Raw genomic sequence first — 115343 nt, 5'->3', positions numbered from 1 at the left:
TGACAATGTGCACAGTAAACCGTACTGCGCTGACCTTGACGAATCTCTTTAAGGGGGGCTTGGCAGGTGACACAAGGCTGATCTGCTCGACCATAGACTTTTAGCTCTTGCTTAAAGTAGCCAGGCTTACCTTCACCACTGACAAAGTCTTTTAGGGTCGTGCCCCCTTGGGCGATGGCGGCCGCCAAAACCGCTTTGATGCACTCCACAAAGACGGCTAAGCGCGCTTTGCTGATATTGCCTGCGGCACGGGTTGGGCGAATGCCGGCCATAAACAGCGCTTCGTTGGCGTAAATATTGCCGACACCCACCACAATTTTACTGTCCATAATGAATTGCTTGATCGCTTGCTTACGACCTTTGGCTTTTTCATATAGGTAGTCCACATTAAAGCCATCGGTGAGTGGCTCAGGGCCTAGATGGGAAATCAGCTCATGCAACTGCCAATCCCCTTCTTGCCAGAGCATGGCACCGAAACGACGCGGGTCGGTGTAGCGCAATACCTTATCCACACCAGCAAAGTGGATGTCCACGTGGTCGTGGAACATTGGCGGTGTTTCGGGCGCCACAAAATATAAACTGCCGGACATACCTAAGTGGATAATCAAGGTGCCAGCGTCCGTTTGTACGCCGATGTATTTACCGCGGCGGGTCACATGCCGGATCACCTGACCAGGTAACTTATGCGCCACATCATCTGGAATCGGCCAACGCAGCTTAGGCTGGCGAATCTCTATGCGTTCAATGGTTTGATTTAAGATATGCGGCGCTATGCCATTTTTGGTGGTCTCGACCTCGGGTAATTCCGGCATACTTTCCTCAGATTCTCAGTGATTAGCGTCTTTAGGATACAAAAAAACCGGCACTAGGCCGGCTTTTTCGTTTACAAGAAAGCAAAAATTATTTGATTTTTGCTTCTTTGTACATCACGTGCTTACGAACAACTGGATCAAACTTTTTCATTTCCAGTTTGTCTGGAGTGTTACGTTTGTTCTTGTCAGTTGTGTAGAAGTGACCAGTACCTGCAGAAGATACCATGCGGATTAGATCGCGAGCGCCTTTAGAAGCCATGATTCAGATTCCTTATACTTTTTCGCCACGGGCACGCATTTCAGTAAGAACTGAATCGATGCCTTTTTTATCGATGATACGCATACCTTTAGAAGATACACGAAGACGAACGTAACGGCTTTCACTTTCTACCCAAAAACGGTGCCAGTGAAGGTTAGGAAGAAAGCGACGCTTAGTGTGACGCTTTGAGTGAGAAACGTTGTTACCTGTAATAGGACGCTTCCCAGTAACTTGACATACGCGAGACATAATTAAATACCTTATGCTATCCGAAGATTATTGGAAGTTTGCACTTCCTCAGGCGGAGCGTGGGTCACTCTGGAACACTTTGCAGTGAACGCGGGGGCCACAAAATCCCGTACCGAGGATATAGCGGCGCGAATTCTCCCACAGTCCCCTGTAAACAGCAAATGATTTGTTAAAAAATTGATCAATTATATCCTCACGCGAAGCTTTCCAGCATTCAATTTACTTGCGCCTGTCTCGTCTCGTCCCTCGACACCGACGCGTCTGCGTAAATCAAATATCTGGAAAACTTTTCATCAAGGAATTTAGACTAAACCTCGCTCTGCCAACGACAAGGGCCGACTATCCCCTACGATAAAATGATCCAGCAAGCGCACATCTATGAGATCTAACGCTTTGCGGATGCGTTCGGTGATATTGATATCCGCTTGGCTTGGCTCAGATACGCCCGAGGGATGATTGTGAGCCAAGATCACCGCTGCGGCATTATGAGTCAACGCGGCTTTGACCACTTCTCTTGGGTACACGGCGGCACTGTCGATGGTGCCCATAAAGAGTTCTTGGTAACGAATCAGTCGATGTTGCGAGTCTAAGAACAACACCGCGAAGATTTCCCGTTGCGAATGACGTAACTGGGTCGATAAATAGGTACGCACGGCTTCGGCGCTATTAAAGATGGTATCGCGGGTCAGTTGCTCCTGTAGATGCCGCTTGGACATTTCTAACACGGCTTGCAGTTGCGTGTATTTGGCATCGCCCAGCCCAAAACCTTGGCAAAACTCTTCCCGCGAAGCAGATAGCAAAGCTCGCAGGCCGCCAAATTGATGTAACACTCGGCGGGCTAATTCCACCGCACTGATGCCTTGGGTCCCGGTTCTTAGAAAAATCGCCAGTAACTCTGCATCACTTAAGGCATGAGCTCCTTGATGCATTAATTTTTCCCGTGGGCGTTCGGCCTCGGGCCACTGTTTTATGCTCATAATAGTCACCTCCTTGTGGTACTCTTTGCGCATTCTAGTCGCTAATATGCTGACACTTCCTGTGCTTCATCATGTTCAGCGTTGTCTGCCACTTTGAGATAAGAAACGAATGATGTCCAGTCTTGCGAACAAACAGATTCTCGTGGGGATTACCGGTGGTATCGCCGCTTATAAAACCATTGAATTGATCCGTCTGCTCACCAAAGCCGGGGCCGAGGTTCAAGTGGTATTAACAGAAGGCGCCAAAGCCTTTGTCACCGAGATGACTTTACAGGCGATTTCAGGACACCCGGTGCGCAGCACACTATTAGACCCTAGCGCAGAATTGGGCATGGGCCATATCGAGCTGGCGAAGTGGGCCGATCTAATCGTGGTCGCCCCCGCTTCGGCAGATTTTATGGCACGTTACAGCCAAGGCATGGCCAATGACTTGCTGACAACGCTTTGCTTAGCCACGGATGCCGAGGTACTGCTCGCGCCCGCAATGAATCAAGCTATGTGGCGCCATCCAGCAACACAAGCCAATGCCGAGTTGTTAGCGCAACGCGGTGTATTACTCCATGGTCCAGCCTCTGGCATTCAAGCCTGTGGCGATATGGGCCCTGGTCGCATGGAAGAGCCAGACAGCATTTTTGCCCGTATCCAACAAGCCCTAATGCCTGCGATACAAGACTTAGTGGGTCAGCATTGGGTCATTACCGCAGGTCCAACGATGGAAGCCATCGACCCAGTACGCTATATCAGCAATCATAGCTCTGGCAAAATGGGCTATGCCCTCGCCGCCGCCGCACAAGCACGCGGTGCGAAAGTCACCCTAGTGAGCGGCCCCACCAATTTGGATGCCCCACAAGGTGTGCAGCGTCTTGCCATTAAAAGCGCTGAAGACATGCTAGCCGCTTGCCGTGATGCCATGGCCACGCCTGCCGATGTGTTTATCGGTGCCGCCGCCGTGGCCGACTTTCGTATGAAAGACATCGCGGCACAGAAAATGAAGAAAACCGGCGACAGCGATGAAATGCAATTAACGCTGGTGAAAAACCCAGATGTGATTGCGACGCTGAGCCAAGAGAATGCCGCAAAATGTATGGTCGGCTTTGCCGCGGAAACCCAAGATGTAATTGCTTACGCGAAAAGTAAACTGCAGCGCAAAGGTTTAGACCTGATCATCGCCAACGATGTCTCGCGCACGGACATTGGTTTTAACAACGATGAAAACCAAGTCACTGTGCTATCCAAAGACCAACAATGGACTCCGCCAAAAGAGGCCAAAGCAGCCCTAGCCGTTGAGCTGGTCGAGCTGATTACTCAATACCAATCCACACAGTCATGAGTGAAACAATGAAACACCCTATTCAACTGAAAATCCTAAGCCCCAAAATCGGTAACGAACTGCCTTTGCCAGCGTACGCCACAGAAGGCTCTGCAGGCCTTGATCTACGTGCCTGTCTAGACGAAGCCATCGTGCTGGAGCCAGGCCAAACGACTTTGCTACCGACGGGTCTTGCGATTTACATCGAAGATCCTAATCTAGCGGCAACGATCCTGCCACGCTCAGGTTTGGGCCATAAACACGGCATCGTACTGGGTAATTTAGTGGGCTTGATCGATTCGGACTACCAAGGTGAGCTAATGGTCTCTTGCTGGAACCGTGGCCAAACGACCTTCACTATTGAACCAGGCGAGCGTGTGGCTCAGCTAGTACTACTGCCAGTGGTACAAGCTGAATTCAACATCGTTGAGGACTTCGCTGCCAGCGATCGTGGCGTCGGCGGCTTTGGCTCAACCGGCACCAAATAAAAGCGTTTTATAGCGAGATAGTTGAATCCATTTCAACTATCTCGCCCTTCTTTTTGAAGCAGTTCATGCATCCCCTGTTTGGTAAATAAAGATCGTTGCAAATGGTCAGTTTATCGTCAATTTTCATTATTTTTTTCTAGAGAGTCGCCGCGGTTCACGTTATTATTTTCTCCCATAAGTGGTCGCTTACACTCGCTGTAATGATTCTGCTACATACCTTAAGTAGAATTTCGCGAGCAAGACTTTGCGCCCGCTTCACTTTCTTCTTTGACCTTGTCAAAAGAGCTCTTTGAATAACAATAGGAGTGTTTCCATCGTGGCCTATACACGTGAATCAGCATTAGATGTTGCTCAGGTATTGAGTGAATCCCTACCCTACATCCAGCGTTTTGCTGGCAAGACGCTAGTGATCAAGTACGGCGGCAACGCTATGACAGACGAAGCGCTTCAAGCTGGGTTTGCGCGTGATATCGTGTTAATGAAAGCGATCGGCATCAACCCTATCGTGGTTCACGGCGGTGGCCCTCAAATCGGCGACATGCTGGCCAAACTAAGCATCGAATCGAAATTCATCAATGGTATGCGTGTCACGGACACAGCCACCATGGATGTCGTGGAAATGGTGCTAGGTGGCCAAGTCAACAAAGACATTGTCAACCTAATCAGCCGTGCCGGTGGCAAAGCGATTGGTCTAACCGGTAAAGACAGCGGTTTCATCAAAGCGAAGAAACTGTTTGTGAAACACCAAGCCGAAGGCATGAGTGCCCCTGAGCAAGTCGACATCGGTCATGTGGGTGAAGTGGCCAGCATTGATACAAGCGTTTTGAAAGTATTGGAAAACAGTGACCTGATCCCAGTGATTGCACCGATCGGTATCGATGACGAAGGCAATGCCTACAACATCAACGCCGACCTTGTCGCGGGTAAAGTAGCGGAAGCCGTGGGCGCGGAAAAACTGATGCTATTGACCAACATCTCTGGCGTGCAAGACAAGCAAGGCAAGGTGCTAACCGGCCTAAGCACGGCACAAGTGGATAACTTGATCGCTGACGGCACTATCTACGGTGGTATGCTGCCAAAAATCAGCTGTGCCCTTTCTGCAGTGAACTCAGGTGTGACCAGTGCACATATCATTGACGGTCGAGTGCCACACGCTACCCTGCTAGAAATCTTTACCGATACTGGCGTAGGTACTCTGATTACCAACCAGAACAAAGACGCTTAGCTCGCAAACAACACTAATGATTAAGCGATAGGCTGTATTGATATGACGACTAAAAAAAGCGATCGACGCACGGAAATATTACAAGCTCTTGCAGGCATGCTGGAAAGCAGCCCTGGAGCGCGTATCACTACTGCCGCCTTGGCGAAAGAAGTGGGCGTATCAGAGGCAGCTCTATACCGCCACTTTCCAAGCAAGGCGAAAATGTTTGAAGGGTTAATCGAGTTTATCGAGGAAACCCTGTTTACACGTATTAATCGTATCGTTCAGGACGAAAACGATATCAACCTGCGCTTGGAAATGATTCTGTTCTTAACCTTGAGTTTTGCAGAACAAAACCCCGGCATGTGTCGTTTGCTGACGGCAGATGCCTTAGCGGGTGAAACCGAACGCTTACGCGTGCGCATTGCGCAGCTGTTTGACCGCATTGAAACACAACTGCGTCAGATTATCCGAGAAGCGGAGCTGAAGCAGTCATTACGTCCAGTGATGGGGACAACGGCCTGCGCGAATTACCTATTGGCGTTACTAGAAGGGAAAATTCGCCAATATGTAAGAACCGAGTACAAAACTAAGCCATTACAAAATTGGCAGGAGCAATGGCAAGTCATCGCTCCAACATTAATGGTCGGCCACGCCTAAGCGCGGCCAGCCGTTAACTATACGCCGTATTGATCGCGGTAAGCTTTAACGGCTTCTAGATGCTGTGCAAACTCAGGTGAGTCCTGCTCAGAAAGGTAAGTCATGATGTCATTCAGTGACACAATGCTCACCACTGGCATGTTGAAGTCACGCTCAACTTCTTGAATCGCAGACAGTTCAGCACGACCACGCTCTTGGCGGTTAAGTGCAATCAAAACGCCTGCTGGGGTCGCACCCGCATGGTTGATGATGTCCATCACCTCGCGAATCGCTGTGCCCGCGGTGATCACGTCGTCGATGATCATGATGTTGCCTTCTAGAGGAGCCCCTACTAGCGTACCGCCTTCACCGTGATCTTTTGCTTCTTTGCGGTTAAACACGTACGGTGTATCAATATCATGGTGATCAAACAGAGCTACGGCTGTGGTCGTCGCCAATGGAATACCTTTGTAAGCAGGGCCAAAAAGAACGTCGAATGACACACCTGCTTCGACCAAGGCTGCAGCGTAAAAGCGGCCTAACTTAGCCAACGCTTGCCCAGTGCTAAATAGGCCTGCGTTGAAAAAATAAGGGCTCACACGACCCGATTTAAGTGTGAACTCGCCAAAACGCAAAACATTTTGCTCTATGGCGAACTCAATAAATTCTCTTTGGTAAGGTTTCATGCCGACTCCAGAAAGATGAAAAACTACAAACAAATTGCCTCTTGTCAGCAAAATATGCTTTCCTGACAAAGTATGGGCGCTAATATAACACACGGCTAGGAATTGTAGGGACCAGAAATGAAGGTCATCAGCCTTAATGTAAACGGTATAAAACAAGCTGCGGAACGTGGCTTCTTTGAGTGGATGGTGCGCCAAGACCCAGATGTAGTGTGTCTGCAAGATTTACAAGCAGATGAACGCAGCCTAAATGACAGCGTATTCTTCCCTCCAGAATTTAATGCCTACTTCTTTGATTCGATGGAAAACCCAGACGAAGCAGGGGTAGCCATTTATTGTAAAGCCATGCCGAAAGCCATTATGACAGGCATGGGCTTCCCAGAATGCGACTTCGAAGGCCGCTTTATTCAAGCCGACTTCGACAAGGTCAGCATCGGCTCCTTCTTAACGCCACACGGCTCCAACCATGAAGAAGCGCTACAGGAACATAAGTACCGCTTTATGGAAGGGTTTAAGAATCACTTGATTAAAACCCGCCGTAAACGTCGCGAGTTTATTTTCTGTGGCACCACCAATGTGGCACGTTCGCCGATCGATGTGAGCAGCTGGTTCGTCAATCAACGTAATTCTGGTTTCTTGCCAGAAGAGCGTAAGTGGATTAATGAAATCTTCAACGATCACGAATACATTGATGCTTTCCGTCAGGCCAACAAACAAGATAAGCAATATACTTGGTGGCCAGATTACGAGCGCGCTTGGAAACTGGACGAAGGCGGTCGTTTGGATTACCAAATAGCCACCCCGGGCCTAAAGCACATCATTCAAGGCGGCAGCGTTTATAAAGGTCAGCGTTTCTCTGATCACGCGCCTTTGATCATGGAATACGACTTGGATTAAGCCTCTAAGTCAGCGATAAAAAAAGCCCAGCGGCTCTGTAAGAGCGCTGGGCTTTTTCGTGTAGGGGATGAGAGCAGAGCTTAGGCTTGCTCTAGTGACGCCACATGAACGGTAAAGCGCAACTGATGCATCTCCCCCGCTTTAATTTTATAGGCATTCGACAGGGCATTAGCCGTCTCAATACAGACAAAGCGACGATAGTCCTCTTCCTCCATGTCGGCACGCAGCTTCGCCAATGCTTCACCTGGGTTCCATAATACTTTTGAGCGTGCCCCTTCGGACTCGATAATCAACTTACGGCCTAGGATCGGGTCATGCAATGCCACTTGTTCGGGCGCATCTAGGTAGACACGATCCAATTCCTCACAAGGGCTCACAACGCCTTTTTGCGTTTTCTCTTGGCCCTCATCAAACTTGTCGACGTAAGTTACCCCATCAAGGCCATGCACTTGAGCGGTCTGGTTATCGCCAATATGGAAGTAAGTGTGTAACGCCTCAGAAACGGACATGTCTTTGTCCGACAAATTGGCGGCAGAAAAATTAATACTGAAGCCTTCGCCTAAGCGGAACACTTGGCGCAGTTCAAACGCATGGGGCCACATTTCTTCGATTAATGGATGGTCTTCTGAAGCCAAACGAATCACGATTTTGGCATCACCATTCTTGAAACGTCCCACCTCGACCAATTGCCAACGGAAGTAGCGTGCCAAGCCATGGGCCGGTAAATCATCGTCCTCTGTGTTGGCGCCAAACCACGGCCAACACACGGGTACTCCGAAGTGGCGACGACCAAAGCGGGTTTGCGCCCCTTCGTTCTCTGATTGGAACAGGAGGTCAGCTTGTCCAGTTGGAACGAAGCTCACCAAATGCCCACCCCACAAGGCAATGCGGGCCGTGTAGCTAGGCTGATCGATGATAATTTCATCGCATTCTCTAAGGCTGCTCGGGCGAATTTCACCGCCCAATTCCTCAAGCTCGCGTATCAGCTGAGCGTCCATTTATGGCTCCAATTTTTCTCTTTGATTGGCTCATATTAGCCCTTCACGCCCCGATTACAATAGTTTGGCGTAATGCTGAACATTCAAATCACAAAATCCCAAATGAATACCAAAAATTACTTACTTATTGGCACGCTTTAGGCTATAACGCAAGCTTGTTACGGCTAGGATAAACGCGAGCAAAATCGCTCACTTGAACTATCCTTGTTCGATATCCTTTTGTTATTTCGTCTTATTGAGATCATCGCATTATGAGTGATTTTTTTGACCAAAAGTCAGTGATTGGTAACGCCGAATGGTGTGCCTTCCCATCCTTGAACATCCCTGCCATCAAAGCACGGGTGGATTCAGGGGCTAAGACATCTTCCTTACACGCCGTAAACATCCAATCGTTCCAGCGCGCTGGGCAACTGTGGGTCACATTTGAAGTACACCCTATCCAAGACAGCCGCAAAGTAGTGGTTTATTGTGAAGCTGAAGTCATTGATCAACGGGTTATCAAAAGCTCCAGCGGTGACCGCGAGAAACGCTACGTGATTCGCGTACCATTGCAACTGGGCGAGCGCACTTGGGACGTTGAACTTACCCTAACAGACCGTGACAGTATGGGATTCCGCATGCTGCTAGGTCGCGAAGCCATGAATGGCCGTTTGTTGGTGGACCCTCAAGTCAGCTGTATCTTCGGCGATCGCCCACAAGAAACCTTGGCCAAGCTTTATGAAACCCCAGAAATCCGTGAAGGTGGCTTACGCATCGGCGTCTTAGCCAGCAACCCTGATCTGTACAGTAACCGCCGCATCATTGAGGCGGGTGAAGCCATGGGCCACGAAATGCAGTTTTTGAACGTGCGCCACTGCTACATGAAATTGGATGCGACCACACCAGAGATCCACTACCGTGGTGGTCGTATTTTGAATGACTTAGACGCCGTGATTCCTCGCATTCGCCCGAGCATGACGTTCTATGCCTGCACCTTACTGCGTCAATTTGAATCACTCGGTATTTTCTGTTTAAACGATTCAACGGCAATCGCCCAATCCCGTGACAAACTGCGCTCGCTGCAATTGCTGCTGGAACATGGTTTAGCGATTCCGACCACTGGTTTTGCTAACTCACCACTGGATACCACAGACCTTATCAACATGGTCGGTGGCGCCCCCTTGATCGTGAAATTACTCGAAGGTACACAGGGTAAAGGCGTGGTGTTGGCGGAAACCAAAAAAGCCGCTGAGTCTGTTATCAACGCCTTTAAGAGCCTTAATGCCAATATCTTGGTACAAGAGTTTATTAAGGAAGCCAGCGGTAAAGACCTGCGTTGCTTCGTGATTGATGGCAAGGTGGTGGCGTCGATTCAGCGTGTCGCTGCACCAGGGGAATTCCGCGCTAACATTCACCAAGGCGGTCGTGCCGAGCTTGTCAAAGTGACCGCAGAAGAAAAGCGCATTGCCATTCGCGCCGCGAAAGCCATGAACCTTAAAGTCGCTGGTGTGGACTTAATCCGCTCGAACAATGGCCCGCTGCTATTAGAAGTAAACTCTTCTCCGGGTCTACAAGGGATCGAAACGGCAACAAACGAAGACATCGCCTCGATGATGATTGCCGCCGTGGAAAAGCGCCTGCTAGGTAAGCTGCGTCAGCCATCCTGATGACATCTAAGCCATTAAAAAAGGCGCTAACACTCTGAGCTGTTAGCGCCTTTTTTATGTGCTGTGAAGCATTTTAAATACAGTTATCAGTCCGCAATCACCGTTTGGTTACGGCCATTATGCTTAGCATGGTACAAGGCACCATCGGCGCTCTCAATCCATTGCTCGATACTGCTGTGCTGCTTGCCTAGTTCGCTACAGCCAAGACTCACGGTAATTTTGATGTCGCCTTTATTACTGTTAAACACTCGCTGCTCGACTTGCTGACGAATTTTCTCGCAGTAGACCTTGGCCCCTTCTTTAGTGGTGTTGAGCAGCAATACACTAAATTCTTCCCCACCATAGCGACCGACGAAATCTCCGCGACGTGAAGCAGACGAGAGAATCTTCGCCATTTCCTGCAATACAATATCGCCAACGGGATGGCCATAGGTATCGTTCACATTCTTAAAGTGGTCAATGTCTGCCATCACCAAGCAATGCGGTCCACTGTTGCCCACGGCAAACGAATCAAACGTGAGCTTAATGGCACGATCTAAACTGGCTCGGTTATTTAACTCAGTCAGTCCATCCGTCTTACTCATTTGATCCAGTTTACGGTTGGCGGCCGATAATGCAGCTTTGTTGACGGCCACATCGGTCAAGTCATACACCACCAAGCACAAGTGATCGACGCTACCATTGGCATTGTTAATCGGGCGAATCACAACATTCTGAAACATGGTATCTGAAATGCTGGTCACGGAGCGATAAGACTTAAACGGAAACAAGCTTGCACGCTGCTCCCAAGAAATATAAATCGGGGTACGTAATGCAAACGCATTATCGAGTTTATGCTGTAACCAAGACTGGTTGATGGTTGGGAAAATATCGAATAAGGAGCAATTGCGCGCGTTACTCGAGCTCACACCAGAGTGGTTCTCCATAAAACCATTCCACAGCTCAACTTCGTACTTTGTATTGACCACCACGAGGCCGACATCGATATGCTGCAACATATCAAACAGCCAATGCAGCTCAGTCATCTCTGTTTGTGGCATCATCTCAATCATCCTCGACCAAATACGACAAAAGATTTTCCAGAACAGGGAGGGAATCTTCGGTGAACAACAACATCAAATCACAACTGATTTGGTAATTATCAACTTCATAGACAATTTCAACCGCGAGGGTGCGCTTCCATTGTGCTCGCTTCACATTAATCAGATCCGCGACTTTAATGTGCTGACCCAGCACCACCGGATGGCTGTAGCTGAAATCAATGTTCAGCTGGTCACCTAACGCCTTAATAAACGGGCCAATCAACACCGATGAAATGTCCATTTGCAGCTCAACCTCTAAGCTGCGGTCAATGTCCTCAGTCACATTGAGCAGTTTGGCCATATCAGGAAAGCTAGAATCCGAGAAGATCAACAAGGCTTCCATGGCAATCCCAGCACCGACAAAGCCTTGCGTCACGGCAGAACAGCGTTCGTTATTCATCGAGCCATAAGTCAGCGCCATTTGCAGCTCACTGACTTCAAGGATATTCACTTTCGGCACCGGCAGTTTAACAAACACGTTGAGCATATCCGCCAACACACTGGCCGCTCGCCCCATGGCAATGTTTGACACTTCTTGCAGACACTGACTTAACGAAAAGTCATCGGCGGCACTGCTTTCGACGACCAAGTGTGTACTGCTCGAGTCATCTCCTAGCAAATCAAAATGAGTTAATGCCTGTAGCAGAATGTCTTCGTCGACTGGTTTTTTGAGGAAGTCGAGTGCCCCTAGCTCTTTGACCCGCTGTAATGCTTGGGCTTGGATGTCACCGGACACGACCAACACTTTCGGTGCATTGGGCACAGCACGTAACGCTGCCAAGGTTTGATAGCCATCCATGATCGGCATATTCAAGTCCAGAAATAGGACATCAACATGATTCAACAAGATGTGATCAAGTGCTTCCTGACCGTTTGTTGCGAATTCAACTTGTGCATCCCACGCCTTCGGCAACACACGAGATAATTGCTTCCGTGCGATGCCAGAGTCATCACAAATGAGAATTTTTTTACTCATGAAAATACGACCGCCTAGCCTATAAAAAAATGAGCCTTACAGCTCATTTTTTCTACAAATGATTCACAAGTGTATCGCTTTCATAACACGATTTATAGCCTAATAAGAGTGGCTCTTATACTAGGCAAAAGAAAGCAGTGCCTCAGCGACTAAACACTCATCGTAACGCTCAGGTTTATCCTTGATTAGCGGCGTTTTGACCACTGACACACCCCACTTCGCAAGGGTCGCCATATCAAGCTCACCATAATCATAGTCCTGATCTAGCAATACCCAATTCAGTACCGGAGTATGCAGGTTTACCGTGGGCGATCCAAGCAACTTCACCAGCATGTATTCAATTCGCGCCATCAGTGTCCAGCCTAATTGCTCTGGGTCAACGCCCAAATTGGGGAGGTAGATCTTAGGGTTCGGATTGAGTATCACCGCTTGGGCGACACCAGACACCAATAAGTTCGCCATCAAACTGGTAAAAAAACTGCCTGGTGGGTAACAAATCAAATCCGCTTGTTCGATGCTATGACGACGATCTTCTGGCAAATAAGCAGATACAGGTCGCTCTTCTTCTAACCCCTGATTGAGCCAGATTTCGGAGATTGGCTGCGCCAAGGGTGCATGCTCTTTGCCGGTGATAAGGTGTTGCCCTAGAATCACGTCGCCCGACTGTAAACGCACGCCTAAGTGATGAGTATCGTCAACGATGGTGGTGACCTGTCCCAGCGTTTTCACCAAGCGCGAGAACAAAAATACAATCGGATCAAGCAGCTGCTGATGACCTAAGTAGCCCCCCGCAATGATCAGGTTCCCGACACTGGCACCGCGCAAATCAAAGTCTTCGGGTAAGTGCTTACAAAGACGCACCAGTTGCGTTTTGATCAGCGCTTTCATGGGCGCCACCACTGGCTGCATTAACACATGCGAGCCGTCTGCAAGTTGCGCTAATTCCTGCGCCAACTGCGCTGGACTGGCGTCATCACAGAGACGATAGCGGAACAATTCAAATACATCGGGTTGCCCCAGCACGGTTTCATCAGCCAAGGCCATGATGCGACTGCGTAAATCCCCTACCGCCGGCATGTTAAACGCTTGCCGCAGTTTGGCGGAACTGCCACCTGAATCAAACGGCGTGACCATATGAATGGAATGGTGCGTATAACGTTTTAATTCCCGAGAGATCTTATTGAGCGCGGAGCCGCCACTAAAAAACAACACGGAAGGCGCAAGCTCAGGCAAACTTTGGTAGCGGTGAATTCGTACTGAGTCAGGAATAATGAGTCGACGCGTAACATTTGCCATATAAAACTATCTACTTAAATCATTTTTAAAGATTACAACAGGTCTTGCTCTGCCTTGGTGTCAGACCAAAGCATGACACAATTGCGCCCGCTACGCTTCGCTTTATAAAGACTTTTGTCAGCTTGATCAAACACTTGCAATACAGATTCAGTCGCTTGCGTTTGCATACTCACGCCACAACTGACACTCAAATAACGATGTGGCGAAGCAGGATGCGGCACATCTTGGCTAAAGATATCCTCAACAATGGTTTGCGCAATATCAAGTGCCGTTTTGACCTGAGTATCCGGTAAATACACCAACAGCTCTTCTCCACCATAACGGATGGCAGCCCCCTCACTTGGGGTATTACGCTGAATCACCGCGGCCACCATTTTCAACACATTGTCACCCTGTAAATGGCCAAGCTGATCGTTATATTCTTTGAAAAAGTCCACATCAAACAACAAGATGGCAAAGTGTGACAGCATTTCCTCGTGGCTTGCATTCATCACAGTGGTGTCGAACGTTTTGCGGTTCAGTAAGCCCGTCAATGGGTCTATCTGAGCCTCATTCTCGACCTCAGACAAGGTACGTTTGAATTCTTGCTGGGCTTGAATCTGCTCGGTCACATCAGCAAAGCTGATTAAATCGGCGTGTTGGTTTTGCCAAATGATGGTATCTCGGGTGATGTCGTACCAACTCTGACTCTCCACATCCCAAAATGCTCCCTCCTCTGTATTCGCCTGATTCTCAAGCACCGCTTTAATATGATTCACTACGTCATCAGGAAAGCTCTCCAAGCTGGTCAGAGCTCGATTGGCAAACAGCTGTTTAAGGGCATCACTGCAGTACTGCAGCTGACCATCAATCAACACTGCAATCTTCATATGTGAATGCTTAATAATCGTCTGCAATTGCTGACTCGTCGTCTCAATCTGGGCTTGCTGTGTGGTGATGGTATTCATATAGCTCTGCAACTTTTTTACCAAGCTACCCAGCTCATTCTGGGCATCGAAAAATGCCACGTCTTCATCCGTAATCGTACGCTTCTGCCCCACTAAACCTTTTAATGCCTGCAAACGCCTAAACAGTTGACGGTGTAAGTAGCCAAGCAAGGAAAGGGCAACCAGCAGCTGCACGGCGAAGGCTAACACTAGGCCATCGATAAAACTTTGTGCATTCTCGGATAACTGTTCCGCTTGCTGCGCCACGTTAGCTTCCATGTCCATATACACTCGGTGCCCGAAATCGACCACATTCCCTAATAGGATTTTATTTTGTGTACTCAATCCTACGACTTCAGAGCGGTGTTGTTCCCGTTGTGCGAGCAAGTCAAACACACCTTTAGGGGAACTCAATAAAGGAGATAACTGCGCGTGAATCATCGGTGCGATACGATTTAGCTGCGTTAGCTGCTCTTTAAGCGTAAACACTATTTGATTCTGCTCATATAAATGCTTGGCGCTCAGCAAATGGTTCAGCTCCAGTAAGAGCTCATCCAAAGTCTCCTCGACCGCGGCTTGGCGTGCCCCCTTATGCGTTTGCACCACTTGACGTAAGGCACGCGTTACCTGCTCCTGCAGCGCTGCTTCCACTTGATCGAGCATCGCTTTGGACATCGACATACTGGTCACACTGGGCTCAACTTTCGCGACGATTTCAGTCAGGCGAGTGATTTGCTCATTACGATCCGTAAGCTTCAGCAAACTGTTTTGCAGTTCACTGATTTCATCTCGCACCTGAGACATCAGAATACGGCTATAAGCGGGAGAGGTACTGTTGGCGACTTCGTTCGCCAGATTGGACAACCGAGTAATGCTAAGCTGGGCACCATTGAGCACTTGCAACGCAGGTAACTCACGGTCCGACTGTAGCTTGACAGACTCACTTAACTTTAGGAAATAGAAAAAGCAAAGACCACCGGTACATAGCATCAACAGCACCATAATCAATACGGCGGCGGTTATCCTGATACGGAGGCTTTTGCGTAAGTGACCGGTTACTTCTGCCATAATTTCAAGCCTTTACTGCGAGACTGTCAGATTCTCTATACGCCCTTCAAGAGCCGGCATAATGGTGTCAAATTGCTCCAAATAATCGGACACTATATTCCACATTAGGCGCTGACTGCTGACCTTATCGGACACCACATTGCTATCAGTGAAATCATAGCCGTCACCACCATCAAACATATAATCAGAAATGGCCAAGGTGTATGCAGAAGCCGTCAATGGCTGACCTGAAGCATCTGTTAGGGAGACGATACGGCTTCCTACGGGGCGATTGGCATCGTACTGGTAACGTAGACCAGAGACTTGTAAAAAGCGTCCATCATAGCCCTCCACATCTGACACACCATGCTCCAATACCTGCTTTAACTTTGTCGGACTAAGCTTAACGACATAAACTGTACCGCCGAAAGGTAATTCTCGCTGTATATCACGACGCGTCAGCACATAGCCTGTTTCGTATTCACGGTAGCCGCGAATACTGCCACCTATGATGGCCGCAAAGTCTGCTTGGGTATATTGGCGCACAGCATCGACCACGATGTTGCCCCAGCTCGACTCGGCGCTTCTTAAGGTCTCCCGTAGGGAGTCCATTGGCCCAGCTAAGGTCGCTAGTTGTTGACCTAATACCACATCAAGCTGACTGGTATAACGACTGATGACACTGTTCATCAGCGCATCCGGCTGTTCGTCGGCTGTGTGCACCACTTCTGCAGAGACGGACTCAGCACTCATCTCAAGCACCACCATCTCATCATCCACACCGCCCGAAGCGATCACCAACGGTGATTCAGAAAGTTGTTTATCAACAACATCTTGCGTCACAAAGACCACATCGATATCCACAAGACTGTCGACTGGCACCTTTTTGAGGTAATCACGCTCTGTCACTAGGATCACTTTATCAGCACCACTAATACGCGCTTGATTCACCCATCGATTGATCTGCTCAGCACTCTCATACACCGCAGCAGTATTAAATAAAAAGGTGGAATTGATGCTTTCTGACACTGTCATCAGCACTGCGACATTAAGGTCTCCCACCGGCAAGATCACATAAGGCAGCACGCCTTCAACATTACTCATGGTACGTCGATCATGCAGATTAGACAGCACCATAGGGAATTGGGCTTTTGAACTCAGCAAGGTGACTTGATCAATCCCTTCGTTAAACTCACGACGGTTGACCGCCAACACATCCACCCCCATGGCGTTCATAATTGAGATCATGTGCGCCCCCTTGTCATAGACCGACAAAGGATTCGGCGAGAGGCTATCACCGCCATGAATAAACAAGACCGGCTCTTGGCCCTGCTTTAGGCGCTTCACGAAGGCAGACATCTTCGCTAGGGAGTAGCCGTTTTCTTGCGCAAACAGCTCAGGCACATTAGAAGTAAACACAACCTTCGCAGCCAGTGCACTGTTGCTGATCAAGCAGATCAGCACCAAGAGCGAGAATATTCCTTTCATTGAACTCTATGCCTCGTCAACATGTTAGTAACCCCGTTAAAGCAGATTACCAAGGTTCTGTGGAGTACTGATGACAGCCCCAAGAAAATTTAACTATGCTTTTTCCCCAACCAGAGCTCAATCACTTCACCGAGGCGGTCTTTTGAGATCGGCTTGGCTACATGATCGTCCATCCCCGCATCGAAACAGAGTTGATCGTCTCCTTTCATAGCGTTGGCGCTTAAAGCAATCACCGGAACACCTTTCGGTGTGGCACTGCTAGGATCCAGCTCGCGAATGGCGCGTGTGGCTTCATAGCCATCCATCACCGGCATTTGGCAGTCCATGAAAATCAGGTTGTAAGTGGTCTCTTTCAGCATAGCCAACGCCACTTCACCGTTTTCCGCGACCTCAACCGTCAAACCAAACAGACCCAAGATGCCCTTCGCCACGATTTGGTTGGTTAAGTTATCTTCGACTAACAGTACCAATGCTTGCTGCTCAGGCGCTGACGACGGTTCTTCTAGGTTTACCGCATCAGACTCTTCTTCCTGTAGCAGAGCGTTTTCAATCGCAGCGTACAATGCTCGTCGATGCACAGGCTTGTACACTGAAGCAGCAAAACAGGACTCTGGCGGCTCCGACTGCTTATTTTGGCCCACCAGCTCAATCACCGGCCCTTGCAGCGAGGCCAATTTTTCTCGGGTAGACTCATTCAGCATCTGCTCATCTAACAAGATAATGTCTTGTGCCGAGGCATGCGCCATATGATCTAGAGTATCAAGATAGGTAACTTGGCAGTTCCAAGCGCTCAACAATGCTTTTACATAGGGCAAATCCGACTAAGTTTGGCTCACTAGATAAATAGTGCCGAGTGACTGCCATACTTCATGCTCAGGATTAACTGGTTTATCTTGTACCGTTAAATCCAGCTCAAACCAGAAGTTCGCCCCTTGCCCCAGTTGGCTTTCAACATTGATACGCCCCGCCATGGCATCCACTAACTCTTTACTAATCGCAAGACCTAGACCCGTACCGCCATAACGGCGTGTGGTCGAGGTGTCCGCTTGTTTAAAGCGCTGGAATAGACGTGCCTGTAGGTTATCAGAGATACCAATACCGGTATCAATAATAGCGATTCGATAAGTCGCCTGATCTTGCTCACGCTTGACCTGCTCAGCCACAAGACGCACCGATCCCCCGGTCCCAGTGAACTTAATCGCATTGCCTAACAAATTCAGTACAATTTGACGCACACGCAAGCGGTCAGCGTAGACCATGCATTCTGGCAATAAGCCGCTTGGTGCAATCAAATTAAGCCCTTTTTCTTCGGCTTTAATTCGCATCAAACTGGAAATATCTTCGAGCAGATCCTGCAGATCGAAATATTGTGGCTCCAGTTCCAGCTCACCGGCTTCAATCTTCGATAAATCCAAGATGTCGTTGACCAAATCCAACAAGGCATCACCGCTTTGATGAGCCAATTCCACAAGTTTCTGCTGTTCACTGCTTAACGACTTGCCTTGTAATAAAGACAAACTCCCCAGCATGCCATTTAAAGGAGTTCGGATCTCATGGCTCATGTTGGCTAGAAAACGGCTTTTGGCTTGGTTCGCGTCTTGCGCATCCAGCGTTGCCCGCTTCAGTTTCTCACCCGATTCACGCAACGCATTGTTGGCTTGGGACAGCTCTTTGGTGCGCACCGCCACCTGCCTTTCAATTTGCGCCGCATGACTAAACACCAAACTCAGCACCCAACCTAGTAAGCCGGCGACGAATAACCCGCCCACTAAAACAAAGTGCGTGCCCCAAGGCTGCTCAATAAACTTAGAATGGCTGACATGGACCAATTCCCAGCGATGCGCCCCCACCGGAATCATGGCACGATGCATGGCGGGGAACGTCCGCTCATTAAGCCCTTGAATTAAGTCTTCAACAGACAATGAAGCGTTCGCGCTTGAAGCTAAAATATAGGGCTGCTGACTGGCCTGGCGATCCACCAAATACACTTCAATATTGGCTAATTGGCTGCGTTCTAAAATACGCGCAGAGATATCATTGATTTCAAATAACGAAGTGGCCATCGCGTATAATTTTTGATTTTTATACGCGGGTAAAAACATTAGTACGGCTTTGGAATTTTGCACCAAGTTAATCGCCGACGTGGGAACCGCCGAGTTTAAACGGATTGCATTTTTAATGGCTAAACGACGTGACTCTTCAGAATAGACGTCAAACCCCAAAGCCTTAAGGTTTGGTTCAAGTGGATAAATCAAACCCACCGACACATATCGGTCACGGGCACTCACAGGCTCCATCTCACCAGCCGCATTTCTTTGCTGCACTTGAAATGGAAAACCATGCAAATCGGCCATCTCTGCTTCGTACTGAGAGAGTTCTAGGCCATCTAATACATGATTAATCGACAGCGCTTTGATGGCCCGATCCTGACTCATGATGCTTTCGCTAAAATCATGAAACTCCTGAGCACTGACAGAACCACTGCCACGTACATAGCCTGCCATGCTGTACAGAATGTCGACTGAGTTTTTAATGCGTTCACTTAATAGGGTAGAATTCAAATCAGCATTAGATTCAAAGGCTTGGCGCTGTTTGTTGAGCTCAAAGTAGGCGGTTGAAACCGACAGAATCGCAGTGGTCAGAAAGACAATAAAAAGGGCTAGAAACACCCGCGCAGGGTGATCGTAATAGACTGAAAATTGCTTGCGGAACAACACCGCTAGCCACGGCACGACGACAACTACGCCCACCGAATCCCCTAGCCACCAGCTTAGCCAAGTCAGCAATACCTGTTCGCGTTGAATAATATCGTGAGTGTACAGAATCATAGACCCTGTACTAGCACTCACCAAACAACCCAGTGGACCAGCGAGTACAATAAAACTGAGCACGTGGCGAATATTGTAAAACTCTAGCGTTTTGCCAATAAACAAGCGTACCAGCGCATAACTGAGGGTGGTTTGCAGAGCACTACCCGCAGCAATCAGCATAGGCACCAGAAAGCTGATCTCTCCAGAGTTACTATAGCCAATACTAATATTAACTAGCGTAGAGCCTAAAAACACACCCAATACAGGTGTGTAGCCAGCTAAGATACAGGCAGCGATCGCCACACCTGATGCCGGCCAAATGACGGTAGCGTACCCTGGAGGAATCGCAAAGACCTGCCCCAACCAACCAGCCAAGAAATAACTTAAAGCCGTTAAAAGAATCACTTTTAAGACACGCGCCATCTACGCTACTACCTTCCTTCAATCCTTATTTATTTGAGCGCTCATCACGATAAGCCCCAAAATCCTCAGCATGACCAGCTATCGCGGTGCAGTTAGAAATATAGCAAACCTAATAGTTTAAATATAAAAAAAGTTGAAACATTGTGTAAAAAGCCAACTCTATTTTCCTCCAATTCAAAATCAACCACTTAAACAGACAACAAGGTTGCCATCTCTGACGAATTGATTGAAATCAAAAACGTTCTCTTTTACATTGCTATACTCGCAAAGCTTACGAATAGCTGACAATTGCAGTTAGAAAACAAATGGATTTGTTTTGATGAAGACAAGACGTCTTCCGATTATGTGCTCGACACGATGTCATGCCGCAATCCCTCATCTCATCTTCCTTTCTTTCTACCTAATGAACGGCTTATTCAAGCTTGCTTCCCTCGAGGAAGAGGGTACTCCTTCACTAATGTCTTGGAAGATGACAATGAAAAAACCATTACTACTGCTCGCAACTACGGTCACTCTCACCGGTTGTGCTGGCATCATGCCAACTAAATCTGACCAGCAATTCTCCTCAGCTGTCCACTCTGGCGATTACACAACGGCGGCGCAATTTGCACTGGAAGAGTCTGGCTATGACCCTGAGACTCAAACCGTCTCCGATATCCTTTGGGCGATTGAAGCAGGCGCCATTCTAAACTATGCCGGTGACTATGAGCTTTCCAATCAAGTATTTGACGCCTCAGAAAAGTCCATGAAAGAAGTCGACCAAGAAAGCACTGTCAGCAATTTGCTGCAGACTGGCTTATCAATGGTAGGCAATGACGCTTTCCTAGATTATGAGCAAACCCTATATGATGGTGTTATGACAAACACCTACAAAGCTTGGAACTTTATGCACGCGGGGGATTACAACAACGCTCGAGTAGAATGGAACCGAGCCGAAGAGCGTCAACGCCGAGCAGCAGAGTTTTTTGCTGAGCAAATCAAGCAGCAAGAAGAAGCGTTAGAAGGCGAACAAGGAGATAACAAGTTTGATCCTGCAGAGTTCGTTGCCAAAACACTAGACAGTGCCGAAACTCGCAAGATGTTGGAAGCTCAAGGCGTCACATTTGATCAGTGGAAACCCTATGAAGGTTACGTTAACCCATACACAACTTATTCATATGGCCTTAACTTACTCCTAAACGGAAAATCTGCTTCGGATTACAACAAAGCGGCAGATGCTTTTAAACGCGTCTACGGCCTGACCAACTCAAAACAAGTCAAAGCCGATTTAGATTTGGCTAAGAGCCTTGCCAAAGGCCGCAGCTCTACCGATAACATGGTTTGGGTCATTTTTGAAAATGGCGAATCCATGGTCAAAGAGGAGTTCCGCCTAGACTTACCATTATTCCTATTTACCGAAGACGTCGCTTACACAGGTATTGCATTACCGCGCCTGAAAGCCCGTGAGCAAGCATTTCCGAGTATTCAAGTAGAGGGTGTTAAGACAGAAGTGATTGCGGATATGGATAAAATCATCGGTGCTGAGTTTGAGAAAAACTACAACTCAATTCTAACTCGTGAAATCACCAGAACTCTCCTTAAAACGGTGGCACAGAAACAAATTAATGACAGCAACCCTCTAGCGGGATTTGCCACGGGCATGCTGCAAAGCGCTGTTACTAGCGCCGATACGCGTACCTTTACCTCATTACCAAAGCAATACCAAACCGCTCATGTGAAACGCAAAGGCGATACCGTCAAGGTGAAAGCGGGTAATTTCGAGATCCCTGTAGCACTCGATACGAGCGCTACAAGCCACATTATTCATGTCAAAGCGGTAAGCCCGACAACAGAACCTCTTGTCCGTGTGATCAACCTGTAAGGAAACTAAAAATGTTGAAACTAAAAACTCTAGCCGCCACATTACTGGCGCTTAGCATTACTGGCTGTACCACACCCACTGCTTACATCAATGCAGAAAGCAAAACAGAGAACATTGTTGCCGGACTGTCGTATGCAGACTTCAAGGGCGCGGCCGACTCCATGGCAGACGAAATCATCGCTAATAAGATGCTAGACCACCCAGATGAGCGTGGCCGCTACATTATGTTCGTATCGGATATCACCAATGACACCATGCAGCGCATCGATACCGACCAACTCGCAAAAACCATCCGCGTTAAGTTAACCAACAGTGGCAAGTTCTTAATTACCAATGCCTTTACTGGCGGTGACAAAGCCGTTGCCGAGATGCGCCAGCTAAAAGACTCAGAAATGGTCAAACAGTCTTCGGTGAAGGGTGCCGGCCAAGTGTATGCCCCAGACTTCAGTCTGTCTGGCAAGATCATGCAGCGCAACAACACCATGGACAATAACGATACTCGCATTGAGTACTACTTCCAGCTGTCACTCACCAACCTTGAAAATGGCCTTTCATATTGGGAAGGCGAGCGTGTCGTCGGCAAAGTCGCCGATGGTGACACGGTTTCTTGGTAGCCACAGATTAGAAAGGAATCATATTATGAAATACACCGCGATAGCACTTGCTGTCGCGTTGGCCGCTTTCAATGCCAACGCAAATGACGAATCATCCGATCTTGACTCAATGGATTCTTTAGATAGCTCAATAGAGCTAGCTGATGAATCATTTGATGAAGACTTTGAATACGATCTAGATGAATCTTTTGAAGAAGAAAGCTTCGTAGCCAGTGATGATGAGACCATGACAGCTGAAGACGAGCAATCTGCATTTGGGGAACAATCAAAAGACTCCGTTAGTGAGGTCAAAAGCCCTCGTAAAGAAATCAAATCATTAATGGACCAATACAAAATTGATGTTGAAACTCAACTTAACGAAGCAGGAAAAAGCCATTTAGTAAGCTTAACTACAGGAACCGCAGCTGTCGGCGTAGATAAAGCGAACCCTGACTGGTCTCGCTACCGTGCGAATGCTATTCGACGTGCAGTAGCTGATGCCAAACAATCCCACCTAGAAAACTTAAACACCAGTACTCGAAACAGCAGCATTACGGAATTTTTCCAGGATGAAGGCGCTCCTACTCCGACTGCAGACGACTTTAAGTCTGAATCTAGAATGGGCAGTGTTTATGAAAAAGCTGTCGCTCTGATGGAAGCAAAACTTGATTCCGCACTTGAAGAAGAAGGCATAGATCCCGAAACATTCAAAAGTGCAAGTAAACAGAAGAAGCAAGAGCTGATGCGCGATTACTTCGCTGAAACAACGATTACAGAGGCATTTGGCGACATGTCGGGCATGTTTGTCATTAAGACCTTTGAAATGTATGACAACAGTGGCAAAGGTCGCATTGGGGTCGTGTTAGCGAAATCCCTAAAAAAAAGAGATCAGTTAAAAGCGCTTATCGAATCTAAAGGTCAAGTGAAGCCAGATGTTGCAATGGCTAATCCAGCATTCTCAAATATTCAAGCAGCATTGAGTTCAAATAAAACACCTTATTTAGAATATGGCACTTCAGTTGAATACGACGATAAAGGCTACCCGATGATCATTTCGTATGGGCAAGCAGGCGTAAGATACACAGATAACGATCGCCTAATGGACAAGAAAATAAAGGCTGCCTATAAGCAAGCTCGATCAAATGCTCTGGCTAATCTTGCACAAACTTACAACATGAGCGGTAACTTCGTTGGAAAAGTGTCAGAGGAGCGCAGTGACGTGCAAGAAGTCGTCCATACCTTAGCGAACAGCACATCCGTATCAACAATGGATCCAGGTTCAGTAGAAACCCTACGTACAGTAATTGATCAAGCAGCTAAAATGACTTCCTCAATACAAAACCTAAATGGTCTGCGTACGGTGAACAAGTGGGAAATGAGTCACCCGATCACTGGCCATGAAATGGTTGGTGTTGCCGTTGTCTGGCACCCTATTCATGTACGTAATGCTGAAGCGATGCAAAGTGGAAAAACTGCAAAGCAAATCGAAGATGCTCAACCGAGAAAAGAATCAGGCATCCTAACAACACAGCAATCCAAATCGCGTTTTAATGCGGCAGACTTCTAAGATGACTAAAGGATTAACCTTATTGGCTGCTAGCTTGATAGCAGCCATGCCTGCCTTTGCAGGTATCGAATCCATTCAAGTCACGGGAGAAGGTCCCAATCGCGATGCCGCGATTGATGCGGCATTGATCAGTGCCGTCGAACAAGTGGTTGGGGTTGATATCAAAAGCGAACGCTCATCGGTCGATGTCTATCAAGAAAACGAAACTGGCTTTGAATACACCGAAGCCAGTACGGGTGGCGCCAGTTACAGTAGTTCAGGAAGCACGACCTACCGAGTGCTAACGGAAAGCTGTAGCGGCGGTTTATGTAAAGTTCGACTTCAAGCAAACGTTGAGTATGACGATGATAAAAGGCGTCAACAAAACCTCAAAGGAATGAATGCCAACCGTCGTACTCTTGCGATCGAAAGCTTCTCTGGTAATTCTCATGCACGAGCCCTGAGCAAAGCTTTGGAAGCCAGATTTGTACAAGATCGCTTATTTAGTGTGGTCGCAGATCAAAGCAAACCAGGGGTTGACTACGTCTTACGCGGAAAAGTGCTGGAAGCCAAAACCTCCAGACAGATCATAGATACTCGTAAGACCTTAGAACTGACTGGAGAGACCGTTGGCAGCAAATCAACGCAGTACAGCAGTAAAGTCATTGTTGAATACCAAATGGTTGATTTAATTAATAATCAGATCAAATGGAGTGCCAAAGTACCAACCACCTCTAGTCGCGACAACTTGCCGCTGCTGATTGATATTTCCAGCCGTAAAATCTTTGATCAGTTAAAAGATAATATTTATCCGCTGATCCTACTCAATACCAGTGATGGCAACTTAGTCCTGAACTCCGGTGGCAAAACCGTGCAAGAAGGTGAGCTCTTCGATATTTATGCGGTTGGAGAGGAAATGTTTGACCCCTATACAAAAGAAAGTCTGGGCTACACTGAGAACAAAGTCGGGCGAGTCAAAGTCGACCGAGTTCAGTTTAAGACGGCCTACGTTTCGGTGGTCAGTGGCAGCAAGGAAGCGATGTTAGATCTCCCCATCGCTAGACGCTTTACACCTAAAGCTAAGGTATCACCTAAGAGAGCGACAAAGCAGGCTTCTACTGCGCCCATAGAGCGTACCAGCGGCATCATTATAGGTGGCTAACGTACTCTCTGCTAAAACGCAAAAAGCGCTTAGTGAAGAGGTTTCACTAAGCGCTTTTTTTATGTTCATCGCAGAAACAAAAAAGCCCCGCATTTAGCGAGGCTTTCTGTAGCAATGGTGCCCAGAGGCGGAATCGAACCACCGACACGGGGATTTTCAATCCCCTGCTCTACCGACTGAGCTATCTGGGCAAAACTTGCAACGGTATGACACCGTATTCTTACTAAAAGTAAGCATTTAGCTAACTTTTATAATAATGGTGCCCAGAGGCGGAATCGAACCACCGACACGGGGATTTTCAATCCCCTGCTCTACCGACTGAGCTATCTGGGCAAGTGCGGCGTATTATAGATAACTCATTTTACCCGTCAACACTTTTTTTAAAATTTTTATAGTTAAGTTAGGATATTAGCGCGCTCTGGTATGATAAAAAGATCTGAAGGAGAGGCGAATATGCTACACATTGTTTTGTATCAACCAGAGATTCCACCTAACACGGGCAACGTGATTCGCTTGTGTGCCAACACAGGCTACCAATTACACTTAATCGAGCCACTGGGCTTTGATTTAGATGAAAAGAAAGTCCGTCGTGCAGGCTTGGATTATCACGAACTGGCCAAGGTAAAACGCTACCCTAATTGGCAGGCCTTTCTCGATCAAAACCAAGGTCAGCTCGGCACCATCTACGCTTTGACAACTAAAGGTAGCCACACTCACTCTGAAGCGGCGTTTAAAGCAGGCGATGTGTTGGTATTTGGCCCAGAAACGCGTGGTTTGCCAAACGATTTCATTGAAGCCTTGCCCTATAGCCAACGCCTGCGCTTGCCGATGCAAGCCGGTTCACGTAGTTTAAACCTCTCAAATACCGTTGCCGTTATGGTCTATGAGTCATGGCGCCAACTGGATTACGCCATGCCCAGCTTAGACTAAAGAGACAGGATTATGATGCTAGGAAAGCTGATCCATCATAAAAACCGTTCACGTTTGCGTTACCGTAAACAGGTACACCTACATGCGGTCAAAGATCTCAAACGACGCTTTTTAATGCTCGCCAGTGTCGTGGCGGCGCACAGCGTCGCCATGGTCTACTTTGAAGATTTAGATTGGTGGCAGGCCTTTTGGTTGACCATGACATCAGCCAGCACCACAGGTTATGGCGACCTCTCAGCCGCCACTTTTTGGGGCCAATTTACGACGATTGTTTTGATTTACGGCTTAGGCATTACGCTGTTGGCACAGATCGCCAGTGACTACGTCGAAATACGCATCATGCGCAAAGAAATGAAGATCAAAGGACGCTTGGAGTGGAGCGATATGCAAGATCACTTATTAATCATCAATACCCCTAGCACGAATACGGAGCGTTACTTGAGCTTGCTGGTGCAGCAGATTTGCAACACCCCAGGGCTTGATGATGTCCCCATCCAAATCCTTACGCCAAAGTTCCCAGAGGGCCTGCCTGAGACGCTGCGCGCACAAGGTGTTGTGCATCATACAGGCGATGCCACCAGCCCTGGCATGCTCAACAGCGCAGGGGTAAGCGATGCTAAGTACATAGTGGTGCTTTCTCCAGACAGTTTGGACGCACACAGTGACAGCTTGGTATTTGATATTTTGCACCGTATCAAAGAAATCGGTAGCAAGGCCTTTATCCTAGCCGAAGCCATCGATGATGCGAACCGAGAGCGCTTTCGTCAATCAGGTGCCAAGGCCGTGATCCGTCCGGTGCGAGCGTATCCTGAGATGCTGGTACGCTCTTTGGTGGCACCCGGTACGGAGCAGGTGCTGGAAGACTTATTCCGCTATCAAGGGGATCACACGGTCCGTATCAATGTGTCACTGTATAAGGTGCGCTGGGCAGATGTGGTGACCGAATTGATTCAGCGAGACTTAGGCACCGCGATTGGCTTTGAAGACACCATGGGGAAAATTGTGACCCACCCTAAATCGAGCGAGTTCATCAGTTTGAATGCTTTGATTCTGTTAATTGGAGAGGATCAACTGGCCCCATCTAAAGAACAAGTCGCAGAGATGTTTGCTGAACACGTACGCCAAGCTCAAAAGTAGAACGCCAGAAACAAAAATGCCAAGCAAACGCTTGGCATTTTTTCTTACAGCTGCCCGGTTAGGACAAGGTACTTTTCCATCAACTGCTCTTCCGATTCCTTAAAGTTAGGATCGAGTGGGATACAGTCAACAGGACATACCTGCTGGCATTGCGGTTCATCATAGTGACCAATACATTCAGTACATTTAGACGGGTCGATCACGTAGATCTCCTCGCCTTGGCTGATTGCTTCGTTTGGACACTCTGGCTCACATACATCACAGTTGATGCATTCATCAGTAATCATTAGAGACATGCTGCTCTCCTAATAAATCCAATGCCTAGCGGCATTCATAAAATCAAGAACGCTTAGCGGCCGATGCTGCTTGATAGTGTTCGGTTAACACTTGCTTCACTTTCGGGTGAACAAACATACCGAAGTCACCGTTTAAAGAAGCAATTTCACGCACCAACGTGGATGAGATGTAAGAGTGTTTCTCTGACGGCGTCAGAAACAAGCTTTCTACATCCGGTGCAATGACGCGGTTCATGTTGGCCAATTGGAATTCATATTCGAAATCCGATACGGCACGCAAACCACGCACAACCACCTGACCATTTACCGAGCGCGTAAACTCTGTAAGCAGGTTATCAAAGCCAAGTACTTCCACATTGTCTAAATGCCCAAGTACATCCTTTGCTAATTGAATTCGCATATCGTGAGCCAATACTGGTCGTTTCTTCGGACTTGCCGCTACAGCAACAATAACCTTCGGAAACAGTTTCGCCGCACGTTCCACAAGATCTGTGTGACCGTTGGTAATCGGGTCGAATGTGCCTGGGTAAACTGCGATTGTACTCATAGCTCTAGTCCAAGTTAGTTTTATGTAAAGAACCCGACGATTCTTGGCTTACCTTTCGGCTGCGCATCATATAAGAATATGCAGCACTACTCAAATAAGCCGCTCTTTTGAGCGGCTTATTTCTTAAATTACAAACGGTGCGATGAACTGTTTCAGGATGGTAATCGCCAAGAAGATAAAGATTGGCGATAGGTCAAAGCCACCTAGTGAAGGGATAAAGCGATGACAGAAACGGTACAAAGGCTCACAGATCTGCATCACCAACAGTGCACCTGGATGGCTCGAACCCGGTGCAACCCAGCTCAAGATCACGGAAATCAGCATGGCCCAGAAGTACAGATCTAACAAGTGATACACCACCCCTGCAACGGTGTAAATCACATAATGCAAGGGTGCCAGCTGGTAACCTACAATCGCCATAATCGCGACAATAATAATGGCTTGCACCGCCAATGCTAGCACCACAGATGAAGTATCAATACGGCCGATCGAAGGAAGCACCTTACGCAACGGTTTTAATAGAGGGCTGGTGGCTTTCACCACCCCCTGACTAATTGGGTTGTAGAAGTCTGCTCGGCTTAATTGCAACACTAAGCGCAACAAGACAATAAACAAATACAAGTGACCGAGTGTTTTGACGATCAGAATTAATGGATCACCCATCGTTTGGCACCTACCTTAATTATTTGCTGGCGAACTCTTCGCCCAATTCTTTAGAACGCTTGGCACAGGCGTCTACCGCCGCCGTCACCAACGCTTCAATCCCCTGCTGCTCAAGTGTTTCGAGCGCCGCTTGGGTTGTACCATTAGGCGAAGTGATATTACGACGTAGTTGCGCAATATCATCGTCCAGCGTGGTCACCATCGCCGCCGCCCCTTTCATGGCATAGGTAGACAGCTTACGACTGGTTGCTTCGTCCAAGCCTTGCGCCATGCCCGCCTCAATCATCACTTCTAACACACGGAAGAAGTACGCTGGCGCACTGCCAGATAGAGCGGTCACGGTATGCATATGCGCTTCATTATCTACCCAGACATGACTGCCAAAGCTGTCAAAAGCATCCGCTACCCAAGCTTTCTGCTCGTCAGTCGTACGCGAGTTGGCAATCAAGCCTGACATGCCACTGCCCACCAACGCTGGCGTATTCGGCATTGAACGTACCACTGCGACCGGTTTCACTAACCATTTTTCTAGGGCATTAATCTCAATGCCTGCGGCAACCGAGACATACAGTTGGTCGTCACGCACCGCGTCCGCGAAGCCTTCGACAACCGACTGCAGCATGTTGGGTTTGACACATAGGAACACCACATCGGCTTGCGCCACTGCGTCTTGGTTATCTTCGTACATACGAATGCCAAAGCGCTGCTCAAGGTTTTTATGATCTTCGACATTAATCGAACTACCAACGATGGACTCACCTGCGTAGCCGCTTGCTCGCAAACCACCAATGATCGCAGATGCCATATTACCGACACCTACAAACGCAATTTTTAAACTCATTGTTCACCTATAAAACTGTAACTTATGCGAATTGGGTTCGCTGTTATGCGTAGTCGCGCGCACCAAAGATCGCCGTTCCCACTCGCACCATGGTACTGCCTGAAGCAATCGCTGCGGCGAGGTCTCCGGACATACCAATGGACAAGGTATCAACCTCTGGGTAGTGCTGCTGTAATGTCTCAAACGCTTGCTTTAATGGCGCATAGACTTGAATTTGCGCCGCTTCATTTTCCTGCGGCGCTGGAATCGCCATTAGGCCACGTAAACGCAAATTAGGCAGCTCTGACACCAGCTTAACCATGCTGTCTAACGACTCTAGAGCAATACCAGACTTCGATTCTTCGCCACTGACATTCACTTGAATGAGAACGTTGAGTGGCGGCATATCAGCGGGGCGTTGCTCACTTAAACGGCGCGCAATCTTGTCCCGATCAATGGTGTGCACCCAGGCCATGGTTTCCGCAATTTGACGGGATTTATTCGATTGAATCGGACCAATAAAATGCCACTCAATGTCCGCAAGCGAAGACAGCTGTTGGCATTTATCCACCGCCTCTTGAACATAGTTTTCACCAAACAAACGCTGCCCAGCCGCGTAAGCAGCCAATAGATCCGCGACCGGTTTGGTTTTACTGACCGCCAATAGACGCACACTTTCTGGCTGACGCTCAAAGCGTTGTGTTAATTCTGCGATCTCACAACGCACTTCTTGTAAATTCTCTGCGATGGCCACAGCTAACCTCTTATTGTTGCCTTAATCATCGTAGGCTTCGTCTAGATTTTTGACAAATTTACCGTAGTACTCTAAACGATAGCCAACGTTTTCTGTCACCGCATTGGCCGCCGCCAAGGACGCCAGTCTTAGCTTGTCTTGATTGGCTTGCTCTGGGTACAGCGCAACACCTATTTTGATACCGCCGCTGAGCACCGAAATCTGCTTTGGATCGGCTTTTTGCAGGGCTTTTTGCACCTTTTGTGCGACGATCGGCGCGTCATCTAACTGCATGATGCGCATCGCCATGACGAACTCATTATCGGAGCTGTTGGCCAATAAATCGTTATCGCGTAATGTCTCACGCAAGGTGTCAGATAACAGTTTCAGTTCATCCTGGTCCGCGTCGCTTGGCACCAGTACCGAGACAAAGGCCAAGCGTTGGAAATAGCGCCGCGCATCACGCAACATCATGTCCAACGCATTATCGAACGCATGCGGTTGTAGCAGGCCAGTCACTTCATTGGTGTGCTCTTGCAAGCGCGCATCGGTTTTCATACGCACCAACATCGCCTTTAGCCATTGAGGTATCGACTGTAGCGCCTGATCGACGGCCCAGTAATGCATACGATGCTCAGAGTCAGAAGGAAGCTTGCTTGAGAACAAACAGAAGGTGAACCAGTTTTTGTCGTTATCCTGTACGCTGACAAGATCACAAGTATCTAGGAAGTGCTCAGCGAGCACATCTTGCCATTGGCTCCAATCCGAGCGCGTTGGCAAGTTTTGCTCACGGGCAAAAGGTCGTGATGGACTGGCAACAAAGGTCGCGAGCGGTTGCGGAATATGGGACACATTCCCCAGCGCATCGCTCAGTGCTGGCCAATCTTTATAATTGAGTATGCGCCAATGGGTCAGATCTTTATCACACCATAGGACGCAAGGGCGTATGTTGCTTGGAAACAACTCCCCAAGGCTGGCGGTCATCTGTTCTACGTAAGACATGAAGTTTGTGCTGCTGGCAACATGCCTCAATAAGACATGATCAATCTTACGCAGCTGTAATAGAAAATCTCGTTGAATCAACGATTCGTGCACTGCATCCAGAAGTGGTGCATCCTGCAGAACAGCATCCTTAGTTTCTATTTTCATAAACCCCAATACCAAAATAGTTAAGCAAAGTGTGTGCCGCAAGAATGTGCACACACTGTCCATTCGCTTACTTTACCATTAAATCAGAGCCTAATCACGACACCCTCTAGCTAAGAGAGTAAACCCGTTGCCCTGAAATAAAGGTCTGACAGACACGTCCTGTCATCTGCTCACCAACAAACCCAGAATTCGACCCTTTTGATTTACGGGTTGTATGATCCCAAGTCCATTTTTCCGTGCTATCAAAAATCACCAGATCTGCAAAGCTACCGACCGCAAGCGAGCCTGCTTCTAGACCGAAACACGCCGCTGGCCCGTAAGTTAAGGCGGTCAGCAATTGCGCCAGCTCTAAGTCACCTTCGTCCATCAAGCGCAGTGCCAACGGCAACAACACTTCAACGTTTGCCATGCCTGGCTCTGTCGCAGCAAACGGCGCTACTTTCGCCATTTTCTCGTGCGGCTGATGGTCCGAACAGATGGCATTGATGACACCCGTTTTCAAACCTTCGATCAGCGTCAGACGATCGTTCTCAGAGCGCAATGGCGGCAACACGTGGAACTGGCCATCGAATTCTTTTAGCACTTCATCCGTTAGCAGTAAGTTATGTAACGCCACATCACTGGTGACATCCAACCCTGCGACCTTAGCATTGGCAATCATTTCCACCGATTTCGCACAGGACAGACGGGCAAAGTGCGCGCGCACGCCACTTTTCTCAACCAACAACAGATCACGCATCAAGGCGATGGTTTCTGCGGTTTCCGGAATCCCCGCCAAACCGTGCATGGTCGACATGGTCCCTTCATGGGCACAGCCGCCTTCCGACAAACTAGGATCATCTGGGTGGAAAACCACTAATAGATCATGGGTCGCAGCGTATTCCAAGGCACGTGACAGCACTCGGTTACTGGCAATATCATGACCATGGTTCGACAGTGCCACACAGCCCGCATCCGTCAAAGCCACCATATTACTCAGTTGCTCACCTTGTAAGCCTTGCGTCAAAGCGCCGATTGGGAAGACGTTGGCCATGCCTGCTTCATCGGCTTTATCTTGAATCAATGCCGCCACCGCAGGCGTATCCACGATGGGCTTAGTATTAGGCGGACACACTAAGGTTGTCACACCGCCAGATACAGCAGCACGCCCCTCAGACGCGATGGTCCCCTTTTGTGAGTAACCTGGGTCACGCAGGGCGACCGCCGTGTCGACTAAGCCAGGGAGTACCCACTTACCCGAAGCGTCCACCACTTCCGCATCATCAAACCCCAGCGGCGCTTCGCCGATGGCAACAATTCGGTGGTCTTCGATAAACAGATCAACAACGGCATCCAGATTTTGGCTTGGGTCGATCACACGACCGTTACTAATGCGAAGTTTCATATCAGCCTTCTTCCCCTGTTGCCTGTTGTTCTTGAACTTGACCACTCATGGCCATCGACATCACCGCCATACGCACTGCAATACCGTTGGTCACCTGATCAAGAATCACCGCTTGGTCGCCATCGGCAACCTCTGATGAGATTTCCACACCACGGTTAATCGGACCTGGGTGCATAACAATCGCATCGGGTTTGGCCCACGCCAGCGACTCTTCCGTCAAACCGTACAGGCGATAGAATTCACTTTCACTTGGCAGTAAGGCTCCAGCCATGCGTTCTTTTTGTAGACGCAGCATGACCACCACATCGACATCATCAAGACCGGCTTTCAAGTCATGACAAATAACAGCGCCCATATCGCGGAAGAATGCCGGCACCAAAGTTTTTGGACCGACTAAGCGGACTTCCTCAACCCCAAGGGTTTTTAAGGCATGCAGTTCTGAGCGCGCCACTCGTGAATGCAGAATATCGCCCACGATGGCGACTTTTAAGCCTTCAAATTGGCCCTTATGACGACGAATCGTCAGCATATCCAGCATCGCTTGAGTCGGGTGTGCGTGACGACCGTCACCGGCATTAATGATGGCCACGTTTGGTGTACAGTGCTCCGCGATGAAGTGCGGTGCCCCACTGTCTTGGTGACGTACCACAAACATATCACTTTGCATCGCCTGCAAATTTTGCAGCGTATCCAATAACGATTCACCCTTAGAGGTAGCCGACGTGGCAATGTTTAGGTTAATCACGTCCGCAGATAAGCGTTTCGCGGCCAATTCAAATGTCGTACGCGTACGAGTGGAATTTTCAAAGAATAGATTTACAACGGTTTTGCCGCGTAGCAGTGGCACTTTCTTAACGGATTGTTCCCCCATTGAAAGGAACGACTCGGCTCGGTCGAGGATTTCCGTCAGAATTTCTTTACTCAAGCCATCCAGAGTCAGGAAGTGCTTTAGTTGACCTTGTTCGTTTAGCTGTAACGCCCGAGGGTCGGATCGCATCATAGTTTGCTTTCCTCAATCACTATGTATGATAGGAAAATGCCCGGCGTAGGCATGTGCTACGACCGGGCATTCGTGGGCTAGATAGGCGATTTGGCACTTTACGTCGCCAAACATCACGTCATTAGCGAACCACTGTATCCAAGATCTAATTGTCGTATGAGTTGCTGCAAAAATAAAGCGTAGGCAGCAATTTTAGTGGGTTTCGATCACAGAAACCGTTAATGGCGTCGGCCCTGATAACTTCACGCGCTGATTTTCCGCCAAGGATAACTGCTCACCAACGATGTCCGCACGAATCGGTAATTCACGGCTGTTCAAATCAAATAGGATCGCCAAGGTGATGCTCGCAGGGCGACCAAAGTCGAAAATTTCATTCATGGCCGCACGAATGGTACGACCAGACATCAACACATCGTCCACCAAGATCACATGACGATCTTCAATGGCAGGCAAATTAGTGCTGCCTACCTGTGGATGCAAACCTGCTCGAGTAAAGTCATCACGGTAAAAGGTGATGTCCAAAGTCGCTAAGTCTTCATCGGTAGGGACCGCGTCGAGAATTTCATTGGCTACCCAAACACCGCCAGAATGAATGCCCACCACGATCGGGTTTTCAATGTTTTGCTGCTGACAGTAATCAGCCAATTGCTGCTTCATTGAGTTCAGCGCTTTATCTAGATCCAACGTCATATGTGATGCTTATCCTAAGTTCATACATCCGATGCACTGGCGTGTTGTGCAAACCATGACTCTAAAATCATTTGTGCCGCCAATCCATCTACCGAGTTCTCTTTAAAATTGCGATTCCCGCCTTGGGCAATGACCTGCCCCTTTGCTTCGTAAGAAGACAGGCGTTCGTCCATCATATGGTAAGGGCGGTTGTAACGTCCATGCAGACGCTTGGCGAATTTTCGTGCTCGTTGACACATCTCATTTTCGCTGCCGTCCATATTCAGAGGTAAACCGACGACAAAGGCATCCGGCTGCCACTCTTCCACCAATGCACTGATGGTATCCCAATTGGGAATACCATCATTGGCTTTTAACGGCGCCAGTGGGCGGCCTAAACCGGTTAAACTTTGGCCGATGGCTACCCCAATTCGGGTGGTACCAAAATCAAACCCCAATACCGCGATGGCAGTATTGGGGTTTGTCGACGTCTGTGAATGCGACGTATCAGTCATCAAGCGTGTCCTATATCTGGCGACAATAAACTCATATCCAGTCCCAGCACCTTGGTGGCAGCGGTAAACTGCAAATCACTGGGGGTATTAAATAATACGTCTAAATCCGCCTCACACACCAGCCAATCATTGTTGGCGATCTCGGTTTCTAGCTGCCCTTCTTCCCATCCGGCACAACCAAGTGTGATTAAACACGATTCTGGCCCCTCCCCTGCGGCAATGTGCTCCAGCGTTTCCAAAGAGGCTGATAAACATACCTCATCGGTCACTTTTAATGTGTTACCCCAGTGTTTATCACTGGTGTGCAAAATAAAACCACGTTCAGATTCCACTGGGCCGCCAACATAAATCGGCTCAGAAGTTAATTTTGGCACAGCGATTTGCATTCCAAGGTGTTCAGCCAACTCGCCAAAATCGATGCTTGAAGGACGATTGATCACCACCCCCATGGCACCGGTATCAGTGTGTTCACACAAGTAAACGACAGTATGTTCAAAGTTCGGATCGTTCAAATGCGGCATAGAAATCAAAAAGTGATTCTTTAACGATTGGAATGTATTCGTCATATAAAACGCCCTCTGTTTGAAAACGACGCAAGAGCTCGCGCCTGACTTCCTCGATCAAAATAAACGCTCTTTCTTGATAACACTGAAAATCGAGGACCGTAAAGGCAGTATAGGCCAATAGACTCATTTGCCCACCAATAAGCAGCATTTATCTGAATATTCCTTCATTTTTCAAACAATGCTGTTAGACTCATAAAATATAAACCAATTGGTCAATATTAGTCTAATCTGCTCCACATTCAATGCCATAAGGGTCGTTCACTTGCTCAACAAATCTCAACAAATCTGTTTAGAGAGGTGGCGTAACCACTATCTCGAAGAGACCGTTGACCGACGCTACTTCTTTCACAGCGGCTGGTCCTCTTAGGTATTCCTTCATCTCCGTCAATTTAATTTTTAGTTGGCTAAGCTATGCTCAAGCCAAGCTCGGATTTGTTTACAGGAAGCTCCCATGACTTTAGAAGCCGTTGATTACCATAGCCCAAATGCCGCCCAAGACTTCGTGAAATCGTTGCGCGAAACCGGCTTTGGCGTATTGAAGAACCACCCTATCCGCCAGCAGTTGGTAACAGACATTTATCAGCACTGGCACACCTTCTTTAACAGCGCAGACAAGCATAACTATCGCTACAACGTCGGCACTCAGGACGGCTACTTTCCAGCCGAGGTATCCGAAACGGCGAAAGGCCATACTCAGAAAGATATTAAGGAATACTTTCACTATTACCCTTGGGGGCAGTGCCCAACTGAGTATAAAGCGGAACTGGCGCAGTATTATCAAGAAGCCAACCAGCTGGCAGAAGAGCTATTAGGCTGGATTGAGCAGTACACGCCTGCCGACATCGCTGGTCACTATTCACAACCGCTATCGAGCATGATCGAGAACAGTGATCAAACCCTACTGCGCGTGCTGCACTACCCACCCTTAAAAGGTGACGAAGAACTTGGCGCGATTCGCGCAGGGGCTCACGAAGACATTAACCTAATCACCATTTTGCCCGCTGCGAACGAGCCTGGCTTACAGGTGAAGCTAAAAGATGGCCATTGGATGGACGTCCCCTGTGACTTCGGTAATTTGATCGTCAATATTGGCGATATGCTACAAGAAGCGTCTGCAGGCTATTTTCCCTCAACCTCCCACCGGGTGATCAACCCAGAAGGCACCGATAAAACCAAAGCTCGTATTTCACTGCCGCTATTTTTGCATCCGCGTCCTGACGTCAAATTATCCGAACGTCACACCGCTGGCTCTTACTTACATGAGCGCTTAGTGGAATTAGGTGTCCTTTAAAAGCCAATGATCCTAACGAGGTGCCTGAGTGCATCTCGTTAGGGTCCAACATCCGCTAAAAACCCGACCAGCACGGCCTGAGTGTGCAGATTTGGACGCAGAGGCAACAAGTTTGGACTGGGAAACAAGTCTTTCAAGCCGATTACGCTAACGTTATTAACAGCAGTGTGCAGGCCTTTGCCTGACACTGTTTAATAATAATTAAGGGAGTATGTTATGAAAGCAGCTGTTGCCAATACGTTCGGCTCAATTCTAAAGATTGAAGATGTTCAAAAGCCCACTATCGAACCACACCAAATTTTAGTCAAAATTCATGCCTGTGGCGTCTGTCATACAGACTTACACGCGTGTCACGGTGACTGGCCGGTGAAACCAACCTTGCCCCTCATTCCTGGGCACGAAGGAGTCGGTGAAATTGTCGAACTAGGCAGTGCTGTCACACACCTTAACCTAGGTGACCGTGTCGGCATTCCTTGGCTATACAGTGCTTGCGGTCATTGCGAATATTGTCTTGCAGGCCAAGAAAGCTTGTGTATGTCACAGCAGAATGCGGGCTATTCAGTGGCAGGTGGCTATGCGGAATATTGTGCGGCTCATGCAGACTACGTGATTAAGGTGCCTGAAGGCCTAGACTACGTCGATGCAGCGCCCCTGTTTTGTGCCGGCGTCACCACTTATAAAGCTCTCAAAGTGTCAGACGCTAAGCCAGGTCAATGGGTGGCAGTGTTTGGTGTCGGTGGCCTCGGGCACCTAGCGGTGCAATATGCAGTAGCCATGGGCCTACGCGTTGTCGCCGTGGACACTGGCGATGCCAAACGCGAACTAGCAACGTCTCTGGGTGCCGAATACTTCTTTGATTTTATGACCGATAACGTGGTGGAAGACATCAAGGCAGCCACCGGTGGCGTACACGGCAGTGTCTGTACCGCCGTCAGCAAAGCCGGCTTCCGTCAAAGTTACGATGTGGTGCGTCGTGGCGGTAAATGTGTCTTGGTGGGTCTACCACCGGAAGACATGCCACTGCCTATCTTTGACACTGTTCTTAATGGTGTCAGCGTCGTGGGCTCCATCGTAGGTACCCGTAAAGACCTAGAAGAGTGCTTAGAGTTCGCCGCACGCGGTAAAGTCAAAGCCATCATCACTGAGAAAAAACTCGACGATATCAACGATATTTTCCGCGATATGGAAAAAGGCGAGATCACAGGGCGTATCGTCATGTCGATCTAAGCGCCGCAACAGAGTGAGCGGATACTGAAAAGCGAAACCGGCACTGTCGGCTTCGCTTTTTTATGACCTCAACTCATAGGGTCATGTTGCATTTTTAGGTCAGAAAAACGCCAGTTTTGCTGTCACTTAATCCACAGTCTGTGTTATCTTACCGCGTCCTTGAACATTGTTTGCATTTTTCCTGCCCGCAACACACTAGGACGACTTAATTAAAGGGGGTTCTGTGTTTTCTCAGCGAGTGCAAAAATCTTTGCTGTTGTCCGTTCTATTTGGTTGTCACGTAAGCGCTTGGGGCCAATCGGTCACCTTCCCGGTGATAAACTATCCGCCTTACATCATCACCTCAACGGCAGACAATACTGTCTCTGGCATGGACATCCGTATCGTGCGGGAAGCTTTTGCACAAAGAAACATAGACGCCCAGTTTGTTGCTCGCCCATGGCAAGACATTATGCAAGGCATGCAAACTGGCCACACCCTAGGCACTGTCTCTTGCTCACGTCGTCCCGAGCGAGTGTCCTTTATGCTGTTCAGTGATGAGCTCGGCACCACCAGTCGCGCGGTCATCAGTCGCACCGATTTAGATACTTACAATATCGAAAGTGTCTACGACTTAGCCGATTACCGCGTCGTTGCCGTCAAGGGCTGGGATATGGAGCAACAACTGCAGGAACGCAAAATCCCCCATCAACAAATGAGCTCATTGAGTGAAGGCTTAACTGCCGTGGTCAATGGTGACAGTGATCTGTTCTATGTCTCCGACTACCCGGCCATGTATCAAGCACGTCAACAGGGCATTCACAAACAACTCAAAGTCACCAGCATCGTTTCCGAACCACTGGTACCGCTGCATGTTTGCTTTAGCAAACAACATCCTGAAGCACGCAGCCTAATGCAAGAGTTCAATAAAGGGCTACAAGCCATCAAACGTAATGGTGTTTACCAAACCATCCGTAACGAGTATTTGTAGCCCTCAATCGCCCAGTGATTAGGCGATCGGACAGGCGGGTAAATGCCAGATTTCATCGGCGTACTCTTGAATGGTACGATCCGATGAAAACTTCGCCATCCGTGCAGTATTTAAAATCGCCATCTTTGCCCAACGGGATTGATCACGGTAGGCTTCTGATACCCGCTCCTGACAATCAATATAAGCACGATAATCGGCCAGCACTTTAAAGCGGTCGCCATGTTCCAATAAGGTCGTGCGAATGTCATCAAAGGCATGCGGCTCATGGGGACAAAAGTAGCCCGAACAGAGCCAATCTAGCGCGTTTTTCAGCTCTTCATCCCCATGATAGTAGTCATAAGGGTTATAGCCATGACGATCCAGCGCTTGCACATCGTCTACCTGTAAACCAAAGATAAAGATGTTGTCATCGCCCACCTCTTCCTTGATCTCCACATTAGCGCCATCCAAGGTACCAATGGTCAAGGCTCCATTCAGCGCCAACTTCATATTGCCCGTACCGGATGCCTCCTTACCGGCCGTGGAGATCTGCTCCGACAAATCCGCCGCTGGAATGATCTTAGCTGCTAGTGAGACACGGTAGTTGGGCAAAAACACTACCTTTAACTTGCCGCGAATACGTTGATCGTTGTTGATCACATCCGCCACCGCATTGATGGCATGGATAATGGTTTTCGCCAAGGCATACCCAGGCGCCGCCTTCGCGCCAAAAATAAACACGCGCGGCACAATGTCGAGATCTGGGTCGTTCAATAGACGATGGTACAGGGTTAAAATATTCAACAGACTCAGATGCTGACGCTTGTATTCGTGCAGACGTTTGATTTGCACATCAAACATGGCATTTGGATCGACTTCGACACCGCACTCCGCCTGAATCACGTCCGCCAAACGCTGTTTGTTCTGGTGCTTAATCGCCATAAACGCCAACTGAAAGTCCTCATCCTCCGCAAATTCTTCCAATTTACGTAACCGTTCGAGGTTCTTGGGCCAGTCCTTTTCAATGCCATATTGTTCAAACAACTGGCCTAGGCCAAGGTTGCAGTTAAGCAACCAGCGGCGTGGGGTAATGCCATTGGTTTTGTTGGTCAGCTTGTCTGGGTAGAATTCATGGAAGCGGGCAAACAGGTCGGTTTTCAATAACTCCGAATGCAGCGCCGCAACACCATTGACCTTATGGCTACCAACCACGGCCAGATGCGCCATGCGCACCATCTTGTGCTGGCCCTCTTGAATGATGGAAAGCTCCGTTTTGATATCATCACGGCCCGGCCAACGCTGTTCGACCTGCTCCATAAAGCGATAGTTGATCTCATAGATCAGCTGCAGGTGACGCGGTAAGACTTTTTCAAACAGCCCTACGCTCCAGGTTTCTAATGCCTCTGGTAGCAAGGTGTGGTTGGTGTAGGCAAAAATACGCGTTACCAAGGACCAAGCGTGGTCCCAATGCAGGCGTTTGTCATCGACCAAGATGCGCATCAACTCCACCACCGCAATGGCAGGGTGCGTATCGTTTAATTGGATGGCGGCTTTTTCCGGTAACTGATCCCAATCCGAGCCATTGTTACGTTCGAAGCGACGCATAATATCCGCCAGTGAACAGGCGACAAAGAAGTACTGTTGCACCAAGCGCAGCTCTTTACCATTTTCGTTTTTATCGTTGGGATACAGCACCTTAGAAATGGTTTCGCCGATGGCTTTAGAGCGCACCGCTTCCACGTAGTCACCCTTATTAAACTCATCCAGATCAAAGTCTTCGGTGGAACGGGAAGACCACAAGCGTAGGAAGTTCACGGTTTTGGTGTCGTAGCCCGCGACCGGAATATCATGGGGAATACCGAGCACGTTTTTGGTATCCACCCAACGTGGGTGATAGTTACCAAAGCTGTCGTAAGACGCCTCCACACGACCATAAAACTGAATGGTTTGTGCGTACTCTGGACGAATCAACTCCCATGGGGTGCCATAGTTGATCCAAGTATCCGGGTGCTCAACTTGCTTGCCATGATGAAAATCTTGCTTAAACAGACCAAACTCATAGTAGATGCCATAACCTACTGCCGGCAGGTCTAAGGTGGCTAAGGAATCGAGGAAGCACGCCGCTAATCGCCCTAACCCACCATTGCCAAGTCCCATGTCCATTTCTTCATCACAGACCTCATGCCACGAGAGGCCCAGTTCACTGATGGCCTGCTGTGCTTCCTCAAACACCCGCACGTTGTGGACGTTATTCACCAGCATACGCCCCATCAAGTACTCCATTGATAGGTAATACAGACGACGTACGTTATCTTCGTTATGGCGGGTTTGCGTCAACACCATATCATCGATAATGCGATCACGTACGGCCAGAGACAAACATAACCACCAATCACGGTGACTGGCTTGCTCGGCACGCAGTGCCAAGGTGTAGCGCATGTGGTACAAGATGCCCTGTTTCAGTTCAAGGCAGGAAGCCATCTTGGCCGTGGATAGCTGTTCTGATGGGGTCGGCATTGCTATCGTCCTCTAAATTGGAAAGGTGATGAGTGCATTGTATGGGCGCTATGTTGCAACGCCATTGCGACGCCTCACTGGCGGCATGGGCACACCCACGGGAGTGTTACCTACTTCACTTCTCTATGCAAAAAAAGCTATGCAAAAAAAAAGCCGACTCCATAGAGTCGGCCCAATCATCAAGGAGGGAACCTTGTTCAGAAACGCTTACCAAATAAAGTGGCGTGCTTCCACGTCCAGTGCCGTGAACGGAATCGAAGCCCCTTGCTTCTGCGCAACCGCATGACACACGATCAGAGGAATCAAGTGTTCTTCACGTGGGTGACAGAAACGGCCACCTTCCACGCTGGCCCATTTGGCCCAACGCGCTTTGGCATCGTCTAAGCTCACATCCGCTGCCGTGACGGTGTCGTCCAACCACGTCTGAAAGGCATGCACATCATGGTTAATTTGTGCCGTTTTCGGGGCAAAGAAAGTACGCATGTTGTGAAAACTAAAACCTGAACCAATCACCAAGGCATCCTCTGGTAACACCTTGGCCAGTTGCTCACCAAACTGCCAATGCTGTACTGGGTTCAAAGAGCTGGCCAAGGAAATCTGCAGCACAGGAATGTTGGCTTCTGGGTACATCAGCATCAGCGGGATAAACATGCCGTGGTCAAAACCACGAGCTTCATTCAAACGAACGTGGCTGCCCGCCGCCGCCATTTTTGCCGCGATATCACGCGCCAGTTGCGGCGCACCAGGGGCTGGATATTGCAGCTGGTAGGATTCATCAGGGAACCCATAGTAGTCATAGATCAAATCTGGATTGGCGCCAGCAGTGATTTCAAAATCCGTCGTTTCCCAGTGAGCACTGATCATCACGATCACAGACGGCTGCGCTGGCAATTGCTGGGTGAGATCTCGCAATGTGGATACCAATTGCGCGTGGCTAGGATCCCCCAATACCGGCATTGGACCACCACCGTGAGAAACAAAAGCGACGTTAGACATATGGGACTCCTAGAACAAATTCGTGGTGCGCTAAATAGCGGATGGAGAAATATTAGACCTAGCTCCGTTGATAATAAATAACCTAAAAAGCAACTTTTTATTTACTTAAATGAAATAATATTCCCACACACAAGGCTTTCACCGCATCTCTCCCAGCTCTCACCTAGAGCACTATTTGTCACCCATATAGCGTCAACTAGCAACACAGCGTACCAAATAGTCAAATGTTCAAAGGGTAGGCAGCATGTTAGATTCGACCCTTTCATTTACACAACTTGTGCTAAATGCATCTATAAGTTTACACAATGTCACCTTTGTGACGGCCATAAACTAAAATTTTCCTATTGAGCTGGCGACAACCAGCATCTAACAATTAGAAACGCTCAAAGAGCGATTATCACAGGAGAACTGCTATGCAAGCATTCATTGATTTCCTCAACGGAATCATCTGGAGTCCTGCTCTCATCTACTTGTGCCTTGGCGCCGGTTTGTTCTACTCCATTTTGACGCGCTTCGCGCAAGTGCGACACTTCAAAGAGATGTGGTCGCTGCTGTTTAACTCAACGCCATCTGAAAAAGGCATCTCTTCGTTCCAAGCCTTAGCGGTATCTCTTTCAGGTCGTGTTGGTACCGGTAATATCGCCGGCGTTGCCGCAGCCATCGGCTTTGGTGGTCCCGGCGCCGTATTCTGGATGTGGGTCGTTGCCTTTCTAGGTGCCAGCACCGCTTACGCCGAATCCACACTGGGTCAAATCTACAAAATCAATGACAACGGCCAGTACCGTGGTGGCCCTGCTTACTACTTTGAAAGAGGCCTGCGTATGAAGTGGCTGGGCGTGTTGTTTGCGCTTGCTTCGATCATTGCCTGCGGTGTCTTCTTACCGGGCATTCAGGCCAACTCAGTGGGCAATGCGGTGGCTCAGGTATTCGGCCCTGGTGACTTGATTCAAACCACCTTTGGTGAAGTTGGCACCACGAAAATAGTGGCATTGGCAGTCATCCTAGTAGTATTGGCCTTCATCATTTTCGGCGGTATCAAGCGTATTGCCAACTTTACTCAGATCATCGTGCCATTCATGGCCATGGGCTACATCATCATGGCCTTGATCGTGGTCTTCCTAAACTTGGATCAAGTACCCGGCATTTTTGCGATGATTGTGTCTGATGCCTTTACCGCGCAAGCAGGCTTTGGGGCAGCGATCGGCTGGGGTGTAAAACGTGGTGTTTACTCCAACGAAGCCGGTCAGGGTACAGGCCCTCACGCGGCGGCCGCAGCCGAAGTGCAGCACCCTGCACAACAGGGTCTAGTACAAGCTTTCTCTGTATACGTGGACACTCTGTTTGTGTGTACCGCTACCGCGCTGATGATCTTGATTACGCAGCAATACAACGTCCAAGGCGCTTTGCCTGACGGTCAATTTATCGTGCAAAACATACCGGCTGATGTGATCATTGCTTCGCCAGCCTTTACGCAGATGGCCCTACAGAGCATCTTTGGTAACTTTGGCTCAGCGTTCGTCGGCATTGCTTTGTTCTTCTTCGCCTTTACCACGATTTTGGCGTACTACTACATTGCTGAAACCAACGTTGCTTACCTACGCCGTGCCCTAAAACTGCATGTGCCGCTTACTTTTGTAAAACTGCTGATCATGTTTATGGTCGCTTACGGTACCGTCAACACAGCAGGCTACATCTGGAATCTAGGTGACGTGGGTGTGGGCTTGATGGCATGGTTAAACATCGTCGGTATCATCGTGATCTTCTTTATGGCGCGCCCGACCATGAAAGCGCTAAAAGACTACGAAGACCAAAAAGCCGCGGGGGTTGAAGAGTACACCTTCGATCCGAAAGCATTAGGCATTGAAGGAGCGGACTTCTGGGAAAAACGCTTAGAAGAAAAGCAACAGCAGAAATAAGCCGAGCGCTTTGATCCATTATAAAAAAGACCATTTGGGCTCCCCCAAATGGTCTTTTTATTTGCCTCTTAGCCTCAATTTAAGCCGTTGTTTAGTACGCCTTTGCAGCGTTTGAAACAGACTCCTAAATGGCTCTAGCCATTGCCCTAACATACCCATCTCATCAATAGCTTGACCGGTGCCGTAGCGAAGCGTTTGATCGTCATTGCCTGGATGCCAGCTACCAAAAAGCCTGTCCCAAAGTGCTAGGGTCACACCAAAATTGCGGTCATAGTGTTGTCGCGCCACGGAATGATGCACCTGATGTTGCGCCGGCGAAATCAACCACTTTTCCAGTTTGGATCCATAACTCAACGCAACACCTGAATGTCTTAGGTTAGCCCCTAAAACATTAAAGACAAAGGTAGTTATCAAGACTCCAAAGACTTGCCAGAGACTGACCTGATTTGGAAACGCCACTAGGAAAATACTAATCACTAGACTTTGACTGGCCATAGAACGTAGGAAGAACAGCAGGCCTTCGATAGGGTGTGTGCGAAACACGGTAAAAGGCGTCAGTACCTTGGCGCCGTGGTGTACCTGATGAAACGCCCACAACCAAGGCGTTTTATGCATCGCCCAATGCACTAAGAAGCGAGAAAAGTCATCCACCAAGAAGTAACACAGGGAGAATAACACCACCACGGTGGCGTCAGACCAACCTAATTGCAGGTCGCCAAAGCCCTGCTGCTGCCAATAGAAATAGAGCCAACTGACCCACACGGCTTGGGTGAAGGTTTTTGGAATCAATACGCCTAATAATAGACGGTTAGCGAGCCATAACTGGTAATCAGTGCGTGCGGAACGGTGCCACCAGACCCGCCAAGAGAGGTAAGGCTTGAGTCGCGCCCAGCCCAACGCGCCATAGCGCAAGGAAAGCACGAGCCAAGCAAACAAGACCGCCGACAGCAGATACCACAGTGATACCCGTTTACTGCTATCGACTAAAGACGAGCTGGCCGCGGCCAGCTCGTCTGCTAACCAGACAACAAAGGTTTCCAGCATGATGCGCCATCTACCCTGTTAGATCCGGTCGTTAGTCATTTTCAGCGCTCTGACCCGCAGCATCGATCTGCTTAAGCACATCGCTCATACCGCCAGTTTTGTCTTTCAACTTAGCTTTTAAGTCAAAGCTTTGCGCCAGTAGGTTTTGTACCTTGATCATGTTCAGCTTGTACTCTTGCATGCTGCCACTAGACGCTTGTACGAAACCACCTTGACCATCTTGCGCCACGACTTGCATGTCACCAAATAGTACTGGGCTGAAACCGATAAGACGGTCAAGACCGGCTTGTGCATTGCCCAAGTCACGACCTGCGGCTTCCAACGCTAGGGCAAAGCCTTTCAATTCGCCCCAATGCTTCACGTAGTTACGGAAGGATTTGCTCACATCACCGTGCGCTTCTTCTACGGCTGCGATTTTCTCAAGATCGGAGTAGACACTGCCAGCGTACTTAAAGGCCGCTTCGGCAATCACTTGTTGCCAAGCTGTGGCGATGGTCGCTGCGTAAGCTTTTAGCTCGCTACGCTGTGCATCCGTTAAGCGCTCACCTTTGGCATCGCTAATCAATTGGCGGCCATCCACGAACGCCTGCATGATAGTATGGAAATAGTTAGTGCCTGCACTCGCATCAATGCTCGCCGCGTAATAAGCGTGGGCATACGCCATTTCAGACTTCAGATCCACCACACCATCGCCATTGGCATCTGCTTTAGCGAAGTACTCTGGGTTTTGCTTAGTGATTTGCACCACTTCTTCAGGCGTTAGTTCCAAACCGTGCGCAGGCGCACCAAAGTAACCGAAGGCTTCATCCCATACGTGCTCTTTGCCTGTGTAAGGTACACCGGCTTTGTACGCTTCATTGTTAGGATGCTGATCCGCTTCAAGCTTCTCTTCTAGGTAGTGATTCACCGCTTTGTTGTAGAACACCGCACCCATGGCAAATTTCGATACCAACTGGATGTAATCGTAGCCGTTTACAGGGTCGTAACCTTGGTTGCTTTGTGCCGCTTGCGCAACCAATTGCTCTAGCAGTTCTTGGCCCGTTGGGTTGCCTGGCCAACCGGTGATGACACCATCGTAAGCACTCGACACTAAGTTTTTGCCTTTCGACAGTTCATCAATACTAGACTGCTTGATTGCAAAGCCATCCTTGCTTGCTGGGTCTAACAGTTTACGGCCGTCTTCTGTACCAGATAGGTATTGCAGCATTACCGCTTCATCGCCTTGGCTGACAACTTTCTTCAAAGAGTTGTGCAACGCATGACGCGCAATCTGACCAGAGTAAGATACCGATGACGTAGCGTCACCTTGATAGCCTTTTAAGGTCACATCAAATTCGTAAGATGTGGCTCCTGCCTGCATCGCACCTGCAGCGATAAGCATCGCAAGTAGGCTTTTTTTCATTGTTATATCCCCCTCAAATTAAAGATAGTTGACTTTATCAATTATATTAGATTTAGCTAATTTGAAAGACAGTAACAATTATAAGAACCATTATCAATATCATGTGTTGCAAAAAAAGCCGAAGGGTTGACGCAAATCGCACCATTGGCTCACAGACAGATTTTTCATGGCAACCTTAGGGATACGCGCCCTAACAAGCCCTTATACCCATAACGTCATCATCAGCCACATTATTGCATTGAATTGTTCTGAAAACCTCGCACAATTTTCTTCTCTTATCAGTAAAAAAACCTATGATCGGATTCTTCTAATGCAGCATTCTTGAGGGTCTCTCTGCATGTTAAACGAAGAGTTTATCGATCTACTCAAACGCCTCATTCGCGCCCCATCTGTGGTGGGTGCTGAGCACTCCTTTTTCCGAGTTCTACAACGTGAGTTGGAAGAACGCGGCGCGAACGTGACCTGGTACGAAGGGGTTTTAGTCGCACAAGGAAGCGATCCTTTTAGCACCATGTTTTCGGCACACATTGACCGCCATGGATTAGTGTGTACCGGGCCTAATGAATTCCAATATGCGGCCTTTGTCTCAGCAAACCGCACCGATCTATTGAATAATTCGGTCTCGGAACAACTGATGACTAAGGTCACCGAGCGTTTCAACCAAGAAGGCGTCTATGCTTACGAGCCTTGGTCTGGGGTGTATCGTGGCAAAGGCATGATCCGTAATGGCTACATTTGTGAGTTTCGTAATAACTTAATCTTTGAAGTGGAAGGGTTAGAAGGTGTGGTGGCGGGCACCCCCGTCGCTTTTGAAGACACCTTATCGAAGAACGGAGAGCGCTTAGAAGGTCAACTTGATAACGTGCTCACAGCCGCGTCATTGGTACATCTATTTAGCTTAGGCTTTAAGGGTACCGCGTTCTTTACCGCGCAAGAAGAAGCCGGTAAGAGCTGGCGTTATCTATTGGAATGGTTCCGTCGTTTCGGTGGTACGACAAACCGCTTGTTTGTGGTCGATACCAGTCCTTTCCCAGACATCGAAAGCGCCAATCAGCAGCTGTTGGTGTTGCGTGAAAAAGATGCCAACGCCTCCTTTAACGCAGACAGCACGGCATTGCTGCAACAATTCTGCGAAGAGATTGGTTTTAGCTATTTATACAAAAATCGTTACGTGGAAGCGGAAAACGAAAAACTGCTGGCGGCAGGTCAGGCTCCTAGCTCATTGGGCAGTACTGAGCTGGGTCGTATCATCGCCGCCTCGAACGGGTTAGTAGATGGCACCACGCTACAGATTCCAACCACGGGTTACCATACCATGCACGAATCCGCGTCCGTCGCCTCAATCAACGCCTTTCTGACGATGCTGCAAGCCATCGCCAATTTACGATAAAGCCTGCACATTTTATGCAATGACTCTTTTTTCGCCTATGCTGAAACAAGAGTCGTGCAAAAGTCGTGTAATTGAAACCGAGTTTCCTTAAGCATTCTAATCAGTTGCCGACTTGAGATTGTGTAAAGATGGGCATCAATGTCAGTTTTGCGTAAACACGCTTTAAAAGCCGCACAAAGCAGACACTTCTTGCACTTTTATATCGCAGTCTTATTTGAAAAAATTAATGTACACTTAAGCTATCACTCAGTGACATTCCCCTAAGGAGAGAGACATGTCTAAGATTTTTAAGAAAACAGCAGTTCTAAGTAGTATCCTTGCGGCCTCTGCCGTGGCGACTATGGCACAGGCAGATGCGCCAGTATCTGGTTTCACTCTTACGCCAATGATTGGTTACTCTGTACCGGACAACAATCGTGACCTAGAAGATGATCGTGCGTTAGGCCTAAGCCTTGGTTACCAATTTGATAATCCTTGGGCAGTGGAGTTCACTTACCTGAACCTAGACTCTGAACTAACTGGTGGTCAAAGCATCGATGCTGACCAGTACCGTCTTGACGGCCTATACAGCTTCTTCAGCGAATCTAGCGTTACACCTTATCTAGCAGCTGGTTTGGGTACAACAGAATACAGCAACGACCTACACGGTGACGGCCACACGCAACTAAACGCCGGTGGTGGTTTGAAGTTCGCCCTAAGCGAAAACACCGCACTACGTGCTGACTACCGTCTAATCGATGACCTTGAAGGCGATCACCTAGACCAAGTAGCAACATTGGGTCTGCAGTACACGTTCGGTAAGAAGAAAGCAGCCCCTATGGTTGCCGCAGCACCAGTGGTTGAGCCAGAGCCAATGGTTGAGCCAGAGCCAGTGAAAACAGAACTACCATACGACATTCTATTCGCGTTCGACTCTGCACACGTTGATAGCTCTGAATTCTCTGATCTACAAAGCATCGCTGATCACCTAGCTGCACACCCAGAGCAAGTAGCTCAGGTCCGTGGCTTTGCAGACTCAACTGGTGCACAAGACTACAACCAAGAACTATCTGAAAAACGTGCTCAAGCTGTAGCAAAACTGCTTGTAGAAGACTACGGTGTAGACGCGAGCCGTCTATACACAGTGGGTTACGGTGAAACACACCCAGTAGCGAGCAACGACACTCAAGCTAACCGTCAGCTAAACCGTCGTGCGACAACAGTTTCTTTCTCTTCTCCTGAAGCGATGGAACAGGACATGTCTCACTAAGCCCTTGGCTTAGCTTAAAACTAAAAAACCAGACTTCGGTCTGGTTTTTTTTGCTCGCTAAAAAGTGTACCCGTTAGCGACAGTAGCCTTTTTTAGCCTGCCCTGGTGGGCAAAAGCCACGATAATGGTTATGGTCATATCGATATCGATATCGATCGTAGTCATGTTTACGTTGATGATCCTGATAGCCTGTGCGGCTTGCTTCGATATCCACACCACCAATCTCGCCCGCAACACGGTGCACCGAGCACCCCGATAACACCAACGTCGCTAGTAATAACACTATTATATTCCGCATCGTCTCTCTCCTCTAAGGGGAATCTCGCCAGATTAACGAATGGCTGACTCAACGGTCTAATTGCTTTACAGCCTGCTCGCACAACTTTTCTAAAAGCAGACACTTACGCCCTCTGTTTTATAAAGTACGGCACAAAAAAAGGCGATGCGCCAACCGCGCATCGCCTTTTGCTCAGAACTGTCTTGTTACTTACGAATTAGGCTTCGAAACGAGCTAGGTCCGTTAGTGGGTAGAAATCAGGGTATGGTAGAGACGCAACACCAGAATCTACCGCCGCCTTCGCTACTGCCGCAGAGACTTCCGTTAGCAAGCGTGCATCCATTGGCTTAGGTAGAATGTACTCTTTACCAAACTCAAGTGCCGCACCGCCGTAGGCGTTGATAACGTCTTGTGGTGCAGGCTCTTTGGCTAGATCTTTTAATGCGTGTACTGCTGCCACTTTCATTTCTTCATTAATCTTCGTCGCACGCACGTCCAACGCACCACGGAAGATGAATGGGAAGCCAAGCACGTTGTTCACTTGGTTCGGGTAGTCAGAACGGCCGGTAGCCATGATCAGGTCAGAACGCGCCGCCAGTGCAACTTCTGGGTTGATCTCTGGATCAGGGTTTGAACACGCGAATACCACTGGGTTAGCCGCCATTTTGTTCAATTGCTCAACTGATAACAGATCTGGGCCAGATACACCAATGAATACATCCGCACCTTCGATCGCATCATCAAGGTCACGTGCATCGGTATCAATGGCAAAGGTTGCTTTGTACTCATTTAGATCATCACGACCAGAGTGGATCACACCCTTACGGTCCAATACGAAGATGTTGTCACGCTTCGCGCCACAAGCAATGATTAGGTTCATACAAGCGGTCGCCGCTGCACCCGCACCGAGACAAACGATTTTCGCCTCTTCGATGGCTTTGCCTTGAAGCTCCAGCGCGTTTAGTAGACCCGCTGCGGTTACGATGGCGGTACCGTGTTGGTCATCGTGGAAGACAGGAATGGAACAACGCTCGATCAGCTGGCGTTCGATTTCGAAACACTCAGGCGCCTTGATGTCCTCTAGGTTGATGCCGCCATAAGTATTGGCGATACGTGCAACCGTGTCGATGAAGGCTTCTGGGCTTTCTGCTTCTACTTCAACGTCTACAGAGTTCACACCAGCAAAGCGCTTGAATAGGACACCTTTACCTTCCATTACCGGCTTAGAGGCCAATGGGCCGATGTTACCTAGGCCTAGCACCGCCGTACCATCAGAAATCACGGCAACTAGGTTACCCTTACCCGTGTAGCGGTAAGCCGCTTCTGGGTCTTTTGCGATTTCACGACAAGGCTCAGCTACACCTGGGCTGTACGCCAAGGATAGGTCACGAGAAGTGGCTGTTGGCTTGCTGATGGTAATGTTAAGTTTGCCTGGTACTGGTTTCTCATGGTACTCAAGCGCCGCTTGTTTTAGATCTTCTGCCATTTTTGTTATTCCGTCTAATTAATAGTGTTGTTCGTGTGCTTTGCAGCAAATGGGCTTCTTTCTGGCTGATTGGATGTGGGTGACATCCGCCTAGAAGAGGCACCTTATATAGTTATAATGATATGTCGGTTTTAGTCCGACGACTCAATTCTACGTAAGTCTTGAGGATGTTTCACCGTTAATACGATCGATTTGAAGCGATCTTTTGGGCGATTGTTGCGTTGGTACTGCCAACCACGGGCCTCAATTACTTTGCCCTGCAGATAAAAGATATCTTTTTCGGTCCAGTAATGCTCGGCATATCGCGGAATATTGATCACCAGATCCCGTTCGGTTTCTAGCCACCAACCACCACGATTGTGTGTGACTGACGTAAGTTTGGATCGTGCAACCGCAAAGCCAGCTTGTGGCTGCCATTGGGTTGGGTGTTGCCAGAGCCCGCGCTTTGCATCCCGTGCAAGTTGCTCGGACTCAGCAAAACAGTCCTGATAGCGGACGTTGGGCGGCACAGCGATACGATAGCCTAATCCATCTGATAGTAACTGACTTGCTATCGACGCTCGATCTTTCGTAAATAAATAATACAGCTTACGGCCATAGCGGTCTTCGCTTTCCTGCGCGCGCTGCCAATAAACTTGATCTCCCGCAAGAGCGGCGAGCCGTTGCTTTGCTTCGAGGGCAAAAGGCTCATGATGACCATGTTCGTGGTCTAACTCTGGCGTATTCACACCGACTAGACGCACTTTACGACCATCGTGCAAGTGTAGCGTATCACCATCAATGCCGCGCTTTACTTGTGCGACTTGCAAGTCTCCTTCTGCAAGGCACTGCCCATGGCTTGGAAACGATAGGCATAAAAAAAGCGCCAAGAGAGCTTGGCGCTTTTTTTGAATCAGCATTCGTGCCATCCACCAATTACTTAGTAGAACGACGAGCTCCGAAACGCTTGTTGAAGCGATCAACACGACCACCTGTGTCAACCATTTTCTGTTGACCAGTGTAGAATGGGTGGCAGTTGCTGCATACGTCGATGTGCAGGTCGTTGCCAAGTGTTGAGTTTAGAGTCAAAGTGTTACCACAAGTACAAGTTGCAGAAACAGCTGAGTAATTTGGGTGAATATCTTTTTTCATCGTTTTTTACCTTAAGGTTTGGTGTGCCGCCACTTAGTCATTAAATAACGTTGCTAAGCACCGCACGATTCGTTGTACATCAATTGTACAGTGGTACCAAGAGCCGCGTATTTTAGGCGTCAAAGCGCCGTTCGGCAAGCCCTTTTATGATAATTTCGCCCCTTGAAAAGCCGCGAAAAGTTCACATTTTCCATTCAGACTCACGTACACTTACAAGATACTCTATGATCTGAAATCTTTTTGCTGGTAAATCAAGGTATTAGTCTTTTATGGTCGACACGCTTCTTACCCAAGACCCGTATGTCAAAGTGGCGCTGAATGTGCCGCTGCGTGCTACCTTTGACTATAAAATCCCTAAGGCACTTGCCTACCGTCATCACATCCGTCCAGGCATGCGTGTCAAAGTCCCGTTTGGCAAAGGTGATCGCCATTCCATCGGACTCGTCATCGAGACCAGTGATCGCAGCGATTATCAGGATGCGCAAATCAAACCCATCACTGCGCTCCTCGATGAAGGCCCCATCATTTCTAAAGAGCTATTTGATCTGTGCGCTTGGGCAGCACGCTATTACCACCACCCAATTGGCGAAGTGTTTTTCCATGCCCTGCCCACCAGTTTGCGTAAAGGCGAAAGCCCCGAATTTCGCACCGAAACTTGGTGGTTTATTACCGAGCAAGGCAAGGCCACTGCAGTCGACAGCCTAAAAAACGCCAAACAGCAAAAAGCCTTTTTAGAAGCGCTAAAACAGCATCAAGAACACGGCTTAAGCCCCCATTTAGTGACCGTGCTCGAACTCACTAGCGCCGCCGCCAAAGGCCTTGAGAAAAAAGGTCTGGTGCGCAGTGAACAGCGCAACTTCATTAAATCGGTGGAAACTCATGCTCATCAAAAGCAAGTACCACCGACACTCAATCTGGAACAAGCGGCGGCCACCAAAACCATTTTAGCCATGCGCAATGAATTTGGCGTCGCCCTGCTCGATGGCATTACCGGTAGTGGCAAGACCGAAGTCTTCCTGCGCGTCATCGAAGCGATTTTAAAAGACCATCAACAGGTACTGGTGATGGTGCCAGAGATTGGCCTGACGCCACAGACCTTGCGCCGCTTTGAAAGCCGTTTTAATACCGACATCGTGTTAATGCATTCCAATATGACCGACCGCGAGCGCTTGGATGCTTGGCTGATGATCGAGCAAGGGGAAGCTAAGATCATCATTGGTACTCGCTCCTCGGTATTTATCCCCAGCGCCAAGCTGGGCTTGATCATCATCGATGAGGAGCATGACGCTTCTTACAAACAGCACGAAGGCTTTCGTTATCACGCTCGGGATCTGGCCATTAAGCGGGCCCAGGGGCAGAAAGTTCCCGTCCTATTAGCCTCGGCAACGCCCTCATATGAAAGCTTGGCCAACGCTATGCAAAAGCGTTATCACTGGCTAAAACTGCGTCAGCGAGCCGGTGATGCGCAACTACCGGAAATGGAGCGCGTTGATCTGCGCGGCCAAAGTCTCAAGCAAGGCTTTAGTGAATACACGCTCGAGCGCATGCGCCAAACACTTGAGCGCAAAGAGCAAGTGCTGGTGTTTTTGAACCGTCGTGGTTATGCGCCGACACTGATGTGCCATCAATGCGGCTGGATTGCCGCCTGTGACCACTGCGATGCAAACCTGACGGTGCACAAACGTGCCAACAAGCTCCACTGCCACCATTGTGATAGCCACAAGGCATTACTGCACAGCTGCCCAGAATGTCATAGCACTGAATTGTTTACCGTAGGCGAAGGCACGGAACAGATCGAAGGGGTGCTGAATCAGTTCTTTAAACACACGCCCGTGCTGCGTATTGATCGTGATAGCACCCAGCGCAAATCGGCACTGACACAAATCACACAGAAAATTCACGAGCACGATCAAGCCATCCTGGTGGGCACGCAGATGTTGGCCAAAGGCCATCATTTCCCAAACGTCACCCTAGTGGTGATTATGGACGCGGATGTGGGGCTTTTTTCCTCCGACTTTCGCGGTATGGAGCGCACCGCGCAATTGATCACCCAAGTCGCAGGTCGCGCCGGACGTAGCTCGAAGCGCGGCCATGTCTTGCTGCAAACCTATCACCCAGATCACAGTGCGATTGAATGCCTGTGCGTGCAAGGCTACGAAGCCTTGGCCATGGATGGGTTGCGTGAGCGTCAGCAGCTGGCGTTACCACCCTTCTATCATCAAGTAGTCATACGGGCGGAATCGCAGCAGGAACAACAAGCCATGGGCTTATTGATGGAGCTACGCAACCAATTGTCCGTGCACCTGTCTGAAGACATGCAAATGGTCGGTCCTTATGCCGCGATTATCGTGCGTAAGGCAGGTCAGCACCGTGCGCTATTGAGTATCAAAAGTCCGCAACGGGGAAATTTGCACCGGATTGTAGCGTTAGCAAGCCAATGGCTTGAGCAAAATACAAAAAATCATAGAATTCGTTTCGCGATCGACGTCGATCCGCTGGAAACTTTTTAACGCACTGCGCATAATGTGCGCACTTTACTCAAAACCATGAGCGCCATGTTTGATTTGATGCTGTTAGCCACTAAAACCAGCCGTCCTCGTAAAGGGGCAACACGTAAAGCACCACCGCCACCGCCAAAACGCAGCGTGCCTTGGTGGATGTGGCTTGTCGTACCACTGTTAGTCATCGGGTTTGTGTTTGTGCTAGTGAAACTGGCGGCTGTTGAGAGCAATAATAGTGTGCCAGCTCAAACAACGGTCGCACCGGCGAAAGTGACACCGGTCACGCCTAAAGCACCGGTAAAATCGGAGGCTAAAGCACCCGAGACGCAAGCCAAACGTGAGACGTTTGAGTTTTATCAATTGCTGCAAGACAGCGAAGTAGACACCAGCCACGTGGATGCTTACGAGTACCAACCACGTGAAGAAGAAAACTTCAGTTACATGATTCAAGCGGCCTCGTTCCGCTCCAGTGCCGATGCCGATCGCTTACGTGCGAAACTGATCCTATCGGGCCTTGAAGCGCACCTCAAAGCCAGTGAGAGCAAAGACGGCGGTACTTGGTATCGTGTCACGGTTGGTCCATTCACCACACGTTCCGCCGAAAGTCGCGCGAAAGACAAGCTGGCACGTATGGGTCTTAGCTCATACACCTACAAAATACAAAACGAGCAATAATCACTAAAGCACCCAAGCGTTCTGTTTGGGTGCTTGAAATCCTCACAGTTACCCCCATTTCGATAGTTAATCGAATGTGGAGTAAATCATGACTACGATTCTAACCGTACGCAAAGACAACCAAGTCGTCGTTGGTGGCGATGGACAAGTTTCCCTAGGCAACACTGTAATGAAGGGCAATGCCCGCAAAGTACGCCGTTTATACCGTGGCGAAGTCATCGCTGGGTTTGCAGGGGGCACGGCAGACGCATTCACCCTATTTGAGCGTTTTGAAGGCCAACTTGAAAAACACCAAGGCCACCTCGTACGCGCGGCGGTGGATCTGGCGAAAGACTGGCGTTCTGATAAAGCGCTACGCAAGCTGGAAGCCATGCTGATCGTGGCCAACACAGAAAGTACCCTTATCATCACCGGTAACGGCGATGTGGTAGAACCTCAACACGGCGCCCTAGCCATCGGCTCAGGCGGTAACTTCGCCGAAGCCTCGGCTCGTGCATTGCTCGAAAACACTGAGTTAAGCGCCCAAGACATCGTTGAGAAGAGCCTAAACATCGCGGCCGACATTTGTGTCTTCACCAACCACAACTTGACCATCGAAACCATCAACATCGATGCCAAGCTTGAAGACCAATCTAAGTAACCGAATTTAAGAGATTAAGCCATGAGCAACATGACCCCACGTGAAACGGTCAATGCCTTAGACCAACACATTATCGGCCAGCAAAGTGCTAAACGCGCGGTCGCGATCGCCCTACGTAACCGCTGGCGCCGTATGCAGCTGCCGGATGATATGCGTGCCGAAGTGACGCCGAAGAACATCCTCATGATCGGCCCTACCGGTGTTGGTAAAACCGAAATCGCACGTCGTTTGGCGAAGCTTTCTAACGCTCCTTTCATCAAGATCGAAGCGACTAAGTTCACCGAAGTCGGCTACGTTGGCCGCGATGTGGATTCGATCATCCGCGATCTAGTGGAAACAGCGATTAAGATGCTGCGCGAGCAAGAGACCGAGCGCATGAAGCATAAGGCCGAAGACGCAGCGGAAGACCGCATTCTGGATGCCTTGCTACCGCCAGCTCGTGGCTTTGAAGAAGATTCGGCGTCGAATTCAACACGCCAAGCGTTCCGTAAGAAGCTACGCGAAGGTCAGCTAGACGACAAAGAAATCGACATCGAAGTGTCCGACTCGCCGATGGGGGTAGAAATCATGACCCCACCTGGCATGGAAGAAATGACCAGCCAGTTGCAGAGTCTGTTCTCTAACATGGGCAACGAGCGTAAGAAGAAGCGTAAGCTAAAAGTCAAAGACGCCCTACGTCAGATCCGTGACGAAGAAGCGGCGAAACTGGTCAATGAAGAAGAACTGAAAGCTCGCGCTGTCGAAGTAGTTGAGCAACACGGTATTGTCTTCCTAGACGAAATCGATAAGGTGGCAAAAAGCTCTGAGCGCACTAGCGGCGAAGTGTCGCGTGAAGGCGTGCAGCGTGACCTATTGCCATTAATCGAAGGCTGCACCGTCAGCACTAAGTACGGCATGATCAAAACCGATCACATTCTGTTTATCGCATCCGGTGCTTTCCACTTGTCGAAGCCTTCGGATTTGATCCCAGAGCTACAAGGCCGTTTGCCAATCCGTGTCGAACTGGACGCGCTAACGGTAGAAGACTTCAAACGCATTTTGACGGAGCCAAGTGCATCACTGACAAAACAGTACGTAGCACTGGCGAAGACCGAGAACATTAACATAAACTTCACTGACGAAGGCATCACCCGCATCGCCGAGATCGCTTGCCAAGTGAACGAACGTACGGAAAACATCGGCGCCCGCCGCCTGCACACAGTACTAGAACGTTTGCTAGAAGAAGTGTCTTACTCAGCGAGTGACATGCCAGATGGTCAACAAGTGGACATCACCGCCGAGTATGTCAACCAACAGCTTGGTGAAGTGGCGGAAAACGAAGACCTAAGCCAGTACATTTTGTAATTTGATAACCCTTTGAAATAGATCGAGACGCACCATGGCAACGCTTGTTCCAACAAAAATTCACTACCATAAACAATCCCGTGAACTGGAGCTGGCGTTTGCCGATGGCTCAAGCTACCGTCTTAGCGCGGAATATTTGCGTGTGCATTCACCGTCAGCAGAAGTGCGCGGACACGGTGCACAAGTTCCGATTCTGCAGCACGGTAAGCGCAATGTGATGATCATGAACATCGAAGCTGCGGGCAACTACGCCCTTAAAATCACCTTCGACGATGGTCACGACTCAGGCATCTATTCTTGGGATTACCTATACAATCTAGGCAAAAACCACGATGAGTTGTGGCAGATGTACCTTGATCGTTTAGAACAAGAAGGTCGCAGCCGCGATTCTTCCGCGATCCAAATCCATCAAGTTCACTAACCAACAACGAAAGAGCGAATGTCATGACGATTAGCCTTGCGGCCCTTGGTTCCATTGAGCACGCGGTGAATTATGCCCTCAAACAAGATCCGCCGTCACAACGCCACTTAGCCAAACTGGCCGGCCAACAGATCTTTCTAGAAGTTGAGGACTTTAACCTCATTCTACAGATTCATGTGCTCGAAGAAGGCGTCATGCTGGATCGTCCAGAAAGCATGGATGAGGTAGAACTGGACCCGAAACTGGATACCCACGTAAAAGGTCCATCCAGCGCTTATCGTAAGCTGCTCGAAGGCGATGGTTTCTTTGATGGCGACTTACGCATCCGTGGCAACGCGCAAGCGCTGATGACCCTGCATAAGGTCATGCAAGGCTTCGAGTTTGATTGGGAAGGTCTCCTGGCGGACAAGGTCGGTGACCTCGCCGCGGCCACTTTTGCCCGCTTGATCCGCACGCAATGGTCGATCACCAAAGAAGTGGCGACCAATGCTCGAGTACAACTGGTGAACTACCTACAATCCAACAGTGAGTTACTGCCGAGCAAAATCGAGTTTGATCACTTTGTCGATGAAAGCGAACGTCTCGGTATGCAGATCGACCGCTTTGAAGCCAAGTTAAAACAGGCCGAGCGTAAGCGTAACAAAGGTTAACCGCTAATCCGCTAGATCCGCGTCACTCGACTCCAACGCCTTCCTCTCAGAAGGCGTTTTTGTTTGCGCTAGCCAAGCCTCTAGATTGGCTGCTGACATTGGTGCAGCAAAGCCAAAGCCTTGTAAATATTGACAGCCTAGGTGGGTCAAGTAGGACGTTTGCGCTTCTGTTTCGACCCCTTCCGCCACCACTTCCATATGCAACCCTTTGGCCATGGCGATGGTGGCAGCGACGATGCAATCATCAGAATCGTTGTTGCCAATGCCACGAATAAAGGATTGATCGATTTTTAGGTAATGGGCCTGCAATTCACGCAAATAACTTAGCGAGCAATAGCCGGTGCCAAAGTCATCAATGGCAATGGCGATAGCATGCTCGCGCAACAGATTCAGGTTGCGCTCTAATTGCGCGGAACGCACCATCAAGGTGGTTTCGGTGAACTCGACAGTGACTTCACTGGCCGGTATAGCATGCCGCTTCAGCGCCTCAATGAGCTCCATAGCCACATCCGAATTGGACAGTTGTACCGCTGAGAAATTAAGCGACAATTTACCTATGTGCACATGACGAGCACGCCAATCAGCCAGCTGACGGAGCGCCGCCTCCATGATCCAGCGTCCCAGCTCAATAATCTGACCGCTGTCTTCGGCGATAGGTATAAACTCTCCAGGAGAAATCCATTGCCCTTGGCGACACCAACGCACCAGTACCTCGGCGCCATAGAGCGCCCCATCACGGCTATCAATTTGCGGCTGAAAATATACTTGTAGCTGTTCCGAGTCGCTTAACGCTTGCTCCAAATAGCGCTGGGTGGCGACACGATGCTGCATGCTTTCATCCATCGACTCATCAAAGAAGCGATAGGTGTTTTTGCCAGAATGCTTAGCGCGGTACATGGCCAGATCCGCTTGGCGCAACAAAGAAGACACGTCGACTGCCTCAACCCCCGTCATGGCGACACCGACACTGCAGCTCACAGAGAAGCTGGTATTCTTGTATTCAAACGGTTGTGCAATCGCATTGACGATGCTTTGCGCCAAGTAGTGAATTTGCGCCTCGTTACCAGCGGGATGTAAAAATACAGCGAACTCATCTCCCCCTAGGCGCGATAATAACGCCTCATCCGGCATCACACCGCGCAATTTCTTCGCTACCCGTTTCAGTAGCACATCCCCAGCATCATGCCCTAGGGTATCGTTGATTTCTTTGAAGCGATCCAAGTCGATAAACATCAATACGATCGAGCCGTATTGACGCTTGGCCACGCACTCTTCTAGGCATTGTTCGAAATAGCGACGGTTGGCCAAACCAGTCAAATCATCGTGCTGCGCCATATACAACACTTGCTGCTCCGCTTCCTTGCGGGTGGTGATGTCTTCGTGCACGGCAATAAAATAGGACACCCGACCCTTATTATCTAGGATAGGCGTGATAGTTTGTTCGACGGTAATTAACTGGCCGTTTTTATGACGGTTCACCAGCTCATTACGCCAACTCAGGCCTTGGCTGATGGAACGCCAAAGGTCTTGAAAAAAAGGCTGCTCATGCACCCCAGAGTTCAGAACTCGCGGCGTGCGACCGTGTACCTCTTTTTGGCTATAGCCGGTTAAATTGGTAAAGGCCTCATTGACCCACTCAATATGCCCTTTGGGGTCGGTAATAAAGATGGCATTGGCAGCACTGCGGATCGCCATACTAAGCAGATGATTATCGCCTTGTACCTTGTCACGCTTATGTTTAAACACTAGGTACATGCCTAACATCAAGAGTAACGCCAGCGCCAGCGCGGCAAAGATGGTACGTACGACTTGCGCATCGTTGCGCCAATTTTCTAAGGCGTCCTGATCGTAGGAGCGCAGGGAAATCACCAAAGGGTAGAAAGACGTGGCACGGTAGCTGTCTAGGTAGGCTCCTTTTTCATTCTGATCACGCACTTCCCCCCAAGAGCGCGCCATTATCTGGGCACGGCGCTGCTCGGTTAAAGCCCCCTCTTCTCCAAGAATGGTTTCACCGGTAAACAAATAAAGGGATGCCTCGCGATGGCTGCTAGAGAGGGATTGAAAGAGGCTTTTGTAATAGTTTAGGTTCACGGAACCAATCACATAGCCGACGATTTCACCCTGTAAACGATACGGCACACAAATCGGCCAATAACTTAACTCCGCTCGATTGATAGGGTCGCCCCAAAAGCGCCCTTGCTGCGGCGTTAAAAATAAGGTGTCCATATTGGACACCCGCTGAGTACATTGTGTCGCTTTCTCAAGGGCGACAAAGTCCACACTACGCAGCTGCGGCAGTCCTCGTAGCAAGCGGTCTTTGAGGGTATTGAGAGTATGAGGTGGTCGATGCAGGACATTGGCCGCTAGGGTTTCTAAGGCCCCTACGGCGGCTTGCATGGAACGAATCACAGAATCTTCGACGGCATAGGCTAAGGTGGCACTGGTCAATGACTGTTCCGCCAACGCACGCTTATGACCTTGGCTAAGTAGGCTTTGTAAACTGATCACCATCGCCATAAGAACAATGAGGGTGCCAGCCACGATCACTGTTTGACGCTTGGTAAAATTAAATAGTCGTTTTAGCAATGTTCTTAACCTAGATCAGTTCAAAAAATTCACAACTCAGCATAATAAGCATAGCTTATCGTTTAAATAACCCTGAGGTGTTGACGTATGTCGTTAAGAACCAAAGCAAGCACTGTATTTATCAGCTTTTTTGTACTAATTGCTGGCCCAGTGTTGGCGCAACCAAGCCCCATCCTAAGCGCGATTCAAGAACGTGGCGACATCAATGTCTGCATCTGGCCGGACTATTTTTCCATCACCTATATGAGCCCACGGACACAGCACTTAGAGGGTATCGATATCGACCTTAGCCATGAGCTAGCAAACGATTTAGGTGTTAGGGTCAATTACATCAAAACCCACTTCGGCCGTTTTATGGACGACCTAGAGTCTAAAGCCTGCGATGTAGCCATGTTTGGCGTGGGCAATACCGAAGCCCGCCGTCAGCATGTCAATTTCACCCAGTCCTACCTTGCCAGCAATATGTACGCCGTGACCACTAAGCAGCATCCCTTGATCAGCAGTTGGAGCGATATGGACCAAGCAGGCGTGATTGTCTGCGTGCAAAAAGGCACCTATATGGAAAATGCCATGCGCAAGAGCCTCAAACACGCCACCATTACCACGGTACAACGCCCCAATGAACGGGAAGGCGAAGTGCTGTCCGGCCGCGCCGATGTGTTTATCACCGACTACCCTTACGGCCAGAAAATGGTCAATCTCTACGACTGGGCCAAGTTGATCGCACCGCCAGGCAAAACCGAGCAGTTTGAATACGCCTACGCGGTCGCCAAAGGTGATAACGCATGGTTAAAGCGTGTCGATCAGTTTGTCAGCGATATCAAACAGGATGGTCGTCTAGCGCAGGCCGCCGCACACTACAACCTAACGCCCATCATGATCTCCGAATAAAACGCCTTAAGAGTAAAATTCAGCGACAAAAAAGCCCGAACATGCTGCCATGTTCAGGCTTTTTGATATCTGTGAAGCGCTCGGCTTACATACGCTCTAGGGTTTCAATACCCAGTAACTCTAGACCTTGTTTCAGCGTCGAGGCAGTGTTCAGTGCCAACTGCAAACGGCTGAATTTCAACTCGTCTTCTGCGTTTAGAATTGGGCAGGCTTCGTAGAAGCTCATAAAGATACCCGCTAGCTCGTACAAGTAAGCACATAGGAAGTGTGGCATACCATCGCTGATAACCTGCTGGATCGCTTCTTCAAATTGGCAAAGCTTGACCGCCAAGGCGCGCTCTTGGTCTTCTACCACATTGATCGCCGCTTTAAAGTTGGCCACATCCATTTCTGATCGACGCACAATACTTGCCACGCGCGAGTAAGCGTACAACAAGTAAGGTGCGGTGTTGCCTTCAAAGCTCAACATGTTGTCCCAGTTGAAGACGTAGTCAGACGTACGGTTCTTAGAGAGATCCGCGTACTTCACCGATGCCACACCCACCACACGGCCGATATTGCGCTGTTGTTCTTCAGGCATATCTGGGTTCTTAGACGCTACCAACTGGAAGGCACGTTCTTGCGCTTCTTCAAGCAGTGCAGACAACTTCGCCACGCCGCCAGAGCGAGTCTTAAATGGCTTACCATCGCTGCCCATCACCGTACCAAACGGCATGTGTTCTAGGCTGGTGTCTGGCTTCACAAAGTTTGCTTTGCGCGACAAGGTAAAGATTTGCTGGAAGTGTAACGATTGACGTGCATCCACAAAGTACAACACACGGTCAGCGTTCAACTGGCTTTGACGGTAGCGTAGTGCCGCCAAGTCAGTAGTTGCGTATAGGAAGCCACCGCCAGTCTTTTGTACGATAATTGGCGTGATCTCACCGTCTTTATTAGCGAACTCTTCTAGGAAAACACACTTAGCGCCTTGGTCTTCTTTGATCAGGCCTTGAGCGTCTAGGTCAGAGATCACTTTTGGCAGATCGTCGTTGTAGGCACTTTCTGGCTTCACGTCTTGACGCGCCAGAGAGACACCTAGCATTTGGTAGGTTTCTTCACAGTGCTGCAGCGATACTTCGATAAACTCATTCCAAAGTTTTAGGCACTCAGCATCACCCGACTGTAGCGATACGACCAACTCACGGGCACGCACGGAGAAAGCTTCGTCTTCGTCAAAGCAAATTTTCGCTTCGCGGTAGAAAGACTCAAGGTCCGACAGGGCCATGCTCACTTCAGAGTTTTGTTCGCGCAAACGCTCCATGTACGCCAACAACATACCAAACTGAGTCCCCCAGTCGCCCACGTGGTTCTGACGCACCACGTTGTGGCCTAAGAACTCAAGGGTACGTACCACTGCATCACCGATCACCGTTGAACGCAGGTGACCCACGTGCATCTCTTTGGCTAGGTTAGGACCCGAGTAATCCACGACGACCGTTTGTGGATCCGCAACGGTTGCAACATCGAGACGGTCGCTGTCACGCAGGTTCGCTAGGGCTGCGCCTAACCATTCGTTTTTCAAAAAGATGTTAATAAAGCCTGGGCCTGCGATTTCGACTTTATCCGCTACATCTGACAGATCCAATTGCTCTAGCACTTTGGCCGCGAATTCACGAGGGTTGGTGCCGATTTTCTTAGCCGCCCCCATGATGCCATTGGCTTGGTAGTCACCAAATTGAACTTTTGCCGACTGACGAACCAATGCCGGAGCATCGTCAGCCGCACCAGATGCGACCATGGCCGCTTGAATACGTTGATTAAGAAGCGTTTGAATATTCACAAGAAACCCATTGTTAAAATCACACAACCCTCCGACAAGGTCATGACATCGACATGAAAGAGAAATGGAGAAAGGAGCCGAATGATCACAAGCATCAAGCACATGGATGGGCGCTACGCCTGTCGCGGGCAGGGATGCCCGTTCAGGCGGTGCTGTGATCATTCGGTGTATTTTTGCCAAGCCTATTCAGTCAATGACTTACTCACCAGAGGGTTGTAATGTCATTTGAAGTTGGCGCTATGATAACCGATTTTCGACTATTTAGCGAAAGAACAGCTTACAAGCTGGGTTATCATTTTCATCTTGGTAAGGGTAGCCAAGTTCGTCTAGGTAGCGCGTCACATCGGTCTCTTCGCCGACCGCTTGTAGGCCAACCAAAACACGACCGTAAGCATCACCGTGGTTACGGTAGTGGAACATGGAAATGTTCCACTGGCCGCCCAAGGTGTTGAGGAACTTCAGCAAGGCCCCAGGACGTTCTGGGAATTCAAAGCTGTACAACAATTCGCCTTTGTCACTACGCAAGTGACCGCCGATCATGTGTCGCACGTGCACTTTGGCGGTTTCATCATCGGTCAGATCGACGATTTCGTAATCTTTGAGATCCTGTAGCAACTCTTCGCGGCTGTGCGGGCTGCCACCTAAGGCAACACCAACAAAGATGACTGCTTCTTTTTCATCGCTGTAACGGTAGTTAAATTCCGTGATCGCACGACCCACCAGCGCCTGACAGAAGTCTTTAAAGCTGCCTGGCTCTTCTGGGATACGCACGGCAATGATGGCTTCGCGTTTCTCACCCAATTCGGCACGCTCTGAGACGTGACGTAGACGGTCGAAGTTCACGTTGGCACCGGAGTTGATCGCCACCAAACGCTGACCTTTGGCGCCTTCACGTTCGATGTATTTTTTCAGACCTGCTAGAGCACAGGCACCGGCAGGCTCTGTGATTGAGCGTGTGTCGTCATAGATGTCTTTGATCGCGGCACACATTTCGTCGGTGTTCACGGTAATCACTTCATCAACGCAATCTTTGGCAATTTCAAAGGTATTTTTACCGATCTCTGCCACCGCCACACCTTCGGCGAAGATACCAACGGTTGAAAGGCGTGTTGGCATGCCCGTATCTAGGGCGATTTTAAGACACGCCGCATCGGTTGGCTCGACACCAATCACCTTGATGTCTGGGCGAAGATACTTAATGTAGGCCGATACACCGGCGATCAAGCCGCCGCCACCAACAGGGATAAATACGGCATCGATATCGCCTTCGATCTGGCGCAACAGCTCCATACCGATGGTGCCTTGACCGGCGATGGTGTCGATGTCATCAAATGGGTGCACGAAGACTTGGCCGGTTTGTGCCATGATTTCTTGGGATTTAGCAAAGGCGGCGTCGAAGGCATCCCCTGCTAACACCACTTCTGCACCACGGGCACGTACCGCGTTGACTTTTACATCTGGGGTGGTCGCTGGCATGACGATGGTCGCCTTGATACCCAGCTTTTTCGCCGCTAGGGCAACGCCTTGGGCATGGTTACCGGCTGAGGCCGCGATCACGCCTTTGGCGCGCTCTTCTTCAGAAAGCTGAATAATCTTGTTGTATGCGCCACGAATCTTAAACGAGAACACTGGCTGTAGGTCTTCTCGCTTCAAAATAATATCGTTACCAGTGCGCTCAGACAGTTGCGTGGCACGGGAAACGGGCGTTTCTACTGCGACGTCGTATACCGGCGCCTGTAGAATTTTTTTGATGATCGTGTGAGGCATATACATTCCTGCTTTTTCTCCAAAGCACGCCTAGAATCGGCGTTTGCGGGGGTAACTCAACTAGTCACTCGGCTAAAAACGAACACGCAATATACCCCTTCCATCCCTTATGAGCAAAGCCTTGGGCGGGATTTGACGGCTTTTTGCCAGAACTCGGCAACTTCGTCCTAGAGGGGTAACAATAGCCAGGGTAACTGACTATAATGAAGCCACCCTACGGGGCAATTTTCTAACACACACTCTCAGTCACAGGTTTACCCAGCATGACGCAAGACGAATTAAAACAAGCAGTCGCTGAAGCCGCGGTGGAATACATCCTTCCGCTACTTGAAGAAGACACCATTGTCGGCGTAGGTACCGGTTCAACAGCGAACTTGTTCATTGATGAATTGGCCAAGCACAAACATCTATTTGACGGCACCGTTGCCAGCTCTGAAGCTTCTGCAGAGCGCCTACAAGGCCACGGCATCCCGGTATATGACCTAAACTCTGTGAGCTCAATCCGTGTGTATGTGGACGGAGCCGATGAGTCGAACGATCACCTTCACCTCATCAAAGGCGGCGGTGCAGCGCTAACACGTGAGAAAATCGTCGCGGCTTGCTCAGAAGAGTTCGTTTGTATCGCAGACGAATCTAAGCTAGTAAAAGTGCTAGGTGACTTCCCACTACCTGTTGAAGTGATCCCGATGGCACGCAGCTATGTGGCACGTGAGTTGGTGAAACTTGGCGGCGACCCAGTGTACCGTGAAGGTGTAGTAACCGATAACGGCAACCACATCCTAGACGTGTACAACATGCAGATCGTGGACCCAGTGCAACTGGAAGGCCAAATCAACGAAATCGTTGGTGTGGTCACAAACGGCCTATTCGCATCTCGCCCAGCAAACGTGCTGTTGCTAGGCACCCAGTCTGGTGTGAAAACACTTAAGGCTTAATTTTTCAGATAGCCCTCTGCAAAAATCGCCGTTTATGATTTAAAAAGATTCCAATAAGCTCTTCAGGCTTATTAAGATAGAACCCAGCGTTATTTTTCAGCGACTTCTAGCGCTTGCGCGTAGAGCGAAAAATAATTGCTGGGCTCTAGCTCTCTCAATAACCAGCAGAACTAAACAACTAGAACCAGCGACTCTTACGCATCACCACATATTGGCCGATGCCCATCAGTACCAGCACGCCGACAAACAGCCAAAATGCCGCACCACTCTCCACGCCAGGCATACCACCAATGTTGATACCGAATAAGCCAGTTAAAAAACCTAACGGCAAGAAGATACCGGATAGAATCGATAGCACATACATACGGGCGTTCATCTTTTCCGCTTGGTAGTTAGCGAACTCCTCCTGCATCAGCAAGCAGCGCTCACGCAAGGATTCCAGCGCTTCCACATAACGGGTGATGTCGTTGGCCGCTTCTTGGATATGCGCCAGCTGCTCTTTGGTCATCCAAGATTGCATCTCTACTGACAAACGCGAAATCGCCTCTTTCTGGGGGACAAGGAAACGGCGCAAACGCACGGTTTGTAAACGGCGATCAACTAAGGTCGCACGTTGTTGCAGTTCGACGCGCTCGCTCATTTCTTCTTCCAGCTCGCCCAGTGTGTCTTCTAGACCATCGATCACACCCGCCATACGAGCGGTTAAGGTATGTGTCAAAGTCGCCACCAAATCGGCAATATTTTCCGCGCCCTCGCCTTTTTCTAAGTTACTCACTTGCTCCACCACCGACAGCAAACGGCGGCGACGGGTGGAGACGATAAAGTGCGGCGTCGCCCAAAGGCGCAAGGACACCATGTCCGATGGATCCGAATCTGGGTTTAAGTTGACCCCGCGCAGCGTCACCAACACCCCTTGCCCCATTTTCACCGTACGCGGACGCGTCTCATCGGCAAACAAAGCATCGACCACCGCTTCTGGGATCTCCTCAATGTTGTCTAACCAGTCACGGCCATCGTCCTTGGAACAATCGATATGCACCCAATGGGCACCACTTTGAGGAATCTCTGTTGGTAATTGAGTCACGCGCTCGGCGCCACCTTGCCCATCAAATTTTAAGTAGTGCAGTAAGTAATCCATAGCGTTCTCATCTCTTTATCACTGAGTCGCGCCTTCGACTCATATTTATTGGCTTTTTGGCTGACGTGACACCAAGGGGGTGGCATAATTTCCGATAGCGAATTAATAAAAAGGACCCTATGCCATGCGAAGCCTATCTCAGTTCCTTGCCTCTGATGTCTCATCCGCATCATTGCAGGAAGTTCTGTTAGTCACAACACAAACTTGTATCGAAATCTCAAGCGCTCTGAAAAAGGGTTCACTAGCCGGCATCCTAGGGATGGCAGGCAATGAGAACGTGCAAGGGGAAGAACAAAAGAAACTTGATGTGATCTCTAACAACATGCTTAAAAGTGCTTTGCTAGCCTCTCCTACAGTGCGCGCGATCGCGTCTGAAGAAGAGGACGACATAGTCCCAGCGAGCACAGATGGCGAATATTTGATTGCCTTCGATCCACTAGACGGCTCGTCAAACATCGACATTAACTCCATGGTAGGTACGATTTTCTCCATCTACCATCAGGTAGGTAGTGAGCCTGCAACGGAAGCAGACTTCCTACAACCAGGCAAAAACCAAGTGGCAGCGGGTTATGTTCTATACGGTCCATCAACCATGTTGGTGTTCAGCACCGGTCATGGCGTGCACATGTTCACACTGGATGTTGAGCAAGGCGAATTCATCCTGACGCGTGAAAACGTCAAAGTGGATACAGAAACACAAGAGTTTGCGATCAATATGTCGAACCAGCGCTTCTGGTCAGAGGCGATGCAAAACTACGTCAATGACTTGGTCGCAGGTAAAGACGGCTCACGCGGCAAAAACTTCAACATGCGCTGGGTGGCGGCGATGGTCGGTGATGTGCACCGTATCCTATGCCGTGGCGGTATCTTTATTTACCCATGGGACAGCAAGGATCCAAACAAAGCCGGTAAGCTACGTTTGATGTACGAAGCCAACCCAATGGGCATGCTGCTTGAGCAAGCCGGCGGTAAAGCCTTCACCCATACTGATCGTATTCTGGACATCCAACCAGACGGCATTCACCAACGCGTGGCGGTGGTACTGGGTGCGGCAAACGAAGTGGATAAGTGCCTAAGTTATTAACATTTGTTATGGCACACAAAAAGACCGACTAAATTAGTCGGTCTTTTTCGTTGGTCAGGTAGCAGCGATCAATCAGGCGCCGCACCGGAAAGGAAGACCTGTACTTGCTGATGCTTGTCTCCCCAAATATGGCTTTTCACATCTTGTAAGAATTTCTGCGCTTCATGCAGGGTGACGATGCCCCCCATCAACTCAGCGCCAATCCCTTCTTGGGTAAAGAAAAAACGCCACACATGGCCGTCGACTTTTACTTCCCCTTCTCCGTTGTTATACGACACTTGTTCAAAGCTGTAATCAGATGGCACAAAACACGCAAGCTCTTTGCCTGCGTCACCGTAATTCATGTCCGGAACATACCCTTGGCGATCGACTAATCCGAATTTCATACTGCGCTCCTGTTGTTGTTTTCTTCAGCATAGACCTTTGCCAATTTATTTGCTGATTTTTTGCGCTGCCCTTGTCCGGCATCAGTGGCCTGATTGCTATTTGTACTATGTGATCGCTCCGTAATCGAGCAAAACCCAGTCTGCTGTATTAGGGTGCTATTACACATTGTTTGCGAATTACGCCTATGTTGTTAATTGTTCATCAGTAAAAGCGCTCTAAGGTCTGTCCTGATGCGATCGTCTGGCCATAAAGTGCTGGACGCTTTTAGCAATAAAAACAAGATAAAGGCAGTCTCCTATGCAAACCAATCAACGCGAGCCCTTCGTGTATGCCAATATGCGTTTGGCATTTATCCTTCTGATCACCTGCTTTGCAGCGTGGGGGGTGGCGGCGAATATGACCGACCCACTGGTGAAAGTGTTCAGCAAGATTTTCACCATGAGTAACCTACAATCGGCCTTGGTGCAGTTTGCCTATTACGGCGCCTATTTCTGTTTGGCGTTGCCAGCGGCCTTTATCAATGTGCGTTTCTCCTATAAAACCGGTGTCCTGACGGGGCTTGGTTTGGCGTGTTTAGGGGCCTTGGCGTTTTACCCCGCCAGCTTATCAATGACCTACGGCTTCTTCCTAGCAGCGCTGTTTATTATGGCAGCGGGCTTGTCGATCTTGGAAACCTCAGCGAACCCATTTGTCATGGCCATGGGGCCGAAGCATAACGCCACGCGTCGCTTGAATCTGGCGCAAGCGTTTAACCCGGTGGGCACCAATATCGGTGTCTTCTTAGCGGCAGTGCTGATCCTACCCAACTTGAATACCGCGACGGCAGAAGAGCGTGCCGCCATGTCTCAAGAAGCGCTCAATGCGGTACGTGCTGCAGAGCTGCAAGCGGTGATGACGCCCTATGTGGGCATGGCGCTAGTCTTGTTAGTCATCTGGTTGTTGATTGCCTTTGTTAAAGTGCCACGGGCGGAAAATGCCGGCGTCAGCCAGGAACAAGAGCAACACGATGGCTTTGTCGCGACCCTCAAGCGTCTCATCAAACTGCCACAATACCGCTGGGGCGTGGTGGCACAATTCTTTAACGTGGCCGCACAAACCTGTGTCTGGACCTTTACCATTCAGTACGTTCAAGAAGCGATTGGCGGCAGCGAAGCCAGTGCTTCTGATTACTTACAGTACAGCTTGATCCTATTCCTGATTTCACGCTTTGTGATGACTTGGTTGATCGGTATTTTCCGTCCGACCTTACTGTTGGCGATTCTAGGCTTCACCGGCACGGCCTTATGCGCTTACGCGGCACAGGCCTCGGATATTAGTGGTGTATGGGCAATTGTTGGCATTTCAGCCTGCTTGTCACTAATGTTCCCAACCATTTACGGCATCGCTTTGAATGGCTTAGGCAAAGACACCAAGTTTGGCTCAGCAGGCCTGGTAATGGCGATCCTTGGCGGCGCCGTAATGCCCATGGCACAAGGAGCCGTGATTGATACCTTCAGTGCCAGTGTGTCTTACCTGGTGCCCGCAGTCTGCTTCCTCGTCGTGGCCGGTTACGGCGTATTTGCCGTACGCCATATTCAGGACTAATGCTCTCAGAAGCGCTACACATAATGTAGCGCTTCTGCCCTCCTTCCGACACAAACTTACCAGTCTTGATACTTTGCCTACTTGAGAATCTTTTTCGTTCGCAATTCCTGCCCAATCCCTATAAACGCTGAAGAATTGCCTGCATACGCTGACAATTGATGCTGAACTAATCAACTTTCTTCACCTCTGTTTTGTTTTACATTATCCCTATCGCAACGAAGCAAACGGAGGGCGGTATCATGACCAATCAAACGAATACAATTTCATTGCATGTGGAGCGTTACCAAGACACCTTGGTGTTACAGCTCAAGCCGTCTGGCCGCCCAAGCAGCAAGGACTTCAAAAAACTATCCGCCATGCTAGAAAGTGCGATCTATTCCATTCGCTCCTCTAACGTGACCTTGCTGGTGGATTTAACCGAATTGAAAAGTGTCAGTGCCAAAAGCGCGTGGCACGAGCTGTTACATGGTTTAAAGATTGGTTCCGAATTTAAGCGCATCGCCATCTACGGCCATAACCGTTGGCACAATCTGATGATTAACGCCTTAAGTTGGCTGATCTCAAGCAACTTGAAAGTGTTTAAACGCAAACAAGACGCCACCGAATGGGTCATGGCATCGTAATAGACGACAGGCGGGTAAATCCGTTACTCTCTTCCTTAATTCATTGTCTGGAAGGAAGAGAGTATGCAAACGCCTGTGATACAGGAAGAAACAACCGGTTGTGGTATTGCTGCTGTAGCGAACATCTTGGGCAAAACCTACTCCGAAATGAAAGCCATCGCCAACGGCCTTGGCATCTACGCCGACGACACCGCACTCTGGTCTGACACCCAATATGTGCGCACTTTACTCAACAATAGCGGTGTTAGCACCTCCGACGACGAAATCCCCTTTACCACTTGGGATACGCTCCCAGACACAGCTCTGATGTCGATCAAGCATCAAGAAAAAGACGGCCAATTTTTCTGGCACTGGGTGGTATTTCAACGCATTGACGACCAAGCCGTGGTGCTCGACTCCGCCGCCTATTTAGATTCGAATATCCGCACCGACTTCGCGGAAATATCACCGAAGTGGTTTATTGAAGTCCATTCAGCTGCGTAACCTGATTACCCCAACTTCACCGTCGCAGCGATGCCTGGCTCTGGGCTCCATTCACGCATTTCCGCAAACACTTCTGGAAAATCGTCGAGGTACTTTTGTGCTTCGGCGATATCGACAAAAGTGATCTTGGCTTTCTCAGTCATAATGCGGTCGCTTAGATCCAGCAGTTGGGCATGGTTAAAGTAGCCAATGCCTTCCACAACGGTGACTTGAAACTCTACACCAGCGAAGGTTTTGCTTTGGGTATCTAGTTGCATGATGTGTCTCTTATTCTAAATTCAAAAAGTAAGGCCACATACTAGGTGGCCTTACGCTTGAGAACAATCAGAAATCACGAAACTGTCGTGGCTAGGTCTTGTTGTTGTGTTGACGAATGGTTCTGCGCATCTTTGGAATGACAGCAAGCCTTGCACTTAGGTCTTGATCCTGTTGCTCGTTAAGGATCGCGATCACGCGCTGGGCAATGCCATCATAAGGCTGGGCAAAGGTACTTAGGTTGTACCCTTGCCAACCGGATTGTGGAACGTCGTCAAACCCGAGTACGCTGATGTCATTTGGAATCGATACGCCAAATGTATGGCGTGCAGTATCCAAGAATCCACACGCCACTAGGTCTGTGATACAAAAGTAAGCATGATGACGCTCAGACTCAGACAGCAATTCATGCGCTGCACGTTGTCCGTCTTCGTAGTTGGTTTCATGGCTGCGCCACACGCTCACTTCTGCACCTTTTTCATTGGCCGCTTCAATAAAGAAACGCTCACGAGCGAGCAAGCTTGGCGTACCTTTAGTCGAACTGACTAAACACAGTTTGGTACACCCGGCTTCGAGAAAGTAGTCCACAGCTTGATGCATGGCTTGATGATAATCGATCTGTACGTGGTGCACGTTCTCGATGTCATTGCTGCGGTTGATCAGTATGACCTTTTGACCAGATTCAACACAGGTTTGCACCATAGCTTCTGGCGGTGTGCCAGACATAACGATGCTGGCAGACGCTCGGTAGCTGAGTGCCTTCTGCAATGCCTCATCGGCACTTTCTGGGTCAGAGGTTACGTTAATGATCATCACCATACGACCATCTGCTTGCAGTTGCCGAGTCAGCGCGTCCAATAGCAAGTTATGGTACGGCTTATCAAGGTTGGCCGCTAGCAAACAAACTGGACGGCTTTTTTCTTTCGATAAACTGCGCGCCAAGTGGTTAACGTGATAGTTCAGCTCTGCGGCAGCGGCCAACACTTTTTCACGAGTCTTCGCCGAAACACTGGCACCATCGGTAAAGGTTCGGGAAACGGCAGATCGTGATACACCAGCGAGCCGCGCTACTTCTGTAGCAGAAGCTGCGCGGCTTTTAGCGGGACCTTTAAGCTTTGTCATTTACTCGTTCTCGTCGGGCAAATAAGGCCTGATTCGTTTCACTTGTTCTGCCGCCCAGTAGGCGGCATCGACCAGTACTTGCTTAGGAGCTTCTGGCCATTCTTCTTTGATCAGCTGTCGTGCTTCTCGAATATGAGCAACCGCTGCATCAATGGTTGGATACGTTTCAGGCTCGTCCAAATGAAGGAGAAGTGCAGTCAAGGTAACGGATCGACTGCGTCCTCCGCGACAATTGATCAATATGTTACCTGTTTCTGTCCACGGATAGCTTTCTTTTTTAGGCAGCTCTTGATCAATAATACTGCGTAGCTGGTAGTAACCCGCCAACATCATTGGATGTGGATTTCCGGGGCCATCAACAATGCCTAATTTGTAATAGCGCACGGGTGCCCAACCAAAAGGTAATGTTTTGCTCAGTGGGTCTACCGTTGTTACCAAATTGATATCAAGGTTCACCGCGCAGTTAAACACAGTACCGATGCGATGTTCTTTTAATAGCTCAGGGTCAGATGCGGCTTGTTTGTTACCAATATAAAGATCGATCCCGCGACCAAGAAAGTTCTCATGTACACAATGCAGTGGTGCACGCATCGCGTCGGCTTCTCGGAAAAGACGTTTAATGTCTAAAATTTCTGCTTCAGTTTTCATTCTTGATCCTTAAGCGCTAAGCCAGGAAAGTCGACAGTCGCCGCCTGTTGCGCCAATAATGCGTTCGAGCCTAATACGGGGCCAGTTTTGGTTAAGTCAGCTAAAGTCCGTGGCCAATTTCCTACTCGTCCACCTGCTTCTTCAATCAATAACATGCCAGCGATACAGTCCCAGCTGTTCATGCTGATTTCTAAATATGCATCAGTGCGGCCTTCTGCGACCCATGCCAAGGCAAGGCCTCCCGAGCCGCCACGGCGAATACTTGCGCCTTGTCGTAACAGGGTATCTTGCGTGGCTAAATACGATTCAATGGTGGCACGGCGAGACCAGCCTAGCTCTAAATGCGCTTGGCCCATGGTGCTTGTTGTAGAGGTGCGCATCGGTTGGTCGTTTTTAAATGCCCCTTGCCCTCGTTGGGCAAAATAGAATTCTTGCGTCACAGGTTGGGCAATAGCGGCTAGTTGCGCTTCGCCATCAATACAAAAAGAGATAATGACGCAGAAATGAGGGATACCACGGGCAAAGTTGGCGGTACCATCGATAGGGTCAATGACCCAAGTAAAATGCTCCGGTACGCCCCCGCCTTCTTCTCCCAAGATGGCATCTTCTGGAAAAGTGTGCGCAATCTCATTTTTAATGAGTGCTTCAACAGCAAGATCCGTTTCAGTCAGAAAGTCTTGTGGGCCTTTTAAATCATATTCACCCGCCGTACGATTTAAGAAACCTTCTAGAGCACGATCTGATGCTTTTTTTATTAGTGATTTTAGAAACTCTGCTCGAGTCTCAATTTGGTCGGATCGTTTCAAAGTAAACCTTTTAATAGCTTAGACAGACTTCAGGGTCTGTGGGTTACAAAGAGTTTGTAGCAGCACCTAAACAAAGGCGCCGCTACAAATCATTTTTTACAGTTGTCCAGCTCGTGCTAGCGCCCAAAGGTCTTGCCATTCTTGGCGAGAAGCCCAGTCATCTTGCGCCGTTGTGGTGTCATACTTCAGTAGCTCGTCTAGATGAGAGGCCACACCAGATGGCTCTTGTGCTGGGATTTTATTGTCGATATTGGTCGAGATTTTCCCGTCAATCGCCTGTGGTGCGTAACCTTCTTCGGTCAACATGTAATGCACGAATAGTTTCGCCGCATTCGGGCTATCCGTACCCTTGGTGATCATCATAAATTTCGGATACAACAAGCCTGTCATTGGCTTAATCGTGTCACAGATGCCAAGCTTCATACCGTTTTTGTTTTCACGGAATTTTGCTGACGACATGATGCCAATAAAGTTTTCTGAACTGTCGGGCGCACCGACTGCTGCAGCAACATCGCTGTCAGAGTTCGTTAGCAAAGGTTGGTTAGCAGCCAATGCCGCCACAAATGCTTCAGTAGCATTATTCAAGTCTGTTTTTAGAGGTTTGCCATAGTGGGCTTCGTACGCATCGGCAATCACTTGGTCATGGTGCATGGAGATTTGGTTAAAGAAATCCGTGTAGACCGACTTGTTCAAAGGGTCAGGCATAGACACATGACCTTTCCACTCTGGGTCGGTCAACGCCCAAATATTATCCACAGGGCAGGTGTCGTTCAGTGCAGTGTTGTAAGACCACACTACAGGAGAATTTGATACGACTAGCGGGCTTCTAAACTGGCTTGGAATCTTATCTGCCATGTCTTCAGGTACATAGCTGTAGGTGTAACCCGTTTTTAGCAGCTGTGCTGACGCGGCTGGTACATCAGAGATGATCACAACGTCAGAGCGTACGTTGTTTGCCTTTGCTTCACTGACCACCATTTTTATATTGGCACCCGCTTTGATTTTTGTACCTGTTGTTTCAATACCGTACTTCTTCGCAAAGGCTTCCGCTTGCTTTTTAATTTTACCGGTCGAGTCATACACTGACAGTGGTGGTTCCGCTTTTGCAGCTTCAATCAAAGCATCAAGATCAAACTTTTCAGCGTTAGCAGTAGAAGCTAGGGTACCGACCAACAGTAGGCTGGAGATTTTGCGAATCATAGGATGTCCTCAGTTTTGGATTTACAAAGATTAGGGGTCTTCATTTCCGCAAACGCGGCAGTTTTCGAGTTGATCGACAGAGATTGACGCTCTCCGTCCTTGGAAAATAAGTGCATGGCATGAGGCGCAGCACGTAAAAAGACATGCTCACCTTTACGCCATAATGGTGGAGTTTGCGTGGTATACACCAAGCTAAAGGATTCATTTTCGCTAGTGACAGCGTTGGCTTGTAACTCAATAATCCAAGCACCACCAGTTGGCATAATGTCGGAAATGACGACAGGGAATCCCTTACCGGAAGCATCTGTACTAAGCTGCAACCCTTCTGGGCGAAGGCCTAACATAGCTTGATCCGTGCTAGCCTCTGAAGGTATTGAGAAGCCAGAGATATTGATCAGGTGCTGGGCCACGCTGGATGTGACAGGCAGCATATTGATTGGAGGATTACCGATAAATTCAGCAACAAAGCGATTAGCTGGACGCTCATAAATATCATCTGGCGTACCGATTTGTTGCAGGGTGCCTTTGTTCATCACTGCAATCTTCGTCGCAAGCGTCATGGCTTCCCACTGATCATGTGTCACAAACACAATCGTTGTACCAAACTCTTTGTGTAGTCGGGTCAGCTCTGCGCGCATGGACAGACGAAGTGCGGCATCTAGATTAGAAAGCGGTTCATCTAAAAGCAGTACACCAGGGTTCATCGCTAACGTGCGTGCTAGCGCCACACGCTGCTGCTGTCCACCGGATAGCTGCGCAGGATAGCGATCTTCTAGCCCTTCTATTTTGAGCATAGCGATCATGTCCGCCACACGTTGTTTACGCTCTTGCGCAGGCATTTTTTGCAGCTTCAAACCAAATTCGATATTGCGCGCCACAGTCATATGAGGCCATAGCGCATAAGACTGAAACACAAGACCAATGTGTCGTTTCTCTGGTGGCACGAAGATCCCTTTGCGAACATGATCAAGGGACTTTCCAGCGACGGCGATTTCGCCATCGGTCAAGTTTTCAAGACCGGCAATCATGCGCAAAATAGTCGACTTGCCACAACCAGAAGGCCCCAGCACACACATAAAAGCACCGTCTTCAATCTCCATGGATACTTGATCTACCGCTGGCGGATGATCAGGTGTATAACGCTTTGAAATATTGTTCAGAGTAATGTTTGGCATGGGTTAGCTCTCCAGTCCTTGTGCTAGGCCGGTTCGAGTCAATCGGTTAATGACTATCGTGCCGAGTAAGGCAATTAAAGCGATCATCAAAACCACAGCATTGGCGGCTTGGGTGTAGTTAAAATCGATCAATCGAATTGAAAAAGTGGTTAAAACATCCGTAGCAGGCACGGCAAGAATGATGAATAGACTGACGCCCTTGATGCCTGAGATAAAAGGCATCAACACAGCGGTCACTAGGGCGTTACGTTGAATCGGGATAATGATCGAATACATTCGACGACACCAACCAGCACCAGATACACGAGCACTATCCTCTACATCACTGCCAAGTTGTGTCATCGCAGAAATGCCCGCACGGCTAGCAAATGGCATCTGATCCGCGATTAAGGCTAAGAACAGAATAATAGGCGTACCGTATAGCGCAGGAATAGGGCCATGCGGCACAGCAAACAACGTTAGAAATGCCACAGCAAAGGCGATGCCCGGTACCAAATATGGGAAGAACGTCACCTGACGTAAAGTTACCGAGACCACACGTAGCGGTGAACGCAGTACAATGTAGCCTGTTAGCAGCCCCAAAATACCAGCGCAAATGGAAGCGCTGCCGACAATACTGATAGAACTCCAAGCCGCCGCCCAAAACTCTGACGAGAACAAAATGCCATTTTGCATGGCAATGGTGTCTAGATTGGTGCCGATCCAGTAATCCAGAGTGAAGTTCGAGAACTCAAAGCGCCCAGGAATATGCATTACCGTCGACAGCGCCAAGGCTCCCAATGGTGCCACCACACCGATGAACACCATCACAAGTGCTAGGATCGTTGCCGGCCACTGTAAAATACCCAAGGATTGACGGCGTTCCATAGCGCCTTTTGAACCGATAATGGCAAAACGGCGTGCCTCACGCATCATCCAAGCGTCCAGCGCTAATGTGGCAATACCAAACACTAAAATAACGGCTGCAAAGACCGCTGCGACACCCGTTTGCTGAGTACCAATAGCGCGATAAAGAGAAGTTGCTAGAGTTTCAAAATGAACGGGCAATCCAAGTACATACGGCACAGAAAACTCACCGATCGCATCAGCAAAGATCAACAGTGCCGAAGACATCAAGGCTGGGCGCATTAAAGGAAAGACAATAGATAAGGCGATTTTAGGTCGGCTGGCGCCAAGCATTTTACCCGCCTCTTCCAGCTGACTATCGAGGCGGCGTAGCGCATTTCCGACTAACAAAATCACAAACGGGATGTAATTCAACGTCATGATGACAATGGTGGGAAATACACCATAGGACACCCAATCTGGTAATTGGTAGCCCATATTCTCAACCCAACCAGGCTGACCACCAATGGTGGCGTTCTTGAACAAGGTTGTCCAAGCCAAAGCAAAAGTCCACGCAGGTAACATGAAAGGAATGATCAGAGCAGTAGACAACCACTTGCGTCCCATCAAATCCGTGCGAACCAGTAACCAAGCCAAGATAGAACCAATGATCATGGACAACACCATGGAAATCACGGCGACCATCAGAGTGTTCCACAAAGGCTTCCAAAAGATGATCGAGGACATGCGTGAAGAAAATACGCGCTCAAGGTAGTAGCTCGTGAACTGACCCGCTTCAGCGCCAACGCGCATCTCATCGCCAGTTTGAACCGTGAACATTTCCATCATCATATTCACAATCGGTGCGACAATCAGCCAGCCAAAAATAAACAGCAAAGCGAGACCAATAAAGATCGTCGGTGCTCGCTTGGCAATTTCTAACTTGTAACGCCACCGTTGCCAGGCGGTCGAACAAGCTGTGTCAGTCATTACAGACATATCCCTATCGCTCATTACTTGATTAAGTTACGAGCAACGATAGAAGGCAAATGTTGCAGTGACGTTAAATTTTGCAACTATGTGCAAAATAAGTTTTCGAAGGGAATGTAATGAGAGGTAGAGAATGTTTTAAACGCTATGAAGCTAATGCAGCATTAGCTTCATAGGATTTATATTAGCGACGGCGTGGTTTGCCGCTTTTCGGTTTGCCACCACCGCTTTGTCCTAATGCCTTGGCACGAAGGGCTTTTTTCGATGGTTTGCGCTTCGAGCTGGCTTGCTCTTCTTGCACCATTAAATTGGGTTCAAAGCCTTCCATCCACTGTGGCACAAAATGCTCGCCGGTGAGTTTTTCGATGTCTTCTAACAGGTACTTCTCTTTTGGTGATACCAAGGACACGGCCAAGCCTTCTTTGCCCGCGCGGCCAGTGCGTCCGATTCGGTGAATGTAGTCTTCCGCGTTGTACGGTAACTCGTAGTTGATCACGTATTGCAGCTGCTCAATGTCCAAGCCCCGCGCGGCCACATCGGTTGCGACCAAGGCACGCACTTGTCCGGTTTTGAACTCTTCTAAACCACGATCACGAGCGCCTTGGGACTTATCCCCATGCACCGCTGCCGCACTGATACCATCTTTGCCAAGCTCCTTGGTGAGATCGTCCACCGCTTGCTTAGTGCGCGTAAAGATCAACACCTGCTGCCAGTTTTTTGAACCAATCAAGTACGCCACTAGGCCAGCTTTGCGTTTGTTATCCACTTCATAGATACGCTGCTCGACTTTGGCGGCGGTGGCGTTGCGCTCGGCTACTTCGATCAACTTTGGCTGCTTCAAAATGGTTTTGCTCAGGGCAAACACTTCATCGTTAAAGGTCGCGGAAAAGAAAAGCGTTTGGCGTGTTTCAGGCAGGCGTTTTAAGATGCGTTCGATGTCGATAATAAAGCCCATATCCAGCATACGATCGGCTTCGTCCAAGATCAGGGTCTCGACTGTGCTTAAGTCGATCAGCTGTTTGATGGCAAGCTCTAGCAAACGTCCAGGCGTTGCCACCAACACATCACAACCTTCGTTTAGAGCATCGATCTGCGGGTTAATGCTCGCGCCACCGTAGGCCACCACCGCATTTAGACCTAAGCCTTGGCTGTATTTGACAAAACTTTGGTGCACTTGCTGCGCCAGCTCTCGCGTCGGCGTCAACACCAACACACGAATGACTTTTTCAGACTCTTCACGTGCAAGGTGACGCTGGATCAAAGGCAAGGCAAACGCCGCCGTTTTACCAGTGCCGGTTTGCGCGCCCGCCATCACATCATGGCCCGCTAGCACTTCAGGAATCGCCGCTTGTTGAATTGGCGTTGGTGTTTGATAGCCAAGCGTATCGAGGACTGACAGTAGCTCTGCATCAAGACCTAGGGTGGAGAAACTCATAAACAAGCACCGTGTGAACCATAAATTAAGATGGCGCTAGTTTACCACTCGTCAACAGGATTAGCGCCTATCGTTAATGGGCTTAAGTGCCACCTTTTACGCCGAACCTATGACCTAGCCCGTGGTTTCTAAGTCGGTCTTGAAATATATTTGCAACTTCACAAAGGAATTAGGAATAAAAATGAAAGCGTTGAACAAACTATTACTACTGACGGGCTTGGCCCTCTCTACTCCTCTACTGGCACAAGAAGTGAACTACACCACGCTCAATTGGCCGCCTTACATTGGTGAAACAGAAGACCGACAGGGCGTGCTGGCGGAAATCGTGAAACAGACGATGGCTCAGTCTGGCAGCGACTACACACTAGAATTTACCAGCTGGACACAAGCTCTAAAGGACGGAGAATCGGGTAAAAAAGATGCCGTGGTGGGCGCCTACTACTCTGAAGAACGTGCTGAGAAATACTATTTCTCTTTGCCAATCTACAGCGTGTTCACCGGCTTGGTGAAACTCGACAGCATCGATGTGGAATTCATCAAATCCTACGATGAGCTCAACTCATACCGTATCAGTAAACTGGCGGACTCTGTGGTGGGGGACACCTTTGATGAGCATCCATTCCCACATATGAGCACCTTCACCACGGAGAAAGAAGCGGTGACGGCCTTGTTTAACAAAGAAGTGGATTTCTATGCTGGCACCCTAGATGTGGCAAAGTCGATCGCGAAATCCACTGGTCAAGACAGCGCTAAGCTATCGATCGTGTTACCACCGATCAATGAGCAAGAAGTGTTCGTGATGTTCTCGAAAAATACGGCCAACGGTCTAGAACTGCGCGACGCCTTCAACAAAGCGCTAATGTCACTGCAAGCCAGTGGTGAATACGAGCAAATCATCGAAAGCTTCAAATAGAGCAGTAATCAAACAAGGGAGACTCTGCGAGTTTCCCTTGTTTATGGCTTATAACTCTTGAGCTTGTTGCAATAGTGTTTGGTAAGCAACGTCTTCATACTTACCAAAGCTAGGCTGCTGACGCGCTTTCAACTTGGTAAACAGCGGCTGTGTCAGCCCCGCCATAAAACGCGCTAACAACACAGGGGTCACTTGCGCTTGGGGCAGCTTTTGCAGTAACCAAAGTTTGGCCGATTGCAAGTCAGAAGAAAGGCTATCTACCACTTGATAGCCGTCTTTTTCAAGCAATGACAGCACCTTGCCACGGCAGACAGAGCAATGACCGCAGCGCTCTGGTGCGTGCTGGTCGCCAAAGTACCGGGCGAGGTTATGGTTTAAGCAACGGTCGAGCTCAAAGAAGCGAATCATGGTCGCGATACGCTCGATTTCCGAGCTTTGTTTCTGAGTCACATACTGCTGTAGCGCTTCAGCAAGCTCCGGGGTGAGCAACTCGCTCTGCACACCATAGACTTCCGTCAGCCCTTTGGTTTCCAAGGTAATCAAATCACGGTCCGCCAGTTGCTCCAGCAGACTTAAGACGGTAGCTCGCTCTAAGCCTTGTTGATGCAAGCGTTCAAAATCCGGCACACCCCAGATTTTCTTAAACGCCGTATGCTGCGCGACTAGGTTAAAGACGTCTTGCTGCTCCGCAGGCAAGACCGCACGAATTTGCTCAAGGTTTTGATTCCATTTGAGTTTCACATCACTGTAATAGCTGTAGCGCGGCATGATGGCGCCCGCGAGTTCCATTTGTACCAACAGGGTTTTCAGCGGCAAGGCGCGAATATTGGTGACCTGAGACAAGCCGTACGCTTGCGTTTCCCATTCGCCATTGACCGTATTGCTAAAGATTTCCTGTAGCAGCGCTTGGATCGCGTGAGGCTCAGGCGTATCGCCATAGACGAAGTTTTCCAACACATGTAAACCGTCGAGACTGGCAAGCATGACACAGCGACTGGGCTGCCGATCACGTCCAGCGCGGCCAATTTCTTGGCTGTAATTCTCAATCGATTTGGGTAAATCGTAATGCACCACAAAGCGAATATCAGACTTATCGATGCCCATACCAAAGGCAATGGTGGCCACGATGATGCGCGTCTGCCCCGCCATAAAATCGTTCTGAATGGCGGCTCGAACGTCGTTACCAAGACCGGCGTGGTAAGACACCGCTGAATAGCCCGATTGCTGCAAGCTCGTCGCCAGTTCATCGGCGGTTTTTTGCTGCGTCACATAGACAATGCCCGCCCCTTGCGTCTCGTTCAGCACTTGGCGTAACAAAGCTGGCTTGTCCTGCCTCTGCGCTGGAATCAGGTCGATATCCAAGTTGTGACGATAAAAGCCGGTTTGCACGATATGCTGCGGCGCGATGTTAAATTTCAGCGCCATGTCTTTTTGTACACGACGTGTTGCGGTCGCAGTCAGCAATAGCACCAGCGGGATGTTCAGCTCTTGCTGGTATTGCGGTAGCTTTAAATAATCTGGGCGAAAGTTATGACCCCATTCCGAGATACAGTGAGCTTCATCAACCACCAGCATAGACACTGGCACGGCTTGAATAAAACGACGAAAGCGCTCGTTTTTAAAGCGCTCCACCGAGATCATCAAAATCTTAATGTGGCCGTCACGGACCTGCTGCATCACCGCTTGGCTGTCTTCTTTGCTTTGCGTCGAATCCAGGCTGGCACTAGGAATGCCTTTGCTCTGCAAAAACGCCAGCTGGTCGTGCATCAAGGCGATCAAAGGGGAAATAACGAGCGTTAAATGCGGTAGTTGGGTGGCGGTCAATTGATAACACAACGACTTCCCTGAACCAGTGGGAAACACCGACAGGGATGAGTGTCCGGCCAACAATTGCTCGATCGTTTGTTGCTGTCCTTCGCGAAACTGATCGAAGCCAAAATACTGAGTTAGCAATCCTGCTAATGGCTGCATGATAAAAACCTTTTAATCCAATAAGTGAATGAGGCCATGCCGATACTAACGGGATAGGCTCGTAGGCAGTAGCGCCACGCCACGCTTTATTGATTGAGTGCAGGCGAAATGCTCTATCCGACCCGAGCCCCTGCGCATTCTGCCAAACTGTTCTACAGTGACAGGAGCAGCTTGTGAAGGAGAGTACATATGTCTGACAAGATCCATGGTATTTCTGTCGGGGTCGAGCGCCACAATCAGCAAATGATGGTGGTTATGAAAGCCTCCGGAACCTTAACACACGACGACTATCAGAGCATTACCCCGATGTTGCTGGCGGCATTCGCGGCCATTGAGCAACCGCATATAAAAATGCTGGTGGATATCAGCGACTTTGATGGCTGGGAATTACGTGCCGCTTGGGACGATTTTCGTCTGGGTTTGAAGATGGGCAACAACATCGACAAGATCGCCATCTATGGACATAAGTCTTGGCAGCAGATGGCGGCCAAAATTGGCGCCTGGTTTATCAAAGGCGAGATGCGTGCGTTTGAGAAATACGAAGACGCGGTACAATGGGTTGCGTCATCTTCCTCGTAAATAATCTCTGCTACAATGGCGCTTTATTCAATGCATGAGCACCTACACTGATGGAATCCCCAACCATTGAAGCCATTGAGGCTTGGACCACACCACTGTTTGTTACCGATCTGGCTGATCATGAGTTTTTAAAAGACGCCTTATTGGCGCACATCTACCAGCGTCAGCAAGAACAGGACAATGCTGTCGACAGCGATGTGGCCGTATTGGCTAAACATAATCTGTCAGAAAGCCGTTTGGACTTTTTGGAAGACGAGGTGCCAGAAGTGATGGAGCTGCGCCGTATGGTGGAGGAGTTGATTGCCGCGGTCGCATTTGAGGTCAATCAGCAACACTGGCCAGAAGACAGTGAAGCCTATGCTCATGTGATCGAGTCTTGGTACCACATCACCCAAAATGGCGGCTATCACGATGCCCACTCACACCCGAACTGCTCTTGGTGCGGCATTTATTACCTTGAACCAGGGGAAGCCAATCTTGAAGCACGTAATGGTATCAACCGCTTTTACGATCCACGCGTCAACGCCGAGCATTACGCCGATCCGGGTACCGCTTATTTAGGCGGCCAAGGATTCTGGGACTTCGCGCCAAAAGAAGGCCAAGTGGTGATCTTCCCGTCGTACTTGAAACATTCGGCACTGCCGTACTTTGGTCAAAAAGACCGCGTAGTGATCGCTTTTAACTGCGTAATAGAGCTAGACTAAAGTTTTAACAGAGGGCCTAGCAGATGGATTTAGACGATATTCCAATGACGCCTCATGACGATCAAGCCAAACAAAATGCGCTGATCGCCTACATTTTCATGCTGCTAGGGCTCGTCACAGGGGTGTTTTGGTTAGTGGGCGCTGTGTGGGCCATGGCCAAGGCCAACACAGCCAAAGGTTCTGTGTTTTACGATCACTTTCAAAACATCACCCGCGTGTTCTGGTGGAGCCTGATCATGAGTGTGATCGGACTCCTGTTCGCGATCTTTTTCTTTGGTTATCTGATTTTGCTCGGCGTGTGGCTGTGGTCGGTATACAATCTAGTCAAAGGCTTTGTCCGCCTTACCAGCGATAAGCCATTTCATTCCAGCTAATGGCCTTCTCTTCAACGGCTTAGATGTCGGAAATATTGATCTAACATCGGTTTTTTTAACGCTTAAGCAACGCCGCTGCGAAGATTACATGCTATTATAACATTCTTATTTCTTGCTATTTCTGACCGTTCGTTCGATTCACTGAGGACCAATACTGTGCCGAGCAACTCTGCTTCCAAAATCAACCAGTATTTCCGTCAAACCATCCCTATGATGGTAAAGAATAACGTCCCTATTACGCCGCCCTATTACACCTTGTGGTACAACTACACCACTGGCGAGCTGCCAAAGCTAACCCAGCGCATCGACGATGTCATTAAGCGCTTGGGGCACTGTGACAGCTATATGTGCGATAAACTGCTCGACGAATTCATCGTTAACTCAGCCGAAGAACGCTTGGTGGAAATGCAGAACAACATCCATCAGGTGGTGACCTCCATAGGCACCTCCACAGCCACCGCCATGAGTGATGCTCAGGATTTGAATCAGTCCCTATCCAAAGACATTCAAATCATGGCCCAAGAAGCGTCTCAAGCAGACAGCCCAGCAGCCCATAAAATGGTCTCCATTGCGCGTAATTTTATGGACAAAACCGAGACCTATCGCACCCAGCTAGAAAAGCAAAACGCCGAAATTCAAGCACTCAAAGCCAAGATTGCTGAGACGGAAAAACAGATGTTCAAAGACGGGCTGACGGAAATTAATAACCGTCGTAAGTTCAATGAAGACTTAGCCATCTATACCGCCTCAGCGGACAACACCTGTTTGGTAATGGTGGACATCGACCACTTTAAGCCCTTTAACGATGAATACGGCCATCTGCTCGGTGATAAGGTGATTCAGTCGGTGGCACGTACTTTAGAAACCAGCTGTGCCCAGACCCGCGATGCCCAAGCCTACCGCTTTGGTGGCGAAGAATTCGCTATCTTGCTGCCCAATGCAGACATCAAAAGCGCGGCCAAATTCGCCAACGATGTGCGTGAACGCATCAGTCGCTTGAACCTTACCAATAAGAAGACCGGTCAAAGCCTGCGCCCCATAACAACCTCTTTAGGTGTGGCACAGTTTCAACCGGGCGAATCGCTAGAAACCTTGCTAGAGCGAGCGGACCAGCATCTCTACGCGGCCAAGAATGCCGGACGCAACTGTGTGCGCCCCGTCATTACCGCATTGGCCAGCTAACACCTTAGCGGCCTGTGGATAACAGACCTTGAGCCAAGCGCCATGCGACCTGCGCCGCTTGGCGATCCTTACCAAGATAGGCCTGAGCAATGGCCCCTTCCTTAAGCAAAGCCAACTGACTGGCCAGCCGCTGCGCCGCCTCGGCAGCATAATGTTGCGACAAACGTCGCACCAGATAGTCGACGATTGCTTGCTTGTGTTCAAAACACAACTCATTGACCCGATGCTGTAAAAACTCAGCATTGACCTTAACAAAGAAACACCCCTGAAACGGCATCAAGACATCAACCCGGTCATTAAACCAGTCATCTAGGCCATCGAACATGGCCTGTACCACCTCCTCGGGGTCAGTGTGCGCGTCCATTAAACCAAACAGCCAAAGGCGGAAGCGTTCATCGCGATAGGCGATCACCGCCTCGAGTAAGGCTTCTTTACTGGCAAAATGGCTGTACAGGGTTTTCTTCGCCACTCCCGTCTCAGCCAAAATCTGGTTGATGCCGACACTGTGCACACCATGCTGGTAAAACAGCTCAAACGCGGTTTTGATCAAGTCGTCTCGTTTCGTCATAACTTTCCTCTCTTAGAAAAGTTTGACAGAGGTAGACCGATCTGTCTACCATTCGCAAGTAGACAAGTCGGTCTACCACCATTTTCTACCATTAGTCTGAGGTTATTATGCTGCTGCGTGCACTCAATGCTCATCCGATACCAAAAGCACTGGTCGCAGGCCTAGGGGCCTGTTTATGCATTTCTTTATTGGCCATGGGAGGAGAGCTGTCACCAGAATATCTCGGCATCATGGCGCCGTTTGGCGCCACCATGGTGATTTTATTTGCCTTACCGCAGAGCCCCTTGGCGCAGCCCCGCAATATCATTGGCGGTCACCTATTAACCGCCTGCATAGGTTTAGCCATGGCCCATTATGGGGATAACACCCCCTTGATGCTCGGCGCAGCAGTAGGCCTTGGGGTAATGGCGATGATGCTGACCAACACACTGCACCCGCCCGCAGGAGCGAACCCATTATTGATTATGCTGATGCAAGCCCCTTGGTCATTTGTGATTAATCCCATCTTCAGTGGCTGTGTCGTTATCGTACTGGTTGGCTGGCTCTACCATCGCTGCCTGAGTGGTATTGAATACCCTAAAAAACAAGGATAATGTCGGCCTGAGTCTTGCCAAGTTTTGCTATTGCCCGCATGTTGAAAGCCATAGCAATCTTTGGAGGCGCCCATGTCGATCCCATTTTCCATTTTAGATCTGGCCCCAATTGGCGAAGGTCAAACGGTCGCCGACGCCATCAGCAACAGTAAAGCCCTAGCCCAATGTGCAGAAGCCCATGGCTATCAGCGCATCTGGCTGGCCGAGCATCATGGCATGCGCGGCATTGCCAGTGCCGCGACCGCTGTCATGTTGGCCGCCATTGGCTCCGTGACGCAGCGCATTCGAATTGGTTCTGGTGGCGTCATGCTGCCCAACCATGCGCCATTGGTGATTGCGGAACAATTTGGCACCCTCGCCGAAATGTTCCCAGACCGTGTTGACCTTGGTTTAGGGCGAGCGCCAGGCACAGATATGGCCACCGCTCGCGCCCTGCGTCGTAACCTTGGCGGTCCGGTCGATTCTTATCCTGAAGACGTGCAAGAACTACAAGGCTATTTCGCGGATGAGAATAAGATTAAACCCGTCATTGCCATGCCAAGCCAAGGCACCCAGGTGCCAATCTGGTTATTAGGCTCAAGCCTCTACTCCGCGCAATTGGCCGCGTATATGGGCTTACCCTTCTCATTTGCCTCGCACTTTGCCCCCGATATGCTGCTGGAAGCCCTGGATATCTATCGCGCTAATTTCCGCCCATCAGCGCAATTGGATAAGCCTTATGTGTCCGCTGGGGTGATGGCTTCCGTGGCCGACACCGACGCGCAAGCCCAATACCATTTCACCTCGGCACAAATTAAGTTCGCGCACCTACGGCGCAACGCCAACCGCCCGTTTCCAGAACCTGTGCACGACCTACAAAGTGCGCTGTTGGCAACGGAAATGCCGATGATCAACCAGACGCTGCGCTATGCCATGGTGGGGGCGCCGGAAACGGTACAACAGCGCTTAGCACAGTTTATTGAATTGACCGGCGTCGACGAAATAATTTTCTCATTCCCGCTGCACGACCCCGCAGCACGCTTAAAGGCCATCGAACTCACTGCCGGCCTTAGCCTGATGCAAAAACAAGCTTGGAGCTGATCTATTTGCACTAGCGCCATGCAGAAGTCGCCTTTCAGCCACCAACTAGCTTGAGTAGCGCCACTCAAATTATTGAGTCGCGCTAGCGGGTGGCGTTTCATCCAGTGTCAGTGGTAATCTAATTTGGAAATGCACGCCTTGCTCGACGTCGTTTAGGACACGGATCGTTCCTTTTAACTTCTGCGTCACCAAGTTATAAGTAATCGACATACCGAGCCCCGAACCACCGTTGGCCCGATTGGTGGTGTAAAAGGGTTCGAACACCCGCTGACAGACTTCTTGTGGCATGCCAACGCCATTATCACGATAGTCAATCACCACTTGCTCACCGGCCTGTGCCACATCCAGAAAAATGCAATTTTCTGGCACCATGTCTTGAAAGCCGTGAACGCAGCTGTTGCTGATCAGGTTAGTCAGAATCTGGTCGATGGCACCAGAGTGGGTCACCATGGCCAGTTGATCCGGAATGGTTAAGTGAATCTGCACTAACTTTTGTTTGTACATGGGGTGTAAGCTAGTCAACAAGGCATCTATCGTATCTTTTAAGCAAATGCTTTCCACGATATCAGAACTCTGATCAACCGCAGTTTTTTTAAAGTCTGACACTAACTTAGCGGCACGCCCCAAATTGCTACGCAACATCAAGTAAGCCATATCAAACTCACTCAGGAAATGCGTAAAGCCCTGTTCATCCAGTCGCCCTTGCTGGTAATCGCGGCGTAGCTGCTCCACCTCATCTTTAATATAACTCATGGACGTGATCGCCACTCCTAATGGGGTATTCACCTCATGGGCCACACCAGAGACTAAACCACCTAAGGCGGCCATTTTTTCATTCTCAATTAGGTGCGCTTGTGTCTCTTTGAGTTCTTGCAAGGTGGCATGTAACGCCTGAGTCCGCTGCGCGATGGTCTGTTCTAACTCGGCGTTCACCGTACGTAGGGCCTCTTCCAGTTTGGCGCGTTCTGAAGAAGAGATCGCACGACCATACAAATCCGACAACACGCCAGAAAAGGTTGCCTCGTCATCGCTCCATTGGTGGCCACGTTCGATGCCTTCTGAGCAAATAATGCCGATCATGCGGCCACGATGGCGGATCGGGGTGTCCAGCATGCAACCAATGCCAAGCGGGGTTAAATAAGACTCTACAAACTCTGTGGTGACAGGGTCCGTTAAGGCATCATTGATGCGAATCGCCCGTTCGCTGTCCAACGCTTGGAAATACCTCGGAAACTCCTGCCGAGTGAGCACGATGTCTTCCACTTCGGTATTATTGTGAGCATCAATTAACAAACGGCAAACGATCGATTCGTTATCATCGTCCAACAACCAAATACCGGTACGTTTTACCCCCAAGCCCTCTACCACGCAATCCAGTATTAGCCGCGCAGCCTGCTTTAGATCGCCGTCATCGATGCAGTCTGACTGAGACACTCGTAGCAAGATGCTTTCTAGTTGCTCGTTCAACGCCCTACTCCATTACCCTTTGAAGTTAATCTGGGTAGACATCACGCAACGCCATAATGTCATCGAAACGTTTGATCGCGATGTCGCACAATTGCGGATCAAAGTGCTGGCCGCGCTCTTCTTGTAACAGTGCTAGGATACGCTCAGGCGGCCAAGGCTCTTTGTAGGAGCGACGTGCAGCTAGGGCATCAATGACATCGGCAATGGCCATAATGCGCCCTTCGATGGGGATGTCCCCCCCCTTAAGCCCCGCGGGATAGCCAGCACCATTCCATTTCTCATGGTGATTTAGGGCAATGCTGGCGCCCATCATCAGTAAGGCTTTTTTAGAGTGGCACAGCAGGTCATGGCCCACTTGGGCATGGGTTTGCATCACTTCCCATTCATCAGGGTCAAGCTTCGCCGGTTTATGCAGTATGTGCTCAGGAATCGCAATCTTGCCGATATCATGCATCGGCGTCGCGTGTTTGATCAGCAGGACATAGTCTTCCTGCAAACCGTATTCGCGCGCCAGCAACTCACAGATCAAGGAGACTCGACGCACATGAGAGCCAGTTTCTTTACTGCGCTGCTCGATGGCTTCACCCAAAATAAACATCAGCTCTTGTTGCGTACGCTCGATTTCCTCGCGATGGTTGAGGCTCTCGAAAATAATCGCCACCTTGCTCAACATAACGTTCAGCAGCTTTTGCGCCAGCGCTGATAATGGCCTCTGCAAGGAGACGGAAAGCACACATTCGCAGTCTTTCGACAAGCGTCTAAAACAGGTGAACTGACGATCGGTGTGAACATCGCTCTCAAGCTCTAAGGCGAGGGCAATACTGGCTTGGGCTGAACTAGGAAAGGCCGTTGCCTGTGCGTCGCTTTCTTGGCGCAACGTTTGGCCATCGTAGTGAAGCTTGATCACTTCGTGCTGATTCAGCGGATTATGGGCTTGATAAAGCAGACTGAGGCAAAGACCCTCTTGCTGGGTTAAAGCCTCGATTTCCGTGAGTACCTGTACAGCAAAAGCATGGCTGGAGTCAGCTTGCAGCACCCGTGTGGTGGCACGCACCACATGCTCAAGTCCTTGATGGCCTGATTCCACTTCTTTGATGTCTCGATAAGAACGAATCGCCGAATAAACGGTGGTTTTGAGGCGCGTGGAATTGAGCTCGGTTTTATGTTTGTAATCGTTAATGTCGTAATCGCGGATCACATCTTCTTCAGGTGCTTGACCTGGCTGACCAGTTCTCAGCACCAAGCGTGTGGTGGTATTTTTATGACTTTCACGGATCCACTTTACTAGGTCTAACCCAGCGTGGTCGGTTTCCATGACAACATCGACCATGGCAATGGCAATGTCAGAGTGCTGCTCAAACAGCTGCATCGCTTCTTTAGCCGAGTGTGCTTTTAGAAACGTTAGTGGTCGATCATCAACCAGCAGCCTCTTTAGCACCATCTCAGAAACGGTAATGATATCTTCTTCATCATCGATCAGTGCGACTTTCCAGGGTTCATTATCCATAACATCTCGTTTGTCCTCCATGGCTTTTTGAGTCGAAGACTCGGACGCAACCTTACGAGCAAATAGTGGACTTTGCATAATGCCCTAACCTTTTAGAAACGGTTTTTTAAGTTCTTGTCTTTAAGAATTGACTAATAAAGTCCCTTTGGTCAATTTAAAAACCGTATTTATCGTAGCAAAATGCAGCTAAAGGTAACGCTGCAAGCATGCTCCTATACAAAAGACGCGATATAGGCCGTCTTTGTTACACTTTTTTACCTCAATTTCAGTCTTGTTTCCATCACAGCACACCTCATTAAACAGAGTGATAGAGGTTTGACTACAGGAAATCCAAATGCAGCGTCCTTGCTTTCAGTCTGAGCGCACGACTCCCCCCACTGCCGTTGCGCATCATCAACAGGGCTCTTTTCATAATGTGCCTCGCACCCGCCCGAACGGCTTCATGAAGACTTTGCGACTCTATGTCCGTTTCTTTACTGAAAAGAAGGTCGGTACTGTGCCCGAGCACACTATTCCAGTACAAAGCCTGTCCCGCAAACAACTCGACGCGCTGCCCCACAATGATGTGTTTATCGTCAAATTGGGGCATTCCAGCTTACTGATCAAACACTATGGCGAATACTGGTTGATTGATCCGGTCTTTAGTGAACACGCTTCACCACTGTCGTTTACCGGCCCTAAGCGTTTTCACCCTGCCCCGATCAGTTTAGCTGAGCTACCGCTGATCGATAAGGTGTTGATTTCTCATAACCATTACGACCACTTAGACAAGGCCACCATCAAACAGTTAAAGCGCAAAACCTATGAGTTTTATGTGCCTAAAGGCGTCGACAAGACCTTACAAAAATGGGGCGTGATGCCCACCAACATGAAGGTGTTTGATTGGTGGCAAGAAGAACACAGTGATCGTCAAATGATTGCTTACACCCCGGCACAGCATTTTTCTGGGCGCGGCTTAAGCGACGCCAAGCAAACGCTATGGGGCTCATGGGTCATCAAAAGTCGCGCAGGGTCCCTGTTTTTCAGTGGCGATTCAGGCTATTTCCCAGGCTTTAAAGAGATTGGCGAGCGCTACGGCCCGTTCACCATGACCTTTATTGAAACCGGCGCCTACGATAAAGCCTGGCCCCAGATTCATATGACACCCGAACAAAGTGTACAAGCTCACTTAGACCTACAAGGTGACATCATGGTACCTGTGCATAACAGCACCTTTGATTTGGCGTTTCACCCTTGGCAAGAGCCATTAGTACGTGTCGAGCAGGCCGCAGCGAAAAGCCAAGTCACCTTAAGCACTCCAGTTTTCGGTGAAGTGTTCCGAGGCTCCGAAGTACGAACTAAACGCTGGTGGCAAGGTAAGGCTTAAAGGCTAAGCAAATAACATAAGATAACGCATTGGCAACAGCATACTACTTGAAGCGTCCCGCATATCGTGTCATTTTCTCCCTTAAGACTTGGCTAATATAACTTGATTTAACGGGTGCATTTAGGATGCAAAAATTTGCTGCCGCATTATGGATTTGGCTATTCTGCGTCATCGCAAGCACAAGTGCATTGGCGGCGTCTGTGCCGCCCCCTCTGAGCATTCATGCCGGCGTTCAAGAATATTCCTTAGGCCCATACCTGAGCTACCGCCAAGACCTCGCGCAAAGCTATTTGTTAGACGTTCACCGACAGCCTCCAGATAGCTGGGGTACACCTAATAGCTTGCCTTTACACCTTGGTATCGACACGACATCTTGGCTCAAGGTACATATTAATGTATCGGACAATGCCCCTCACGATTGGGTGCTGAAACTCGGCTGGCCGAATTTTTCAGAGGTCGAATGGTACTTATTAGACCGTCGTACTGGGCGTCTATTGAATCAACAGAACCCCATTCAGACGATGTCTGATGATCGCCTATCTTTTCCCATTCGATTACCAGAAAATGGCCATTATGTTCTCTATTTAAAAGTCTCTGGTGCCGAAAAGGTCATCCTACCATTAACACTTAAGTCGCCGGACTTACATGCTAAAGAGACGCATCTACGCAGTGTTCTGACTGGATTATTTTATGGCGTGCTGTTGGCGATGCTTGCCTATAACTTATCACTGTTCATTTTCACCCATGAAGAAAACTACGCCACCTACTGCCTGTATGTCGCATCGATTATTTTCTACACTCTATGTACATCCAGTAACTACCTGCACTTTATCCATTTCGATATCGACTGGGTCGAGGAACATACTTATCGCTTTTCAGTCCCCATTGCTTTTTTAAGTGCCAGCATTTTTTTACGAAAGTTTTTGTCCCTCGAAAATCATAAAGGCATGGTGCTGCAATTGAGCAATCTCGCCATCAGCTCATGGCTCCTGCTGCTGATTAGTGCCTTCGCGATCCCTGCAGATTGGTATATTTGGATTATCGACATTGCCGCCGTTATCAGCTGCCCAATTGGTATTTGGATCTCGAGCTGCGTTTGGTACAAAGGAGACCCATCAGGCAAATACATCACCATTGCGTGGTCCCCATTATTGATAGCAACCTTTGTGCTTATGATGGGACTTACCGACATCATTCCCTTTTCGATGGATTTGTATTATCTACAAAATGTGGCTTTCACTATTGAAGTTCTGCTGCTGTCGATGGCTTTGGCCGAGCGCATTAACCGCGAACGCTTAGAAAAAGCCGAAGCCCAAGCCCAGTCGGTCTACTTTGAACAACGCAGTCTAGAAGCACGCCATAGAGAAATAACAGCTCAACAACACGCGCTTAACGTTGAACGCCAAGCAAAGGAAGACTTAGAGAGAAAGGTCGCCGAACAAACCAGCGAACTACAACTGGCCATGTACTCACTAACCCAAGCAAATACTGAGCTGGAAAAAATGAGTCAAACAGATGGCCTTACTCACCTCGCCAATCGCCGTTATTTCGACCATAGGTTTACCGAGGAATTTGATCTTGCCATGACCGAACAATGGCCCATTGCCGTGTTGATTATGGATATCGACTTTTTCAAAAAAGTAAACGATCACTATGGCCATCAGGCAGGTGATCAGTGCTTACGTGATATCTCAGCGATCTTCCCACAATTTACCGAAAGCCCCCATGATCTGTGTGCCCGATATGGCGGGGAAGAATTCTGCTTAGTCTTGCCAAATCGCACAGAAGCCGAGACCTTAAATATCGCGGAAGGCATCCGCACTGCAGTGGCCGACAAAGCCATTCATTATGGTGATCAGACATTTCATGTGACCATTAGTATCGGCTTTAGTGTGGCGGTTCCCGCTACCTCAGAGCAGCGGGATATTTTCTTAAAACGCGCTGACGAAGCACTCTACTTTTCAAAGCACAATGGTCGTAACCAAGTCACCCAAATCTAGTCTTTCTTTTTGCGACATAGACGTGCATGATTTGACCACTCCAGAAACGCGAGTCTTTCACATCTAAAGCGGCACGATTAAGATGCCGCTTTTCTATTCTTTTAAACTTTGGAGTTCACCATGAGCCAAGCAACCGTTCAGCTACTGCAAAAATACTACGAAGCCTTCAACGCTCAGGATATGGATACTTTCTTGTCTCTACTAACTGATGACGTGGTACACGACATCAACCAAGGTGACCGTGAAGTAGGTAAAGACACGTTTTCTGCGTTCATGGATCGCATGAACAAGAACTACAAAGAAACCATCGTTGATATCGTCGTAATGTCGAACGAAGCAGGCGACCGTGCCGCGGTAGAATTCACTGTACTAGGTGAGTACCTAGCCACTGACGAAGGCCTACCAGAAGCCAACGGCCAAACTTACAAGCTACCTGCGGGCGCTTTCTTCGATATCCGTGATGGCAAAGTAGCGCGCGTTACTAACTACTACAACCTTGGTGACTGGATCGCTCAAGTTTCTGCTTAAGCCCTATCTTGTTAAGATCCTAGAGAGACGGAAACGCCAATGCTGACTTTTCAACGACTTTCTGGCCCAGCTCTCAATCAATACATAGATGAGCTGGCACAGCTACGCATGCAGGTGTTTCGTGACTTTCCCTATCTGTACGATGGGGATTTGGCCTACGAAGCACGTTATTTAAAAACCTACATCGAAGCCCCAGACAGCGTCATCGTATTGGCGTTTGACGGCGACAAAGTCGTCGGTGCGTCCACTGGCGTGCCACTGCGTCATGAAATGGCCGAAGTAAAACAGCCATTTCTGGACGCGGGTTTAAACATCGATGAGATCTTTTACTGCGGTGAATCGGTTTTGCTGTCCGAATACCGTGGCCAAGGCGCAGGCGTGGCGTTTTTTGATCATCGAGAAGACCACGCTCGCAGCCTAGATGGCATCAAATATTCTTGCTTCTGTGGCGTACAGCGCCCAGACGATCATCCAGCCCGTCCGGCGGATTACCAACCGTTGGATCAGTTCTGGCGTAACCGTGGTTACCAAAAGCGCCCAGAGCTCGCCACTCACTTTAGCTGGAAAGAAGTGGGCGAAAACGAAGAGTCATTGAAACCCATGACCTTCTGGATGAAACCTTTAGATCACTAACACAGAACGATTATGAGCGCATTTAAACTGGCTGCGGCCCAATACGACATTGGCTTCTTTAACCGTTGGGAAGAGTTTGCCGACAAACTTGATAGCTGGGTCGCCATGGCCGCACAGCAAGATGCCAAATTGTTGGTGTTCCCTGAATACGGCAGCATGGAACTGGCGTCCTTGTTTGGTGCAGAGGTCTACCGCGACCTCAGCCGCCAACTGCATGAAATGCAAAGCATTTTACCAAAGTTCCATGACTTGCACATGGAGCTAGCCAAGCGCCATGACGTGATGATTCTAGCAAGTTCATTCCCAACGATTCAGGACAATGGCAGCTTTCTCAACCGTGCTAACTTGTTCGATCCAAGCGGCTTGATTGGCTTCCAAGACAAGCTGACCATGACCCGCTTTGAAAACGAGCAATGGCACATCAGCGCCGGAGACCAGATCAAGGTGATCGACACTGACCTTGGCCGCGTCGGCGTGCATATCTGTTACGACTCCGAATTCCCTATGATCGCCAACCAGCAAGTGGCCGCCGGTGCCGACCTATTGTTAGTACCAAGCTGTACCGATACCGAAGCCGGTTTCCACCGTGTGCGTATCGGCTGTCAGGCCCGTGCCTTGGAAAATCAATGTTACGTGGTGCAATCCCCTACCATCGGTCACGCGCCATGGTCAGAAGCCGTTGACATCAACACCGGCCGCGCCAGCGTCTACACACCGGTAGACTATGGCTTCCCTGACAACGGCATCTTAGTGCAAGGGGAAAACGATCAGGCCGGCTGGGTGTACGCGGACGTTGATCTTTCCGAGATCGCCCGCATTCGAGACGAAGGCCAGGTGTTTAACTACCGTGATTGGCCAAAACAATTTGAGCTTAAAGGCCCTCAGGGCTGAAAGTGCTGAAAGTGCTGAAAGTGCTGAAAGTGCTGAAAGTGCTGAAAGTGTTCTAGATAACCTATCATTGCTTAGTTCGACAGATATGCGACGTCTATAGATGCTGACTTCTATGCAATTCAATTAGCTTGCGCAATTCTCGTTCCTCGACCGCGTCTGCGCTAATTAAACGCATAGAATTCAGCCAATTAGACCTCAAAAGTGATTGGTGGCTTTATCCTTAAACTGTCTTAAAACACTTCGCTTCTTGGCTTTCATTAGGGACGCTCTCTATGTGTTTGATTAGCGCCGACGCGTCGGTGTCGAGGCACGAGACGAGACAGGCGCAAGCTAATTGAATTACATAGAGATCGGCCCCTCTAAAATACTCGCAAAAATCAAATACCCTGTGTGTTTATGCGCAAAACGAGCACCATTGGCTGCCATTTAGGAGTACAATGCGCGGCATCTTTTCTGAATAGTTGAAACACAAGAAATGGCTATTAAAGCAACGATTTACAAAGCCTCTGTACAAGTGTCGGACATGGATCGACACCACTACCAAAGTTACGATTTAACCCTTGCACTACACCCTTCTGAGACCGAAGAACGCATGATGGCGCGTCTCGCGGTATTTGCTTTGCTGGCAGATGACAAAGACGGCGATGAGCAGTTAGCTTTTACCAAGGGCATCAGCACCGAAGATGAGCCGGATTTGTGGCAGAAAAACTTCTCTGACGAGATTCTGCTGTGGGTCGAATTAGGCCAGCCTGATGAGAAGCGTCTACGCAAAGCCTGTGGCCGCGCTCAAGACGTAGTGATCGTGAATTATAACGACAAATCGGATATTTGGTGGGAGCAAAACAAGGGTAAGTTAAGTCGCTTTGATAATCTGCGTGTGCTGCAATTTGCCGAAGCGGAAATCCAAGCCTTAGAAGGCTTGTGTGCTCGTACCATGCAATTAAATGTGACCATCCAAGATGGCGAAATGTGGGTCTCGAGCGAACAAGGCGAATGCGCTCTACACCCGGCTTGGCGCTAGTCTTTTGTTTCTGAAGGCGACTCTGGCGGTGCCTGAAAGCGCGCTGCCAAATACTGATTGATGACCCCCAGCAGCTCGTTTTGCACACCTTTTAGCACGCTACGATGAGCCTGCTGGGCCGCGTCACATTGAGTGGTTAACCCCAGTACAAAACTGACCAACAAACCTTTCGTACTCGAAACAGCGTCAAGGGTTTTCTGCTTAGCCAAGGCTCGATCTTCATCGGCTTGAGCTCGCGCCCGCTGACAACGCATATAGAGCTGTTCTCGCTCACGGTACATCTTGTTTAAACCAAACATCAGTCGTCCTCGCTGTCGGTTGAAAGGATGGCATCCAGTGTTCGGGTCAGATCCATGCGCTGTAGGGTGCGTCGTATTAGATACGCCAACACTACTGCGCTGACTAAGGTGGTGATCAAAGCAATGGCTAAAATCGCCAACAATGACCAGCCCGCATACCATGCTGCAGTGGCGATGAGAGCAATCAACAGCAGCCAACTGGTCAGTAATAAGAACACCACACCACACATCAGAGCGACGAGCTGAGCACTGGAAGCGATCCAGATCTTGGCTTCTAAAGCGCCGAGACCGAGAAGGCTCTTAAACCATTGTTTGTGGCTTAATGTCAGCTGATCGGCGGTCACGGCCTCTTCCTTAGAGGGCGAGTCCGACGTGTGGTCATGATGTTCTGGTGTCATCATAGGTCTGCTTCCATGAAGGCCTACAGGGCGCTACTTACGCTTACACAGCAGGCTGGCGGCGACGGCCCCAGCTAAGAATGCAAAGCCCACGGTTTTCAGAGGGTTCTCCTTGGCGTAGGTGCCCACAGCGTTACTCACTTTCTCACTCTGCTCACGGGCAGTATCAGCAATTTGATGGGCCTGCTCACTGATTTGCTGAGCCACAGCGTCCACACGTTCTTGACCATTTTCCGCAGCGGCCGCTGCACCATCCACACCCTTGTGGGCTGTTTCCGCGGCTTTATCGACGGCATCGTGGGCCTTAGATTGGGCATTACTTTTCGCTTGAGTACCATTTTTGGTCTGAGTAGAGCTGTTTGCTGTTGCCATAATATGTACCTCCTGTGCGTTAATTCATCATTCAAACTAGCGACATAAGACACGCATTTAAAGCTTTGAGCTCTAATCTTCTTTTTGTTTACAAGTTCGCAAAAAGCATCCAGAAACACTGCCCCTAGATGTCCGTCTCCCCTAACAACGTCCCTGCGGCAGCAAGGCATCCCAAGTTTTCTGATGCTCACCGGCGATCTCAGACAATAAAATGTTCGCCGTGGTCGGCCCCTGAGTGAAGCCCTGATGGCCATGACCAAAATGGAACCACATACGCACGTGCTTCGGTGCTTTACCCACCACGGGTAACATATCCGGCATACACGGACGTGTGCCATACCATTGGTTCTCATGCACTCGATCGCCCATCTCCAGCATGGTGCGCAGTGCAGTCACCCCACGTTGCAACTGCTTCGGTTCAGCGGGATCATTGAGATCCACTAACGCCGCCCCAGTCGTGACACGAATGCCTTGATTCATGGGCGCTGCCAGCACACCGTTGGCCACGTCTAAGAAGGGCCGCTTGAGAGGGATCGTGGCTTGATAATGGCCGTGATAACCACGCTTGTAGACCATCGGGATGTGGTAGCCAAAACGTTTCAGCAACTTAGGGCTCCATGGTCCTAGCGCCACCACCACCTGCTCAGCCGTGATGGCACCGGATGGCGTTTGCACACGCCAACCAGTCCCGGTTTCCATCAGGCTGTTGGCATCACCGGCTAAGAGTGTGCCACCACGTTGTACGAACAAATCGGCATAGGCCTGGGTCAGCCCACCTGGGTCGCGACAACTCCAGCTTTGTAGCCAATGAATGGCGCCAACGGGGGCTTGGCTCAAAGCCGGCTCCTCAGCTTGATAAGACACTCCGTCAAGGATACGTGAACGTACGCCATACTCCCGCTCAATACGTTCCGCACGCTGGCTTTCTCGAACAAAGCTGGGCTCATCCCGATACAACATGCTTAAGCCTTGACGCAGAATTAACGCCTCCGCTCCTGCGGCTTCAATCAGAGGGGCATGATCAGCAGTGGCTTGGGCGGCCAGCTTGGCATAGGTGGTGGAAATGGCATGATGCTTGGCTGCGGCGGAATTGCGAAAATAACGCCATAAGGCAGGTGCCATCTTCAAGGTCGGTATGGTTTTCCAGACCACATCATTGCTGGTACCGATGGCATAGCGCCATAAGGTGGCCAGATCTTGCGGCAAGGCATAAGGCTCCACCGCTTCGGTTTGAATAATACCGGCATTACCAAAGCTGGTTTCTAAACCTGGCTGTTTGCGATCCACTAGGACCACTGAATGCCCATGTTGTTGCAAGGCCAGCGCACTGGAGACGCCCACCATGCCGGCCCCTAACACGATAAAATCTGCCATGATCCCTCCTAGTTCACTGTGCTCAGCGGCGTTCGAACACACCTAGCCTATTATACGAACCTCGGCCATTTAACGGATTTTTCGTCTTTCCTTTACCTGTTTGGCCCAGAAGTTGCGTAACCAATTTGCAAGGTGTGGCTGGTCATAAATGCGACACTCTTCGCCAATAGCACTAGCGCTTCAATTTTAGACTCCTTATAGTAAATCTACATTCATGGAAAAGGGACAGAAGAATTATGCGAGTATCTGGTTTATTAGTATCTGCATTGATCGCATCAAACGCCTCCTTCGCTGTGGCGGCTCAATTTGATTTCTCGAACGAATACAACACCAATTCGATTCACGCCCAAGGGGATCAGTTTTTCATCGAGAAGGTTAAGGAATTGAGTAATAGCAAAGTGGACATCACCTTGCACTCAGGTGGGGCGTTGGGCTACAAATCCGCAGACCACTTTTATGCGGTGGCCGATAATGCCGTGCAAATTGCCGACACCCTAGCGGGCTCTATGGCAGGCATTGACCCTATCTTTCTTCTGTCATCCTTGCCTTTCCTAGTGGAAGGGGAAGATCAAGCCGAGCTGCTCTACAAAATCGCTAAGCCCTATTACGCGGAGATCTTTGAAGACAATGATCAGATTCTGCTCTACGCCTCACCATGGCCTGCCAGCGGTATTTGGTCAAAAGAAAAAGTCGATTCAGCAACGTCACTGGAAGGCTTAAAGATCCGCTCCTACGACAAAAACGGTACCTTGACGCTACGTGAAGCGGGCGCCGCGCCGGTAAACCTATCCTGGGCAGATGTGGTGCCACAGTTGTCGACCGGCGGCATTGAAGCGGTATTAACCTCTGCCGATGCGGGCGCCAGTGGCAGTTTCTGGGAGCACTTGGACAACTACAGTGCAATCCAATATGCCATCCCGCTCAACATGGTGCACATGAACCGTGATGAATTCGAAAGCCTCTCTGACGATGAGCGTGCCGCCGTGATGGAAGCTGCCAAACTGACCGATGAGCATAACTGGCAAACCGTGCGTATGCGTGTCAAAGACAACTACCAAGAGTTGGCAGAGCATTCCGTTGCCATCCACAGTGAATTGCCTGCGCCATTTATGCAGCACCTACAGGAATCCGCTCAACCAGCATTGGCTGAATGGTTAGAAGATGCCGGTGAGCGCGGTGAAGCGATTCTTGCGGAATTCAACAAAGAGAAATAAATGTTTTTAAACCTGCTGTTAGGCTGCTCCCGACTCCTGAATAAGGTGTCGGGGGGCATCGCCATGTTACTGATTGTTTATATTTTAGGGCATATCTTGCTAGAGATAGTGCTGCGTTTGTTTGGCACGTCCACCTATGTGTTGGATGAGTTTGTCGGTTATGCCGTTGCGACGCTGACGTTTCTCGGTCTGGGCTACAGCTTGGAGCGCGGCAGCCTGATTCGTGTTGGCTTAATCATCGAGCGGGTGCCAGAGAGCAAACGCTGGTTGTTTGATCTGTTTGCCACCTTGGTCTCCTTCGCCATGTTTGCGTGGATTTACAGCTACTGGCAAACCAATGTGTTGCGCAGTTTCAAACGTGGCACCACCAGCCAGTCGATCATGGAAACGCCGTTGTGGATTCCCCAAGGCTTGGTATTAGTGGGACTGGGCTTACTCTGCTTCACCCTGTTTACCCACGCGCTGATTTTGTTGTTCCGCCAGCAATCGCCGGAACTGCACAGCGCTGCGACACATACTCAAGAACATTAAGGGACGCCAAATATGGAAATCGTATTATCCGCCGTGGGCGTGATTGCCTTGATTCTCGTGGTACTCGGCATGGGTGTCTGGGTGTTTTCAGGGCTTGCCATCGTGGCCCTGCTGTCATTGATTATGATTGGTGATGTCAGTATCGACCGAGCGGGAGCCATTCTAAGTCGAATTATCTTCCGTGCCGGTAACTCCTGGGAGTTGGCCGCCATTCCCTTATTTATCTTAATGGGGGAGCTGATTTTTCGCTCCAACATATCCGATCGTTTGTTCCGTGGTTTAGAGCCTTGGACCCGTCACATCCCAGGCGGTATTTTGCATACCAATGTGTTTGGTTGTGCCATGTTTGCGGCGGTCAGTGGCTCCAGTGCCGCGACGACGGCAACCGTGGGTAAGATCACCACCAATGAGTTAAAAGTCCGCGGTTACGACCGTCAATTATCGATTGGCTCATTGGCAGGGGCCGGCAGTTTAGGCCTGTTGATTCCACCGTCGATCGTGATGATCGTCTATGGGGTACAGGCAGAAGTGTCGATCACCAAGCTGTTTATGTCTGGCGTACTACCAGGCCTGTTGGTCGCAGCTTTGTACACTGGCTACTTGATGACGCGCGCCTTGATGGACCCGAGCATTGCTCCCAAAGAAACCGGCACGACGGTGACGAAGTTACAGAGTCTAGGCTTATTGTTCCCAGTCATTCTGCTGATCACCATTGTCATGGGCGCCATCTATACCGGTATTGCCACCCCCTCTGAGGCGGCAGCGGTGGGGGTATTAGCCACCTTGGTGTTGCTGCTGGTAGAGCGCCAGTTAAACGTCGAGATCTTCCGCGAGGCCTTGGTTGGCAGCCTACTGAGCTCCACCATGGTGTGCAGTATCTTGATTACCGCTGCGCTGTTATCAACCGCCATGGGGTATCTGCACTTACCGGCAGAATTGGCGACTTATATTGCCAGCCTAGATTTATCTCCGGCTTGGCTATTGTTGGCGCTGGCGTTGTTCTATGTGTTATTGGGACTGTTCCTAGATGGCATTTCGATCACGGTTATGAGTTTGCCGATTACCTTACCTATCGTCATTCAAGCAGGCTTTGATCCGCTATGGTTCGGTGTGTTCTTGGTGATCATGGTAGAACTGGGTCAGATCACACCGCCAGTCGGCTTTAACCTGTTTGTGTTGCAGGGCTTAACCGGTGAAAAAATCGGTAAGGTCGCCAAAGCTTCCTTCCCATTCTTCGTCTTGATGTGTGTCGCAGCCTTGCTGCTCTGCATTTTCCCAGACATCGCCTTATGGCTTCCTAACGCCTTAGGTTAACCCTCAAACAAGCGTGGCGAACACTCGCCACGCTTGTTAAATTTTGCTCACATTGTGTGCAAGTTTGCGCTAAATCAATTTTCTTCTATTTGGTTTCTATAGTCTTAAATACCCTTATTTTTTGAGTAGGTATTCATGGAAGCCTTGTTAACCAATGTCCCGTTCTCCCCTGCTGTAATGAATATGTTTCGTGATGCAGTGGTCGTGACCGATGCCCAAGGCATTATTTTGCAGGTCAACCAAGCTTACCAAGACATTTCGGGGTACCACGAAGATGAGTTAATTGGTCAACCACCAGCGAAAATAAAATCTGGTCGGCACAGTAAAGTGTTCTACGAGTCGATGTGGCATGCCCTCACCACCCATGGCGTTTGGGAAGGTGAAATTTGGGATCGCCGCAAGAACGCTGAGGTATACCCGAAATGGCTCAAAATCCAAGCGGTACGCAATGACGAGGGCGAAATCACACACTACGTCGGTGTGTTTCATGAAACCAGTAACAGCAGCCCAAGTTTCCACGAAAAAGAGCGTCTGGCCAACATTGACCCTTTGACGGGGCTCTATAATCGCCATTGCTACCGCGAATTCCTAGCACGCATGATTCGCACCGTTGCTCCTAACGATCGCCTAGTGCAACTGTACTTAGACATAGATCGCTTCAAAGAAATTAACGAGCGCTATGGCTATGTGGTGGGCGACGATTTGATTGCCATTCTAGCGGAGCGTATCCGCATCGTCTGGCATGAGATTAACGATGCCTTGTTGTACCCGATTCAACGAGATCAGGAGCAACTGATCGGCCGCTTTAGTGGCGATGAATTTTTGATGGCGTTTCGCTTTGATGCACGGGAGGACATCGACCTCAATCAATTGCTAGAACGCCTGTCGGCGACATTAAGTGAACCCTACAAGATACGCGGCCATATCATCAAAGTCAGCTGCAGTATCGGCACCGCGCAGCTCAACGTCGACGCCAACGACGATGATGAACTGATTTCCCATGCAGAGTCCGCCATGTACATTGCGAAGCAAACCGGTGGCGACCGTTCGATGATCTTTACCCAATCTATTCAAGAACAGATTGAGCGGCGCAAGCTGATTCAACAGAGCCTACTGCAAGCGGTAGAAGATCAAGAATTTGAGCTTTACTACCAACCGAAAATCGGCGGACTGTCACGCCGCGTCTGTGGCTATGAGGCGTTGGTGCGCTGGAATCACCCCACCTTAGGCATGCTATCACCGGTGGAATTTATTCCCATTGCCGAAGAGAGCGGTGCCATCTTACCTTTGGGAGATTGGATCTTTGAAAACGCCTGCCGCTACGCCAAGAGTCTGAATGACATCGGCCTCATTGACCTGCCCGTGGCGATCAATGTTTCCGCTATCCAGCTGTCAGACCCAAGCTGGTTAGACCGTCTGATGCTGACCATCGACAAGGTCCAGCTGCCGCCTCATTTAATTGAATTGGAGCTTACCGAAAGCCAGCTGCTTACGGATATTGAAAACTCCACCGATATCATCAATTACATTCGCTCGCGGGGCATCAAGGTCGCTCTGGATGACTTTGGCACCGGCTACTCATCCTTGAGCTATTTACGCAATCTGCCGCTGGATACCCTGAAGATTGACCGCTCTTTTGTGTCGCACTTACAAGAGGACCAAGAGAATTATGATCTGGCGATTATCAAAGCGGTGACCACTCTGGCGAAGCAACTTGGCATGGCACTGGTGGCAGAAGGTGTCGAACAAGCCACCCAAGAACGCATCCTACGCGACATCGGTTGTGATCAGCTGCAAGGCTATTTGTACAGCAAACCCATCCCGGCGGAAGAGTTCCTCGAGCTGTGCTTAAAAGGGTTGATTCATAAACAACAGGAATAAAATGATGTTTTTGTGAGACGTTTCCCAATTGCCTGCGTATGTCATAGGGCTAACATGTCGTTCGTTAGTGGTTAATAGCATCTATGAACCCTATACAGGAAGGTAACTATGAACACTACAGCACTGAAAACCCTATCACTCACTTTGGCCCTGTCTGGCGCCAGTATTGCTTTTGCAGGCCATCACGAAGTGGCTGTGAAAGGTGTCGACCAAGATGTCTCCCATGGTTATGTCAGCGCAAACATGGTGAAGTCGGACGCTAATGGCTGGTTAGTCGTTCACCGTACTGATAGCTCAATGAAGCCAGGCCCAGTGGTAGGCTATGCCCCCGTCATTAAAGGGACGAACAATAACGTCAACGCCATTTTGCAAGAACCCGTCGCATCAGGTGACATGCTAATGTTAATGCTGCACGGTGAAGCTGGTGGCATGCATACCGGCGTGTTTGAATACACCCTAGGAGCAACGGCAGATGGGCCAATTCGTATGAATGGCGAATTGGTGATGTCTGTTATCACCGCCAAATAAAAATCCTACGGGAGTCGGTGCGATACACGCCGGCTCCTACCTTGCCGATGTCATGCGGCATTCCGCATTGTTAGATTCCCGTCTACACTTATAGATGAGTTTACCTACTCATGAAGAACACGTGCGTTGGACATGATCTGCCAGCGACGGGGAGGATATTACCATGTTGACGACCAAATCCGCTCAAGAGGCGTTTCGTCTAGAAATTGGGCAATTACCACAAGACAGTGTCAGTCATTTGGCACCATCGTTTGATAACTTACCTGATAACCCTTATGCCGACGGCTCTTACCGCCTACGCCGATATTCGCGTTTTATCTTTCGTAACGACAGCCTCAAACGCCTACCTACGAAGGCCTTTGTGCAAGACGAAAGCGTGAACCATTTCCAAGGTAACGTTGAGCGTATCTATCCTGAAATTGAAGATCAAACCGTTGCCGACTCAGCCTTCTTAGAACTGTTTGAGCATTTTCAAAAAATGGCCGACATTGCCGATGGCAGCACCATCGAAGTGCACCAAATGCGTATCTTTGCCGACCATCATCAAGTAGAGGTAGCACCAGAAGGGGTGCATCAGGATGGTTTCGACCGCATTGGTATTTACGTGATCCAGCGCCACAATATTATTGGCGGAGATGTAAGCATTCACTTACATGAGGATTCTAAAGCCATGATGAAGCACCCGTTGAACAATGGTGAGTTCGTTGTGCTCAACGACCGCCGCTTCTTCCACTACGCGTCCCCTATTAAGCCAATCGATGGCGAGCTAGGCTACATGGACGCCTTCGTTCTGACCGCCAACTTAGTACACTAGCCAACGCTAGTACATAGAGTTGCGCTATGCCAACTATGATGTCTGATCATAGTTGGCAATATGCTACTTTTATCAAAGAACATCACCGCAACGATGGTAGCGCGCCTAAAAGTTCTCTATATTATTAGTCATAAGTAATAGATATACCTTCATATCAAGCACTTGCTTAGCTAGGACTGTTTATGCGCGCGCTTTCGTTACTGCACACCTTCTCTCTGACCGCCTTGATCAGTGCGGCCGCTATGACGGCACAGGCCAGCACCTTAACAGACATCCAACAACGGGGTGACCTCAATTGTGGCGTCTACCCCGACGATCCAGGGCGCAGTGCTTTAGACCGTGAGGGGCGCTGGCAAGGCTTTTATGTGGAGTTTTGTCGCGGTGTTGCAGCGGCAGTGCTTAAGAACCCGAATTTCGTGAACTTTGTTGAGGTGGGCCCAACGTCCCGTTTTACTTCCTTGGTGGATTACAGTACCGATGTGGTGATGTACAGCTCTACTTGGACTTTGGGTCGCGAAAACGCTTACCAAGTCAGCTTTCCAGCACTGTATCTTTTCGATGGCCAAGGCTTTGTGGTGCGCAAGAGCTCCAACATTGAAACACTGGCGGATTTAAATGATAAGACCGTGTGCGTGACCGGCAACACCACCACGCAACAGAACCTCGAAGACTATATCAGCACACAACAGCTGGATACCAAGGTCGTGTACGCCAATGGCGATCGCTTTTTCCGTGGCAGCGTCTGTGATGCCTACAGTGCTGATCGCATGAATCTAGCCACCAATCTTGCCAACCGCGTCGACAATCATGGCGACTACTTTATTTTACCGGATACCTTATCTCGTGAGCCGATTGGGCCCACAGTTCGTAACGATGATGCCCAATGGCAGAAAATCGTCCGCTCAGTGGTGCATGCCACCATCCTAGCGGAGGAAAAAGGCATCACCCAAGCAAACATCGATCAGATCAAACAAAGCAGCCAGAATGTGGAAGTACAAAATCTGCTGGGTGTTAGCGGCGATATCGGCCCTCAGATGGGCTTAGACCAAGACTGGGCTTATCGAGTGATTAAAGGGGTCGGCAATTACGCAGAAATCTACGATCGCCACTTCGGTCCCGATACGCCAATTGGCCAAGAGCGAGGCCTGAATGCCCTGTGGCGTGATGGTGGCGTGCTGTTTGCGCCACCTTTCAAGTAGCCGTGTCGATGAGTACGCCAAGCTTATTTTCAGTCCCCCAGCTACGCCGGCTTGGCGTGCGTCTAAATATTGTATTACTTGGGATCATCCTGTTTTTCTTAGTCTCTAGTGGCTACGGTATTTGGACGTTACAGCAGCAATCAGAGCAATTTAAAACCGTCACACAGACCTATTATGATCGCGCCATGTTGGCCGCGGAGTTATCACGGGATGCAGAGCTCATCGCGACTCAGGCGATGGAACAAAGTGTGACGCAACGTCTTAGTAACATCGACGCCAACATTTTACAGACCGACATTACCCGCACGTTTATCGTGACCCGCAGCAAGCTCTCAGCCGAAGCCCCAGAAGAAGTCGCCGCCTTGACGGAGATAGACCGACTGACACAACCCTACTTCGATCAGCTGGTGTTTTTTTATGAGCGCATTGAGAATCAGCAACGTCTACAACTGCGCATGGGGCGTTTAAATCGTGAGCGTCAGCAATGGGTGGCGCCATACATCAATTTCGATGTGTCCGCAGACAATGGCCCCTTCAGCGCCTTTGTGCTGAACTTATCCCGCAGCACCTTGGCAATGCTGGATGCACAAAGCCCTGGCTTATTGACACGCCGCAAAGCGCAGCTAGAAGAGATCAGAACGGCGCTGGAAGGCCTTAGCGGCTTAACTCAAGTGCAACAACAGGCACGTCAGAAGCTGCTCGAGAACATCGCTGAAACGTTAGAGCTTAAGGACCAATTAGATCAATCGCGCTTAGAAGCGCTCGCGGCCATGCGTAAAACGCGTTTGCTGGCGCAACGCCTCAGTACCGTCTGTTACGACTTCTACTTAATCGTCAAACAGCGCGCCAACAACGCCGCCCAGAACCACAGCCAATTGATCGATTGGGTCACGCTGCAGATCGCCCTCTTTAGCTTGGCCTTTTTAGGCCTGATCGGCTTCACCTACTGGCTGATTCATCATTACATCGTACGGCGCTTGAACCGCCTCAGCTCGGTGATGCAGCAGCATGCCGTTGGCAACCCCGAGCCAATTCCTCAGCAAGGGCAGGATGAGATCACCGTGATTGGTAAAACCTTTGCCATGTTTGTCGATGCCAATGACCGTGCGCGCGATGAGATTCAGAGTGCTCGTAAGGCTGCGGAAGCTGCCAATGAGCGCTTACGCGAGCTAAATATGTCATTGCATCTGCAAAGTAATACCGACGATCTAACACAGATCCCCAACCGACGCTCATTCTTTGATTGGCTGAATTCAAGCTATCCACAATGGGCACAGCAGGGCCATGGTCTCAGCATATTGATGATTGATATCGACTGGTTTAAGTCATACAACGATCACTACGGCCATCAAGCCGGCGACCAATGCTTGCGCCAGGTAGCCCAGCTGTTACGCAGCGTGACGCAGCAGTACACGGGGATGCTGGCACGCTATGGCGGAGAAGAGTTTATTGTTGCCGTCCCTGGGATCAGCTTGGCACAAGCGGCAGAATTGGCGACTACTTTACTGGCGACAATCGAGCAGGCGCATATTGCCCATGGCCATACGCCCAAGCATCACGTCACCATCAGCATAGGGGTGGCCACATTGAGTCAAACCAGCCTCGCTTATCCTATTGAGAAACTCATCTCGAAAGCCGACCAGAGCCTCTATGAGGCCAAGTCTAAGGGACGCGCTCAAGTGGTTAGCCAACAAGTTCCGCCCTCGTTAGAATCCTCTGCTAACCTTTCTGTTTAGCGAGCTCAAAATAGGACTCAAACTGCGCAATGATCATCGGCTTGGCATAAAGCCAACCTTGCACTTGTGCTTCGGGACACGCTTGGTAAATGTAGTCCGCTTGTTCTTGGGTTTCTACGCCTTCAAACACACACACCACGTTGAGCCCTTGCAATAAGCTGAAAATGGCATCCAACATGGTCTGGTTAATCGAGCCAGTACCAATCGACTGAGTAAAGGATTTATCGACTTTGATTTCCGTCGCATTCAAATGCCCTAACCACGCCAAGTTAGAGTAACCCGTACCAAAGTCATCCAGAGAAATGCTAACTCCGGCCGCAATGTACTCTCGAACCACCTCAGCTAAGCGGTCATGGTCGCCTGCGGAACGTTCGGTGATCTCAAACACCAGTTGCGCCAAGCGTATGCCAAAGGTATCAGCGTTTTTTACAATGCAAGGTAGCAACGCTGGATCCATCAGGTCTTGAATCGAAACATTGATACTCAGCTTAAAATCAGGGTTGGCGCGTAATACATGCTGCATTTTGCTCAAGCTTTTCTCAATCACCAAGTGCGTGATTTGACGAATCAAGCCTTTCTTTTCCGCCACGCTGATAAACACATCCGGCGACACCATACCAAAGTAATGGCTATTCCAGCGCACCAGTGCTTCCGCACCAACTGGGCGGCCATTGGCAAGGCAAATTTTGGGTTGGAAGACTACGTTCAGATCATTATTTTGAATCGTCTTTTTTAGATGGTGCGCCATAGAATGACGACGGCGATGGTTACGGTAAATTAACGAGCTAATGCCAAGGCCACCAAAACCGCCCAGCAGGGCAATCATACTTGTACTTAACCAAGAAAGCCCTAGCACACCAGAAGCACGATCTTCCGCTAACACACACAGGCCCACTTCAGAGCAATCGTAATAATGTAAGGTGGTTGAGGGCGTATGGCTGAACCAACTGGGTAAACGTGTCATTTGCTCTGCCAATGCCTCAGCATGCAAACCAAATGAGCGGAATACATAGTTAGTACTTTGATTGACGACAATCGCGGAAATGTTCGCACTTGGTTCACGCATCGCATCAAAAGCAAACGGTGATGTAATGGTGATAACATTGCCATCCTGTGCCATATCGGCTTCGAACAGGGTACCGACGATCTGTGCCGAATTACGCCAGACATTGACGCCATTGCTAAGTTGTTTGTCCGGCTGTGGCAGTGTAATCGGAAAAGGCAACCAACCGCGTTCAGCGCTACACTGAATGCTCCCATCCACCATACGGCCGATATCTTTCAAATACTTATGGCTCCAAAGCACAGTCCGTAGCCAAGCAATGTCTTGCTCAGAACAAATCTCATGAGGGGAATGATGGGCTTCTGAGATGCTCAGCTTTAAGTCTTTTGTGACTTCGCTGGCATAATTTAAGGTGTAGTGAGAATAGCTTTTCAGCTCTTTGTATTGGCTTTTTTGCTGAGTGATGTGGGCCATCCAGAGCGCCAGCAAAGCACACGCGAACGCGACCATTGAAGACCGAATAATCAGTCGGGCATTTTCCTGAAGCAGTCGCAACATCCTTGAGCCATCCAAATCTAAAAAATGGCATTATATTTAAATCCCTTATAGTTTATAGGGGCATAAATTCAAGAAATGTGGAAACACAGTGGGTTCCTAGTGCTTACTAAAAGTTAAGTTATTGCTTAATTATCCATCGCTTTATTTGTTGACGCTGATCTTCATTGGCTTGCAAGTACAACAGCTGAATCGATTTCAGTAGATCATTGTTATCTGGGTCTTCAAGCGGTTCGCGAACAAACTCATTCCCTTGCGCGCGATTGTATTGGTCAAGCACTCTCTGAATCGCCTCTTTCGGCAAATGCTGCTCTGTAAATATCTGATAATTAAATGCTTTAATCGCACCATTATTGAATTGCACACGCCAAATATTACGCTGACTAAAATACAATTCGGCCTGGCTCTTGGTAAATAAATCCGGTGCTAGCAGCTGAACATTGTCATTAGCCAATGTGGTAAATGTCATCAGATAGGGTAAGGTTTTGAACTCCACCTCAGTATTGCCATCGCGTAGACGATTCTTATAACGAAACACCAACTGATGCTCCCCAGACTTCAAGTCCCGTGGTGTCGTGTTTAGTGATTTCAACACATGACCATCCACTGCGAGCAATTCGATGGCGTTATCAACATGTAATGAACCAGAGTGCGCGAGTGAGGCCACCACACTGATTACAGCACTGATCATCAATTTTCCTAGCTTCATGGTAAGCGCTCCTTTCTCGAATCTAGCTTATAGCATGGACTCTGGTATTGGTTAATGTATAATCAGCGCCCTTATTTGACCGTACGGTTGAACTATACCAACAGCATTTGGGTTCCCTCACCCCAAACTAACTAAAAAGGTAACGCTATGAGTTCGTTTACTCCCGCGCAACAAGGTAAGGCGTTGCGCTATTTAATCGCCTTCCATCTTTTGATCATCGCATCAAGTAACTATCTGGTTCAAATCCCATTCACGCTCTTTGGTTTCCATACTACATGGGGGGCGTTCACTTTCCCGTTTATTTTCCTAGCGACGGACTTAACCGTCCGCGTGTTTGGTGCCGTACTGGCGCGTAAGATTATTTTCCGAGTCATGATTCCGGCCCTACTGGCGTCCTACTTGTTCTCCGTGCTGTTCTATGAAGGCGTATTCCAAGGCCTTGGCGCACTGAGTGAATTTAATCTCTTCGTCGCCCGCATCGCGATTGCAAGCTTGATGGCATACATCTTAGGACAGCTATTAGATGTGCATGTGTTTAATCGTTTACGCCAACTGCGCAGCTGGTGGATCGCGCCTGCTGCTTCCACGGTCGTTGGTAATGGCTTGGACACCTTAGCCTTCTTTGGTATCGCTTTTTACCAAAGCCCAGACGCCTTTATGGCGAGCCATTGGCAAGCCATTGCTTGGGCAGATTATGGCTTCAAGCTGATCATCAGCCTCGGCTTATTTATCCCTATGTACGGCGTGCTGTTAGCCTTCTTGGTAAAAAAAATCACTGCCACCAAAACCGATTTCAAACTCGCTAACGTATAACCGATAGGCAAAGGCCGCGCATATGATCGCGGCCTTTTTATTGGTTAGGTTAGGAGTTGGACTATGAGTCATACCGCAGCATTTGATGATGCAACCCTATCTCGCATCATCGAAATGGCATGGGAAGATCGCACCCCTTTTGAAGCCATTGAGCGCTTATATGGATTAAACGAAAGTAGCGTAATCAAATTAATGCGCGGCCAATTAAAACCAGCCAGTTTTCGTAATTGGCGTGCTCGAGTCTCCGGTCGCACTAGCAAACACAAGGCACTGCGCTCAGAAGATATCGTACGTGGTTATGCCCCAGCACAATACAAACCCAATCACGGTTTAAAGCGCCGTCCATAAAAAAGCGAACCCAGTGGTTCGCTTTTGAGAATACTCATAAAAAGTACTATAGGCCGTAAGCACTCATATCAGGACCTACAGGAACGATCTGCGTAGGGTTGAGCGCTTTTACTGAATAGTAGCCACGCTTGATGTGATCCAGATTTACGGTCTCACGAATGCCAGGCAAATTAATGATACGTTTTACGTATGCATCTAAGTGTTGGTATTCACGTAGTTGTTTATGACTGCATTTAAATATGCCGTGGTAAGCCGCATCAAAACGAATCAGCGTCACAAATAAGCGAATGTCGGCCTCAGTAAAGGCTGAGCCGAGCAAGTAGTCTCGACCGTCAGACATACGCGTTTCCAGCGTCTCGAGCATCTCAAATACATCGTGATAAGCTTCTTCATAGCTCACTTGCGTTGTTGCAAAACCGGCACGGTATACACCGTTATTTAACTTCGGATAGATAGTCTCGTTTAAGATCTCGATGTCGCTTTGCAAGTCTTCTGGGTACAAATCGAAATCGTTATTGGCTAAAGAACCAAAGCCAGAGTTAAGCATGCGCACAATATCAGCGGACTCATTGCTAACAATGGTTTGTGTTTTTTTATCCCAGAGTACTGGAACCGTCGCACGACCAGTAAATTGAGGGTCAGCTTTGGTATACAGCTCATGCATATACTGCGCGCCGTTTAGCTCATCGATGTTAGCACCTGGATAATCACCAAACTGCCAACCTTGATCGGTTAATGCAGGCTCTACAACGGATACACTAATCACCTCTTCTAAACCTTTCAGTTTACGAGCCATCAGCGTACGCGATGCCCAAGGGCAAATGTAAGCGACATACAAATGGTAGCGATCTTTCTCTGCGATAAATTTGCTCTCAGGAGTTGCTTGTTCGGGCGCAACAACCCAGTCACGAAAACTTGAGATCTGACGTACAAAACCACCCTTTTCATCAGTCGCTTGCACCGGTTGCCAATCTGCCGTCCATTTACCTTCCACTAACATCGTAACCCCCCTGTTAAGAACGTAGAGTAGGTTTTAGAGCCCATTTGCCATCACCCGCTAGTGCAAGTACCAGTAGCGCTAGCGCCCAGAAAGCAGGGAATTCCCAACCACCATTTGGGTTGTTAAAGAAAAAGCCTGCCGCGCCGTGCACCATCACAATCGAACCAATCAATACTGGGATCAAAGTGATCGCGAAGAAGCGTGCATAAAAGCCTAAGATTAGCGCAATACCGCCAATCAATTCCCAGCCCATACCAAGGTAGGCAGTGAAGCCAGGAAGCCCAAGCGATTCAAAGAACTGCGCTGTTCCGGCAGGCGTAAAGACAAAGAACTTCAAACCAAAGTGCATTAGGAATAAACCACCTAGCGCAAGGCGAAGAAGTAATAGAGCGTATGGTGCAGTACGTTGGTCAATCATGTTGTAAGCCCTTATTGATGAATCATTAAGTGTAGATTAGCGGATAACTCAATTTATGTAATCAACCTAAATTGCAGTTCATTATTTCATTTAATGAACTAATTGAATCGACTGTAAAGACTCTTTCTGATCTTCTCATCATTACGCAATAAATATCATGGTACTGTGTAAAGGTGCGTACTAGGCTTGCCGAAACAAGCTACGATAGCCAAAGTAATACTGAATACTTATAAATAAAGAGGATGAAACGATATGGATTTAATTCGAATTATATTCGCGATCTTGTTGCCACCACTAGGAGTCTTCCTACAAGTCGGTATTGGTGGTGCATTCTGGCTTAATATTCTCTTGACCCTATTGGGTTACATCCCTGGTATCGTTCACGCGGTATGGGTAATAGCTCGTCGCTAGACAACACACTCACTTAAAGGAGCCCAGCCTAACCGGTTGGGCTTTTTTATTTGGGGATAACTAGGATAGTTATTAACAGTGAAAAGCTCTCAAAATAGCTCTAAATGCCTATAATGAATATTAAGATAAGGTTCCGTTTTATCAGGACTGCGGTAACTAGATCAATAAGGGGCAAACTGCAGTATCGCAGGCGTCTTGATCCTTTTGCAGCAACAGCTCAACCCTATCGAGGATGCCAATCTGAATCGGGGTAAGATCCCCCTCCCACACCATGCACAGATCATGTGGGAAATAAGATGGACTCGCCCTCCTAACCATGTGCCATGCTTAATGTGTAAACAAAAGCCTGTCCGGCATCCAAGTTAAAAGGAGCGAGCCCTATGAAGAACATTAGCATCTTAAGCATCGAT

The 115343-nt window shown here is 49.2% G+C and carries 111 protein-coding genes, 2 tRNA genes and 1 pseudogene (1 of these 114 running past the window's edge); 55 read left to right on the top strand and 59 right to left on the bottom strand.

Going from position 1 to position 115343, the window contains the following annotated elements; all coding sequences use genetic code 11:
- From mutM to radC, 4 genes are all read right to left on the bottom strand, one after another.
- Window positions 1-812 carry the 5' portion of a bifunctional DNA-formamidopyrimidine glycosylase/DNA-(apurinic or apyrimidinic site) lyase gene (gene mutM, locus MAQ5080_RS11875; protein ID WP_067210504.1) on the bottom strand. Its footprint begins 7 nt before the window's first position, so 812 of the gene's 819 nt are visible here — the first part of the coding sequence; it begins with the start codon at window positions 810-812; its stop codon lies beyond the left edge, outside the window.
- A gap of 88 nt (window positions 813-900) precedes the next feature.
- Window positions 901-1071 carry a 50S ribosomal protein L33 gene (rpmG, locus tag MAQ5080_RS11870; RefSeq protein ID WP_011978459.1) on the bottom strand — a complete coding sequence of 57 codons (171 nt, stop codon included), beginning with the start codon at window positions 1069-1071 and terminating at the stop codon, window positions 901-903.
- A gap of 12 nt (window positions 1072-1083) precedes the next feature.
- Complete coding sequence (gene rpmB, locus MAQ5080_RS11865) at window positions 1084-1320, bottom strand: 50S ribosomal protein L28 (RefSeq protein ID WP_055463997.1); 237 nt, start codon at window positions 1318-1320, stop codon at window positions 1084-1086.
- Window positions 1321-1622: 302 nt separating this feature from the next.
- A complete protein-coding gene (radC, locus tag MAQ5080_RS11860) occupies window positions 1623-2297 on the bottom strand; it encodes a RadC family protein (RefSeq protein WP_067210501.1) in 675 nt (224 codons plus the stop codon).
- Between the two features lie 112 nt (window positions 2298-2409).
- Between radC and coaBC the strand changes: the two genes are divergently transcribed.
- The 4 genes from coaBC to slmA all read left to right on the top strand — a co-directional run bounded on the left by coaBC (window position 2410) and on the right by slmA (window position 5958).
- The gene (gene coaBC / locus MAQ5080_RS11855; protein ID WP_067210498.1) at window positions 2410-3627 is read left to right on the top strand and encodes a bifunctional phosphopantothenoylcysteine decarboxylase/phosphopantothenate--cysteine ligase CoaBC; all 1218 of its coding nucleotides are present in this window, start codon (window positions 2410-2412) and stop codon (window positions 3625-3627) included.
- 8 nt (window positions 3628-3635) lie between these two features.
- Entirely contained in the window at window positions 3636-4094 is a 459-nt protein-coding gene (gene dut, locus MAQ5080_RS11850; protein ID WP_067210495.1) for a dUTP diphosphatase, read from the top strand.
- Window positions 4095-4410: 316 nt separating this feature from the next.
- Window positions 4411-5319, top strand: coding sequence for an acetylglutamate kinase (gene argB / locus MAQ5080_RS11845; RefSeq protein WP_067210492.1), 909 nt, complete (start codon window positions 4411-4413; stop codon window positions 5317-5319).
- Between the two features lie 42 nt (window positions 5320-5361).
- Window positions 5362-5958: a nucleoid occlusion factor SlmA gene (slmA, locus tag MAQ5080_RS11840; RefSeq protein ID WP_067210490.1), complete on the top strand. Its 597-nt coding sequence runs from the start codon at window positions 5362-5364 to the stop codon at window positions 5956-5958.
- Between the two features lie 17 nt (window positions 5959-5975).
- On the opposite strand, the gene pyrE is transcribed toward slmA, so the two are convergent.
- Complete coding sequence (pyrE, locus tag MAQ5080_RS11835) at window positions 5976-6623, bottom strand: orotate phosphoribosyltransferase (RefSeq protein WP_067210487.1); 648 nt, start codon at window positions 6621-6623, stop codon at window positions 5976-5978.
- Window positions 6624-6740: 117 nt separating this feature from the next.
- Between pyrE and MAQ5080_RS11830 the strand changes: the two genes are divergently transcribed.
- Entirely contained in the window at window positions 6741-7517 is a 777-nt protein-coding gene (locus tag MAQ5080_RS11830; RefSeq protein ID WP_067210485.1) for an exodeoxyribonuclease III, read from the top strand.
- 80 nt (window positions 7518-7597) lie between these two features.
- Here the strand turns inward: MAQ5080_RS11830 and MAQ5080_RS11825 are convergent, their stop codons facing one another.
- A complete protein-coding gene (locus MAQ5080_RS11825) occupies window positions 7598-8515 on the bottom strand; it encodes a D-hexose-6-phosphate mutarotase (RefSeq protein WP_067210482.1) in 918 nt (305 codons plus the stop codon).
- Window positions 8516-8766: 251 nt separating this feature from the next.
- Between MAQ5080_RS11825 and MAQ5080_RS17590 the strand changes: the two are divergent.
- Together MAQ5080_RS17590 and rimK are read left to right on the top strand one after the other, a co-directional pair.
- Window positions 8767-9177, top strand: a pseudogene (locus tag MAQ5080_RS17590) (ATP-dependent zinc protease family protein); the annotation flags it as partial.
- A gap of 69 nt (window positions 9178-9246) precedes the next feature.
- Window positions 9247-10161, top strand: coding sequence for a 30S ribosomal protein S6--L-glutamate ligase (rimK, locus tag MAQ5080_RS11820; protein ID WP_231870831.1), 915 nt, complete (start codon window positions 9247-9249; stop codon window positions 10159-10161).
- Between the two features lie 86 nt (window positions 10162-10247).
- Here rimK and MAQ5080_RS11815 read toward each other — a convergent pair whose 3' ends face one another.
- The 7 genes from MAQ5080_RS11815 to MAQ5080_RS11785 form a co-directional block, all read right to left on the bottom strand.
- Window positions 10248-11204: a GGDEF domain-containing protein gene (locus MAQ5080_RS11815; protein WP_067332972.1), complete on the bottom strand. Its 957-nt coding sequence runs from the start codon at window positions 11202-11204 to the stop codon at window positions 10248-10250.
- A gap of 1 nt (window position 11205) precedes the next feature.
- A complete protein-coding gene (locus MAQ5080_RS11810; RefSeq protein ID WP_067210474.1) occupies window positions 11206-12219 on the bottom strand; it encodes a response regulator in 1014 nt (337 codons plus the stop codon).
- 120 nt (window positions 12220-12339) lie between these two features.
- A complete protein-coding gene (locus tag MAQ5080_RS11805; protein WP_067210471.1) occupies window positions 12340-13515 on the bottom strand; it encodes a GAK system CofD-like protein in 1176 nt (391 codons plus the stop codon).
- 32 nt (window positions 13516-13547) lie between these two features.
- Window positions 13548-15509, bottom strand: coding sequence for a GGDEF domain-containing protein (locus MAQ5080_RS11800; protein ID WP_067210469.1), 1962 nt, complete (start codon window positions 15507-15509; stop codon window positions 13548-13550).
- A gap of 12 nt (window positions 15510-15521) precedes the next feature.
- The gene (locus tag MAQ5080_RS11795; RefSeq protein WP_067210466.1) at window positions 15522-16976 is read right to left on the bottom strand and encodes a bifunctional metallophosphatase/5'-nucleotidase; all 1455 of its coding nucleotides are present in this window, start codon (window positions 16974-16976) and stop codon (window positions 15522-15524) included.
- Window positions 16977-17065: 89 nt separating this feature from the next.
- A complete protein-coding gene (locus MAQ5080_RS11790; RefSeq protein WP_156496572.1) occupies window positions 17066-17770 on the bottom strand; it encodes a response regulator in 705 nt (234 codons plus the stop codon).
- A 27-nt stretch (window positions 17771-17797) separates the two neighbouring features.
- Window positions 17798-20209: an ATP-binding protein gene (locus MAQ5080_RS11785; RefSeq protein WP_067210461.1), complete on the bottom strand. Its 2412-nt coding sequence runs from the start codon at window positions 20207-20209 to the stop codon at window positions 17798-17800.
- 475 nt (window positions 20210-20684) lie between these two features.
- On the opposite strand from MAQ5080_RS11785, the gene MAQ5080_RS11780 reads away from it, so the two are divergent.
- From MAQ5080_RS11780 to MAQ5080_RS11765, 4 genes are read left to right on the top strand one after another with little or no spacing between them, the layout of a single operon-like run.
- Entirely contained in the window at window positions 20685-22070 is a 1386-nt protein-coding gene (locus MAQ5080_RS11780) for a COG3014 family protein (RefSeq protein ID WP_067210458.1), read from the top strand.
- Window positions 22071-22081: 11 nt separating this feature from the next.
- Window positions 22082-22684: a penicillin-binding protein activator LpoB gene (lpoB, locus tag MAQ5080_RS11775; protein WP_197464611.1), complete on the top strand. Its 603-nt coding sequence runs from the start codon at window positions 22082-22084 to the stop codon at window positions 22682-22684.
- A 25-nt stretch (window positions 22685-22709) separates the two neighbouring features.
- Entirely contained in the window at window positions 22710-24230 is a 1521-nt protein-coding gene (locus tag MAQ5080_RS11770) for a DUF6844 domain-containing protein (RefSeq protein ID WP_067210455.1), read from the top strand.
- Between the two features lies 1 nt (window position 24231).
- A complete protein-coding gene (locus MAQ5080_RS11765; RefSeq protein WP_067210452.1) occupies window positions 24232-25371 on the top strand; it encodes a hypothetical protein in 1140 nt (379 codons plus the stop codon).
- A 115-nt stretch (window positions 25372-25486) separates the two neighbouring features.
- On the opposite strand, the gene MAQ5080_RS11760 is transcribed toward MAQ5080_RS11765, so the two are convergent.
- A tRNA-Phe gene (locus MAQ5080_RS11760) sits at window positions 25487-25562 on the bottom strand.
- A gap of 66 nt (window positions 25563-25628) precedes the next feature.
- A tRNA-Phe gene (locus tag MAQ5080_RS11755) sits at window positions 25629-25704 on the bottom strand.
- 120 nt (window positions 25705-25824) lie between these two features.
- Between MAQ5080_RS11755 and trmL the strand changes: the two genes are divergently transcribed.
- A complete protein-coding gene (gene trmL / locus MAQ5080_RS11750; RefSeq protein ID WP_067210450.1) occupies window positions 25825-26301 on the top strand; it encodes a tRNA (uridine(34)/cytosine(34)/5-carboxymethylaminomethyluridine(34)-2'-O)-methyltransferase TrmL in 477 nt (158 codons plus the stop codon).
- A gap of 12 nt (window positions 26302-26313) precedes the next feature.
- Complete coding sequence (locus MAQ5080_RS11745) at window positions 26314-27438, top strand: potassium channel family protein (protein WP_067210447.1); 1125 nt, start codon at window positions 26314-26316, stop codon at window positions 27436-27438.
- A gap of 44 nt (window positions 27439-27482) precedes the next feature.
- Here MAQ5080_RS11745 and MAQ5080_RS11740 read toward each other — a convergent pair whose 3' ends face one another.
- The 11 genes from MAQ5080_RS11740 to MAQ5080_RS11690 all read right to left on the bottom strand — a co-directional run bounded on the left by MAQ5080_RS11740 (window position 27483) and on the right by MAQ5080_RS11690 (window position 35780).
- Complete coding sequence (locus tag MAQ5080_RS11740) at window positions 27483-27734, bottom strand: YfhL family 4Fe-4S dicluster ferredoxin (RefSeq protein WP_067210444.1); 252 nt, start codon at window positions 27732-27734, stop codon at window positions 27483-27485.
- A 43-nt stretch (window positions 27735-27777) separates the two neighbouring features.
- A complete protein-coding gene (gene coaD, locus MAQ5080_RS11735; RefSeq protein ID WP_067210442.1) occupies window positions 27778-28281 on the bottom strand; it encodes a pantetheine-phosphate adenylyltransferase in 504 nt (167 codons plus the stop codon).
- Window positions 28282-28404: 123 nt separating this feature from the next.
- Window positions 28405-28944 (bottom strand): YggT family protein, encoded by a 540-nt coding sequence (locus tag MAQ5080_RS11730; protein ID WP_067210439.1) that lies wholly within the window; start codon window positions 28942-28944, stop codon window positions 28405-28407.
- 19 nt (window positions 28945-28963) lie between these two features.
- Complete coding sequence (gene proC / locus MAQ5080_RS11725; protein ID WP_067210437.1) at window positions 28964-29785, bottom strand: pyrroline-5-carboxylate reductase; 822 nt, start codon at window positions 29783-29785, stop codon at window positions 28964-28966.
- A gap of 43 nt (window positions 29786-29828) precedes the next feature.
- Entirely contained in the window at window positions 29829-30518 is a 690-nt protein-coding gene (locus MAQ5080_RS11720) for a YggS family pyridoxal phosphate-dependent enzyme (protein ID WP_067210435.1), read from the bottom strand.
- A 21-nt stretch (window positions 30519-30539) separates the two neighbouring features.
- Window positions 30540-31646 carry a GGDEF domain-containing protein gene (locus MAQ5080_RS11715; RefSeq protein ID WP_067210433.1) on the bottom strand — a complete coding sequence of 369 codons (1107 nt, stop codon included), beginning with the start codon at window positions 31644-31646 and terminating at the stop codon, window positions 30540-30542.
- A 106-nt stretch (window positions 31647-31752) separates the two neighbouring features.
- The gene (locus MAQ5080_RS11710; RefSeq protein WP_067210430.1) at window positions 31753-33030 is read right to left on the bottom strand and encodes a dihydroorotase; all 1278 of its coding nucleotides are present in this window, start codon (window positions 33028-33030) and stop codon (window positions 31753-31755) included.
- A gap of 1 nt (window position 33031) precedes the next feature.
- A complete protein-coding gene (locus MAQ5080_RS11705; RefSeq protein WP_067210427.1) occupies window positions 33032-34030 on the bottom strand; it encodes an aspartate carbamoyltransferase catalytic subunit in 999 nt (332 codons plus the stop codon).
- Between the two features lie 192 nt (window positions 34031-34222).
- Window positions 34223-34720, bottom strand: a complete 498-nt coding sequence (gene pyrR / locus MAQ5080_RS11700; RefSeq protein ID WP_067210424.1) for a bifunctional pyr operon transcriptional regulator/uracil phosphoribosyltransferase PyrR — start codon at window positions 34718-34720, stop codon at window positions 34223-34225.
- Window positions 34721-34740: 20 nt separating this feature from the next.
- The gene (gene ruvX, locus MAQ5080_RS11695) at window positions 34741-35214 is read right to left on the bottom strand and encodes a Holliday junction resolvase RuvX (RefSeq protein ID WP_067210421.1); all 474 of its coding nucleotides are present in this window, start codon (window positions 35212-35214) and stop codon (window positions 34741-34743) included.
- Complete coding sequence (locus MAQ5080_RS11690; protein ID WP_067210417.1) at window positions 35214-35780, bottom strand: YqgE/AlgH family protein; 567 nt, start codon at window positions 35778-35780, stop codon at window positions 35214-35216. The genes ruvX and MAQ5080_RS11690 overlap by 1 nt, the downstream gene beginning before the upstream one ends.
- Before the next feature lie 451 nt (window positions 35781-36231).
- Here MAQ5080_RS11690 and MAQ5080_RS11685 point away from each other — a divergent pair, with 451 nt between their 5' ends.
- The 3 genes from MAQ5080_RS11685 to MAQ5080_RS11675 all read left to right on the top strand — a co-directional run bounded on the left by MAQ5080_RS11685 (window position 36232) and on the right by MAQ5080_RS11675 (window position 39268).
- Window positions 36232-37071, top strand: a complete 840-nt coding sequence (locus MAQ5080_RS11685; protein ID WP_067210414.1) for a 2OG-Fe(II) oxygenase family protein — start codon at window positions 36232-36234, stop codon at window positions 37069-37071.
- A 216-nt stretch (window positions 37072-37287) separates the two neighbouring features.
- Window positions 37288-38298, top strand: coding sequence for an alcohol dehydrogenase AdhP (gene adhP / locus MAQ5080_RS11680; protein ID WP_067210411.1), 1011 nt, complete (start codon window positions 37288-37290; stop codon window positions 38296-38298).
- 223 nt (window positions 38299-38521) lie between these two features.
- On the top strand, window positions 38522-39268 hold the full coding sequence (locus tag MAQ5080_RS11675; protein WP_067210409.1) for a substrate-binding periplasmic protein: 747 nt from the start codon (window positions 38522-38524) through the stop codon (window positions 39266-39268).
- 18 nt (window positions 39269-39286) lie between these two features.
- On the opposite strand, the gene MAQ5080_RS11670 is transcribed toward MAQ5080_RS11675, so the two are convergent.
- A complete protein-coding gene (locus MAQ5080_RS11670) occupies window positions 39287-41764 on the bottom strand; it encodes a glycogen/starch/alpha-glucan phosphorylase (RefSeq protein WP_067210406.1) in 2478 nt (825 codons plus the stop codon).
- Window positions 41765-41971: 207 nt separating this feature from the next.
- Window positions 41972-42760, bottom strand: a complete 789-nt coding sequence (locus tag MAQ5080_RS11665; RefSeq protein ID WP_067210404.1) for a DODA-type extradiol aromatic ring-opening family dioxygenase — start codon at window positions 42758-42760, stop codon at window positions 41972-41974.
- 413 nt (window positions 42761-43173) lie between these two features.
- Between MAQ5080_RS11665 and MAQ5080_RS11660 the strand changes: the two genes are divergently transcribed.
- On the top strand, window positions 43174-44676 hold the full coding sequence (locus tag MAQ5080_RS11660) for an alanine/glycine:cation symporter family protein (protein WP_067210401.1): 1503 nt from the start codon (window positions 43174-43176) through the stop codon (window positions 44674-44676).
- 57 nt (window positions 44677-44733) lie between these two features.
- Here MAQ5080_RS11660 and MAQ5080_RS11655 read toward each other — a convergent pair whose 3' ends face one another.
- Together MAQ5080_RS11655 and MAQ5080_RS11650 are read right to left on the bottom strand one after the other, a co-directional pair.
- Window positions 44734-45720, bottom strand: a complete 987-nt coding sequence (locus tag MAQ5080_RS11655) for a sterol desaturase family protein (RefSeq protein ID WP_067210399.1) — start codon at window positions 45718-45720, stop codon at window positions 44734-44736.
- 31 nt (window positions 45721-45751) lie between these two features.
- Window positions 45752-47122, bottom strand: a complete 1371-nt coding sequence (locus MAQ5080_RS11650) for a DUF4856 domain-containing protein (RefSeq protein WP_067210396.1) — start codon at window positions 47120-47122, stop codon at window positions 45752-45754.
- Window positions 47123-47459: 337 nt separating this feature from the next.
- On the opposite strand from MAQ5080_RS11650, the gene MAQ5080_RS11645 reads away from it, so the two are divergent.
- Together MAQ5080_RS11645 and MAQ5080_RS11640 are read left to right on the top strand one after the other, a co-directional pair.
- Window positions 47460-48512 (top strand): peptidase M42, encoded by a 1053-nt coding sequence (locus MAQ5080_RS11645; RefSeq protein WP_067210393.1) that lies wholly within the window; start codon window positions 47460-47462, stop codon window positions 48510-48512.
- 274 nt (window positions 48513-48786) lie between these two features.
- Window positions 48787-49761, top strand: a complete 975-nt coding sequence (locus tag MAQ5080_RS11640) for an OmpA family protein (RefSeq protein ID WP_067210391.1) — start codon at window positions 48787-48789, stop codon at window positions 49759-49761.
- A gap of 73 nt (window positions 49762-49834) precedes the next feature.
- On the opposite strand, the gene MAQ5080_RS17425 is transcribed toward MAQ5080_RS11640, so the two are convergent.
- The 4 genes from MAQ5080_RS17425 to rpmE form a co-directional block, all read right to left on the bottom strand.
- Window positions 49835-50059 (bottom strand): membrane lipoprotein lipid attachment site-containing protein, encoded by a 225-nt coding sequence (locus MAQ5080_RS17425; RefSeq protein ID WP_156496571.1) that lies wholly within the window; start codon window positions 50057-50059, stop codon window positions 49835-49837.
- A 196-nt stretch (window positions 50060-50255) separates the two neighbouring features.
- Window positions 50256-51524 carry a malic enzyme-like NAD(P)-binding protein gene (locus tag MAQ5080_RS11635; RefSeq protein WP_067210385.1) on the bottom strand — a complete coding sequence of 423 codons (1269 nt, stop codon included), beginning with the start codon at window positions 51522-51524 and terminating at the stop codon, window positions 50256-50258.
- 131 nt (window positions 51525-51655) lie between these two features.
- Window positions 51656-52423, bottom strand: a complete 768-nt coding sequence (locus MAQ5080_RS11630; protein ID WP_067210383.1) for a thermonuclease family protein — start codon at window positions 52421-52423, stop codon at window positions 51656-51658.
- 16 nt (window positions 52424-52439) lie between these two features.
- Window positions 52440-52655, bottom strand: a complete 216-nt coding sequence (rpmE, locus tag MAQ5080_RS11625; RefSeq protein ID WP_067332970.1) for a 50S ribosomal protein L31 — start codon at window positions 52653-52655, stop codon at window positions 52440-52442.
- 269 nt (window positions 52656-52924) lie between these two features.
- Between rpmE and MAQ5080_RS11620 the strand changes: the two genes are divergently transcribed.
- From MAQ5080_RS11620 to MAQ5080_RS11595, 6 genes are all read left to right on the top strand, one after another.
- Complete coding sequence (locus MAQ5080_RS11620; protein WP_067210380.1) at window positions 52925-55165, top strand: primosomal protein N'; 2241 nt, start codon at window positions 52925-52927, stop codon at window positions 55163-55165.
- 15 nt (window positions 55166-55180) lie between these two features.
- Window positions 55181-55831, top strand: coding sequence for an SPOR domain-containing protein (locus MAQ5080_RS11615; RefSeq protein ID WP_231870830.1), 651 nt, complete (start codon window positions 55181-55183; stop codon window positions 55829-55831).
- A gap of 88 nt (window positions 55832-55919) precedes the next feature.
- Window positions 55920-56471: an ATP-dependent protease subunit HslV gene (hslV, locus tag MAQ5080_RS11610; RefSeq protein WP_067210376.1), complete on the top strand. Its 552-nt coding sequence runs from the start codon at window positions 55920-55922 to the stop codon at window positions 56469-56471.
- Window positions 56472-56492: 21 nt separating this feature from the next.
- Entirely contained in the window at window positions 56493-57815 is a 1323-nt protein-coding gene (hslU, locus tag MAQ5080_RS11605; RefSeq protein WP_067210374.1) for an ATP-dependent protease ATPase subunit HslU, read from the top strand.
- Between the two features lie 34 nt (window positions 57816-57849).
- Window positions 57850-58236, top strand: a complete 387-nt coding sequence (locus MAQ5080_RS11600; RefSeq protein ID WP_067210371.1) for a gamma-butyrobetaine hydroxylase family protein — start codon at window positions 57850-57852, stop codon at window positions 58234-58236.
- A 23-nt stretch (window positions 58237-58259) separates the two neighbouring features.
- Window positions 58260-58886 (top strand): ubiquinone biosynthesis accessory factor UbiJ, encoded by a 627-nt coding sequence (locus MAQ5080_RS11595; RefSeq protein WP_067210368.1) that lies wholly within the window; start codon window positions 58260-58262, stop codon window positions 58884-58886.
- Between the two features lie 3 nt (window positions 58887-58889).
- Here the strand turns inward: MAQ5080_RS11595 and MAQ5080_RS11590 are convergent, their stop codons facing one another.
- Entirely contained in the window at window positions 58890-61472 is a 2583-nt protein-coding gene (locus tag MAQ5080_RS11590; protein ID WP_067210365.1) for a putative bifunctional diguanylate cyclase/phosphodiesterase, read from the bottom strand.
- 87 nt (window positions 61473-61559) lie between these two features.
- On the opposite strand from MAQ5080_RS11590, the gene MAQ5080_RS11585 reads away from it, so the two are divergent.
- A complete protein-coding gene (locus tag MAQ5080_RS11585; protein ID WP_067210363.1) occupies window positions 61560-62363 on the top strand; it encodes a substrate-binding periplasmic protein in 804 nt (267 codons plus the stop codon).
- An 85-nt stretch (window positions 62364-62448) separates the two neighbouring features.
- Here MAQ5080_RS11585 and argS read toward each other — a convergent pair whose 3' ends face one another.
- Both argS and ilvA read right to left on the bottom strand, forming a co-directional pair.
- Window positions 62449-64182 carry an arginine--tRNA ligase gene (gene argS, locus MAQ5080_RS11580; RefSeq protein ID WP_067210360.1) on the bottom strand — a complete coding sequence of 578 codons (1734 nt, stop codon included), beginning with the start codon at window positions 64180-64182 and terminating at the stop codon, window positions 62449-62451.
- 261 nt (window positions 64183-64443) lie between these two features.
- On the bottom strand, window positions 64444-65949 hold the full coding sequence (ilvA, locus tag MAQ5080_RS11575) for a threonine ammonia-lyase, biosynthetic (RefSeq protein WP_067210527.1): 1506 nt from the start codon (window positions 65947-65949) through the stop codon (window positions 64444-64446).
- Window positions 65950-66212: 263 nt separating this feature from the next.
- Between ilvA and rpiA the strand changes: the two genes are divergently transcribed.
- A complete protein-coding gene (rpiA, locus tag MAQ5080_RS11570) occupies window positions 66213-66884 on the top strand; it encodes a ribose-5-phosphate isomerase RpiA (RefSeq protein ID WP_067210358.1) in 672 nt (223 codons plus the stop codon).
- 178 nt (window positions 66885-67062) lie between these two features.
- Here the strand turns inward: rpiA and MAQ5080_RS11565 are convergent, their stop codons facing one another.
- Window positions 67063-68022, bottom strand: coding sequence for a zinc transporter ZntB (locus tag MAQ5080_RS11565; RefSeq protein ID WP_067210356.1), 960 nt, complete (start codon window positions 68020-68022; stop codon window positions 67063-67065).
- 124 nt (window positions 68023-68146) lie between these two features.
- On the opposite strand from MAQ5080_RS11565, the gene MAQ5080_RS11560 reads away from it, so the two are divergent.
- The gene (locus MAQ5080_RS11560) at window positions 68147-69106 is read left to right on the top strand and encodes a class 1 fructose-bisphosphatase (protein ID WP_067210354.1); all 960 of its coding nucleotides are present in this window, start codon (window positions 68147-68149) and stop codon (window positions 69104-69106) included.
- 68 nt (window positions 69107-69174) lie between these two features.
- Here the strand turns inward: MAQ5080_RS11560 and MAQ5080_RS11555 are convergent, their stop codons facing one another.
- The gene (locus MAQ5080_RS11555) at window positions 69175-69492 is read right to left on the bottom strand and encodes a hypothetical protein (protein ID WP_067210352.1); all 318 of its coding nucleotides are present in this window, start codon (window positions 69490-69492) and stop codon (window positions 69175-69177) included.
- 298 nt (window positions 69493-69790) lie between these two features.
- Between MAQ5080_RS11555 and fucP the strand changes: the two genes are divergently transcribed.
- From fucP to MAQ5080_RS11540, 3 genes are all read left to right on the top strand, one after another.
- The gene (fucP, locus tag MAQ5080_RS11550; protein WP_067210350.1) at window positions 69791-71077 is read left to right on the top strand and encodes an L-fucose:H+ symporter permease; all 1287 of its coding nucleotides are present in this window, start codon (window positions 69791-69793) and stop codon (window positions 71075-71077) included.
- A gap of 239 nt (window positions 71078-71316) precedes the next feature.
- Window positions 71317-71700, top strand: a complete 384-nt coding sequence (locus tag MAQ5080_RS11545) for a SpoIIAA family protein (protein ID WP_067210347.1) — start codon at window positions 71317-71319, stop codon at window positions 71698-71700.
- 63 nt (window positions 71701-71763) lie between these two features.
- Window positions 71764-72183: a hypothetical protein gene (locus tag MAQ5080_RS11540; protein WP_067210344.1), complete on the top strand. Its 420-nt coding sequence runs from the start codon at window positions 71764-71766 to the stop codon at window positions 72181-72183.
- Between the two features lie 5 nt (window positions 72184-72188).
- On the opposite strand, the gene MAQ5080_RS11535 is transcribed toward MAQ5080_RS11540, so the two are convergent.
- The 8 genes from MAQ5080_RS11535 to MAQ5080_RS11500 form a co-directional block, all read right to left on the bottom strand.
- Entirely contained in the window at window positions 72189-72440 is a 252-nt protein-coding gene (locus tag MAQ5080_RS11535; RefSeq protein WP_067210342.1) for a hypothetical protein, read from the bottom strand.
- A 91-nt stretch (window positions 72441-72531) separates the two neighbouring features.
- The gene (locus tag MAQ5080_RS11530; protein ID WP_067210338.1) at window positions 72532-73560 is read right to left on the bottom strand and encodes a LacI family DNA-binding transcriptional regulator; all 1029 of its coding nucleotides are present in this window, start codon (window positions 73558-73560) and stop codon (window positions 72532-72534) included.
- Window positions 73561-74208 carry a dual specificity protein phosphatase family protein gene (locus MAQ5080_RS11525; protein WP_082861093.1) on the bottom strand — a complete coding sequence of 216 codons (648 nt, stop codon included), beginning with the start codon at window positions 74206-74208 and terminating at the stop codon, window positions 73561-73563.
- Window positions 74205-75014 (bottom strand): inositol monophosphatase family protein, encoded by an 810-nt coding sequence (locus MAQ5080_RS11520; protein WP_082861092.1) that lies wholly within the window; start codon window positions 75012-75014, stop codon window positions 74205-74207. The genes MAQ5080_RS11525 and MAQ5080_RS11520 overlap by 4 nt, the downstream gene beginning before the upstream one ends.
- A gap of 96 nt (window positions 75015-75110) precedes the next feature.
- Window positions 75111-76214 (bottom strand): ABC transporter substrate-binding protein, encoded by a 1104-nt coding sequence (locus MAQ5080_RS11515; protein ID WP_067210331.1) that lies wholly within the window; start codon window positions 76212-76214, stop codon window positions 75111-75113.
- Window positions 76211-77389: an ABC transporter ATP-binding protein gene (locus MAQ5080_RS11510; protein ID WP_067210328.1), complete on the bottom strand. Its 1179-nt coding sequence runs from the start codon at window positions 77387-77389 to the stop codon at window positions 76211-76213. The genes MAQ5080_RS11515 and MAQ5080_RS11510 overlap by 4 nt, the downstream gene beginning before the upstream one ends.
- A 3-nt stretch (window positions 77390-77392) precedes the next feature.
- Window positions 77393-79204 carry an ABC transporter permease gene (locus tag MAQ5080_RS11505; protein ID WP_231870829.1) on the bottom strand — a complete coding sequence of 604 codons (1812 nt, stop codon included), beginning with the start codon at window positions 79202-79204 and terminating at the stop codon, window positions 77393-77395.
- A gap of 184 nt (window positions 79205-79388) precedes the next feature.
- Window positions 79389-80639 (bottom strand): DEAD/DEAH box helicase, encoded by a 1251-nt coding sequence (locus MAQ5080_RS11500; protein ID WP_067210321.1) that lies wholly within the window; start codon window positions 80637-80639, stop codon window positions 79389-79391.
- 181 nt (window positions 80640-80820) lie between these two features.
- Here MAQ5080_RS11500 and MAQ5080_RS11495 point away from each other — a divergent pair, with 181 nt between their 5' ends.
- Window positions 80821-81552 carry a substrate-binding periplasmic protein gene (locus tag MAQ5080_RS11495; RefSeq protein ID WP_067210319.1) on the top strand — a complete coding sequence of 244 codons (732 nt, stop codon included), beginning with the start codon at window positions 80821-80823 and terminating at the stop codon, window positions 81550-81552.
- Between the two features lie 48 nt (window positions 81553-81600).
- On the opposite strand, the gene MAQ5080_RS11490 is transcribed toward MAQ5080_RS11495, so the two are convergent.
- Window positions 81601-83523, bottom strand: a complete 1923-nt coding sequence (locus MAQ5080_RS11490; RefSeq protein WP_067210315.1) for a RecQ family ATP-dependent DNA helicase — start codon at window positions 83521-83523, stop codon at window positions 81601-81603.
- A gap of 189 nt (window positions 83524-83712) precedes the next feature.
- On the opposite strand from MAQ5080_RS11490, the gene MAQ5080_RS11485 reads away from it, so the two are divergent.
- The 4 genes from MAQ5080_RS11485 to MAQ5080_RS11470 all read left to right on the top strand — a co-directional run bounded on the left by MAQ5080_RS11485 (window position 83713) and on the right by MAQ5080_RS11470 (window position 86362).
- A complete protein-coding gene (locus tag MAQ5080_RS11485) occupies window positions 83713-84102 on the top strand; it encodes a SpoIIAA family protein (protein ID WP_067210311.1) in 390 nt (129 codons plus the stop codon).
- A gap of 50 nt (window positions 84103-84152) precedes the next feature.
- Entirely contained in the window at window positions 84153-84806 is a 654-nt protein-coding gene (locus tag MAQ5080_RS11480; protein WP_067210308.1) for a TIGR02466 family protein, read from the top strand.
- A gap of 23 nt (window positions 84807-84829) precedes the next feature.
- The gene (locus MAQ5080_RS11475) at window positions 84830-85180 is read left to right on the top strand and encodes a DUF4870 family protein (protein WP_067210304.1); all 351 of its coding nucleotides are present in this window, start codon (window positions 84830-84832) and stop codon (window positions 85178-85180) included.
- A 156-nt stretch (window positions 85181-85336) separates the two neighbouring features.
- On the top strand, window positions 85337-86362 hold the full coding sequence (locus tag MAQ5080_RS11470; protein ID WP_067210301.1) for a GGDEF domain-containing protein: 1026 nt from the start codon (window positions 85337-85339) through the stop codon (window positions 86360-86362).
- Between the two features lie 4 nt (window positions 86363-86366).
- Here MAQ5080_RS11470 and MAQ5080_RS11465 read toward each other — a convergent pair whose 3' ends face one another.
- Complete coding sequence (locus MAQ5080_RS11465) at window positions 86367-86930, bottom strand: TetR/AcrR family transcriptional regulator (RefSeq protein ID WP_067210299.1); 564 nt, start codon at window positions 86928-86930, stop codon at window positions 86367-86369.
- 107 nt (window positions 86931-87037) lie between these two features.
- On the opposite strand from MAQ5080_RS11465, the gene MAQ5080_RS11460 reads away from it, so the two are divergent.
- Both MAQ5080_RS11460 and MAQ5080_RS11455 read left to right on the top strand, forming a co-directional pair.
- Window positions 87038-87523 carry an HPP family protein gene (locus tag MAQ5080_RS11460; protein WP_231870828.1) on the top strand — a complete coding sequence of 162 codons (486 nt, stop codon included), beginning with the start codon at window positions 87038-87040 and terminating at the stop codon, window positions 87521-87523.
- Between the two features lie 72 nt (window positions 87524-87595).
- Window positions 87596-88603 carry an LLM class flavin-dependent oxidoreductase gene (locus MAQ5080_RS11455; protein ID WP_067210296.1) on the top strand — a complete coding sequence of 336 codons (1008 nt, stop codon included), beginning with the start codon at window positions 87596-87598 and terminating at the stop codon, window positions 88601-88603.
- Between the two features lie 69 nt (window positions 88604-88672).
- On the opposite strand, the gene MAQ5080_RS11450 is transcribed toward MAQ5080_RS11455, so the two are convergent.
- Window positions 88673-90070 (bottom strand): sensor histidine kinase, encoded by a 1398-nt coding sequence (locus tag MAQ5080_RS11450; RefSeq protein WP_067210292.1) that lies wholly within the window; start codon window positions 90068-90070, stop codon window positions 88673-88675.
- 25 nt (window positions 90071-90095) lie between these two features.
- Complete coding sequence (locus MAQ5080_RS11445; RefSeq protein ID WP_082861091.1) at window positions 90096-91655, bottom strand: HD domain-containing phosphohydrolase; 1560 nt, start codon at window positions 91653-91655, stop codon at window positions 90096-90098.
- A 256-nt stretch (window positions 91656-91911) separates the two neighbouring features.
- On the opposite strand from MAQ5080_RS11445, the gene MAQ5080_RS11440 reads away from it, so the two are divergent.
- The 6 genes from MAQ5080_RS11440 (at window position 91912) to MAQ5080_RS11415 (ending at window position 98016) form a co-directional block, all read left to right on the top strand.
- Window positions 91912-92943, top strand: coding sequence for an MBL fold metallo-hydrolase (locus tag MAQ5080_RS11440; protein ID WP_067210289.1), 1032 nt, complete (start codon window positions 91912-91914; stop codon window positions 92941-92943).
- Window positions 92944-93068: 125 nt separating this feature from the next.
- Window positions 93069-94943, top strand: a complete 1875-nt coding sequence (locus MAQ5080_RS11435) for a sensor domain-containing diguanylate cyclase (RefSeq protein ID WP_067210285.1) — start codon at window positions 93069-93071, stop codon at window positions 94941-94943.
- Window positions 94944-95063: 120 nt separating this feature from the next.
- The gene (locus tag MAQ5080_RS11430) at window positions 95064-95471 is read left to right on the top strand and encodes a ketosteroid isomerase-related protein (protein WP_067210282.1); all 408 of its coding nucleotides are present in this window, start codon (window positions 95064-95066) and stop codon (window positions 95469-95471) included.
- 39 nt (window positions 95472-95510) lie between these two features.
- Window positions 95511-96104: a GNAT family N-acetyltransferase gene (locus MAQ5080_RS11425; RefSeq protein ID WP_067210280.1), complete on the top strand. Its 594-nt coding sequence runs from the start codon at window positions 95511-95513 to the stop codon at window positions 96102-96104.
- A 12-nt stretch (window positions 96105-96116) separates the two neighbouring features.
- Window positions 96117-96995, top strand: a complete 879-nt coding sequence (locus MAQ5080_RS11420; RefSeq protein ID WP_067210277.1) for a carbon-nitrogen hydrolase family protein — start codon at window positions 96117-96119, stop codon at window positions 96993-96995.
- 475 nt (window positions 96996-97470) lie between these two features.
- On the top strand, window positions 97471-98016 hold the full coding sequence (locus tag MAQ5080_RS11415) for a YaeQ family protein (protein WP_067210274.1): 546 nt from the start codon (window positions 97471-97473) through the stop codon (window positions 98014-98016).
- Here the strand turns inward: MAQ5080_RS11415 and MAQ5080_RS11410 are convergent.
- The 4 genes from MAQ5080_RS11410 to MAQ5080_RS11395 all read right to left on the bottom strand — a co-directional run bounded on the left by MAQ5080_RS11410 (window position 98013) and on the right by MAQ5080_RS11395 (window position 100459).
- Window positions 98013-98315 carry a hypothetical protein gene (locus MAQ5080_RS11410; protein ID WP_067210272.1) on the bottom strand — a complete coding sequence of 101 codons (303 nt, stop codon included), beginning with the start codon at window positions 98313-98315 and terminating at the stop codon, window positions 98013-98015. The genes MAQ5080_RS11415 and MAQ5080_RS11410 overlap by 4 nt on opposite strands.
- Entirely contained in the window at window positions 98315-98716 is a 402-nt protein-coding gene (locus tag MAQ5080_RS11405; RefSeq protein ID WP_067210268.1) for a hypothetical protein, read from the bottom strand. Before MAQ5080_RS11405 ends, MAQ5080_RS11410 begins: the two co-directional genes overlap by 1 nt.
- Window positions 98717-98746: 30 nt before the next feature.
- Window positions 98747-99085: a hypothetical protein gene (locus MAQ5080_RS11400; protein ID WP_067210264.1), complete on the bottom strand. Its 339-nt coding sequence runs from the start codon at window positions 99083-99085 to the stop codon at window positions 98747-98749.
- Between the two features lie 141 nt (window positions 99086-99226).
- Window positions 99227-100459, bottom strand: a complete 1233-nt coding sequence (locus MAQ5080_RS11395; RefSeq protein ID WP_067210261.1) for an NAD(P)/FAD-dependent oxidoreductase — start codon at window positions 100457-100459, stop codon at window positions 99227-99229.
- Between the two features lie 236 nt (window positions 100460-100695).
- Between MAQ5080_RS11395 and MAQ5080_RS11390 the strand changes: the two genes are divergently transcribed.
- The 8 genes from MAQ5080_RS11390 (at window position 100696) to MAQ5080_RS11355 (ending at window position 109676) form a co-directional block, all read left to right on the top strand.
- The gene (locus MAQ5080_RS11390; RefSeq protein WP_067210259.1) at window positions 100696-101673 is read left to right on the top strand and encodes a TRAP transporter substrate-binding protein; all 978 of its coding nucleotides are present in this window, start codon (window positions 100696-100698) and stop codon (window positions 101671-101673) included.
- The gene (locus MAQ5080_RS11385) at window positions 101674-102204 is read left to right on the top strand and encodes a TRAP transporter small permease subunit (protein WP_067210256.1); all 531 of its coding nucleotides are present in this window, start codon (window positions 101674-101676) and stop codon (window positions 102202-102204) included.
- A gap of 12 nt (window positions 102205-102216) precedes the next feature.
- Entirely contained in the window at window positions 102217-103518 is a 1302-nt protein-coding gene (locus tag MAQ5080_RS11380) for a TRAP transporter large permease (protein WP_067210253.1), read from the top strand.
- Window positions 103519-103653: 135 nt separating this feature from the next.
- Window positions 103654-105399: a putative bifunctional diguanylate cyclase/phosphodiesterase gene (locus tag MAQ5080_RS11375; protein WP_067210251.1), complete on the top strand. Its 1746-nt coding sequence runs from the start codon at window positions 103654-103656 to the stop codon at window positions 105397-105399.
- 108 nt (window positions 105400-105507) lie between these two features.
- Window positions 105508-105927 carry a DUF7282 domain-containing protein gene (locus MAQ5080_RS11370; RefSeq protein WP_067210249.1) on the top strand — a complete coding sequence of 140 codons (420 nt, stop codon included), beginning with the start codon at window positions 105508-105510 and terminating at the stop codon, window positions 105925-105927.
- 163 nt (window positions 105928-106090) lie between these two features.
- On the top strand, window positions 106091-106741 hold the full coding sequence (locus tag MAQ5080_RS11365) for a 2OG-Fe dioxygenase family protein (protein ID WP_067210247.1): 651 nt from the start codon (window positions 106091-106093) through the stop codon (window positions 106739-106741).
- A 182-nt stretch (window positions 106742-106923) separates the two neighbouring features.
- Entirely contained in the window at window positions 106924-107940 is a 1017-nt protein-coding gene (locus MAQ5080_RS11360) for an amino acid ABC transporter substrate-binding protein (protein ID WP_067210245.1), read from the top strand.
- An 8-nt stretch (window positions 107941-107948) separates the two neighbouring features.
- Window positions 107949-109676, top strand: a complete 1728-nt coding sequence (locus MAQ5080_RS11355) for a GGDEF domain-containing protein (RefSeq protein WP_067210243.1) — start codon at window positions 107949-107951, stop codon at window positions 109674-109676.
- On the opposite strand, the gene MAQ5080_RS11350 is transcribed toward MAQ5080_RS11355, so the two are convergent.
- Together MAQ5080_RS11350 and MAQ5080_RS11345 are read right to left on the bottom strand one after the other, a co-directional pair.
- Window positions 109660-111237, bottom strand: coding sequence for an EAL domain-containing protein (locus MAQ5080_RS11350; protein WP_067210240.1), 1578 nt, complete (start codon window positions 111235-111237; stop codon window positions 109660-109662). The two genes, MAQ5080_RS11355 and MAQ5080_RS11350, sit on opposite strands and share 17 nt — an antisense overlap.
- A gap of 118 nt (window positions 111238-111355) precedes the next feature.
- Entirely contained in the window at window positions 111356-111943 is a 588-nt protein-coding gene (locus tag MAQ5080_RS11345) for a DUF2057 family protein (RefSeq protein WP_067210237.1), read from the bottom strand.
- Window positions 111944-112090: 147 nt separating this feature from the next.
- On the opposite strand from MAQ5080_RS11345, the gene MAQ5080_RS11340 reads away from it, so the two are divergent.
- Window positions 112091-112756 (top strand): 7-cyano-7-deazaguanine/7-aminomethyl-7-deazaguanine transporter, encoded by a 666-nt coding sequence (locus tag MAQ5080_RS11340; protein ID WP_067210235.1) that lies wholly within the window; start codon window positions 112091-112093, stop codon window positions 112754-112756.
- Window positions 112757-112819: 63 nt separating this feature from the next.
- Window positions 112820-113104, top strand: coding sequence for a TIGR03643 family protein (locus MAQ5080_RS11335; RefSeq protein WP_067210232.1), 285 nt, complete (start codon window positions 112820-112822; stop codon window positions 113102-113104).
- A 46-nt stretch (window positions 113105-113150) separates the two neighbouring features.
- Here MAQ5080_RS11335 and MAQ5080_RS11330 read toward each other — a convergent pair whose 3' ends face one another.
- Together MAQ5080_RS11330 and MAQ5080_RS11325 are read right to left on the bottom strand one after the other, a co-directional pair.
- On the bottom strand, window positions 113151-114104 hold the full coding sequence (locus MAQ5080_RS11330; protein WP_067210229.1) for a glutathione S-transferase family protein: 954 nt from the start codon (window positions 114102-114104) through the stop codon (window positions 113151-113153).
- Between the two features lie 13 nt (window positions 114105-114117).
- Window positions 114118-114522 carry a DoxX family protein gene (locus MAQ5080_RS11325; RefSeq protein ID WP_067210226.1) on the bottom strand — a complete coding sequence of 135 codons (405 nt, stop codon included), beginning with the start codon at window positions 114520-114522 and terminating at the stop codon, window positions 114118-114120.
- 252 nt (window positions 114523-114774) lie between these two features.
- Here MAQ5080_RS11325 and MAQ5080_RS11320 point away from each other — a divergent pair, with 252 nt between their 5' ends.
- Window positions 114775-114933 (top strand): YqaE/Pmp3 family membrane protein, encoded by a 159-nt coding sequence (locus MAQ5080_RS11320; protein ID WP_067032725.1) that lies wholly within the window; start codon window positions 114775-114777, stop codon window positions 114931-114933.
- Window positions 114934-115343: the final 410 nt, after the last annotated feature.

Origin of the sequence: Marinomonas aquimarina (assembly GCF_900089755.1) — a bacterium.
Lineage (GTDB): Bacteria > Pseudomonadota > Gammaproteobacteria > Pseudomonadales > Marinomonadaceae > Marinomonas > Marinomonas aquimarina.
Note: the sequence above shows the minus strand (reverse complement) of the source record. Positions and strands in the feature narration are given on the sequence as shown.

What these genes read in the sequence shown, in the direction of transcription:
- rpmG (WP_011978459.1), bottom strand. Translation starts at nt 1,071, where the DNA reads ATGGCTTCTAAAGGCGCTCGCGATCTAATCCGCATGGTATCTTCTGCA.
- rpmB (WP_055463997.1), bottom strand. Translation starts at nt 1,320, where the DNA reads ATGTCTCGCGTATGTCAAGTTACTGGGAAGCGTCCTATTACAGGTAAC.
- radC (WP_067210501.1), bottom strand. Translation starts at nt 2,297, where the DNA reads ATGAGCATAAAACAGTGGCCCGAGGCCGAACGCCCACGGGAAAAATTA.
- coaBC (WP_067210498.1), top strand. Translation starts at nt 2,410, where the DNA reads ATGTCCAGTCTTGCGAACAAACAGATTCTCGTGGGGATTACCGGTGGT.
- dut (WP_067210495.1), top strand. Translation starts at nt 3,636, where the DNA reads ATGAAACACCCTATTCAACTGAAAATCCTAAGCCCCAAAATCGGTAAC.
- slmA (WP_067210490.1), top strand. Translation starts at nt 5,362, where the DNA reads ATGACGACTAAAAAAAGCGATCGACGCACGGAAATATTACAAGCTCTT.
- pyrE (WP_067210487.1), bottom strand. Translation starts at nt 6,623, where the DNA reads ATGAAACCTTACCAAAGAGAATTTATTGAGTTCGCCATAGAGCAAAAT.
- MAQ5080_RS11830 (WP_067210485.1), top strand. Translation starts at nt 6,741, where the DNA reads ATGAAGGTCATCAGCCTTAATGTAAACGGTATAAAACAAGCTGCGGAA.
- MAQ5080_RS11825 (WP_067210482.1), bottom strand. Translation starts at nt 8,515, where the DNA reads ATGGACGCTCAGCTGATACGCGAGCTTGAGGAATTGGGCGGTGAAATT.
- MAQ5080_RS11815 (WP_067332972.1), bottom strand. Translation starts at nt 11,204, where the DNA reads ATGATGCCACAAACAGAGATGACTGAGCTGCATTGGCTGTTTGATATG.
- MAQ5080_RS11810 (WP_067210474.1), bottom strand. Translation starts at nt 12,219, where the DNA reads ATGAGTAAAAAAATTCTCATTTGTGATGACTCTGGCATCGCACGGAAG.
- MAQ5080_RS11805 (WP_067210471.1), bottom strand. Translation starts at nt 13,515, where the DNA reads ATGGCAAATGTTACGCGTCGACTCATTATTCCTGACTCAGTACGAATT.
- MAQ5080_RS11800 (WP_067210469.1), bottom strand. Translation starts at nt 15,509, where the DNA reads ATGGCAGAAGTAACCGGTCACTTACGCAAAAGCCTCCGTATCAGGATA.
- MAQ5080_RS11795 (WP_067210466.1), bottom strand. Translation starts at nt 16,976, where the DNA reads ATGAAAGGAATATTCTCGCTCTTGGTGCTGATCTGCTTGATCAGCAAC.
- MAQ5080_RS11785 (WP_067210461.1), bottom strand. Translation starts at nt 20,209, where the DNA reads ATGGCGCGTGTCTTAAAAGTGATTCTTTTAACGGCTTTAAGTTATTTC.
- MAQ5080_RS11780 (WP_067210458.1), top strand. Translation starts at nt 20,685, where the DNA reads ATGAAAAAACCATTACTACTGCTCGCAACTACGGTCACTCTCACCGGT.
- lpoB (WP_197464611.1), top strand. Translation starts at nt 22,082, where the DNA reads ATGTTGAAACTAAAAACTCTAGCCGCCACATTACTGGCGCTTAGCATT.
- MAQ5080_RS11770 (WP_067210455.1), top strand. Translation starts at nt 22,710, where the DNA reads ATGAAATACACCGCGATAGCACTTGCTGTCGCGTTGGCCGCTTTCAAT.
- MAQ5080_RS11765 (WP_067210452.1), top strand. Translation starts at nt 24,232, where the DNA reads ATGACTAAAGGATTAACCTTATTGGCTGCTAGCTTGATAGCAGCCATG.
- trmL (WP_067210450.1), top strand. Translation starts at nt 25,825, where the DNA reads ATGCTACACATTGTTTTGTATCAACCAGAGATTCCACCTAACACGGGC.
- MAQ5080_RS11745 (WP_067210447.1), top strand. Translation starts at nt 26,314, where the DNA reads ATGATGCTAGGAAAGCTGATCCATCATAAAAACCGTTCACGTTTGCGT.
- MAQ5080_RS11740 (WP_067210444.1), bottom strand. Translation starts at nt 27,734, where the DNA reads ATGTCTCTAATGATTACTGATGAATGCATCAACTGTGATGTATGTGAG.
- coaD (WP_067210442.1), bottom strand. Translation starts at nt 28,281, where the DNA reads ATGAGTACAATCGCAGTTTACCCAGGCACATTCGACCCGATTACCAAC.
- MAQ5080_RS11730 (WP_067210439.1), bottom strand. Translation starts at nt 28,944, where the DNA reads ATGGGTGATCCATTAATTCTGATCGTCAAAACACTCGGTCACTTGTAT.
- proC (WP_067210437.1), bottom strand. Translation starts at nt 29,785, where the DNA reads ATGAGTTTAAAAATTGCGTTTGTAGGTGTCGGTAATATGGCATCTGCG.
- MAQ5080_RS11715 (WP_067210433.1), bottom strand. Translation starts at nt 31,646, where the DNA reads ATGAAAATAGAAACTAAGGATGCTGTTCTGCAGGATGCACCACTTCTG.
- MAQ5080_RS11710 (WP_067210430.1), bottom strand. Translation starts at nt 33,030, where the DNA reads ATGAAACTTCGCATTAGTAACGGTCGTGTGATCGACCCAAGCCAAAAT.
- MAQ5080_RS11705 (WP_067210427.1), bottom strand. Translation starts at nt 34,030, where the DNA reads ATGATGCGATCCGACCCTCGGGCGTTACAGCTAAACGAACAAGGTCAA.
- pyrR (WP_067210424.1), bottom strand. Translation starts at nt 34,720, where the DNA reads ATGACGTTGGATCTAGATAAAGCGCTGAACTCAATGAAGCAGCAATTG.
- ruvX (WP_067210421.1), bottom strand. Translation starts at nt 35,214, where the DNA reads ATGACTGATACGTCGCATTCACAGACGTCGACAAACCCCAATACTGCC.
- MAQ5080_RS11690 (WP_067210417.1), bottom strand. Translation starts at nt 35,780, where the DNA reads ATGACGAATACATTCCAATCGTTAAAGAATCACTTTTTGATTTCTATG.
- MAQ5080_RS11685 (WP_067210414.1), top strand. Translation starts at nt 36,232, where the DNA reads ATGACTTTAGAAGCCGTTGATTACCATAGCCCAAATGCCGCCCAAGAC.
- adhP (WP_067210411.1), top strand. Translation starts at nt 37,288, where the DNA reads ATGAAAGCAGCTGTTGCCAATACGTTCGGCTCAATTCTAAAGATTGAA.
- MAQ5080_RS11670 (WP_067210406.1), bottom strand. Translation starts at nt 41,764, where the DNA reads ATGCCGACCCCATCAGAACAGCTATCCACGGCCAAGATGGCTTCCTGC.
- MAQ5080_RS11665 (WP_067210404.1), bottom strand. Translation starts at nt 42,760, where the DNA reads ATGTCTAACGTCGCTTTTGTTTCTCACGGTGGTGGTCCAATGCCGGTA.
- MAQ5080_RS11660 (WP_067210401.1), top strand. Translation starts at nt 43,174, where the DNA reads ATGCAAGCATTCATTGATTTCCTCAACGGAATCATCTGGAGTCCTGCT.
- MAQ5080_RS11655 (WP_067210399.1), bottom strand. Translation starts at nt 45,720, where the DNA reads ATGCTGGAAACCTTTGTTGTCTGGTTAGCAGACGAGCTGGCCGCGGCC.
- MAQ5080_RS11650 (WP_067210396.1), bottom strand. Translation starts at nt 47,122, where the DNA reads ATGAAAAAAAGCCTACTTGCGATGCTTATCGCTGCAGGTGCGATGCAG.
- MAQ5080_RS11645 (WP_067210393.1), top strand. Translation starts at nt 47,460, where the DNA reads ATGTTAAACGAAGAGTTTATCGATCTACTCAAACGCCTCATTCGCGCC.
- MAQ5080_RS11640 (WP_067210391.1), top strand. Translation starts at nt 48,787, where the DNA reads ATGTCTAAGATTTTTAAGAAAACAGCAGTTCTAAGTAGTATCCTTGCG.
- MAQ5080_RS17425 (WP_156496571.1), bottom strand. Translation starts at nt 50,059, where the DNA reads ATGCGGAATATAATAGTGTTATTACTAGCGACGTTGGTGTTATCGGGG.
- MAQ5080_RS11635 (WP_067210385.1), bottom strand. Translation starts at nt 51,524, where the DNA reads ATGGCAGAAGATCTAAAACAAGCGGCGCTTGAGTACCATGAGAAACCA.
- MAQ5080_RS11630 (WP_067210383.1), bottom strand. Translation starts at nt 52,423, where the DNA reads ATGCTGATTCAAAAAAAGCGCCAAGCTCTCTTGGCGCTTTTTTTATGC.
- rpmE (WP_067332970.1), bottom strand. Translation starts at nt 52,655, where the DNA reads ATGAAAAAAGATATTCACCCAAATTACTCAGCTGTTTCTGCAACTTGT.
- MAQ5080_RS11620 (WP_067210380.1), top strand. Translation starts at nt 52,925, where the DNA reads ATGGTCGACACGCTTCTTACCCAAGACCCGTATGTCAAAGTGGCGCTG.
- hslV (WP_067210376.1), top strand. Translation starts at nt 55,920, where the DNA reads ATGACTACGATTCTAACCGTACGCAAAGACAACCAAGTCGTCGTTGGT.
- hslU (WP_067210374.1), top strand. Translation starts at nt 56,493, where the DNA reads ATGAGCAACATGACCCCACGTGAAACGGTCAATGCCTTAGACCAACAC.
- MAQ5080_RS11600 (WP_067210371.1), top strand. Translation starts at nt 57,850, where the DNA reads ATGGCAACGCTTGTTCCAACAAAAATTCACTACCATAAACAATCCCGT.
- MAQ5080_RS11595 (WP_067210368.1), top strand. Translation starts at nt 58,260, where the DNA reads ATGACGATTAGCCTTGCGGCCCTTGGTTCCATTGAGCACGCGGTGAAT.
- MAQ5080_RS11585 (WP_067210363.1), top strand. Translation starts at nt 61,560, where the DNA reads ATGTCGTTAAGAACCAAAGCAAGCACTGTATTTATCAGCTTTTTTGTA.
- ilvA (WP_067210527.1), bottom strand. Translation starts at nt 65,949, where the DNA reads ATGCCTCACACGATCATCAAAAAAATTCTACAGGCGCCGGTATACGAC.
- rpiA (WP_067210358.1), top strand. Translation starts at nt 66,213, where the DNA reads ATGACGCAAGACGAATTAAAACAAGCAGTCGCTGAAGCCGCGGTGGAA.
- MAQ5080_RS11565 (WP_067210356.1), bottom strand. Translation starts at nt 68,022, where the DNA reads ATGGATTACTTACTGCACTACTTAAAATTTGATGGGCAAGGTGGCGCC.
- MAQ5080_RS11560 (WP_067210354.1), top strand. Translation starts at nt 68,147, where the DNA reads ATGCGAAGCCTATCTCAGTTCCTTGCCTCTGATGTCTCATCCGCATCA.
- MAQ5080_RS11555 (WP_067210352.1), bottom strand. Translation starts at nt 69,492, where the DNA reads ATGAAATTCGGATTAGTCGATCGCCAAGGGTATGTTCCGGACATGAAT.
- fucP (WP_067210350.1), top strand. Translation starts at nt 69,791, where the DNA reads ATGCAAACCAATCAACGCGAGCCCTTCGTGTATGCCAATATGCGTTTG.
- MAQ5080_RS11545 (WP_067210347.1), top strand. Translation starts at nt 71,317, where the DNA reads ATGACCAATCAAACGAATACAATTTCATTGCATGTGGAGCGTTACCAA.
- MAQ5080_RS11540 (WP_067210344.1), top strand. Translation starts at nt 71,764, where the DNA reads ATGCAAACGCCTGTGATACAGGAAGAAACAACCGGTTGTGGTATTGCT.
- MAQ5080_RS11535 (WP_067210342.1), bottom strand. Translation starts at nt 72,440, where the DNA reads ATGCAACTAGATACCCAAAGCAAAACCTTCGCTGGTGTAGAGTTTCAA.
- MAQ5080_RS11530 (WP_067210338.1), bottom strand. Translation starts at nt 73,560, where the DNA reads ATGACAAAGCTTAAAGGTCCCGCTAAAAGCCGCGCAGCTTCTGCTACA.
- MAQ5080_RS11525 (WP_082861093.1), bottom strand. Translation starts at nt 74,208, where the DNA reads ATGAAAACTGAAGCAGAAATTTTAGACATTAAACGTCTTTTCCGAGAA.
- MAQ5080_RS11515 (WP_067210331.1), bottom strand. Translation starts at nt 76,214, where the DNA reads ATGATTCGCAAAATCTCCAGCCTACTGTTGGTCGGTACCCTAGCTTCT.
- MAQ5080_RS11510 (WP_067210328.1), bottom strand. Translation starts at nt 77,389, where the DNA reads ATGCCAAACATTACTCTGAACAATATTTCAAAGCGTTATACACCTGAT.
- MAQ5080_RS11505 (WP_231870829.1), bottom strand. Translation starts at nt 79,204, where the DNA reads ATGACTGACACAGCTTGTTCGACCGCCTGGCAACGGTGGCGTTACAAG.
- MAQ5080_RS11500 (WP_067210321.1), bottom strand. Translation starts at nt 80,639, where the DNA reads ATGAGTTTCTCCACCCTAGGTCTTGATGCAGAGCTACTGTCAGTCCTC.
- MAQ5080_RS11495 (WP_067210319.1), top strand. Translation starts at nt 80,821, where the DNA reads ATGAAAGCGTTGAACAAACTATTACTACTGACGGGCTTGGCCCTCTCT.
- MAQ5080_RS11490 (WP_067210315.1), bottom strand. Translation starts at nt 83,523, where the DNA reads ATGCAGCCATTAGCAGGATTGCTAACTCAGTATTTTGGCTTCGATCAG.
- MAQ5080_RS11485 (WP_067210311.1), top strand. Translation starts at nt 83,713, where the DNA reads ATGTCTGACAAGATCCATGGTATTTCTGTCGGGGTCGAGCGCCACAAT.
- MAQ5080_RS11480 (WP_067210308.1), top strand. Translation starts at nt 84,153, where the DNA reads ATGGAATCCCCAACCATTGAAGCCATTGAGGCTTGGACCACACCACTG.
- MAQ5080_RS11475 (WP_067210304.1), top strand. Translation starts at nt 84,830, where the DNA reads ATGGATTTAGACGATATTCCAATGACGCCTCATGACGATCAAGCCAAA.
- MAQ5080_RS11465 (WP_067210299.1), bottom strand. Translation starts at nt 86,930, where the DNA reads ATGACGAAACGAGACGACTTGATCAAAACCGCGTTTGAGCTGTTTTAC.
- MAQ5080_RS11460 (WP_231870828.1), top strand. Translation starts at nt 87,038, where the DNA reads ATGCTGCTGCGTGCACTCAATGCTCATCCGATACCAAAAGCACTGGTC.
- MAQ5080_RS11455 (WP_067210296.1), top strand. Translation starts at nt 87,596, where the DNA reads ATGTCGATCCCATTTTCCATTTTAGATCTGGCCCCAATTGGCGAAGGT.
- MAQ5080_RS11445 (WP_082861091.1), bottom strand. Translation starts at nt 91,655, where the DNA reads ATGCAAAGTCCACTATTTGCTCGTAAGGTTGCGTCCGAGTCTTCGACT.
- MAQ5080_RS11440 (WP_067210289.1), top strand. Translation starts at nt 91,912, where the DNA reads ATGCAGCGTCCTTGCTTTCAGTCTGAGCGCACGACTCCCCCCACTGCC.
- MAQ5080_RS11435 (WP_067210285.1), top strand. Translation starts at nt 93,069, where the DNA reads ATGCAAAAATTTGCTGCCGCATTATGGATTTGGCTATTCTGCGTCATC.
- MAQ5080_RS11430 (WP_067210282.1), top strand. Translation starts at nt 95,064, where the DNA reads ATGAGCCAAGCAACCGTTCAGCTACTGCAAAAATACTACGAAGCCTTC.
- MAQ5080_RS11425 (WP_067210280.1), top strand. Translation starts at nt 95,511, where the DNA reads ATGCTGACTTTTCAACGACTTTCTGGCCCAGCTCTCAATCAATACATA.
- MAQ5080_RS11420 (WP_067210277.1), top strand. Translation starts at nt 96,117, where the DNA reads ATGAGCGCATTTAAACTGGCTGCGGCCCAATACGACATTGGCTTCTTT.
- MAQ5080_RS11415 (WP_067210274.1), top strand. Translation starts at nt 97,471, where the DNA reads ATGGCTATTAAAGCAACGATTTACAAAGCCTCTGTACAAGTGTCGGAC.
- MAQ5080_RS11410 (WP_067210272.1), bottom strand. Translation starts at nt 98,315, where the DNA reads ATGTTTGGTTTAAACAAGATGTACCGTGAGCGAGAACAGCTCTATATG.
- MAQ5080_RS11405 (WP_067210268.1), bottom strand. Translation starts at nt 98,716, where the DNA reads ATGATGACACCAGAACATCATGACCACACGTCGGACTCGCCCTCTAAG.
- MAQ5080_RS11400 (WP_067210264.1), bottom strand. Translation starts at nt 99,085, where the DNA reads ATGGCAACAGCAAACAGCTCTACTCAGACCAAAAATGGTACTCAAGCG.
- MAQ5080_RS11395 (WP_067210261.1), bottom strand. Translation starts at nt 100,459, where the DNA reads ATGGCAGATTTTATCGTGTTAGGGGCCGGCATGGTGGGCGTCTCCAGT.
- MAQ5080_RS11390 (WP_067210259.1), top strand. Translation starts at nt 100,696, where the DNA reads ATGCGAGTATCTGGTTTATTAGTATCTGCATTGATCGCATCAAACGCC.
- MAQ5080_RS11385 (WP_067210256.1), top strand. Translation starts at nt 101,674, where the DNA reads ATGTTTTTAAACCTGCTGTTAGGCTGCTCCCGACTCCTGAATAAGGTG.
- MAQ5080_RS11380 (WP_067210253.1), top strand. Translation starts at nt 102,217, where the DNA reads ATGGAAATCGTATTATCCGCCGTGGGCGTGATTGCCTTGATTCTCGTG.
- MAQ5080_RS11375 (WP_067210251.1), top strand. Translation starts at nt 103,654, where the DNA reads ATGGAAGCCTTGTTAACCAATGTCCCGTTCTCCCCTGCTGTAATGAAT.
- MAQ5080_RS11370 (WP_067210249.1), top strand. Translation starts at nt 105,508, where the DNA reads ATGAACACTACAGCACTGAAAACCCTATCACTCACTTTGGCCCTGTCT.
- MAQ5080_RS11365 (WP_067210247.1), top strand. Translation starts at nt 106,091, where the DNA reads ATGTTGACGACCAAATCCGCTCAAGAGGCGTTTCGTCTAGAAATTGGG.
- MAQ5080_RS11360 (WP_067210245.1), top strand. Translation starts at nt 106,924, where the DNA reads ATGCGCGCGCTTTCGTTACTGCACACCTTCTCTCTGACCGCCTTGATC.
- MAQ5080_RS11355 (WP_067210243.1), top strand. Translation starts at nt 107,949, where the DNA reads ATGAGTACGCCAAGCTTATTTTCAGTCCCCCAGCTACGCCGGCTTGGC.
- MAQ5080_RS11350 (WP_067210240.1), bottom strand. Translation starts at nt 111,237, where the DNA reads ATGTTGCGACTGCTTCAGGAAAATGCCCGACTGATTATTCGGTCTTCA.
- MAQ5080_RS11345 (WP_067210237.1), bottom strand. Translation starts at nt 111,943, where the DNA reads ATGAAGCTAGGAAAATTGATGATCAGTGCTGTAATCAGTGTGGTGGCC.
- MAQ5080_RS11340 (WP_067210235.1), top strand. Translation starts at nt 112,091, where the DNA reads ATGAGTTCGTTTACTCCCGCGCAACAAGGTAAGGCGTTGCGCTATTTA.
- MAQ5080_RS11335 (WP_067210232.1), top strand. Translation starts at nt 112,820, where the DNA reads ATGAGTCATACCGCAGCATTTGATGATGCAACCCTATCTCGCATCATC.
- MAQ5080_RS11330 (WP_067210229.1), bottom strand. Translation starts at nt 114,104, where the DNA reads ATGTTAGTGGAAGGTAAATGGACGGCAGATTGGCAACCGGTGCAAGCG.
- MAQ5080_RS11325 (WP_067210226.1), bottom strand. Translation starts at nt 114,522, where the DNA reads ATGATTGACCAACGTACTGCACCATACGCTCTATTACTTCTTCGCCTT.
- MAQ5080_RS11320 (WP_067032725.1), top strand. Translation starts at nt 114,775, where the DNA reads ATGGATTTAATTCGAATTATATTCGCGATCTTGTTGCCACCACTAGGA.